The sequence below is a fragment of the Pseudomonas sp. NFXW11 genome (assembly GCF_049887815.1).
Classification (GTDB): Bacteria; Pseudomonadota; Gammaproteobacteria; order Pseudomonadales; family Pseudomonadaceae; genus Aquipseudomonas.
In genome coordinates this window covers 1-112,621 of record NZ_JAGEKI010000018.1, presented here as the reverse complement: position 1 = coordinate 112,621, position 112,621 = coordinate 1, and the positions used below count along the sequence as shown (strand labels likewise).

The 112,621-nt window shown below is 65.3% G+C and carries 106 protein-coding genes (1 of these 106 cut by a window edge); 64 read left to right on the top strand and 42 right to left on the bottom strand.

The genetic code is table 11. The annotated features are described in order from the left end of the window. The 9 genes from J4P02_RS24565 to gspG form a co-directional block, all read right to left on the bottom strand. Positions 1-154, bottom strand: the 5' end (the start) of a protein-coding gene (locus tag J4P02_RS24565; protein ID WP_426195158.1) for a filamentous haemagglutinin family protein. The gene continues 12,365 nt to the left of window position 1, outside the view; the window shows 154 of its 12,519 coding nt (coding positions 1-154); its start codon is at positions 152-154; the stop codon falls past the left edge of the window. 215 nt (positions 155-369) lie between these two features. Further along, a complete protein-coding gene (locus J4P02_RS24560) occupies positions 370-1,533 on the bottom strand; it encodes a substrate-binding domain-containing protein (protein ID WP_426195156.1) in 1,164 nt (387 codons plus the stop codon). A 486-nt stretch (positions 1,534-2,019) separates the two neighbouring features. Beyond that, positions 2,020-3,231, bottom strand: a complete 1,212-nt coding sequence (gene gspF / locus J4P02_RS24555; RefSeq protein WP_426195154.1) for a type II secretion system inner membrane protein GspF — start codon at positions 3,229-3,231, stop codon at positions 2,020-2,022. Further along, entirely contained in the window at positions 3,231-4,652 is a 1,422-nt protein-coding gene (gene gspE / locus J4P02_RS24550) for a type II secretion system ATPase GspE (protein ID WP_426195151.1), read from the bottom strand. The genes gspF and gspE overlap by 1 nt, the downstream gene beginning before the upstream one ends. Positions 4,653-5,509: 857 nt before the next feature. After that, on the bottom strand, positions 5,510-7,894 hold the full coding sequence (gene gspD, locus J4P02_RS24545) for a type II secretion system secretin GspD (protein WP_426195149.1): 2,385 nt from the start codon (positions 7,892-7,894) through the stop codon (positions 5,510-5,512). Next, a complete protein-coding gene (gspM, locus tag J4P02_RS24540) occupies positions 7,891-8,457 on the bottom strand; it encodes a type II secretion system protein GspM (protein ID WP_426195147.1) in 567 nt (188 codons plus the stop codon). The genes gspD and gspM overlap by 4 nt, the downstream gene beginning before the upstream one ends. Further along, complete coding sequence (gene gspL / locus J4P02_RS24535) at positions 8,450-9,637, bottom strand: type II secretion system protein GspL (protein ID WP_426195145.1); 1,188 nt, start codon at positions 9,635-9,637, stop codon at positions 8,450-8,452. Before gspL ends, gspM begins: the two co-directional genes overlap by 8 nt. Further along, on the bottom strand, positions 9,634-10,617 hold the full coding sequence (gspK, locus tag J4P02_RS24530; protein ID WP_426195143.1) for a type II secretion system minor pseudopilin GspK: 984 nt from the start codon (positions 10,615-10,617) through the stop codon (positions 9,634-9,636). Before gspK ends, gspL begins: the two co-directional genes overlap by 4 nt. Positions 10,618-10,625: 8 nt before the next feature. Beyond that, a complete protein-coding gene (gene gspG, locus J4P02_RS24525; RefSeq protein ID WP_426195141.1) occupies positions 10,626-11,066 on the bottom strand; it encodes a type II secretion system major pseudopilin GspG in 441 nt (146 codons plus the stop codon). A gap of 148 nt (positions 11,067-11,214) precedes the next feature. On the opposite strand from gspG, the gene gspI reads away from it, so the two are divergent. After that, positions 11,215-11,601, top strand: a complete 387-nt coding sequence (gspI, locus tag J4P02_RS24520) for a type II secretion system minor pseudopilin GspI (protein WP_426195139.1) — start codon at positions 11,215-11,217, stop codon at positions 11,599-11,601. Positions 11,602-11,604: 3 nt separating this feature from the next. Here gspI and J4P02_RS24515 read toward each other — a convergent pair whose 3' ends face one another. Beyond that, positions 11,605-12,033 carry a type II secretion system protein N gene (locus J4P02_RS24515; protein WP_426195202.1) on the bottom strand — a complete coding sequence of 143 codons (429 nt, stop codon included), beginning with the start codon at positions 12,031-12,033 and terminating at the stop codon, positions 11,605-11,607. 130 nt (positions 12,034-12,163) lie between these two features. Between J4P02_RS24515 and gspH the strand changes: the two genes are divergently transcribed. Together gspH and J4P02_RS24505 are read left to right on the top strand one after the other, a co-directional pair. Then, on the top strand, positions 12,164-12,625 hold the full coding sequence (gspH, locus tag J4P02_RS24510; RefSeq protein ID WP_426195137.1) for a type II secretion system minor pseudopilin GspH: 462 nt from the start codon (positions 12,164-12,166) through the stop codon (positions 12,623-12,625). Beyond that, positions 12,622-13,233, top strand: coding sequence for a PulJ/GspJ family protein (locus tag J4P02_RS24505; RefSeq protein ID WP_426195135.1), 612 nt, complete (start codon positions 12,622-12,624; stop codon positions 13,231-13,233). Before gspH ends, J4P02_RS24505 begins: the two co-directional genes overlap by 4 nt. Before the next feature lie 67 nt (positions 13,234-13,300). Here the strand turns inward: J4P02_RS24505 and J4P02_RS24500 are convergent, their stop codons facing one another. The 3 genes from J4P02_RS24500 to J4P02_RS24490 are packed head-to-tail and all read right to left on the bottom strand — an operon-like array spanning position 13,301 to position 15,439. Further along, entirely contained in the window at positions 13,301-14,251 is a 951-nt protein-coding gene (locus J4P02_RS24500) for a FecR family protein (protein ID WP_426195133.1), read from the bottom strand. Between the two features lie 37 nt (positions 14,252-14,288). Further along, positions 14,289-14,834 carry a sigma-70 family RNA polymerase sigma factor gene (locus J4P02_RS24495; protein ID WP_426195131.1) on the bottom strand — a complete coding sequence of 182 codons (546 nt, stop codon included), beginning with the start codon at positions 14,832-14,834 and terminating at the stop codon, positions 14,289-14,291. After that, on the bottom strand, positions 14,831-15,439 hold the full coding sequence (locus tag J4P02_RS24490) for an STN domain-containing protein (RefSeq protein ID WP_426195200.1): 609 nt from the start codon (positions 15,437-15,439) through the stop codon (positions 14,831-14,833). The genes J4P02_RS24495 and J4P02_RS24490 overlap by 4 nt, the downstream gene beginning before the upstream one ends. Before the next feature lie 289 nt (positions 15,440-15,728). Between J4P02_RS24490 and J4P02_RS24485 the strand changes: the two genes are divergently transcribed. Further along, positions 15,729-16,043 (top strand): hypothetical protein, encoded by a 315-nt coding sequence (locus J4P02_RS24485; protein ID WP_426195129.1) that lies wholly within the window; start codon positions 15,729-15,731, stop codon positions 16,041-16,043. A 20-nt stretch (positions 16,044-16,063) separates the two neighbouring features. Here J4P02_RS24485 and J4P02_RS24480 read toward each other — a convergent pair whose 3' ends face one another. After that, the gene (locus J4P02_RS24480; RefSeq protein ID WP_426195127.1) at positions 16,064-16,690 is read right to left on the bottom strand and encodes an FMN-dependent NADH-azoreductase; all 627 of its coding nucleotides are present in this window, start codon (positions 16,688-16,690) and stop codon (positions 16,064-16,066) included. A gap of 255 nt (positions 16,691-16,945) precedes the next feature. Here J4P02_RS24480 and J4P02_RS24475 point away from each other — a divergent pair, with 255 nt between their 5' ends. The 4 genes from J4P02_RS24475 to J4P02_RS24460 all read left to right on the top strand — a co-directional run bounded on the left by J4P02_RS24475 (position 16,946) and on the right by J4P02_RS24460 (position 21,429). Further along, a complete protein-coding gene (locus J4P02_RS24475) occupies positions 16,946-18,310 on the top strand; it encodes a hypothetical protein (RefSeq protein ID WP_426195125.1) in 1,365 nt (454 codons plus the stop codon). A 78-nt stretch (positions 18,311-18,388) separates the two neighbouring features. Next, complete coding sequence (locus tag J4P02_RS24470; protein WP_426195123.1) at positions 18,389-19,831, top strand: PLP-dependent aminotransferase family protein; 1,443 nt, start codon at positions 18,389-18,391, stop codon at positions 19,829-19,831. A gap of 97 nt (positions 19,832-19,928) precedes the next feature. Beyond that, complete coding sequence (locus tag J4P02_RS24465; RefSeq protein ID WP_426195121.1) at positions 19,929-20,342, top strand: cupin domain-containing protein; 414 nt, start codon at positions 19,929-19,931, stop codon at positions 20,340-20,342. Positions 20,343-20,703: 361 nt separating this feature from the next. Further along, positions 20,704-21,429, top strand: a complete 726-nt coding sequence (locus J4P02_RS24460) for a DUF4377 domain-containing protein (RefSeq protein ID WP_426195119.1) — start codon at positions 20,704-20,706, stop codon at positions 21,427-21,429. Between the two features lie 75 nt (positions 21,430-21,504). On the opposite strand, the gene J4P02_RS24455 is transcribed toward J4P02_RS24460, so the two are convergent. Continuing rightward, positions 21,505-26,364, bottom strand: a complete 4,860-nt coding sequence (locus J4P02_RS24455) for an NAD-glutamate dehydrogenase (RefSeq protein ID WP_426195117.1) — start codon at positions 26,362-26,364, stop codon at positions 21,505-21,507. A 536-nt stretch (positions 26,365-26,900) separates the two neighbouring features. Here J4P02_RS24455 and J4P02_RS24450 point away from each other — a divergent pair. From J4P02_RS24450 to J4P02_RS24365, 18 genes are all read left to right on the top strand, one after another. Beyond that, positions 26,901-27,257, top strand: a complete 357-nt coding sequence (locus J4P02_RS24450) for a hypothetical protein (protein ID WP_426195115.1) — start codon at positions 26,901-26,903, stop codon at positions 27,255-27,257. 314 nt (positions 27,258-27,571) lie between these two features. Then, positions 27,572-28,531 carry an AAA family ATPase gene (locus J4P02_RS24445; RefSeq protein ID WP_426195113.1) on the top strand — a complete coding sequence of 320 codons (960 nt, stop codon included), beginning with the start codon at positions 27,572-27,574 and terminating at the stop codon, positions 28,529-28,531. Positions 28,532-28,536: 5 nt separating this feature from the next. Continuing rightward, entirely contained in the window at positions 28,537-29,478 is a 942-nt protein-coding gene (locus tag J4P02_RS24440) for a DUF58 domain-containing protein (RefSeq protein WP_426195111.1), read from the top strand. Further along, on the top strand, positions 29,475-29,969 hold the full coding sequence (locus J4P02_RS24435) for a DUF4381 domain-containing protein (RefSeq protein ID WP_426195110.1): 495 nt from the start codon (positions 29,475-29,477) through the stop codon (positions 29,967-29,969). The genes J4P02_RS24440 and J4P02_RS24435 overlap by 4 nt, the downstream gene beginning before the upstream one ends. Beyond that, the gene (locus tag J4P02_RS24430; protein ID WP_426195108.1) at positions 29,962-31,038 is read left to right on the top strand and encodes a vWA domain-containing protein; all 1,077 of its coding nucleotides are present in this window, start codon (positions 29,962-29,964) and stop codon (positions 31,036-31,038) included. The genes J4P02_RS24435 and J4P02_RS24430 overlap by 8 nt, the downstream gene beginning before the upstream one ends. Continuing rightward, a complete protein-coding gene (locus tag J4P02_RS24425; protein ID WP_426195106.1) occupies positions 31,035-32,777 on the top strand; it encodes a VWA domain-containing protein in 1,743 nt (580 codons plus the stop codon). Before J4P02_RS24430 ends, J4P02_RS24425 begins: the two co-directional genes overlap by 4 nt. After that, a complete protein-coding gene (locus tag J4P02_RS24420) occupies positions 32,774-34,402 on the top strand; it encodes a BatD family protein (protein WP_426195104.1) in 1,629 nt (542 codons plus the stop codon). The genes J4P02_RS24425 and J4P02_RS24420 overlap by 4 nt, the downstream gene beginning before the upstream one ends. Positions 34,403-34,508: 106 nt before the next feature. Further along, on the top strand, positions 34,509-35,753 hold the full coding sequence (locus J4P02_RS24415; RefSeq protein WP_426195102.1) for an exonuclease SbcCD subunit D C-terminal domain-containing protein: 1,245 nt from the start codon (positions 34,509-34,511) through the stop codon (positions 35,751-35,753). Further along, the gene (locus tag J4P02_RS24410) at positions 35,750-39,391 is read left to right on the top strand and encodes an AAA family ATPase (RefSeq protein WP_426195100.1); all 3,642 of its coding nucleotides are present in this window, start codon (positions 35,750-35,752) and stop codon (positions 39,389-39,391) included. The genes J4P02_RS24415 and J4P02_RS24410 overlap by 4 nt, the downstream gene beginning before the upstream one ends. Then, positions 39,388-40,023 (top strand): glutathione S-transferase, encoded by a 636-nt coding sequence (locus tag J4P02_RS24405; RefSeq protein ID WP_426195098.1) that lies wholly within the window; start codon positions 39,388-39,390, stop codon positions 40,021-40,023. Before J4P02_RS24410 ends, J4P02_RS24405 begins: the two co-directional genes overlap by 4 nt. Before the next feature lie 128 nt (positions 40,024-40,151). Further along, on the top strand, positions 40,152-40,793 hold the full coding sequence (locus tag J4P02_RS24400) for a DUF1345 domain-containing protein (RefSeq protein WP_426195095.1): 642 nt from the start codon (positions 40,152-40,154) through the stop codon (positions 40,791-40,793). A 174-nt stretch (positions 40,794-40,967) separates the two neighbouring features. Beyond that, positions 40,968-41,906 (top strand): choline ABC transporter substrate-binding protein, encoded by a 939-nt coding sequence (locus J4P02_RS24395; RefSeq protein ID WP_426195093.1) that lies wholly within the window; start codon positions 40,968-40,970, stop codon positions 41,904-41,906. Between the two features lie 56 nt (positions 41,907-41,962). Continuing rightward, the gene (locus tag J4P02_RS24390; RefSeq protein WP_426195091.1) at positions 41,963-42,895 is read left to right on the top strand and encodes an alpha/beta hydrolase; all 933 of its coding nucleotides are present in this window, start codon (positions 41,963-41,965) and stop codon (positions 42,893-42,895) included. A 166-nt stretch (positions 42,896-43,061) separates the two neighbouring features. Further along, positions 43,062-44,102 (top strand): LacI family DNA-binding transcriptional regulator, encoded by a 1,041-nt coding sequence (locus tag J4P02_RS24385; protein WP_426195089.1) that lies wholly within the window; start codon positions 43,062-43,064, stop codon positions 44,100-44,102. An 86-nt stretch (positions 44,103-44,188) separates the two neighbouring features. Then, entirely contained in the window at positions 44,189-44,971 is a 783-nt protein-coding gene (locus J4P02_RS24380; protein WP_426195087.1) for a sugar phosphate isomerase/epimerase family protein, read from the top strand. Next, positions 44,964-45,926 carry a sugar kinase gene (locus J4P02_RS24375; RefSeq protein WP_426195085.1) on the top strand — a complete coding sequence of 321 codons (963 nt, stop codon included), beginning with the start codon at positions 44,964-44,966 and terminating at the stop codon, positions 45,924-45,926. Before J4P02_RS24380 ends, J4P02_RS24375 begins: the two co-directional genes overlap by 8 nt. Before the next feature lie 65 nt (positions 45,927-45,991). Continuing rightward, complete coding sequence (locus tag J4P02_RS24370) at positions 45,992-47,287, top strand: MFS transporter (protein ID WP_426195083.1); 1,296 nt, start codon at positions 45,992-45,994, stop codon at positions 47,285-47,287. Between the two features lie 18 nt (positions 47,288-47,305). Further along, positions 47,306-48,292 (top strand): 2-hydroxyacid dehydrogenase, encoded by a 987-nt coding sequence (locus J4P02_RS24365; RefSeq protein WP_426195081.1) that lies wholly within the window; start codon positions 47,306-47,308, stop codon positions 48,290-48,292. A gap of 89 nt (positions 48,293-48,381) precedes the next feature. On the opposite strand, the gene J4P02_RS24360 is transcribed toward J4P02_RS24365, so the two are convergent. Further along, positions 48,382-49,584 carry a pyridoxal phosphate-dependent aminotransferase gene (locus J4P02_RS24360; protein ID WP_426195079.1) on the bottom strand — a complete coding sequence of 401 codons (1,203 nt, stop codon included), beginning with the start codon at positions 49,582-49,584 and terminating at the stop codon, positions 48,382-48,384. An 85-nt stretch (positions 49,585-49,669) separates the two neighbouring features. Continuing rightward, the gene (locus tag J4P02_RS24355; RefSeq protein WP_426195077.1) at positions 49,670-51,295 is read right to left on the bottom strand and encodes a methyl-accepting chemotaxis protein; all 1,626 of its coding nucleotides are present in this window, start codon (positions 51,293-51,295) and stop codon (positions 49,670-49,672) included. Between the two features lie 370 nt (positions 51,296-51,665). Between J4P02_RS24355 and hpaB the strand changes: the two genes are divergently transcribed. Both hpaB and hpaC read left to right on the top strand, forming a co-directional pair. After that, entirely contained in the window at positions 51,666-53,228 is a 1,563-nt protein-coding gene (gene hpaB, locus J4P02_RS24350) for a 4-hydroxyphenylacetate 3-monooxygenase, oxygenase component (protein WP_426195075.1), read from the top strand. A 115-nt stretch (positions 53,229-53,343) separates the two neighbouring features. Continuing rightward, positions 53,344-53,856: a 4-hydroxyphenylacetate 3-monooxygenase, reductase component gene (hpaC, locus tag J4P02_RS24345; RefSeq protein ID WP_426195073.1), complete on the top strand. Its 513-nt coding sequence runs from the start codon at positions 53,344-53,346 to the stop codon at positions 53,854-53,856. 23 nt (positions 53,857-53,879) lie between these two features. Here hpaC and J4P02_RS24340 read toward each other — a convergent pair whose 3' ends face one another. Beyond that, on the bottom strand, positions 53,880-54,221 hold the full coding sequence (locus J4P02_RS24340; RefSeq protein ID WP_426195071.1) for a VOC family protein: 342 nt from the start codon (positions 54,219-54,221) through the stop codon (positions 53,880-53,882). Between the two features lie 87 nt (positions 54,222-54,308). Beyond that, positions 54,309-55,160 (bottom strand): helix-turn-helix transcriptional regulator, encoded by an 852-nt coding sequence (locus tag J4P02_RS24335; RefSeq protein ID WP_426195069.1) that lies wholly within the window; start codon positions 55,158-55,160, stop codon positions 54,309-54,311. A 215-nt stretch (positions 55,161-55,375) separates the two neighbouring features. Between J4P02_RS24335 and J4P02_RS24330 the strand changes: the two genes are divergently transcribed. The 3 genes from J4P02_RS24330 to J4P02_RS24320 all read left to right on the top strand — a co-directional run bounded on the left by J4P02_RS24330 (position 55,376) and on the right by J4P02_RS24320 (position 58,874). Next, positions 55,376-56,353, top strand: a complete 978-nt coding sequence (locus J4P02_RS24330) for a helix-turn-helix transcriptional regulator (RefSeq protein ID WP_426195066.1) — start codon at positions 55,376-55,378, stop codon at positions 56,351-56,353. Between the two features lie 193 nt (positions 56,354-56,546). After that, positions 56,547-57,710 carry an MFS transporter gene (locus J4P02_RS24325; RefSeq protein ID WP_426195064.1) on the top strand — a complete coding sequence of 388 codons (1,164 nt, stop codon included), beginning with the start codon at positions 56,547-56,549 and terminating at the stop codon, positions 57,708-57,710. A gap of 45 nt (positions 57,711-57,755) precedes the next feature. Then, positions 57,756-58,874, top strand: a complete 1,119-nt coding sequence (locus J4P02_RS24320) for a class II histone deacetylase (RefSeq protein ID WP_426195062.1) — start codon at positions 57,756-57,758, stop codon at positions 58,872-58,874. 688 nt (positions 58,875-59,562) lie between these two features. On the opposite strand, the gene J4P02_RS24315 is transcribed toward J4P02_RS24320, so the two are convergent. After that, the gene (locus J4P02_RS24315) at positions 59,563-60,525 is read right to left on the bottom strand and encodes a helix-turn-helix domain-containing protein (protein ID WP_426195060.1); all 963 of its coding nucleotides are present in this window, start codon (positions 60,523-60,525) and stop codon (positions 59,563-59,565) included. Positions 60,526-60,819: 294 nt separating this feature from the next. Between J4P02_RS24315 and J4P02_RS24310 the strand changes: the two genes are divergently transcribed. Genes J4P02_RS24310 through J4P02_RS24290 form a run of 5 tightly spaced genes read left to right on the top strand, consistent with a single transcriptional unit; the run spans position 60,820 to position 66,776 of the window. Next, the gene (locus J4P02_RS24310; RefSeq protein ID WP_426195058.1) at positions 60,820-61,353 is read left to right on the top strand and encodes a 2,4'-dihydroxyacetophenone dioxygenase family protein; all 534 of its coding nucleotides are present in this window, start codon (positions 60,820-60,822) and stop codon (positions 61,351-61,353) included. 35 nt (positions 61,354-61,388) lie between these two features. After that, positions 61,389-62,663, top strand: a complete 1,275-nt coding sequence (locus J4P02_RS24305) for an MFS transporter (protein WP_426195055.1) — start codon at positions 61,389-61,391, stop codon at positions 62,661-62,663. Beyond that, positions 62,660-63,724 (top strand): 2,3-butanediol dehydrogenase, encoded by a 1,065-nt coding sequence (locus tag J4P02_RS24300; protein ID WP_426195053.1) that lies wholly within the window; start codon positions 62,660-62,662, stop codon positions 63,722-63,724. Before J4P02_RS24305 ends, J4P02_RS24300 begins: the two co-directional genes overlap by 4 nt. 52 nt (positions 63,725-63,776) lie before the next feature. Continuing rightward, positions 63,777-65,078: a carbohydrate porin gene (locus J4P02_RS24295; protein WP_426195051.1), complete on the top strand. Its 1,302-nt coding sequence runs from the start codon at positions 63,777-63,779 to the stop codon at positions 65,076-65,078. Between the two features lie 36 nt (positions 65,079-65,114). Beyond that, the gene (locus J4P02_RS24290) at positions 65,115-66,776 is read left to right on the top strand and encodes a GMC family oxidoreductase (protein WP_426195049.1); all 1,662 of its coding nucleotides are present in this window, start codon (positions 65,115-65,117) and stop codon (positions 66,774-66,776) included. Between the two features lie 5 nt (positions 66,777-66,781). Here J4P02_RS24290 and J4P02_RS24285 read toward each other — a convergent pair whose 3' ends face one another. Further along, positions 66,782-67,870, bottom strand: coding sequence for a DUF1176 domain-containing protein (locus J4P02_RS24285; protein WP_426195047.1), 1,089 nt, complete (start codon positions 67,868-67,870; stop codon positions 66,782-66,784). Between the two features lie 72 nt (positions 67,871-67,942). After that, complete coding sequence (gene hpaA / locus J4P02_RS24280; RefSeq protein WP_426195045.1) at positions 67,943-68,854, bottom strand: 4-hydroxyphenylacetate catabolism regulatory protein HpaA; 912 nt, start codon at positions 68,852-68,854, stop codon at positions 67,943-67,945. 210 nt (positions 68,855-69,064) lie between these two features. Between hpaA and J4P02_RS24275 the strand changes: the two genes are divergently transcribed. The 8 genes from J4P02_RS24275 (at position 69,065) to hpaI (ending at position 76,490) form a co-directional block, all read left to right on the top strand. After that, positions 69,065-69,724 carry a fumarylacetoacetate hydrolase family protein gene (locus J4P02_RS24275; RefSeq protein WP_426195043.1) on the top strand — a complete coding sequence of 220 codons (660 nt, stop codon included), beginning with the start codon at positions 69,065-69,067 and terminating at the stop codon, positions 69,722-69,724. A 9-nt stretch (positions 69,725-69,733) separates the two neighbouring features. After that, positions 69,734-70,525: a fumarylacetoacetate hydrolase family protein gene (locus tag J4P02_RS24270; protein ID WP_426195041.1), complete on the top strand. Its 792-nt coding sequence runs from the start codon at positions 69,734-69,736 to the stop codon at positions 70,523-70,525. Continuing rightward, on the top strand, positions 70,526-71,986 hold the full coding sequence (gene hpaE, locus J4P02_RS24265) for a 5-carboxymethyl-2-hydroxymuconate semialdehyde dehydrogenase (protein WP_426195038.1): 1,461 nt from the start codon (positions 70,526-70,528) through the stop codon (positions 71,984-71,986). Between the two features lie 53 nt (positions 71,987-72,039). Next, on the top strand, positions 72,040-72,891 hold the full coding sequence (gene hpaD, locus J4P02_RS24260) for a 3,4-dihydroxyphenylacetate 2,3-dioxygenase (RefSeq protein WP_426195036.1): 852 nt from the start codon (positions 72,040-72,042) through the stop codon (positions 72,889-72,891). 137 nt (positions 72,892-73,028) lie between these two features. Next, on the top strand, positions 73,029-73,418 hold the full coding sequence (locus J4P02_RS24255) for a 5-carboxymethyl-2-hydroxymuconate Delta-isomerase (RefSeq protein WP_426195034.1): 390 nt from the start codon (positions 73,029-73,031) through the stop codon (positions 73,416-73,418). Between the two features lie 147 nt (positions 73,419-73,565). Continuing rightward, positions 73,566-74,873, top strand: a complete 1,308-nt coding sequence (locus J4P02_RS24250) for an MFS transporter (protein WP_426195032.1) — start codon at positions 73,566-73,568, stop codon at positions 74,871-74,873. A gap of 2 nt (positions 74,874-74,875) precedes the next feature. Further along, positions 74,876-75,679: a 2-oxo-hept-4-ene-1,7-dioate hydratase gene (gene hpaH / locus J4P02_RS24245; protein WP_426195030.1), complete on the top strand. Its 804-nt coding sequence runs from the start codon at positions 74,876-74,878 to the stop codon at positions 75,677-75,679. A gap of 10 nt (positions 75,680-75,689) precedes the next feature. Further along, positions 75,690-76,490: a 4-hydroxy-2-oxoheptanedioate aldolase gene (hpaI, locus tag J4P02_RS24240; RefSeq protein ID WP_426195028.1), complete on the top strand. Its 801-nt coding sequence runs from the start codon at positions 75,690-75,692 to the stop codon at positions 76,488-76,490. A 16-nt stretch (positions 76,491-76,506) separates the two neighbouring features. Here hpaI and J4P02_RS24235 read toward each other — a convergent pair whose 3' ends face one another. Both J4P02_RS24235 and J4P02_RS24230 read right to left on the bottom strand, forming a co-directional pair. Then, positions 76,507-77,646, bottom strand: a complete 1,140-nt coding sequence (locus tag J4P02_RS24235) for a glycerate kinase (RefSeq protein ID WP_426195026.1) — start codon at positions 77,644-77,646, stop codon at positions 76,507-76,509. Between the two features lie 184 nt (positions 77,647-77,830). Continuing rightward, on the bottom strand, positions 77,831-78,940 hold the full coding sequence (locus J4P02_RS24230) for a sugar diacid recognition domain-containing protein (protein WP_426195024.1): 1,110 nt from the start codon (positions 78,938-78,940) through the stop codon (positions 77,831-77,833). Between the two features lie 154 nt (positions 78,941-79,094). Here J4P02_RS24230 and J4P02_RS24225 point away from each other — a divergent pair, with 154 nt between their 5' ends. Next, positions 79,095-80,405 carry an MFS transporter gene (locus J4P02_RS24225; RefSeq protein ID WP_426195022.1) on the top strand — a complete coding sequence of 437 codons (1,311 nt, stop codon included), beginning with the start codon at positions 79,095-79,097 and terminating at the stop codon, positions 80,403-80,405. Positions 80,406-80,468: 63 nt separating this feature from the next. On the opposite strand, the gene J4P02_RS24220 is transcribed toward J4P02_RS24225, so the two are convergent. Beyond that, the gene (locus tag J4P02_RS24220) at positions 80,469-80,879 is read right to left on the bottom strand and encodes a hypothetical protein (RefSeq protein ID WP_426195020.1); all 411 of its coding nucleotides are present in this window, start codon (positions 80,877-80,879) and stop codon (positions 80,469-80,471) included. Next, the gene (locus J4P02_RS24215) at positions 80,876-81,607 is read right to left on the bottom strand and encodes an SDR family oxidoreductase (RefSeq protein WP_426195018.1); all 732 of its coding nucleotides are present in this window, start codon (positions 81,605-81,607) and stop codon (positions 80,876-80,878) included. The genes J4P02_RS24220 and J4P02_RS24215 overlap by 4 nt, the downstream gene beginning before the upstream one ends. 100 nt (positions 81,608-81,707) lie before the next feature. Between J4P02_RS24215 and J4P02_RS24210 the strand changes: the two genes are divergently transcribed. From J4P02_RS24210 to rarD, 3 genes are all read left to right on the top strand, one after another. Further along, positions 81,708-82,607, top strand: a complete 900-nt coding sequence (locus J4P02_RS24210) for a LysR family transcriptional regulator (RefSeq protein ID WP_426195014.1) — start codon at positions 81,708-81,710, stop codon at positions 82,605-82,607. A gap of 94 nt (positions 82,608-82,701) precedes the next feature. Beyond that, on the top strand, positions 82,702-83,715 hold the full coding sequence (locus J4P02_RS24205; RefSeq protein ID WP_426195012.1) for an aldo/keto reductase: 1,014 nt from the start codon (positions 82,702-82,704) through the stop codon (positions 83,713-83,715). A gap of 204 nt (positions 83,716-83,919) precedes the next feature. Further along, a complete protein-coding gene (gene rarD, locus J4P02_RS24200) occupies positions 83,920-84,801 on the top strand; it encodes an EamA family transporter RarD (RefSeq protein WP_426195010.1) in 882 nt (293 codons plus the stop codon). A gap of 10 nt (positions 84,802-84,811) precedes the next feature. Here the strand turns inward: rarD and hpaR are convergent, their stop codons facing one another. The 3 genes from hpaR to J4P02_RS24185 all read right to left on the bottom strand — a co-directional run bounded on the left by hpaR (position 84,812) and on the right by J4P02_RS24185 (position 87,643). After that, entirely contained in the window at positions 84,812-85,234 is a 423-nt protein-coding gene (gene hpaR, locus J4P02_RS24195) for a homoprotocatechuate degradation operon regulator HpaR (protein WP_025129998.1), read from the bottom strand. A gap of 127 nt (positions 85,235-85,361) precedes the next feature. Then, the gene (gene hppD / locus J4P02_RS24190) at positions 85,362-86,438 is read right to left on the bottom strand and encodes a 4-hydroxyphenylpyruvate dioxygenase (protein ID WP_426195008.1); all 1,077 of its coding nucleotides are present in this window, start codon (positions 86,436-86,438) and stop codon (positions 85,362-85,364) included. Between the two features lie 251 nt (positions 86,439-86,689). Continuing rightward, on the bottom strand, positions 86,690-87,643 hold the full coding sequence (locus tag J4P02_RS24185; protein WP_426195006.1) for a DMT family transporter: 954 nt from the start codon (positions 87,641-87,643) through the stop codon (positions 86,690-86,692). A gap of 85 nt (positions 87,644-87,728) precedes the next feature. On the opposite strand from J4P02_RS24185, the gene J4P02_RS24180 reads away from it, so the two are divergent. From J4P02_RS24180 to J4P02_RS24170, 3 genes are all read left to right on the top strand, one after another. After that, positions 87,729-88,622, top strand: coding sequence for a LysR family transcriptional regulator (locus J4P02_RS24180; protein ID WP_426195004.1), 894 nt, complete (start codon positions 87,729-87,731; stop codon positions 88,620-88,622). 72 nt (positions 88,623-88,694) lie between these two features. Beyond that, the gene (locus tag J4P02_RS24175; RefSeq protein ID WP_426195002.1) at positions 88,695-90,233 is read left to right on the top strand and encodes an EAL domain-containing protein; all 1,539 of its coding nucleotides are present in this window, start codon (positions 88,695-88,697) and stop codon (positions 90,231-90,233) included. Positions 90,234-90,475: 242 nt separating this feature from the next. Then, entirely contained in the window at positions 90,476-90,841 is a 366-nt protein-coding gene (locus tag J4P02_RS24170; protein WP_025129993.1) for a histone-like nucleoid-structuring protein, MvaT/MvaU family, read from the top strand. Between the two features lie 251 nt (positions 90,842-91,092). Here the strand turns inward: J4P02_RS24170 and J4P02_RS24165 are convergent, their stop codons facing one another. Continuing rightward, a complete protein-coding gene (locus tag J4P02_RS24165) occupies positions 91,093-91,620 on the bottom strand; it encodes a DUF4946 domain-containing protein (protein WP_426194999.1) in 528 nt (175 codons plus the stop codon). Between the two features lie 199 nt (positions 91,621-91,819). On the opposite strand from J4P02_RS24165, the gene gloA reads away from it, so the two are divergent. Next, positions 91,820-92,341: a lactoylglutathione lyase gene (gloA, locus tag J4P02_RS24160; RefSeq protein ID WP_426194997.1), complete on the top strand. Its 522-nt coding sequence runs from the start codon at positions 91,820-91,822 to the stop codon at positions 92,339-92,341. Positions 92,342-92,410: 69 nt separating this feature from the next. Here the strand turns inward: gloA and ahpF are convergent, their stop codons facing one another. The 3 genes from ahpF to J4P02_RS24145 all read right to left on the bottom strand — a co-directional run bounded on the left by ahpF (position 92,411) and on the right by J4P02_RS24145 (position 95,748). Beyond that, positions 92,411-93,976, bottom strand: coding sequence for an alkyl hydroperoxide reductase subunit F (gene ahpF, locus J4P02_RS24155; RefSeq protein ID WP_426194995.1), 1,566 nt, complete (start codon positions 93,974-93,976; stop codon positions 92,411-92,413). 118 nt (positions 93,977-94,094) lie between these two features. Then, positions 94,095-94,658 (bottom strand): alkyl hydroperoxide reductase subunit C, encoded by a 564-nt coding sequence (ahpC, locus tag J4P02_RS24150; protein WP_426194993.1) that lies wholly within the window; start codon positions 94,656-94,658, stop codon positions 94,095-94,097. A 151-nt stretch (positions 94,659-94,809) separates the two neighbouring features. After that, entirely contained in the window at positions 94,810-95,748 is a 939-nt protein-coding gene (locus tag J4P02_RS24145; RefSeq protein WP_426194991.1) for a site-specific integrase, read from the bottom strand. Positions 95,749-95,922: 174 nt separating this feature from the next. On the opposite strand from J4P02_RS24145, the gene J4P02_RS24140 reads away from it, so the two are divergent. Then, complete coding sequence (locus J4P02_RS24140) at positions 95,923-96,927, top strand: DNA-binding protein (RefSeq protein WP_426194988.1); 1,005 nt, start codon at positions 95,923-95,925, stop codon at positions 96,925-96,927. Here the strand turns inward: J4P02_RS24140 and gorA are convergent, their stop codons facing one another. Together gorA and galU are read right to left on the bottom strand one after the other, a co-directional pair. Further along, positions 96,928-98,286, bottom strand: coding sequence for a glutathione-disulfide reductase (gorA, locus tag J4P02_RS24135; protein WP_426194986.1), 1,359 nt, complete (start codon positions 98,284-98,286; stop codon positions 96,928-96,930). 132 nt (positions 98,287-98,418) lie between these two features. Next, positions 98,419-99,258, bottom strand: coding sequence for a UTP--glucose-1-phosphate uridylyltransferase GalU (gene galU, locus J4P02_RS24130; protein ID WP_009049342.1), 840 nt, complete (start codon positions 99,256-99,258; stop codon positions 98,419-98,421). Positions 99,259-99,675: 417 nt separating this feature from the next. On the opposite strand from galU, the gene J4P02_RS24125 reads away from it, so the two are divergent. Then, positions 99,676-99,957 (top strand): hypothetical protein, encoded by a 282-nt coding sequence (locus tag J4P02_RS24125; protein WP_426194983.1) that lies wholly within the window; start codon positions 99,676-99,678, stop codon positions 99,955-99,957. Between the two features lie 13 nt (positions 99,958-99,970). On the opposite strand, the gene J4P02_RS24120 is transcribed toward J4P02_RS24125, so the two are convergent. The 4 genes from J4P02_RS24120 to J4P02_RS24105 form a co-directional block, all read right to left on the bottom strand. Continuing rightward, positions 99,971-100,201: a hypothetical protein gene (locus J4P02_RS24120; RefSeq protein ID WP_426194981.1), complete on the bottom strand. Its 231-nt coding sequence runs from the start codon at positions 100,199-100,201 to the stop codon at positions 99,971-99,973. Between the two features lie 67 nt (positions 100,202-100,268). After that, positions 100,269-101,120, bottom strand: coding sequence for a c-type cytochrome (locus tag J4P02_RS24115; protein ID WP_426195198.1), 852 nt, complete (start codon positions 101,118-101,120; stop codon positions 100,269-100,271). A 65-nt stretch (positions 101,121-101,185) separates the two neighbouring features. Then, positions 101,186-101,839, bottom strand: a complete 654-nt coding sequence (locus J4P02_RS24110; RefSeq protein WP_426194979.1) for a c-type cytochrome — start codon at positions 101,837-101,839, stop codon at positions 101,186-101,188. Between the two features lie 118 nt (positions 101,840-101,957). Then, positions 101,958-102,308, bottom strand: coding sequence for a hypothetical protein (locus J4P02_RS24105; protein ID WP_426194977.1), 351 nt, complete (start codon positions 102,306-102,308; stop codon positions 101,958-101,960). A 208-nt stretch (positions 102,309-102,516) separates the two neighbouring features. On the opposite strand from J4P02_RS24105, the gene J4P02_RS24100 reads away from it, so the two are divergent. The 5 genes from J4P02_RS24100 (at position 102,517) to ada (ending at position 105,649) form a co-directional block, all read left to right on the top strand. After that, the gene (locus tag J4P02_RS24100; RefSeq protein WP_426194975.1) at positions 102,517-102,819 is read left to right on the top strand and encodes a DUF1883 domain-containing protein; all 303 of its coding nucleotides are present in this window, start codon (positions 102,517-102,519) and stop codon (positions 102,817-102,819) included. A gap of 30 nt (positions 102,820-102,849) precedes the next feature. Next, entirely contained in the window at positions 102,850-103,020 is a 171-nt protein-coding gene (locus tag J4P02_RS24095; protein WP_426194973.1) for a hypothetical protein, read from the top strand. Between the two features lie 92 nt (positions 103,021-103,112). Continuing rightward, positions 103,113-103,826: a 2OG-Fe(II) oxygenase gene (locus tag J4P02_RS24090; RefSeq protein WP_426194971.1), complete on the top strand. Its 714-nt coding sequence runs from the start codon at positions 103,113-103,115 to the stop codon at positions 103,824-103,826. Beyond that, a complete protein-coding gene (gene alkB, locus J4P02_RS24085; protein WP_426194969.1) occupies positions 103,816-104,496 on the top strand; it encodes a DNA oxidative demethylase AlkB in 681 nt (226 codons plus the stop codon). Before J4P02_RS24090 ends, alkB begins: the two co-directional genes overlap by 11 nt. Positions 104,497-104,581: 85 nt before the next feature. Then, on the top strand, positions 104,582-105,649 hold the full coding sequence (ada, locus tag J4P02_RS24080; protein WP_426194967.1) for a bifunctional DNA-binding transcriptional regulator/O6-methylguanine-DNA methyltransferase Ada: 1,068 nt from the start codon (positions 104,582-104,584) through the stop codon (positions 105,647-105,649). Here the strand turns inward: ada and J4P02_RS24075 are convergent. After that, positions 105,646-106,107: a GyrI-like domain-containing protein gene (locus tag J4P02_RS24075; RefSeq protein ID WP_426194965.1), complete on the bottom strand. Its 462-nt coding sequence runs from the start codon at positions 106,105-106,107 to the stop codon at positions 105,646-105,648. The two genes, ada and J4P02_RS24075, sit on opposite strands and share 4 nt — an antisense overlap. A 198-nt stretch (positions 106,108-106,305) precedes the next feature. Here J4P02_RS24075 and J4P02_RS24070 point away from each other — a divergent pair, with 198 nt between their 5' ends. The 5 genes from J4P02_RS24070 (at position 106,306) to J4P02_RS24050 (ending at position 111,918) form a co-directional block, all read left to right on the top strand. Beyond that, positions 106,306-107,370, top strand: a complete 1,065-nt coding sequence (locus tag J4P02_RS24070; RefSeq protein ID WP_426194963.1) for an NAD(P)H-dependent flavin oxidoreductase — start codon at positions 106,306-106,308, stop codon at positions 107,368-107,370. A gap of 173 nt (positions 107,371-107,543) precedes the next feature. Continuing rightward, complete coding sequence (gene modA / locus J4P02_RS24065; RefSeq protein WP_426194961.1) at positions 107,544-108,311, top strand: molybdate ABC transporter substrate-binding protein; 768 nt, start codon at positions 107,544-107,546, stop codon at positions 108,309-108,311. Then, entirely contained in the window at positions 108,312-108,992 is a 681-nt protein-coding gene (modB, locus tag J4P02_RS24060) for a molybdate ABC transporter permease subunit (protein ID WP_426194959.1), read from the top strand. It abuts the gene before it with no gap. A gap of 2 nt (positions 108,993-108,994) precedes the next feature. After that, on the top strand, positions 108,995-110,077 hold the full coding sequence (modC, locus tag J4P02_RS24055) for a molybdenum ABC transporter ATP-binding protein (protein WP_426194957.1): 1,083 nt from the start codon (positions 108,995-108,997) through the stop codon (positions 110,075-110,077). 197 nt (positions 110,078-110,274) lie between these two features. Beyond that, on the top strand, positions 110,275-111,918 hold the full coding sequence (locus J4P02_RS24050) for an ABC-F family ATP-binding cassette domain-containing protein (protein WP_426194955.1): 1,644 nt from the start codon (positions 110,275-110,277) through the stop codon (positions 111,916-111,918). Here the strand turns inward: J4P02_RS24050 and J4P02_RS24045 are convergent. Continuing rightward, positions 111,915-112,235 carry a YbjQ family protein gene (locus tag J4P02_RS24045; RefSeq protein WP_426194953.1) on the bottom strand — a complete coding sequence of 107 codons (321 nt, stop codon included), beginning with the start codon at positions 112,233-112,235 and terminating at the stop codon, positions 111,915-111,917. The two genes, J4P02_RS24050 and J4P02_RS24045, sit on opposite strands and share 4 nt — an antisense overlap. A 275-nt stretch (positions 112,236-112,510) precedes the next feature. Next, on the bottom strand, positions 112,511-112,621 hold a 111-nt coding region (locus J4P02_RS24040), incomplete at its 5' end, for a transposase (protein ID WP_036984840.1).

The window sequence follows — 112,621 nt, the reverse complement described above, 5'->3', positions numbered from 1 at the left end:
TGTCGGCGAACCAGCCGGAACTGAACGCCGTGGCGCCATGGGCGCTGCCGGCCATCATCAGCAAGGCTATGGCATGGGCCAGGGGCTTGAGCCGCAGGATCGGCGCCTGAGGATCCAGGCCAGGGGTGTTAACCGGAGGTTTGCAGCGAACCATTACTACTCATCCTTTGTGATGACGCCCAGGGGTGCGCGACGCTGTAGGGCCCAGGGCGCGCGTCACTGCTTTAAGGGGTAAGGCCGTTGGCGCGAGGCGCGACCGAACGGATGTCACGGAAAATTCATCTTTCGGGTGTAGGCAGCCCAAAAACAAAAATCAGCAACGGTCGAAACCGTTGCTGATCCGGGTATTGCAGGTATCGGACGCTAGGGTTACAGCGGACGGCCGATGGCGTTGCAGACGCTGGTGTTACCAATGCTCAGACCGCTGGAAGCAGTGACGAACGAGTTACGTACTGCGGTTTTCCAGGCAGCTGGCAGCGGCACGAAGCGGTTGTTGTTGATGGCGGTGTCGTTGTTCGCCAGAGCACCGTAGTGACGGCTGAAGAAAGCCCGTACTTGCGAAGTCTGAGTGGCATCGGCGTAGCACTGGCTGAAGATCAGGTTGGTGAAACCGAGGATTGGGTAGCCGGTGGTTGGGTAAGGCACGACGCTTGGGTCGGTGGCGCTGGTGGTGGCAGCGAATACCGGCACCCAGTTGTTCGGCTTGTCCAGGTTGGCGCTAGGGACCGGCACGGCAGCGATGGCTGCCGAAACGTTGGCAGGAGCAGGCGAAACGCCGGCAACCTTGGCCACCTTGGTGGCGTCATCCAGGCCAGCCAGGGTAGGAGCGGCGTAGTCCGGGCTCATGTAGGTGATGCGACCTTCGTCAGCGTTCAGCGCGTCCATTACGCCTTGGCTGGTAACAGCGGCAACAGCGCCGGCAGGCAGGCCGCCCGAATAGCTGGAAGCGAAGTTGGTGGTTACGGCGAACTTGCCGGTTTCAGCGCACTTGGCGTTGAGGAAGCGGGTGAACAGCTCGGTGGTGCCGCTGCTTTCATTGCGGTAAACCACGGCGATGCCGCCGGTACGGCCCGAGCCTGCAATCTGGCTCCAGTCGTTCACACGGCCCGAGAACACTCCGCACAGGTCGTTGACGCTCAGGTCAACGGCAGCGGTGCCAGCCTTGTTGAATGGAATGGCAACCGAAGTGGCCACCGAAGGCACCTGGATCAGTGGACCCCAGGTAGCGTTGCGGGCAGTGGCGTAGTTGCTCAGCTCGGTGGAACTGAGCTTGGAGTCGCTACCGGCCCAGTGCACGTTCTTGCCGGTAGTGCCAGCCACGAACTTGGTGTAGTCGTTGTTCAGGAAGGCCGCCTTGCCGTTGCCGCTGCCTACGCCGATGTAGGGAGCGAAACCGGCGGTCAGTACGCCGGCGGTCTGGTACAGCGGTTGTGGCAGGGTGGCGCCACCGCCGTTGATATCAGCCATTGCTGCTTGTGCTACGCACAGGGCAGCCAGGGTCAGGGATGCCGCGAGAACATTGCGCTTAAACATGAAGAATCTCCTTTCGTCGTGTTCGTACGTTGGGTGAATAGCTCTTGCATGACGCCATGGCACTCGGGCCAGAAGCCTTGATCCAGAGGGCTTGATGGGTGAGGCCATGGGGAGAGAAGTTCGCAGCTTCCGGTGACAGATAAAGGAAAAAACCTCGGGAGAAAGCCGCTGTTTTTGCAAAAGATTCTCGGGTGTTTGTCACAGGTTTGCCGGCCTTTGCGGCGAAGGTGACAGCGAGGTTGCCAAGCCTGACGCCGGTATCGCCCTGCAGGCACCGAGAGTGGTGAAGACCGGGGCGCAAGATGACAGAACGAGGAACCCGAGGACGGCTGCCGTCAGGGTCGGGAGCGCGGGCGGCGGTAAAAAATTGTTCATGCCCTATGGCGAGGGAACTGCCTTTTGCGGGATCGGCCGGCACCCCGGCGGGAGCAAGCTCCCTCGCCACAAACAGCGCGGCGGTTGTGCAAGGCCGAATCCGTGTACGGCTCAGGTCACCAACTGGTTGATCTCGATGATCGGCAGCAGCACCGCCATGACGATCACCAGCACCACGCCGCCCATGATCACGATCATCAGCGGCTCCAGCAGTGCGGTCATGCCCATGGCTCGCCGCTCCAGGTCGCTGGACAGGGTTTGTGCCGCGCGTTCGAGCATCGGCGGCAGGGCCCCGGTCTTCTCGCCACTGGCGATCAGGTGGATCAGCAACGGCGGAAAGACCTTCTCCACCCGCAGCGCCGCCGCCAGGTTGGCGCCCTCGCGCACCTTGGCCGTGGCCTCGCTGACGCTCTGGCTCAGGCGCTCGTTGGACAGGGTCTGGCGCGCCGCTTCCAGGGCCCGCAGCAGAGGCACCCCGGCGCCGCCGAGAATTGCCAGGGTCGAGGCGAAACGCGCGGTATTCAGCCCCAGCACAAAGCGCCCGATCAGCGGCAGGCGCAGCACCCGGGCATGCCAGTTGAGCCGCGCCTGGGGGTTGCGCAGGTACAGCCGCCAACCCCAGAACCCGCCCAGCAGCCCGGCAAAGCACAGACCGCCCCAGGCACGGATGAAATCACTGGCGGCAAGCATCGCCAGGGTCAGCCCCGGCAAATCCTGGCGGGCCTGGGAAAAGGCGCTGACCACCTGGGGCACCACATAGCTCAAGAGGAAGATCACGATGCCGATTGACACCAGCCCCACCACCCCGGGGTAGATAAAGGCGGTGAGGATCTTGCCCCGCAGGCCGTTGCGCTCCTCGATATAGTCCGCCAGCCGCTCCATGACCTGGGCCAGGTCACCGGACTCCTCGCCGGCGGCGATCAGCGCCCGGTAGATCTCGGGAAAATCCCGTGGTCGCGCCGCCAGCGCCTCGGCCAGGCGCATGCCGCTGCGCACGTCGCTGCGTACCGCGCTCAGGGTCTGGGCGATATGCTTGCGTTCGGCCTGCTCCACCGTGGCGCTCAGCGCCGCCTCCAGCGGCAGGCTGGCCCCCAGCAAACTGGCCAGTTGGCGGGTGGCCCAGGCCAGGTCGTTGTCCGACAGCCGCGGGCTGAACAGCCCCCCTGCCCCATTGGCCCCCGGGCTGCTGTCGAGCTGCACCTGCAGCGCGGTCAGGCCACGGCTGCGCAGGCTGGCAAAGGCCGCGCCCTGGCTGTCGGCTTCCAGGTGTCCGGATTCGATCTTGCCCAGGGCGTCGGCGGCTTCGTAGCGATAGCGATTCATCAGGCGTCCCGTGTCACACGAAGGATTTCTTCCGGCGCGGTGGCGCCGCTGCGCACCCAGCGCTCGCCGTCCTCGCGCATGCTGAACATCCCGGCCCGGCGCGCTGCGGCACGCAGGGCCTGCTCCTCGGCGCCCTGGTGGATCAGGCTGCGGATATCGTCGTCGATGCAGAACAATTCATGAATCCCGGTACGGCCGCTGTAGCCGATGTGATTGCATGCCGGGCAACCCACTGGGCGCCAGGTGCCGGGGTTGGCCGGATCTTCCTCCTTGCACTGGTTGCACAACCGCCGCACCAGGCGCTGGGCCAGCACCCCGAGCATCGACGAGGCCAGCAGAAAGGGTTCGACGCCCATGTCGATCAGGCGGTTGACCGCCGACACCGCATCGTTGGTGTGCAGGGTGGCCAGCACCAGGTGCCCGGTGAGCGAGGCCTGCACCGCGATCTGCGCAGTTTCCAGGTCACGGATCTCGCCGATCATGATGATGTCCGGGTCCTGGCGCAGGATGGCCCGCAGGGCCAGGGCGAAGGTCATGTCGATCTTGGCATTGACCTGGATCTGGCTGATGCCCGGCAGGTCGTATTCCACCGGGTCCTCGACGGTGAGGATATTGCTGGTGCTGGCGTCGAGCCGGGCCAGGGCGGCGTAGAGGCTGGTGGTCTTGCCGCTGCCGGTGGGCCCGGTGACCAGGACGATGCCGTGGGGCTGGCGGATCAGGTTGTCGAGCAGCGCCAGCAGGTCCGGGTCCATGCCCAGGGTTTCCAGTTGCAGGCGCCCGGCCTGCTTGTCCAAGAGGCGCATCACCACCCGCTCGCCATGCCCGGTGGGCACGGTGGACACGCGGATATCGATGGGCCGCCCGGCCACCCGCAGGGCGATGCGGCCGTCCTGGGGCAGGCGTTTTTCGGCGATATCCAGCTGGGCCATGATCTTGATCCGCGACACCAGGGCGCCGTGCAGCGCCTTGCGCGGCGAGACCACGTCGCGCAGGGTGCCGTCGACCCGGTAGCGCACCACCGAGTGGGTTTCGAAGGGTTCGATATGGATATCGCTGGCCTCGTCCCGCGCGGCCTGGGTGAGCAAGGCGTTGATCATGCGGATCACCGGGGCGCCGTCCTGGGTGTCCAGCAGGTCGGTGATTTCCGGCATGTCCTGCATCAGTCGGTCGAGGTCCACTTCGTTCTCCGCGGCGCCGACCACGGCGGCGGCGCTGCCGGTGTCGGCGTAGGCGGTGGCCAGCAGGCCGTCGAGCTCGTCGTCGCGGATGCGCTGCAGGCGTGCCGGGCCGAACTGGCGGCGGGCTTCGCTGATGGACCAGCCGGGGGTCGAGGGGCACACCAGCAGGGTGGCGCCCTCCTCGCTGTGGCGCAGGAGAATGCGTTGGGATTTGGCCCAGGCGTAGGGGAGCTGGGTGGTCATTGCGGTGTCTCCTGACGGTTTCGCCCTTGAGGACGGTGTGCATATCCGTTGCCGCGGGTGTGGCGGCTATTGGTTTCGCTTTTACAGCGAGGGATTGCGTACATATCCGTTGTCGCAGTTGTTGCGGCTATTGGTTTCGCTTTTACAGCGAGTCCCTTTTGTCAGTCGACACAAAAGGAACCAAAAGGTCTTGCCCCTCCACTCGGTGCCTCGCCTAGGCTCGGCATGCCCGCACTCCGGCATTGATCCGTGGGCCGCCGCAATGGGCCATCCTTGGCCCAGTGCGGCTAACCCGGCGTCCTGCCGGGTTACCCACGGATCAATGCCTGCGTTCGGCCATCGTGGTTAACGGGGCCGGTTAGATCAAAATCAAGATCAAAAACCAGAGCCAGAGCCAGAGCAAACTTTGGCCTGGCGGCCTCGTCCTCCTGTAGGAGCGGGCTTGCCCGCGAAGGCGTCGGCCGGGGCGATGCATGACTTACGGGCCCCTTCGCCGGCAAGCCGGCTCCTACGAAAAGCGCGTAAAACGCGCTTTGGCTTTTGATCTTGATCTTCCTGCCCCTTCAGGAGGCCGAGCGCAGGCATTGCGCAGGGGGCAGCTCGGCATGGATGCCGAGCTAGCCGCCCCAGGCCATGGATGGCCTGTGGCGGCGTGCCCCCGGAGCAATGCCGGAGCGAGGGCACGCCGAGCCTTAGCGAGGGGCCGGATGCGGGGGCAGGAGCCCTTTGGTTACTTTGGGGCTTTTCCAAAGTGACTCGCTGTAAGAGCGAAACCGCAAGTGGCCGTAACCGCAACAACGGATATGTACCCAGTCCCTCGCCGTAAGGGCGAAACCGCCAGCCACCAAGAAGCCCCCTCATTGCACCGGCACCGCCCGAATCGTCGCCCGCGGCGCCCCCGGCACAGTCTGCAACGACACCGGCACCGATCCCGGAATCGCCTTGGAAGCCGCCGGCAACTGCGGCGCCTGCACATCCGGCATCGCCCAACTGCGCTCCGGCTGCAACTCGCCCTGGGCCCGGCGCATAAAGTCATAGCGATTGAGGGTAATGCTGCGCCCCGCGCCACTGTCACGAATGATGTAAGGCCGCAGGAACACCATCAGGTTGGTCTTTTTCACACTGCGTTTCTCGTTGCGAAACAGCGCCCCCAACCCGGGAATGCTCGACAGCCACGGCACCGCGTCATTGCTCTGGCTGTAGCCATCCTGCAGCAAGCCACCCAGCACCATGATCTGCCCGTCATCCAGCAGGATGCTGGTATCGATCGCGCGCTTGTTGGTCACAGTGCCGGCGTCCACCGAGGCCCGCGGGTCGACGCTGCTGACCTCCTGGTAGATATCCAGCTTGACCGTGCCGCCCTCGGAAATCTGCGGCCGCACATTGAGCTTCAGGCCCACCTCTTCGCGCTGCACGGTCTGGAACGGGTTGTTGCTGGTACCGCCACCACCGGTGACATAGCTGCCGGTGACAAAGGGAATGGTCTGGCCGACGAAGATGCTCGCGGCCTCGTTGTCCAGGGTCAAAAGGTTCGGCGTGGACAGCACATTGGTCCCGCCCTTGCTCTTCAACGCCCGGGCCAGGACCTTGAGGTCCAGCACCTTGCCAATCCCCGGAATGTCCACGGTGCCGTTGACCAGGCCAATGTTCAGGCCCTTGGGCAATACATCGATGCTGGTCTTGCTGGCCGGGCTGCCCACCAGCCCGCTGCCGCCCAGGTTGACCCCACCAAAACCACCCTTGCCGCCCAGGTTGCCGGCCTGCCATTGCACGCCGAATTCGCTGGCATCGTCCTCGCCTACTTCGACGATCAGGCTTTCGATCACCACCTGGGCCCGGCGCTGGTCGAGCTGGTCGATCACTTCCCGCAGGCTGCGGTACAGCGGGTCCGGGGCGGAAATCAGCAGGGTGTTGGTGGTGGCGTCGGCCTGGATGGTCACGCCACCGGCGCTGAAGGCGGTGTTCTGCTCATTCTGCTGGGCAGTGCCGCTCAGGCCGCCGCTGGTGCTGCCGCCCTGCCCGTAGGCACTGTTGCTGCCGCTCTTCAGGTTGCCGCTGGCGGTGGGGGTGCCGCTGCTGTTCTGCGCGGTGTTCTGGCCGCTTTGGGTGCTGCCGCCCATGCCGCTGAGCATGGCTCGGGCGCCGTCGCTGCTGCCGCTGTCGCTTTCCCCGGTGAGCAGCCCACGCAGGGCCTGGGCCAGTTTGCCGGCCTGGGCATTGCGCAGGTACACCACGTGCAGGTTGCTGGGGTTGCTCTGGGCGTTGTCCAGTTTGTAGATCAGGTTGCGCGCCAGTTCGGTGCGCTCCGGGCTGCCGGCGCGGATGATGATGGAGTTGGAACGCGGATCGCCGATCACGCTGATTTTCTGGGTCTGGTCGGCGCCCTGGGTTTCCAGCAGCTCGGCGACCATGGCGGCGATGTCCACGGCGATGCCGTTCTGCACCGCCACCACATCGGTGTCGATGGCGCTGGGGGTGTCGATGCCGGCGAGGATCTGCGCCACCCGCTGCAGGTTCTCCGCGTAGTCGGTGACCACTATGGTGTTGTTGCCCGGGTAGGCGTTGATCGGGTTGTTCGGCGAAACGATGGGCCGCAGCACCGGGATCAGGTTCACCGCGTTCTCGTATTGCAGGCGGAAGGTGCGGGTCAGCATGCCGTTGGCCGCCGGCTTGTCGGCGCTGTAGATCGGCCCGCCCAGCAGCTTGGCGTCGGCCTCGGGCACCACCTGGGCCACGCCGCCCACGTCCACCACGGAAAAGCCCTGCATGCGCAGCGCCGCCAGCAGCATGTCGTAGGCCTGATGGGCCGGCACCTGGCCTTCGCTGACCAGGGTCAGGTTGCCCTTGACCCGTGGGTCTACCAGGAACTGCTGGCCGGTGGAACGGGACAAGGCGCGCACCACCGCCTGGATATCCGCCTCGACGAAATTCAACTGCACGGGCTGATCCCCCAGAGGGTTGCGCGGCACGCTGACGCTGCGGCTGCTGCCCTGGCCGCGACTGCTGTTGGTCACCGGGTGCAGCACCTTGGGCCGGGATGCCTGCTGTTCCTGCAGCCGCTGACGATCAGCCACGGCATCGCCGCTGCGCCGGGTCTCGGCCAGGGGTTGGCCCAGCTCGCTGTCCACCAGCAGCGACGGCGAATGGCTGGAGGGGGTGGTGCTGCAGGCCCCCAGTGCCAGCAGCAGGAAAGGTGCAGCCTTGCGACATTGGCGCACATAGTTGGAACCTTGCCACTTCATGAAGCTTCCTTAGCGCCCTGCGCCTGATCCATGCGAACGGTCCCGGACAGTGTGCCTGCCGAGTCTTGGGCGGCGGCCGCGGCTGCGCGTTGCAGCCGGGCCTCCATCACCTGCAGTGAAAGCTGCCGGGGAGCCCCCAGCAGCCAGCCGACCACGGCATCCGCCGGGGCCTGCTCGAAGGTCAAGCGCCAGCTCTGGGGGCTGGCTTGATCAGCCTGTTGCAACTGGTAGCGGTCCTTGAGCCCGGCGCTGTCCAGGGTCTGGCGCAGGCTCTGCTCAAGGCTTTGCCCAGAGTGTTCCAGGGTGCCGGCCGCAGCTTCGTGGAGCAGCAGTTCCAGGGCTTCGGCCTGGGAACGCAACCGCGGTGTCTCGGCTTGCCAATAGTCGATCTGCTTCAACGGTGGCTGGATCAACAGCAACCACAGCAACAGCCCCAACAGGCCCAGGGCCATACCGCCAAGCAGGCGTTTCTCGCGCAGTGCCAGGCCGTTCCAGTGCACTTGGGCCTGGCTGCGCAGGCGCGTCCAGCGCGCCAGGTACGGGGCCAACAGGGCCTTATTCATCTTCATCTCCCCCAGGGCTGTCGAGGCTGACCGCCGGTTGATCGCCGGTGGGCGCCAGGACCCAGCCATTGCCCTGGACCTGGACGCTGTAGCCGGCCTGGACCAGGGCACCCTGCCAGGCGCTGTCGGCGACTTTCGCGGTGTCGGCCAGCAGCTCCAGTTGCAAGCGTTGATCGGCAAAATTCAGGCTCTGCACGCTGCCGGCGATAAAGGGCATGGCACTGCCGGCCTGTTGCAACAGGCTAGCGAAGCCCTGGCCGGGTTCGCCGCTGCCGTTGCGCCGGGCCTCCAGTTGCTGGCGGGCCTGCTGCAAGGGGTTGAGCACCACCGGCAATTCGGGAAACACCTGCAGCACCCGCTGGCTCATCTGGGTTTTCAGCCGCTGGCCCTGCTCGGCTTCGCGGGCGGCATACAGGTTCAGGCCAATGATCCACACCGCCAGCGCCAGGGCGCAGCAGCCCAGGGCCCGGCCCCAGCCCTGCGGGGCGCCGGTTTCCAGCTGGGCTCCGCCGTGCAGGCCCCAGCCCGGGGCGGCGCCGCTCCAGCGCTGGCTGGCGGGCAACTGCGCAAGCTCCGCCAGCGGCGGCTCCTGGCCAATCCAGCACAGCTCGTCGCCGGTGGCCCGCAATGGCTCCAGGCTGTCCTCCAGCCATGGCTGGACACTGCCCTGGGTGGCGCTCTGGCGCAGCAGCAGTTGCTCATCCACCCGGCACAGGTACTGCTGCCCCGGGCCCGGAATGGCCAGGGCGAACGGCGCCGGATACAGCCCCTCAAGCTTCAATCGGGCCTGTTGCAACAGGCGCCCAAGCGCCTTCAACTGAGCCCTGGGCAGCCAGCCCAGGGGCACCTGGCCCTGGGCGTCCCGCGGGCCGTGGGCCACATGCATCTGCTCGATGGGCGCGAGAATCAGCGCCTGGGCGGCGCAGGCCACCGCGGCCTTGATCCGCGCCGCCGGCAGTTGTGGCAGGTCGATGCGGGTCAGCAGGCTGTCCTGCGGATGCAGGAAGCACTCCAGCGGCGTCGGCTTGCTGCCCTTGGCCAGCTGGTGCAACGGCGCGCGGCCCTGCTCCAGCACCTGCCCCGAGCGCGCCAGCCAGGCGAATTCCACCTCCCAGGCCAGGGGGTTGGAGGCCGCCAACAGCGGCTCCAGGGGGGGCAAGGCAATGCGTAGTCGATTCATGCGCCCACCCGCGACCAGATCACTTCGGGCATGCGTTCCTCGGCGCGATGCAGCAAGGCTTGCAGGCTGACTCGGCGCTGTTCGCGGCGCACCTGGCCCTGGAGCAGGAACCATTCGCTGGTGATGCCAACCTTGACCTGCTCCACCGGCACCTGGGGCAGGCGCAGGCGGTTGACGAAGTCGCCCCGGTTGATGAACCAGTGCCCGGCGTCGCGTTCGGCCACCAGCGCCCGGGCCCGGGACAACTCCAGCCCCGGCACCACCGCCGCCAGCACTTCGGCGCTGGCGGTGTTGCCATTGACCCAGGTATTGCCGGGCAGGATGCCGACATGGGGTGCCAGGCGTGCCAGCTGCTCATCACCCACGCCCTGGACCCCACGCAGGTCATCCAGGCTGCGCAGCATCGGCTGGCGTGGGGGCAAGGTCTGGGCCAGCGCCCCCGGTGAGGTCAGGCGCCCGCTGTCGAAGGCCCCCGCAGGGCGCTGGGCGGCGTCCGGGCTATTCAAGCGTTGTGGGTAGGAGGCGATCACCCGCTGGCTGATGCGTCGGCTCAGCGCCGGGTCGATGCCCAGCAGCCGGCACAGGGTTTCGAAATTCTGCAACTGCTCGCTGTCCAGTTGCTGGTTGAACACCAGGTTGCGCAGGTTGAACTTGCCTTGCAGGTCTTCCAGGCGCCCCTGGAAGCCCAGGTTCAGGCTGCCCGGCAACTGCGCGCCGAAGGGCCGCGCCCAGGCCTGGTCGAGACGGGTAAGGACATCACGCTGGCGCGCGTCCCAGAGCAGTTGCCGACTGTATTCCAGGCCACCCTGGAGGGCCCCGGTAGCCACCACCCGGCTCTGTTCGGCCGACACCGCGCGGGTGAAGACGCTTTGCCGGGTGAGCATGGCGGCGGCGATCACCGCCACCACTGCGGCGATCAGCAAGGCGCTGATAATGGCCATGCCGCGCTGCTGCGCCGCATTGGGCGAATGGCTGTTCATAGGTGCCCTTAGAGCTGCCAGGAGCCGATATCGGCATTCACGCCTTCGCCTTCGGGCTGGCCATCGGCGCCGAGGGAAAAGATGTCCACCTCGCCGTTGGCCCCCGGGTTGAGGTAGTGGTAAGGGCGGCCCCAGGGGTCGTTGGGCAAGCGTTCCAGGTAGGAACGCCAGTTGCTGTCCTTGGCATTCGCCGGACGCTCCACCAGCACCTTCAGGCCCTGGTTCATGCTCGGGTAGCTGCCGTGGTCGAGGCGGTACAGCTTGAGTGCCTGCATCAACCCGGCGATGTCCTGCTTGGCCGCCGTGGCCCGGGCCTGGTCCGGGCGGTCGAGGACCTTGGGCACCACCATCACGGCGAGGATCCCGAGGATCACCACGACCACCATGATCTCGATCAGGGTGAAGCCGCGCTGCTTGCGGGGCGGGGAAGTTACGGGCGCGATATCCATCTCGACAGTCCTTGGCTTGAGTTCGATTCGTCGCGCAGTGTTGCAAGACTATATGTCAGTGGTATTGAAAATCCTCGGGAGTTTCAGTCGCCATTCGGTCAAGCCCGGAGGCTAGTCTGCGAGGCTGTTTCCCGGTTCCGAGCGGCCCATGCACGCCTTGCGCAAACAAGCTGGTTTCACCCTGATCGAGGTGCTGGTGGCCCTGGCCATCATTGCCGTGGCGCTGTCGGCGGCGGTGCGCGTGGCCGGCCTGATGACCCAGAGCAACGGCCTGTTGCGGGACAAGTCGCTGGCCCTGCTGGCGGCCCAGAGCCGCCTGGCGGAACTGCGCCTGGAAGGCCGCCTGGCCACTGGCCTGAAGAATGTCGACTGCGACCAGGGCCGGCTCAAGCTGCGTTGCGAGCAGGCGATTGCCGCCGCGCCGCTGCCGGGCTTGCTGCTGGTCAGTGTGCAGGTGCGCGACCGCAGCCGCGAGGCGCCGCCCCTGGCCCGGCTGGAAACCCTGGTCAGCCGGCCGCTGGTGCTGCGCCAGTGAAGTTCAGCGCGTCAGGCGCGGCAGCGTCGGCGAGTCCGGCAGCTTGCTGACCTTGATCCGCGACTGCTCGCCGCCACGCTCGATCAGTACGCCATCGGCCTCGATCGCCGCCAGGCGCACGCCCTGGGTCAGTTGCTCGCCGGCCAGGAAGCTGCGCGGTGGGCCATCGTTCAGACGCAGCACGGCCACCGCGCCACGGGCCCCGGCCATGACCCCGGAAACCTTGACATCGAGCTGCGACGGCTGGTTGGCGAACCACTGCATGGCCGGGTTTTCGACCCGCGCCGCCAGCACCTGGGGCGCCACCGTCGGGGTGCGGGATTCGGCCGGGGTCAGCAGCAACGTGGTCCAGGTCGCGACCCCGGCCAGGGCCGCCAGCAAGGCCGTGTATTGCAGCAATCGGGGCGCGCTGAAGCGCGAGGTGAACGTCATGGCGCGAAGCATCGGTGGGACCTCCTGTTTGTCCGTACCCGCAGCCTACAGGGCAATTCTCACGGTTTTATTTCATCGAATGATCATCTGCCTCGGGCAACCTGGAAGCCTCAGCAAGGAGAAGCTATTGATGCGAGCCGGCAAGCAAGCAGGCTTTACCCTGATCGAACTGATGGTGGTGCTGGTGATCATCGGCATCGCCAGCGCCGCCGTGGGCCTGAGCATCCGCCCCGACCCGCTGCAGTTGTTGCGCAAGGATGCCGAGCGCCTGGTGCAACTGCTGCAGGTGGCGCAGGCCGAAGCCCGGGCCGATGGCCGGCCGATCAGCTGGCGCACCACGGCCAAGGGCTACGCCTTCAGCCGAGCCGCCGACAACGGCAACGGCCTCGACGACTTCCACCAGGACAGCCAACTGCGCCCCAGGAACTGGGACACCCCACAGTTGCAGGTGCGCATCGAACCCAAGCAGCGCCTGGTGCTGAATGCCGAGTGGATCAACCCGCCGTTGCGCCTGGTGCTGTCCGACGGCCAGCAGCAACTGCGGGTGGAGCGCAGCGCTGCTGGCCAGTTGCGGGTGGTGGACCAGCCATGAAGCGCAACCAGCAAGGTTTCACCCTGATCGAAGTGATGGTGGCGATCATGCTGATGGCAATCGTCAGCCTGATCGCCTGGCGCGGCCTGGACAGCGTGACCCGGGCCGATGCTCATCTGCGCGCCAGCACCGAGCAGACCGAGGAACTGCTGCGCAGCCTCAACCAGCTGGAGCGCGACGTGGCCTTGCGCGCCGGCCCCGAACTGCGCGAGCCAAGCCTGGGGGAAAGCCCGGACAACGAGCCCGACAGCCCTGCCCCGTTGAGCGTGCGCAGCTCCGACAGCAAGGGTTTTCGCCTGGACGTGATCCGCAGCGCCGCAGCGCCAGAGCAGGGCTTGCAGCGGGTGCGCTGGTGGCTCAAGGGCGACACCCTGTACCGCGCCGTGGCCGCCGCCCGCGACCGCTACCCCCTGCCCGCGCCGCAAGAAGGTGTAGCGGTACTGAACAAGGTCAGCGACCTGCAAGTAAGAGTCTGGGACCCGGACAAGGGCTGGCGGCAACTGGCCGGCAATCGCCGCGACAACCCCACCGGCCTGGAAATCCGCCTGGTGCGCCAGACCGAACAGGGAACAGAACAGTACAGAACGGTGCTCGGCCCCCTCAACTAGCCCTAAGCAGCCAAGCTACAAGCAGCAAGCTACAAGCTGGCTACGGCTTTAACTTGCAGCTTGCCGCTTAGCTAAGCAGTACGACCCCACCCGGCAATTCCGTACACTTGGCCCCATAAGCATCACGAATCAGCAAAGCCACCCCCGCCAACTGATCAAGACTGAACCGCGCCTGCACCTTGCGCTGCCCCAGTTCGGCATTGAGCAGCACCAGCATCCCCGGACGATAACGATTGATCTCGGCAATCACCGTGGCCAGGCTGGCGTCGTCGAACACCAGCACCTGCTCGCGCCAGGCCATCACCTGCTGCGGGTCCACCACCTGCGGCTGGCCCACGCCATGGGCGTCGTAACGCAGCTGCCGACCGCTGTCGAGGCGGATGCTGCGCCCCGCTACCAGCACTTGCAGGCTGCCTTCAATGCAGGTCACGCACACTTGATGGTCAGTGTTGCGCAGATTGAAACGCGCCTGGGCCGCACTCAGCCAACCGTCCCCGGCCTGGATCTGCAACGGCTGCCGGCTGCGGCTGGAAACCTCCACTTCGCCCTCCAGCAACTCCAGGGCCTGCTGCCCCGCGCCCAGGTCGCGGCGGTTGAGGCGGGTCTGGGTATTGAGCTCCAGGCTCAGGTCCTGGCTCAGTTGCACCCGCCGCTGTTCGCCCACTGCGGTGGAATAGTCGGCCGTGAGCCCGGCAAAACCGCCGGGCACGGTGAAGCGCAGCATGAACAGCGCCGCCGAGGCCGCCAGGGCGCCACCGAGGAACGCCCTGCGCCCGAATAGAACGGGCCGGCCCTGGCGTTCCAGCTGTTCGGCGGCCGGTTGCAGGCAATGCCACAGGGCCTTGGTCTGTTCGAAGGCAGCGGCATGTTGCGGGCTTTGCCCACACCACTGGCGCAGCGCCCGGGCATCGGCGGCGGTGGCCTGGCCCGAGGTCAGAAGGACCAGCCAGTCCCGGGCCTCGCTCAGCAACTGCTGGTCCGCCGCGACCCGGGGCGTGGAGATGCTAAAGATATTCAAGCGCGCAGATTCTCACGGATTGATCAGGACTCTTTGTCTAGGACGGTTTTCCAGCCCCGGGACCGAACCGCTGAATGACTTTTCTTTCAAGGCGCAGGGCGCAATGCCCGAGGGCGGCCTTGAGTTCCTTCTCCACCATCCGTGTGGAAATGCCGAAACGCTGGGAGATTTCCAGGTGCGGCGCCTCTTCCAGGCGCGCCGCGATAAAGATCCGCCGACGCCGCGCCGGCAGCTCGTAGAGGGCCTTGAGCAGAATCTGGATTTCCTTCTGCCCGCCCACCACCCGTGACGGGTCCTGGGCATCGTCGGCGATCTGCAACAGCTCCTCGACCTCGTCGCCGGTGAGCAGGCGGGCATCGGACTGGCGGCGGTCGGCGGCGATATTCAACGCCATGCGGTACAGGTAGGCATTGGGTTGCAGCAGGTTGGGCGGGGTTTCCATGCGGTCGACCCGCAGGTAGGTTTCATGCAGCACATCGTTGGCCAGGTCCTCGGAACCCAGGCGCCTGCGCAAGCGCACCCGAAAGTCCTCGTAGGACGTCAGGAACAGCCTGACCATCGCACTCTGCCCGGTGTCTTTCATACCCCGGAAGCTCCTTCCCAGTCCTTGCAATCCATGCGTGTCCCTGTTGTGTCCGGTATCAAGAGTAAGGTCAGCGGCTGGCGCAGCGAGCTGGGCGCCTGGCGCCCGACCCGGGTGTGCGCCAGGCGCTGCACCAGGGCCTCGTCGCGCTGCAGGTCGCCGGTGCTGCTCACCAGGCGGCTGTGCTGCACCGCGCCGTCGGCGCCGATCCACAGTTGCAGCAAGGCGCGAAAAGCGCCGGGCCGGGTCAGCGCCGAGGCACACAAGCTGCGTTCCACCGCCTGCTGCACGGCACTGGCATAGCTGCTGTTGAGCCTCGCCGCCCGCGCCCCGTCGCTGCCCTGCGGCGGCGCCTGAGTTGCCGGCGGCACCTGCAGGGTGAAGGCATCGCCACGGGCATAGCGGGCCATCAGGCCACTGCCGGCCAACAGCCGCTGCAACCCCTCGCGCGCGCTGTAGCGCCCCTTGACGCTGACCGAGCGGCGGCCACGGCTCAAATCCCGATCCACCAGCACCGCCATTCCCGTGGCGCGGCTGAACAGCTCCAGCGCCTGCAGCAGGTCCTGGGCGGGAATATCCAGCGCCAGCAGGGCCTGGGAATCCACCCGTGGCGGCCCGGGCGCGGCCTCCTGCGCCCAGCCTGCGGGCGTCAGCAGCAATAGCAGCCAGCCCAGCCCCCAGGTCGCCAAGCCCCCGTGCAATGTTGCCCATCGCCCGACCCGCGCGCGCCGTCGCTGCACTGCTGTCCAATCCCTGAAAAGCGCCATCCTGAGGCCAATTTATGAATCTGGTGTGACAGCCACGGCAAAAAAACCATCACTTTTTCAAGCGCCTGTTTGCTCTACACTCGGCCGGCATCGAGGCCCGTGTTCCCGGGCCAGCCAGGAGGCCGGAATGAATCCATCGAGTCGCTTAGCCGCAGCCCTGTTGCTGCTTAACGCCCTGCCCTGGGCGCTGCAGGCCGAAGAAGCCCGTGAGGGCTGTGTGGAGGTCAGCGTCGGCGGCTACAAGGCTCCCGACTACAGCTGCCTGAGCAAGCAGATGGGCAATGACCCGGACGCGGTAAAGGCGGCCAAGGCCAATCAGCAGGCCATGGAAAAGCCGGTGCACCAGCGCCCGCCCAACCAGAACGGCCTGGCGACCCCGGCCGCCACCAGCGTGCGCATGGGCAATACCTTCGGCACCTCGGTCACCCCGCAACGGCCCTGAGCGCCTGGCTGTTCAGGGCTTCAGGCGGCCCATTGCCGGGCCAGTTGCTGCAACTCGCCACGGGCACGCTCCAGGGCTTCGCTGCGGGCCTCGGGGTCGGCGAACTGCAGCGGCTGGGCATCGACGAACTGCGGCTGTTGCACGCCGATAAAGGCAAAGGCGGCGCGCAGCGATGGGGTCAGGGCGTCCATCCAGGCCAGGGGCGTGCCCGGCCGCAGGTCGGCACCGCGACTGGTGAGAAACAGCACCTTCTGCCGGCTCAGTTGACCGACTATGCCTTGCGCGGTGTTGTGGTAGGTGAGCTCGGTGCGGGTGATGTTGTCGATATAGGCCTTGAAGGTGGACGGCATCGACCAGTTGTACATGGGCATGGCGAACAGACAGGCATCGGCGTCCAGCAACCGCTGGCACAGCCCGTCGGAGGCCGCCAGGGTCTCGCGCATGGCCGCGGTGCGCGCCTCGGGGGCGGTGTAGGTGGCAATGGCGAAAGCTTCGGTGACGGCGGCCGGCGCCTCTTGGGCAAGGTCCAGATAGTCGATTTCCAGGGTCAGCCCCTGTTCCTGCAACTGCTGGATAAAGAAACGGCCCAGGGCCCGGGAATTGGAGCGCTCGCCCTTGGCGCTGGCATCGACGTGAAGCAACTTCATAACGGCTACCTGTAGTGCATGAACATAAATGACGGCGCACAGGCTAAGGGCCGGGGGCCTTTGGCCCTATAGCCAATTGCACGGATTTACCCCAGACCATTGCCACAACCCTTGCGTTTACCTTCTTTTAACGCCTTCCCGGCTAGATTGCTGCGCCTGAAACCAGGGTGCCGGCAGCCCCGGCGGGTCCCAGATCCCGCATGGCGTTCACCTGTCGGGCACCGTATCATTGACGTTTTTTTGCATGTTGGACGCATGGACAGCTTAAGAAGACAAATCTCGCTACGCCCCTGCCTGAGCATTTTCCTGATCGCCCTCGCGCTGTTCATGGGGCTGCAGTACAAGCCGGCGATCCTCAACTACACCACACGCTTCGTCGACTTCGCCGACTACATGCTGCAGCACGGCATGACCCTGTTCCCCATCGCCGACGATCTGCAGCCCTACCCCGACTACACCATTTTCAACACCCTGCTGGTGTACCTGGCGTCCCTGCCCTTCGGCCAGCTGTCGGTGCTGTCCATGGGCCTGCCCTTGTGCATCGCCGCGGCGCTGATACTGGTGTTCATCTACAAGCTGGGGGCCCTGCACCGGCAGAAATGGGGTGTCTGTGGCGTGCTCTTTGCGCTGCTGACCTGGGCCTTCCTGGACAGCGTCAACTCCCTGGCCCTGGATATCTATCCGGCCCTGGCCACCGTGGGCTGCTTCTACCTGGCCTACTCCGCCGATCTCAAGCAGCAGCGCTGGCGCCTGGCGCTGGTGTTCCTCGGGCTGACCCTGGGCTTCGCCCTGCGCGGGCCCATCGGCCTGATCGGCCCGGCGCTGGTGGTCGGCAGCTATTACCTGTTAAGCCGCCAGTGGCGCACCCTGAGCGTTTTCTCGCTGCTGTGCGGCCTGCTGTTCGCCGCCATGGTGGCCCTGCTGGCCTGGGCCGCCCACCTGCAGGGCGGCCAGGCCTTTATGCAGGAAGTGCTGCAGATGCAGGGCCTGGGACGTATCGCCAGCGATCACTCGCCGCGCTATTACTTCTATTTCAGCGTCGGGCTGCTCACCTACAGCTTCACGGTGTTCTATGCCCTGAAGGTCATGGCCGGCAGCGGTCGGCAATGGTTCAGCGCCCCGCCACCGTCCGCTGTGCGTCTGCTGCTGTACCTGGCCGCCTGGTTCGTGGTGCTGATCCTGTTCTTCAGCATTCCCAACTCGAAGAAGGCGCGCTACATCGTCTCCATCACCCCGGCCATTGCCCTGCTGGCGGCCTATATGTTCGTCGACCCCAGCGGGCTGTTTCGCGCCAGCAAAGCGCGCCTGCTGCGCCTGTGCCTGAACCTGCCACTCATAGGCACGGTGCTGGCGCTGCTGGTGCTGGGCTACAACGGCTTCGCCGAAAAGCCCTTGCAGCCGAACTTCGCCGGCCTGTTCGCGGGCTTTGCCCTGCTGGGCACGCTGCGCTACTGGATAGTCCGGCGGTACGCCGAGCACCGCCATCGCGAGGTGATCATCCTGGCCTTCGGCGTGGCGAGTTTTCTGCTGCTGGACGGCTTCTTCTTCAACGCCATCACCTACCACCTGGAACTGGCCAACGAGCCGACGCCGAAGTTCCTGCCCTACTGGTTCTGGTAACTCCCCACCGTGCCGGCGACTACACGAAGCCGCCGGCGGCGCGTAACCTTGGCCCATCTATCAGCTTCGGATGCAGTCATGGAACTTCATGTGGTGATCGAGGGCCGCAAGGACCTGGCGCAGCAGCTCTACCAGCAACTGCGCGACGCCATCGAGAATGGGCGCCTGACGGCCGGCACGCAGTTGCCCCCCAGCCGCCTGCTGGCCGCGCAATTGGGGATTTCACGCAAGACGGTGTCCGATACCTACAGCCTGCTGACCTACGAGAGCTACCTGGTGGGGCACACCGGGCGCGGTACCTTCGTCATGGCGCGCCCGGTGCAGGCCGAGCGCAAGCAGAGCGCCCAGGACCTGGCCTGTGCCCAGAGCCTGGCGCGCTGGCAGGCATTGCCTGCGCCCCTGCAGCACCCGACCCTGGAAGGTTGCCTGCGCTACGAGTTCATCGGCGGCGCCACCACCCGCGCGCAGTTTCCCCAGGAAGACTGGCGCCGCTGCCTGCAGCACGCCCTGCGGTGTATGGCCCAGGGCGGCAGCCTGTACAGCCAGCCCGAAGGCCTGCCGGTGCTGCGCCATGCAATTGCCGGGCATGCGGCCTTCTCCCGCGGGGTGGCCTGCAGCGACCAGGACATCGTGGTGTGCAACGGCGCGCAACAGGCCCTGGACTTGATCGCCCGGGTGGTGCTCGAACCCGGCAGCCTGGTGGCCATGGAAGACCCCGGCTACACCCCGGCGCGGCTGTTGTTCAGTGCCCAGGGCGCCCAGGTGCTGGGCATTGCGGTGGATGAGCAAGGCCTGCAGGTGGCGCAGATTCCCGACGGTGTGCGGCTGATCTACGTCACCCCGTCCCACCAGTTTCCCCTGGGCATGCCCATGAGCCCCGCGCGCCGTCTGGCGCTGCTGGAGCGGGCGCGGGAGCTGGGGGCGATCGTCATCGAGGACGACTACGACAGCGAGTTCCGCTATGAAGGCCGGCCCACCGACTCCCTGCAGAGCCTGGACAGCCGGGGCGTGGTGGCCTATGTCGGGACCTTCTCCAAGAGCATGCTGCCGCAGTTGCGCCTGGGCTACGCGGTGCTGCCACCGGCGATTCGCGAGGCGGTGATCAAGGCCAAAAAACTCACCGACTGCCACACCCCGACCCTCACCCAATGGGCCCTGGCCAAGTTCATCAACGATGGTTGCCTGCACAAGCACATCCGCCGCTGCCACGGTGTCTACGCCGGGCGCCGGGAACGCATCCTGCAGCGCCTGGAGGGCGACCTGGCGCCCTGGCTCGAGGCCGTGCCCAGCAACGCCGGCTTTCATATGGCAGCGCTGTTCAGGGTGGCAGTGGATGTGCCACTGCTGCTGGCGCTGGCGAAGAAGGTCGAGGTGGGGCTGTATTCCCTGGCGGATTTCTTCCACGACAGCCCGCAGCGCCCTGGCCTGTTTATCGGTTTCGGCGCCATCGAGACCCTGGATATCGACCCGGCCCTGGATCGGCTGCGCGACCTGCTGCAACAGCTGGCGCCCGCCGCCTGAGCCATTGGTCTGGGGTTCTTTGCCGGGATTGGTTATAGGGCACCGGGCTGCCTGGGCTTAGCCTGGGTCGGTCACTTTCACCCTGCGGAGAACCCCCATGCACAAGATCCTCACCGGCGCCCTGGCCGCCCTGACCCTGACCTGCTCGCTGAGCGCCCTGGCCCACGGCCCGGTGTATGGCCAGGAAAAACTCGCGGTGCTGCAGGAGCAGGCGCTCGCCAATATGCCAGGCAAGAAGGTCATGCTGCTGACCGTTGATTACGCCCCGGGCCAAGCCACCGTGCCCCATCGGCATGCCGGCGCGGCCATGGCCTATGTGCTGGAGGGCGCCATTACCTCCAAGGTCAATGACGGCCCGAGCGTCACCTACAAGGCCGGTGAATCCTGGTTCGAAGCCGCAGGTTCGGAGCATCCGGTGTCGGCCAACGCCAGCCAGAGCCAGCCGGCCAAGCTGCTGGTATTCATGCTGATGGACGCCAAGGATGAGGTGCTGACGCCCCTGCCCCACTGAGCTGCGAGGCTGCCCGCAGGCGGGTTGCGGGCGGCGTAATCTGGACGATGGTGCAAGATTTAGTAACACTTCCCGGCACCCAAGTGCATGAACCCGAACTGGCACAGTGCTGTCACAGCGCAATCGGTAATGGCACAGGTTGGCCGGCATAGATTCGCCGGGGCATTCACCCCAAGTGCCAAACGCCGGCCACTTCGGTGCCAGGGTTTACCGGCCCGGCTTCCTGCCAGTGCAGGAGGCCGCACTTCTATCCAGGCTGAAAGAGCGAACCATGAAACAGAACATCCTCCTTGTCTCCGTCTGCGCAGCCCTGCTCCAGGCCTGCGCCCCGGTCTCCACCACCCCTGAAGGATCGCCTTCCATGCCCGCCAGCGTCACCTCCAGCAGCGCCCAGCCGGCGCTATCCGCCTACTACTGGCAACTGGTTTCGGCCAAGGATGCCGCGGGCAAGCCCATCCCGGCCCTGCACGCGGGCCTGGAACGCAAACTGCGCCTGAGCTTCGGCGAGCAGAACCTGAATCTCAGCGGCGGCTGCAACAACCAGTTCGGCGGCTACCGCTACGCCAACGGCGTGCTCCAGGTGCAACCCCTGGCCGCCACCCTGATGGCTTGCGAGCAACCACGCATGGCGCTGGATGCCGCCGTCGGGCGTCTGTTCCAGGGCGAGATGCGCACCCAACTGACCGACAACGGTGCCCAGCCCACGCTGCAACTGACCAGCGCCGACGGCAGCGTGCTCACCTTCGAAGGCCAGGCCACCCCGGAAACCCGCTACGGCAGCCAGGGCCAGATCAAGTTCCTGGAAGTGGCGGCCAAGACCGTCAAATGCAGCCACCCACTGATCCCCAACTTCCAGTGCCTGCAAGTGCGTGAACGCCGCTACGACGCCGCCGGCCTGCAACTGCCCAGCCAGGACAACTGGCAGCCGCTGTACCAGTCCATCGAGGGCTACGAGCACCAGGACGGCGTGCGCAATGTACTGCGGGTAAAGCAGTACGAATGGAAAAACCCACCGGCCGACGCCCCGTCCCAGGTCTATGTGCTGGACCTGGTGGTCGAGCAGGATGCTTCGGGTAAGAGTCGCTAAGCGCGACCGACAAGCAATAAAAAAGCCCCGTATCGCAAGATACGGGGCTTTTTTGCTCTGGGCGGGGTCAGGCCGTTACAGCACCGACTGACCGCTCATGGCCAGGTCCAGCAGTTCCCGGTTGGCCACGGCGTACATGGCGTAGTCGGTGCCGCTGGCGGCACGGATTTCCACCATCATCGCGCGCCAGCGATCGGCCATGCTGGCGTTCTGCTCCAGCCACAGGGCCACGCGGGCTTCCATGTCTGCTGGCGCGTCGGCCAGTTGCAGCACCTTGATGGTGATCGCCCGCTGCTGCCAGTCCACGTCGTCGCGGAAGGCTTCACGGGCCTGGGCCTGCCAGTTGTTGGTGACTGGCAGATCGCTGATCTGCTGCAGGTACCACGGCAGGTCCAGGGCGCTGCCCACGGCGAAGTAGGCCTTGGCCACATCGGCGGCGTCGTGACCGGTGACATCCGCGGCCTCGATGATTGGCAGCAGGGTGTACAGGTGGGTAGTGCCTGCCACCATGCGCGCCAGCAACTCCGGTACGCCGGCTTCGACGTAGGCGGTGTAGCGGGTCTGCCAGCCTTCGCGGGTCGGGCCTTCCAGCAGCTCGTCGAGCTTCAGGCCCAGGGCGGCCAGGTGCGGACCGAAGTGCGCCACGTCACGGGCGGCATCCTGCTCGTTGCGGCGGCTGCGCAGGAACCAGCGGGTAGCACGACGGCCAAGGCGCATCAGCTCGTCCATCAGCTCCAGTTGCACCTGGGCCGAGACCTGGTGATCCAGGGCTTCGATCTGGCGGAACCAGTGCGGGAGATGGAAGATGTCCCGGACTATCACATAGGCGCCGGCGACGTTGGCCGGGCTCATGCCGGTGGACTCCTTCAGGCGCTGCACGAAGGTGATGCCCATGTGGTTGACCAGGTCGTTGGCGATCTGGGTGCTGACGATCTCGCGCTTCAGGCGGTGACGCCGCATGGCCTCGGAGAACTTGGCCACCAGGCTCGGCGGGAACGCGGTCTCCATGTCACGGGTGAGGTAGTCGTCATCCGGCACCTGGGACTTGAGCAGCGCTTCCTTGAGGTCGATCTTGCTGTAGGAAATCAGCACCGACAGCTCCGGACGGGTCAGGCCCTTGCCGGTCGCGGCGCGCTCATTGAGCTGCTCCTCGGTCGGCAGGTACTCGATGGCGCGGTCCAGCTTGCCACGGCCTTCCAGGTCGTTCATCAGGCGCTTGTACTCGGCAGCACGCTCGTAGGCACGGCGCGCGGCCAGGGACAGGGCCTGGGTCTGCTTGTAGTTGTTGCCCAACACCAGGCCGCCGACTTCGTCGGTCATGCTGGCCAGCAGCTGGTTGCGCTGCTTGTCGGTCATGTCACCGGCCTGCACCACTTCGTTGAGCAGGATCTTGATGTTCACTTCGTGGTCGGAGCAGTCCACGCCACCGGCATTGTCGATGAAGTCGGTGTTGGAACCGCCGCCATTGAGGCCGAACTCGACGCGACCCAGCTGGGTCATGCCGAGGTTACCGCCCTCGCCCACCACCTTGCAGCGCAGTTCGTTGCCGTTTACGCGCAGAGCATCGTTGGCCTTGTCGCCGACATCGGCGTGGCTTTCAGTGCTGGCCTTGACATAGGTGCCGATACCGCCGTTCCACAGCAGGTCCACCGGCGCCTTGAGCAAGGCGTTAAGCAGCTCGGTCGGGGTCAGCTTGTCGGCCTGGATGTCGAAGCGCTCTTTCATCTGTGGCGAGATGGCGATGCTCTTCGCGCTGCGCGAGAAGATGCCGCCGCCCTCGGACATGATGCTGGTGTCGTAGTCGCTCCAGGCCGAGCGCGGCAGCTCGAACATGCGCTGGCGCTCGACGAAGCTGGTGGCCGGGTTCGGGTTCGGATCGACAAAGATGTGCAGGTGGTTGAACGCCGCCACCAGTTGCAGCTTGTCAGACATCAGCAAGCCGTTGCCGAACACGTCGCCGGCCATGTCGCCGATGCCGACCACGGTGATCGGGTCTTCCTGGACATTGATGCCGCGCTCGCGGAAGTGACGCTGCACGCCCACCCACGCGCCCTTGGCGGTGATGCCCATCTTCTTGTGGTCGTAACCGGCGGAACCGCCGGAGGCAAAGGCGTCGCCGAGCCAGAAGCCGTAGTCGATGGCGATGCTGTTGGCGATGTCGGAGAAGGTCGCGGTGCCCTTGTCGGCCGCCACCACCAGGTACGGGTCATCGTTGTCGTGACGCACCACGTTGGCCGGCGGCACCACGCCACCGTCCTTGAGGTTGTCGGTGATATCCAGCAAGCCGGAGATGAAGATGCGGTAGCAGGCGATGCCCTCGGCGGCGATCTCGTCACGGCTGCCGCCCAGCGGCAGGCGACGCGGCAGGAAGCCGCCCTTGGCGCCCACCGGCACGATCACCGAGTTCTTCACTTGCTGGGCTTTTACCAGGCCCAGCACTTCGGTGCGGAAGTCTTCCTCGCGATCGGACCAGCGCAGGCCGCCACGGGCCACATTGCCAAAGCGCAGGTGCACGCCTTCCACCCGTGGCGAGTAGACGAAGATCTCGAACTTGGGCACCGGCTTGGGCAGCTCGGGGATCAGGTGCGGGTTGAACTTGAAGCTGAAGTAGGACTTGTTCTGGCCGTTGGCATCGGTCTGGTAGAAGTTGGTGCGCAGGGTGGCCTTGATCAGGTCCAGGTAGCGCCGCAGGATGCGGTCTTCGTTGAGCACCTGGACCTCGTCCAGGGCGCTGAGGATCGCCTGCTCCAGACGCAGTTGCTTGTCTTCCAGGTCGTCGCTGGTGAGCTTGCGCGCCAGGTAGAAGCGGGTCTTGAACAACCGGGTGAGCTCGCGGGCGATATCGGTGTGGTTGTTCAGGGTGCTGGCGATGTAGCCCAGGTCGAAGCCCAGGCGGATCTGCTTCAGGTAGCGGGCGTAGGCACGCAGCAGCGCCACGTCGCGCCATGGCAGGCCGGCGGTCAGCACCAGGCGGTTGAAGGCATCGTTCTCGGCATCGCCACGCACGATATGCACGAAGGCGTCTTGCAGGGTGTCGTTGAGCTGCTGGATATCCAGGTCCAGGCCTTCGGCGGCGCTGAAGGCGAAATCGTGGATCCAGAACTCGCGGCCGTTGCTGTGGCGCAGGCGGTAGGGGAATTCACCCAGCACGCGCAGGCCGAGGTTTTCCAGGATCGGCAGCACGTCCGACAGCGCCAGCGGGGTGTCGGCGTGGTAGAGCTTGCAGTGCAGCTCGCGCTGCCCGGCTACCTGGCCCAGAGGCTGGTAGAAGCTCATCACCAGCGGGTTGCTTTCGCTCAGGCTCAGCAGGTGCTGCATGTCGACCACCGCCGAATGCGCGGCGAAGCGCTCGCGGTAGCCGGCCGGGAAGCCTTTCGGGAAGTCCGCCAGCACATTGGTGCCGTGGGCTTCGCCGAAGCTCTCCACCACCAGGCTGGCGTAGTCGTCCTGCCAGCTGCGGCAGGCCTGGATCACTTCCTTTTCCAGCAGCAGCGGGTCGATGTCGATGCGCTGCTTGGGGTCCACCCGCAGAATCAGCTGCACGCGGGCCAGTACCGACTCGGAGAAGAAGGTCCAGAACTCGCAGTCGGTGGCTTGCAGGCGGTCCATCAGCACTTGCTGGATCTTCTGCCGCACTTCGGTGGAGTAGATGTCACGCGGCACATAGGCCAGGCAGTAGCAGAAACGGCCGTAGGGGTCCTTGCGCAGGAACACGCGGATCTTGTTGCGTTCCTGGATCTGCACGATCGACATCACGGTGCTGAACAGCTCGTCCACCGGGGTCTGGAACAGGTCGTCGCGCGGCAGTACTTCCAGTACCTGGGCCAGTTCCTTGCCCAGGTGGGCCTTGGCCTGGAAGCCCGAACGCTGCTCGATGATCTCCACCTTGCGGCGGATGTAGGGGATCACCCGCACGCTTTCGCCGTACACCGAAGAGGTGTAGAGGCCCATGAAGCGGCATTCCTTGATCACCTTGCCGTCGGCATCGATCTGCCGGATCGAGACGAAATCCGGGTAGGCCGGGCGATGCACGCGGCTCGGCAGCGAGGCCTTGGCAAACGACAGCGGCGTGGGCTCGCGCAGGTAGGCGACGGCGTAGTCTTCGATGCGCAGGTCGTCGGCAGTCAGGCCGGCGCGCAGCAGCTTGGCCAGGCCGAGGAAGGAGTTGGGGTCATATTCGATATGGCCGCCGTCCTGGTCGGAGCCGACCACGAACTCTTCATAGCCGAGGAAGGTGAAGTGGTTGCCCACCAGCCATTCGAGGAAGCTCTTGATCTCGCTCTTTTCTTCAGCGGCAATCGCGAACTGGCTGTTGTCGATGCTCTGGATCAGTTCCTGGACCTTGGCCTTCATCGGCTCGAAGTCGGCCACGGCAACCCGCACTTCGCCCAATACCTGTTCAAGCTCCTTGCCCAGCACGCTGAGTTCGGCGGCGTTGGAGCAACGGTCGATCTCCAGGTACATCAGCGACTCATGCTGCACGCCTTCGCCCTGGGTGCCCTTGGGCAGGATTTCCAGCAGCTCGCCCTTGCTGCCGCGGCGCACGCTGAGCACGGTGGTCTGCAGGGTATGGATGCTGTAGCCGCGGCGGTTGAGCTCGGTGCGCACCGAGTCCACCAGGAACGGCAGGTCGTGGTGCAGGACTTCCACCGCGGTGTGGGTCGACTGCCAGCCATGACGTTCGTAATCGGGGTTGTAGACCCGCACTTGTGGTTGCGCGTGGTCAAAGCGCTCAAGCAGGCGCCAGGCAGAAAGGGTGCAGCCCGTCAGGTCGGACAAGCGACGCTGGGTGAGTTCGTCCAGGGGCATGATGCCGAAGAATTGTTCAGCGAACAGCGCCACTTGTGGCAGTGCCTGTTCACTGATGTGCTGCGCCAGTGCCGCTTGCAGTTGGTGCTGGAAGTCGGCCTTGCTGGCTGCGGTGAAGAACGCCATCTGTGGTACTCCGCTTGAGCTTGTTATTGAGGGTAGCGTCGCATGCGAACCCCTTGCGGGGCGGTGGTGCATCCTGCTCCTGAATCTCGGGCAGAGGTTGCAGGATGCCAGGTGGATGAAGCTGGTCGGGACATCGAGGTCACATTCACCTGTTGCCGATCAGCCACTGCAGCAACGGCCGGCGTTTTGCGCGGTTTGCCAGCCTGGGTGCCTGCAGCTGTCCATTGCATTTGAGACGCAACCTATTGCACTTGAGAACGAATTGTCCGCTGCGCAGCTTAACGAGAGCGATGCGACAGCTGCTTGCGATGCTGCGACATATTCGGTCAACGGCACGCAACCGGCCGCCCGCGCCCTGATCAACACTAGCAGGCAGTGGGGAAAAACCGTGGATTTGTGCCGGTTTCAAGGTACTTTCGTACCAGAAGTGACTGCCGGCGCCCTTGTATTCACAACCTGTTCTCTGACAGACAAAGCAGCAGAAATTCCCTCGCACTGGCACAATCGCTTTTTTGCCCGCCCCCAGGATTGCCCCCATGCAGATGACCACTGCCCACTTGATCGCCAACCCTTGTGACGACGAAGAAGACAACATGGCCATGCTCTGCTGCCACAGCAGCCGCGGCGAAATGTTCCTGATGAGCCGCTACCCCGACGAGGACGAGCTGGAGATCACCCTCGACGGCGAGCCTTCGACCCTCGACGGGGTCAAGGTGACCCTGAGCCCCACCACCCTGCTGATCGAGATCGCCGCCGGCGATGCCGACGCGCTGAACGGTTCCGACCACCTGGAAATCCACCACAGCACCGCCACCGCCGACCTGGCCGAAGTCGAGCTGACCCTGCAGAACATCCTCACGGGCACCGGCACCTATATCAGCCAGCTGGCCTGAGCCGACCCGCGGGCGCCGTCACCCATTCGCCTGTAGGGCTGTAGGAGCTGGCTTGCCAGCGAAGGCGTCCGCAAGCCGTGCGCAAGGCTCGAGGGCCTCTTCGCCGGCAAGCCGGCTCCTACACAGTCTGCGTCCCTCCTACACAAGTTGCGCGCCAACCCGCCCGGCAGCCGCGAAAGCCGATTTTTTTCAACTAATTGGCCAAATCCACTGTTCGCCGTTAGTCGCCGACCCCCGCTATGGATTAAAGTATCGCCCCCAGCCCCGGGGTTATCTGAACGCCCGGGGCGCACCCTCTCCAGGAACAGTCACCGATGGAACATCGTGAAGCGCTTTTGGCGCTGCGAACCTTTCTTTCAACGCAGATCCTCGGCCAGGAAAAACTCATTGAGCGCTTGCTCATCGCCTTGCTCGCCGACGGCCACATGCTGGTCGAGGGCGCCCCGGGCCTGGCCAAGACCAAGGCCATCAAGGAGTTGGCAGAAGGCATCGAAGCGCAGTTCCATCGGATCCAGTTCACCCCCGACCTGCTGCCCGCCGACATCACCGGCACCGAGATCTATCGCCCGGAAACCGGCAGCTTCGTGTTCCAGCAAGGCCCGATCTTCCACAACCTGGTGCTGGCGGACGAAATCAACCGTGCCCCGGCCAAGGTCCAGTCGGCCCTGCTGGAAGCCATGGCCGAGCGCCAGGTCAGCGTCGGCCGCAGCACCTATGAACTGTCGCCGCTGTTCCTGGTGATGGCGACCCAGAACCCCATCGAGCAGGAAGGCACCTACCCGCTGCCCGAAGCCCAGCTCGACCGTTTCCTGATGCACGTGAAAATCGGCTTCCCCGATGCCGCCGTCGAGCGGCGCATCCTCCAGCAGGCCCGTGGCGAAGCGCTGAACGGCGAAACCACCCCCGAGCGCCGGGTCAGCCAGCAGGCGATCTTCGCCGCGCGCAAGGAAATCCTCGGCCTGTACATGGCCGACGCGGTGGAGGAATACCTGGTGCAACTGGTGATGGCCACGCGCATTCCGGGCAAGTTCGACCCGGAACTGGCCGAGTGGATCGCCTACGGCGCCAGCCCTCGCGGTTCCATCGCCCTGGACCGCTGCGCCCGGGCCCACGCCTGGCTCGCCGGGCGCGACTTCGTCAGCCCGGAAGACATCCAGGCGGTGCTGTTCGACGTGCTGCGCCACCGCATCATCCTGTCGTTTGAAGCGGAAGCGGCAGGCATCGACCAGGACCGTGTGGTACAGCGCATCCTCGACGTCGTTGCCGTCGCCTGACGCCCATGACCCAGCCCGTTGCCGAACCCGGCATCCGCATTACCCTCGGCGAACTGATCGAGATGCGCCATCGCGTGCGCGAGGTGCAGCTGTTCTCCACCCCGAGCCAGCGCAGCCCGCTGATCGGCCTGCACCATTCCAAGCTGCGCGGGCGCGGCGTGGACTTCGACCAGGTGCGGGTCTACCAGGCCGGCGACGACGTGCGCACCATCGACTGGCGCGTCACCGCGCGCACCCAGGAACCCCACACCAAGCTGTTCCACGAGGAGCGCGAGCGGCCGATCTTCATCATGGTGGAACAGAGCCGCCAGCTGTTCTTCGGCTCCGGGCTGATGTTCAAGTCGGTGCTTGCGGCCCAGGCCGCGGCGCTGATCGGCTGGGCCGCCCTGGGCCATAACGACCGGGTGGGCGGGCTGGTGTACGGCGACGACGAGCACTACGAAATCAAGCCGCGGCGCAGCAAGCAGAGCCTGTTGCAGCTGCTCAACCGCCTGGTACGAGTCAACCAGTCGCTGAACAGCGAGGCCCAGCCCCAGCGCGATGCCCTGGGCACCGCCCTGCTGCGCGGGCGTGAAGTGCTGCGCCCGGGCAGCCTGGTGATCGTGATCTGTGACGAACGGGCCCTGAGCGACGCCGCCGAACAGCAGTTGAGCCTGTTGTCGCGGCATTGCGACCTGCTGCTGATGCCCTTGTCCGACCCGCTGGACCATGCCCTGCCCGCCGCCGGGCTGCTGCGTTTCGCCGAGCGCGGTGCGCAGCTGGAACTCGACACCCTGAACTACGACCTGCGCCAGGCCTACCGCGCCCAGAGCGAGGCGCGCATCGCCCGCTGGGAACGCCTGGCGCAAAAGCTGCGGGTGCTGCTGATGCCCCTGAGCACCCAGAGCGAAATGGTCGAGCAACTGCGCGAGTACCTCAACCCGCAACGTCCGGGAGCCGGTCGATGAGCAGCCTGGAACAACTGCAACCGCTGCTGCCGCCACCTGCGGTCAGCCTGTGGCCACCGGCGCCGGGCTGGTGGCTGCTGGCGGTGCTGTTGCCGCTGCTGGGTTTCGCCCTCTGGCACTGGCGCCACCTGTGGCCGCGCAAGGCCGTGCAGCCGCGCAGCGAGCAACCCCTGGACCCGCTGCGCCTGGCCGCCCTGGCGGAGCTGGCGCTGCTGCCCAAGCCCTATGACGGCGCCCCCGCCGGCGCCTGGCTGCAGGCCCTGAATGCCTTGCTCAAGCGCCTGTGCCGCAACCACTACCCCAACAGCCAGAGCCACACCCTCAATGGCCGCAAGTGGCTGGCCTTTCTCGACAACCGTTGCCCCGCCGCCGGCCTGACCCGCTGGATGGTGCTGGTGGAAGGCGCCTACAAGCCCGAGTGCAAGCTCGACGACAAAGCCATCGCCGGCCTGACCCAGGCGGTGGACACCTGGATTCGCAAGCATGTTTGAGTTCGCCTGGCCGTGGATCTTCGCCCTGCTGCCGCTGCCCTGGCTGCTGCGCCTGGTGCTGCCGGTAGCCGACAGCGGCGAACCGGCGCTCAAGGTGAGCTTTCTCCACGAGCTGGAAGGCTTGTCCAAGCGCCGCGCCCGGTCCCATCTGCCGGGCTGGCGCCAGCAGGCGCCGTTCATCCTGCTGTGGCTGCTGCTGTTACTGGCCGCGGCGCGCCCGCAATGGCTGGGCGAACCGCTGCCGGTGGCCGCCAGTGGCCGCGACCTGCTGGTGGCGGTGGACGTCTCCGGTTCCATGGACTTTCCCGATATGCAGTGGCAAGACGAAGACGTCAGCCGCCTGAGCCTGGTCAAGCACCTGCTGGGTGACTTTCTCGAACACCGCGAGGGCGATCGGGTGGGCCTGATCCTGTTCGGCAGCAAGGCCTACCTGCAAGCGCCGCTGACCTTCGACCGGCGCACGGTGCGCATCTGGCTCGATGAAGCGAAGATCGGCATCGCCGGCAAGAACACCGCCATCGGCGACGCCATCGGCCTGGCCCTGAAACGCCTGCGCCAGCGTCCGGCGCAGAGCCGGGTGCTGATATTGGTCACCGACGGCGCCAACAACGGCGGTGAAATCGCCCCCATCACTGCCGCGCGCCTGGCCGCCGAGGAAGGGGTGAAAATCTACCCCATCGGCATCGGTGCCGACCCGGAACAGAGCGCCACCCTTGGCGTGCTGGGCCTGAACCCGAGCCTGGACCTGGACGAGCCGGCCCTCAAGGAGCTGGCCGAAGTCACCGGCGGGCGCTATTTCCGCGCCCGCGACGGCCAGGAGCTGCAAGCCATCAAGGCCACCCTCGACCAACTGGAGCCCGTGGCCCAGCAACCGACCCAGGCGCGCCCGGCCCAGGCCCTGTACCACTGGCCCCTGGCCACGGCGCTGCTGTTCAGCGTGCTGCTGGTGCTGCGCGAGCACTGGCCGGACAACCCCCTGCAACGCTGGCTGACCAGGAAGCACTTCCTGCAGCCCTTGCCGGATTGGCGCGAACGCCTCAAGCGCCTGCGCCTGCGGAGGCGTCGATGATCAGCCTCTGGCCCCATTGGTTCCGCCCCGGCTGGTTGCTGATACTGCCGTTGCTGGCGCTGTTGCTGTGGCAGCTGTGGCACCGGCAGAAACGCGCCGGGCGCTGGCAGGTGATCCTGCCGCCGGCGTTTCATGCCGCCCTGCTGCGCGGCGGCAAGGGTCGCGAAAGCAAGCTGCCCTGGGTGGCCCTGGGCCTGGCCTGGGTGCTGGCGGTGCTGGCACTGCTGGGCCCGAGCTGGCAGCGCGTGGAACAGACCAGCCAGAAGCCCGCCGACCCACTGGTGGTGCTGCTGGAACTGACCCCGCAAATGCTCGCCGGCGACGTGCCGCCCAATCGCCTGGAACAGGCCCGGCACAAGCTGCTGGACCTGCTGGCCCTGCGCAGCGACGCCCAGACCGCGATCGTGGTCTATGCCGGCAGCGCCCACACCCTGGTGCCGCTGTCCGATGACCTGGCCACCAGCCGCAACCTGCTGGACGCGCTCAAGCCGTCGATCATGCCCCAGCCCGGCCAGCGCGCCGACCTGGCCCTGCAAAAGGCCCTCAAGCTGCTGGCCCAGGGCGCCCTGGGCCAGGGCCGGGTGCTGTTGCTGGCCTCATCCCTGAGCCCCCAGGAACGCCAGGGCATTCGCCAGGCCCTGGACGGCGACGCGCCACAGTTGCTGATGCTCGGCTTCGGCAGCCGCGATGGCGCCCCGGTAGCCCTGGAAGACGGCAGCTACCTCAAGGACGACCAGGGCGCGATCCTCCTGTCGCGCCTGGACAGCCCCGAGCTCAAGCAATTTATCGGCGAGGTCGGCGGCCGCTATCGCCAGGCCCGCCTGGACAACAGCGACCTGCGCGGCCTGGGCCTGCTGGGCGGCCCCCAGGGCGTGCGCAACGACGGCCAGACCCTGCGCCTGGACACCTGGGCCGACCAGGGCTACTGGCTGTTGCTGCCCCTGCTATTGCTGGCGGCCTGCGCCGGGCGCCGCGGCTGGCTACTGTGCCTGCCGCTGCTGCTGTTGGCCGTACCCCAGTCCAGCTACGCCCTGGATTTTCGCGACCTGTGGCTGCGCCCCGACCAACAGGGCCAGCGCCTGCTCGAACAGCAGCGCCCGGCCGAGGCCGCACGGCATTTCCAGGACCCGCAATGGCAAGGCATGGCCTTGTACGAGGCGGGCAACTACGGCGCCGCCGCCGAGCGCTTCGCCACCGGCAACGATGCCCGCGCGCACTACAATCGCGGTAACGCCCTGGCCCGCAGCGGTGAACTGGAAGCGGCCATCGATGCCTACGAGCAAGCCCTGGAACTGCAGCCGGACCTGCAACCGGCAGAGCAGAACAAGGCCCTGGTGGAAAGCCTGCTGCAACAGCAGCAAGCGGCAGACAAGCCCGCCGAACAGCCTGCCGAGAACCCCGACAACCCGGAGCACAACCCGCCCGGCCCAAGCAGCGCGGTGAACCCGCCGCCTTCCGACAGCGAGTCCCCCAGCGAGCCCGGGCAAGCGCCAACCGACCAGGAGCAAGGCAGGCAAACGGACCCGCAGAGCGCTGGCCATAGCGATGTGCCCGGTAGCGAACTGGACGACCAGCACACCACCACTCCTTTGCGTCCGGCAGAGGACAGCCTGGACGCCGAACACCAGCAGGCGCTGGAACAGTGGCTGCGCAAGATCCCCGACGACCCGGGGGAATTGCTGCGACGCAAATTCTGGTACGAACAGCAACAACATCAGGATCAGGGAAAAATTCGATGACCCGCTGCACTGCCCTTCTGCTTGCCCTCGCGCTCTGGACCTCCCAGTCCCAGGCTGCCGGGCTGTTCGCCAGCCTGGACCGCAGCCAGGTGAACACCGGGGAGACCGTCGAACTGACCCTGGAGTCCACCGATGTCACCCAGTTCGGCAAGCCGGACCTGACGCCGCTGGAGGCGCAGTTCGAAGTGCGTGGCACGCGCCAGGTCAACCAGCTCAATAGCCTGGGCGACAGCCACGCCAGCACCCGCTGGATAGTCACCCTGCTGCCGCGCCAAACCGGCACCCTGGAAATCGCCCCCTTGCAGTTGGGCAGCCTGCAGAGCCAGGCCCTGAGCCTGCAAGTCAATGCCGGCCCGGAGCAGGCACCGGCAGCCCGGCTGGAGCCGGTGTTCATCGAGGCCGAGCTCGACCAGCCCAAGGTCTACGTCCAGGCCCAGGCGCTGCTGACCCTGCACATCTATCACTCGGTACCGTTGTTCGACGACAGCAACCTCAGCCCGCTGCTGCTCAGCGATGCCAGGATGGAGCAACTGGGGGAAGCGCGCACCTATGAAAAGCTGATCAATGGCGTGCGCCACGGGGTCATCGAAAAACGCTACGCGCTCTACCCGCAGCGCAGCGGCGCCTTGCAGATTCCGGCGCTGACCTTCAGCGCCACCCTGGCCAACCCGAATAACGGCCAGGACAGCAACGGCCCCAGGGCCGGCAAGCTGATCCATGTCAGCTCCACGCCCATCAGCCTGGAGGTGCTGGCCAAGCCCGCCGCCTACCCCGCCGACAGCCCCTGGTTACCAGCCCGCAGCCTGAGCCTGGAAGAAAGCTGGAGCCCCGAACCGGACACACTGCAGGTGGGCGATTCCCTGACCCGCAGCCTGACCCTGCGCGCCGAGGGCCTGTCCAGCGCACAGCTGCCGCCCCTGCCGCTGGCCGAGGTGAATGGCCTGCGCAGCTACCCGGACCAGCCGAAGTTGAGCAACCAGCCGGTGGAAAATGGCCTGCTGGGCATTCGCGAAGACCGCCAGGCCCTGGTGCCGACCCGCACCGGCAGCATCGAACTGCCGGCCCTGGAAGTGACCTGGTGGAACACCCAGGAAGATCGCCTGGAACACAGCAGCCTGCCGGCGCGCACCTTGCAGGTGAACAACAACCCGAGCCTGGCGCCGGACACGCCGGTCAGCAGCGCCCCCGTCAGCGGCGACAGCAGCGTGCTCTGGCTCTGGCAGCTGAGCACCCTGCTACTGGCCTGCAGCACCCTGCTGGGCTTTGGCCTGTGGTGGCGCGCCCGCTGGCAACCGGCGGTGCTGCGCGCGGCCCAGACCGGGCCCAGCCCGCGCTCGCTGCTCGACGACCTCAAGCGCGCCTGCCAGGCCAATGACCCGCAGAGCACCCGCCAGGCCCTGGACGCCTGGGCCCGCCAGCAGCCGGAGACCCTGGCCGAGATGGCGGCGCGCTTTATTCCGCTGTCCGACGCCCTGGACGGCCTGAATGGCGCCCTCTACAGCGAGGGCGGCCAGTTCTGGCAGGGCGAGGAACTGTGGCGGGCGATCCGCGCCATTCCAATTGACGAACGGGTCCAGACGCCGCAGGCCGATACCGGTAGCCTGCCGCCGCTCTACCCTAAATAACCGCAGCGGCAAGCTTCGAGCTGCAAGCCACAAGCCACAACCCGGCTTTTGCTTCAACTTGAAGCTTGCAGCTTGAAACCTGAGTGCTGCTTTTCTGGAGCTTATTTTGCGTCTGTTTCACACCTCCGACTGGCACCTGGGCCAGAACCTCCACGGCCAGGAGCGCGACTTCGAGCACGACTGCTTTCTGCAGTGGCTGTTGCGCCAGCTCAAGCACGAACAGCCGGATGTGCTGCTGATCGCCGGCGATGTGTTCGACACCGTCAACCCGCCGGTCAAGGCTCAGGAGCGGCTCTACGACTTTATCGTCAGCGCCCACGAGCAGCAGCCGGCCCTGACCATCGTGATGATCGCCGGTAACCACGACTCCGGTTCGCGTATCGAATTGCCCGCGCCGCTGATGCGCCGCCTGCGCACCCACGCCCTGGGCCGGGTGCTGTGGCTCGATGACGGCCAGCTGGACACCGAGCGCTTGCTGCTGCCGCTGCCCGATGCCAGCGGCGCGATTGCCGGCTGGTGCCTGGCCCTGCCCTTCCTGCGGCCGGCCGAAGTCACAGGCGCGCACCTGGGCGACGACTACCTCAAGGGCATCGCCCAGGTGCATGCCCGGCTGATCGCCGCAGCCAATGCCAAGCGCCAGCCCGGGCAGGCCCTGATCGCCGTGAGCCACGCGCACATGGCCGGTGGTTCGGTGTCCGAGGACTCCGAGCGCAGCCTGATCATCGGCAACGCCGAGGCCCTGCCCGCCAGCCTGTTCGGCGCCGATATCAGCTACGTGGCCCTGGGGCACCTGCACAAGCCGCAGAAGGTCAATGGCGAGGAACGCATCCGCTACAGCGGCTCGCCGATCCCGCTGTCGTTTTCCGAGATCGACTACAAGCACCAGATTCTCGATGTGCGCCTGGACGGTGCAAGCCTGATCAGCGTCGAGCCGCGGCTGATTCCCCGGGCCGTCAACCTGCAACGCCTGGGCCCGGCGCCCCTGGCAGAGATCCTCAAGCAACTGGGCGAACTGGCGGATATCGATCTGCTGGACGAAGAACAACGCCAGCCCTGGCTGGAGGTGCGGGTGCGCCTGGACGAACCCCAGCCCGACCTGCGCCAGCAAGTGGAAAGCGCCCTGCAAGGCAAGGCCGTGCGCCTGGTGCGGATCGCCGCCGAATACGCCGGCAACCGCGGCCTTGATGGCCAAGACGACGCCGCGCAACTGCTGGAGCTGGACCAGCTCAGCCCCCAGGACCTGTTCAGCCGCGCCTGGCTGGACAGCTACGGCAGCGAGGTGGATGAACAAACCCTCAAGGACTTCGCGCAACTGCTCCAGGAAGTGCAGCACGAGGAGGATCAGCCATGAAGATCCTGGCCATTCGCCTGAAGAACCTGGCCTCCCTGGCCGGCCCCTTCGAGATCGACTTCACGGCCGAGCCCCTGGCCAGCGCCGGGCTGTTCGCCATCACCGGGCCCACCGGCGCCGGCAAGAGCACCCTGCTCGACGCCCTGTGCCTGGCGCTGTTCGGCGCGGTGCCGCGGCTGAACAATATCGCCAAGGAAAACAAGGTTCCGGATGTCGATAGCGAGATTTCCACCGGCGACCCGCGCACCCTGCTGCGGCGTGGCACCGGCAGCGGTTACGCCGAGGTGGATTTCGTCGGCATCGACGGCCGACGCTACCGCGCGCGCTGGGAAACCAACCGCGCCCGGGACAAGGCCAACGGCAAGCTGCAGGCCAGCAAGCAGAGCCTGCACGACCTGGACAGCAATCAACTGCTGGCCAGCAGCAAGCGCGACTACGAACAGCTGATCGAAGCCAAGCTGGGGCTCAACTTCGAGCAGTTCACCCGCGCGGTGATGCTGGCCCAGAGCGAGTTCAGCGCCTTCCTCAAGGCCGACGACAAGGAACGCAGCGAGCTGCTGGAAAAGCTCACCAACACCTCGATCTACAGCCAGCTCGGGCGCCGCGCCTACAGCAAGAGCAAGGAAGCTGACGAGCAGCACAAGGCGCTCAAGGCCCAGGCCAGTGGCATCACCCCGCTGGAGCCCGAAGCCCGGGCCGAACTGGACCAGCGCTTCGACGCCGCCCAGCAGCAGTTCAAGGCCCAGCAGGCACAGCTCAAGCAGTTGGAGCTGCAACACGCCTGGCTCAAGGAACTGCAACTGCTGCAGGAGCAACGGCAGAGCGCCGCCGAACAACTGCAACAAGCGCAAACCGCCTGGGAAAACCTGGACGGCGAGCGTACCCGGCTGGCCCGCCTGGAGCAGTTGGCGCCGCAACGCCATCAGTTCGCCCGGCAGGCCGAGCTGAACCTGCAACTGACCCCGCTGGCCGAGCAGATCCAGCAACTGCGCCTGCAGCACAGCGCCCAGCAACAGCGCCAGGCCGAGCTTGAACAGCAGTTGGGCACAGCCCAGGCCGCGCTGCTCGGCGCCCAGGCCCAGCAAAGCAGCAGCGCCCCACAGCTGCGCGAGGCCTTTGCCGAGCAAAGCACCCTCGCCCACTTGGCCAAGGGCCATGGCGAAGCTGCCGAACTCAAGGAACAACTGCAACAGGCCAGCGCGCAAGGCCAGCAAGCGATCCAGGCCATGCTCGAACAGCAGCAACGGGTTGCCGAGCGCCTGCAGCAGATTGCCCTACAGCTGGAGCACAGCACCCATCTGGCGCCGCTCAGCGATGCCTGGAAGGCCTACCGCGATCGCCTGCAACAGCTGATGCAGGCCGGCAACCGCCTGAACCAGGGCCAGCAAGAACTGCCCGGCCTGCAACAGCGAGCCGCCAGCGCAGCGCAGCAACTGGCCAGCCAACGCGATGAGCTGCAGCTGCTGTACAGCGAAGCCGGCGCCGAGCCCCATGCGGTGGCGGAACAGTTGCAGATCCTCAGCGACCTGCTGCAGAGCAATCGCAAGCAACAGCGCGCCTGCGAAGAACTGGTGCGGCTCTGGGCCAGCCAGCAGGAACTGGACCAGCGCGGCGCGCAACTGGCAGACAAACTGCAAAGCGCTGCCAGCCAGCGCGAGGAGCTGAACCGCGCTGGCCTGCAGAGCAAGGCCGAGCTGGTGCTCGCCGAACAGACCCTGGCGGTGACCCAGCAACTGCTGGAACGCCAGCGTCTGGCCCGCAGCGCCAGTGTCGAAGAGCTGCGCGGGCAGTTGCAGGACGATCAGCCCTGCCCGGTTTGCGGCAGCCACGAGCACCCCTACCATCAGCCCGAAGCGCTGTTGCAAAGCCTGGGTCGCCACGACGCCGACGAAGAGGCCAATGCGCGCCAGGCGGTGGATCAACTCAAGGAAAAACTCGCGGAACTGCGCAGCCAGGTCGGTGGCCTGATTGCCCAGCAGAAGGAATTCCTGCTGCAACAGGAACAGCTGGCAAGCCAGCAACAGGCCCTGGCCCCGAGCATCGAAGCCCACCCATTGGCAGCCGCGCTGCTGGACCAGGAGCCCGCCCGGCGCGACGCCTGGCTCAATCAGCAACTGAGCCAGCTGAACCAGAACCTGCAGCAGGACGAACAGCGCCAAGGCGCCCTGCTGCAACTGCAAAAGGACGCCGGACGCCTGCAACAGCAGCTGCAAACGGCAGTCGAGGCCAGCCAGCAGGCCACGCAACAGCTGACCCAGCAGCAACAACAACTGGGCGCCGATCGCCAGCGCCTGGAAGAAGAACTGTCGGCCTTTGCCACCCTGCTGCCGGCCGATACCCTGCAAGCACTGCGCAGCGATCCGGCGGCGACTTTCATGCAGCTCGATCAGCAGGTGATGCAGCGCCTGGAACAGCTCGACCAGCAGCAGGAAGAACAGCAGGAGCAGCAACAACGCCAGCTGGCCCTGGAAAAAGAGCAAGACCGCCAACAGACCCGGGTGCAGCAACTGCAGGCCGCCCAGGCGCAGTTCAATGCCCTGGCCGAGCAGCAACAGGCCGCCCGCGACAAGCTCGGGCAACTGCTGGGCGAGCACCCCAACGCCGAAGCCTGGCAGCAGCACCTGGAGCAGGCCGTGGAACAGCTACGCGCCGCCGAAGGGTTGGCCAGCCAGCAGTTGCAGGAAGTCCGCAGCCTGCTGGTGCAACTGGGCGCGGAGCTGCAAGGCAAGGAGGAACGCCTGCTGGCCCTGCAAACCGAGCAGGCGGAGCTGGGCAGCAAGATCGCCGATTGGCGCCAGCAACATCCGGAGCTGGACGACGGTGGGCTGGAGCTGTTGCTCGGTTTCGACGAGCCGCAGGTGGCCGCGCTGCGCCAGCAACTGCAAGCGAGCGAAAAGGCCATGGAGCAGGCCAAGGTCCTGCTCACCGAGCGCGAGCAACGGCTGCACAGCCACCAGGCCCAGCACAACGAGCCGCTGGATGCCGAACACCTGGCCAGCGCCCTGGACCAGGTGCATCAGCAACTGGCCGCCAGCGAACAACTGAGCGCCGAATTGCGTGCGCAACAGGCCGAAGACCAGCGCCGGCAAGACGCCAACCAGGCCCTGGCCGAGCAGATCGCCCAGGCCTACGGCGAATGGCAACGCTGGGCGCGGCTCAATGCGCTGATCGGCTCGGCCACCGGCGACACCTTCCGCAAGATCGCCCAGGCCTACAACCTCGACCTGCTGGTGCACCACGCCAACGCCCAGTTGCGCCAACTGGTGCGCCGCTATCGCCTGAAACGCGGCGGCAGCATGCTCGGCCTGTTGGTGCTGGACACCGAGATGGGCGATGAAACCCGTTCGGTGCATTCGCTGTCCGGCGGCGAAACCTTCCTGGTGTCCCTGGCGTTGGCCCTGGGGCTGGCGTCCATGGCCTCCAGCACGCTGAAAATCGAGTCGCTATTCATCGACGAAGGTTTCGGTAGCCTCGACCCCGAGTCGCTGCAACTGGCCATGGATGCCCTCGACGGCCTGCAGGCCCAGGGGCGCAAAGTGGCGGTGATTTCCCATGTGCAGGAAATGCACGAACGGATTCCGGTGCAGATCCAGGTCAGCCGCCAGGGCAATGGCCTGAGCACCCTGGAGGTGAAATGAGCACGCCACTGGCCACCCTCTACTCCTTCCGCCGCTGCCCCTACGCCATGCGTGCGCGCCTGGCGCTGCGCTATGCCGGGGTGGCGCTGCACACCGTGGAAGTCAGCCTCAAGGCCAAGCCGGCCGAGATGCTCGCCCTGTCGCCCAAGGGCACGGTGCCGGTGCTGGAGGTGGCTGGACGGGTGCTGGAACAGAGCCTGGAGATCATGCACTGGGCCCTGGACCAGCATGATCCGCAGAACTGGCGCCTGCAGGGCGACCCCGAAGCGCAGGCGCAGATGGCGGCGCTGATCGAGGACAACGACCAGGTGTTCAAGCTGCACCTCAATCGCTACAAATACGCCGAACGCTACCCCGAGGCGCCCATGGAGCATTACCGGGCCCAGGGCGAGGCCTTTCTCGCCAAGCTCGATGGGCTGTTGCAAGAGCGGCGCTACTTGCTGGCCGAGCACCCGAGCCTGGCGGACATGGCCTTGCTGCCCTTTGTGCGGCAGTTCGCCCACGTCGACCGGGAATGGTTCGCCCAGACGCCCTATACCGCCTTGCAGCAATGGCTGCACCATCTGCTGGAATCGGAGCTGTTCATGGCAGTGATGCAGCCACAAGCGGCAAGCTCCAAGCGGCAAGCGTGAAGCCAGGCACTTGCAGCTTGCCACTTGAGGCTTGCGGCTTGCGGCTTGCGGCTTGCGGCTTGCGGCTTGCGGCTAGCTTCTACTGCTTCTATGGTTCGCATCTCTTCCCTGACCCTGCGCGAGCCCCCATGTCCGTCGTGTTCCGTACTCATCCCCGCTTGACCCTCGGTGTGCTGCTGGGCTGCGCCGTGGGCCTTCTGGTGCCCGCACAGAGCCTGATCAGCAAGGTGCTGATCGGCTGGAACGTCGCGGTCTGGAGCTACCTGGCGCTGATGTTCTGGCTGACCGTGCGCGCCCGCGCCGAGGAAGTGAAACGCATCGCCGAGGTCGAGGACGAGAACGCCGGGGTGGTGCTGCTGATCGTGTGTATCGCGGCCATGGCCAGCCTGGTGGCCATTACCTTCGAACTGGTGGGCAGCAAGGACCTGGGCAGCACCCAGCGCCTGCTGCACTACGGTTTCACCGGGCTGACGGTGATCGGCTCCTGGCTGCTGGTGGGGGTGATCTTCAGCGTGCATTACGCCCGCCTCTACTACACCTGGGATGGCCAGGAACAGGCCCTGCGCTTTGCCGAGAACCTGAGCACCCCGGACTACTGGGACTTCCTGTATTTCTCCTTCACCATCGGCGTGGCGGTGCAGACCTCGGATGTCGGCGTGGCCACCCGCGAGCTGCGCAGGATCGTCCTCGCCCAGTCGCTGATCGGTTTTCTGTTCAACACCGCGATCCTCGGTTTCTCGATCAATATCGCCGCCGGGCTGTTCAGCTGAAACGGCACAAGGCATCTGCACCCAAGCGCTGGGCCTGAAGCTGCGAGCGTCGCCTGAGGGCAAAAGGCGGTCGCCACAGGGCGTTTTACCCGGCGCCACCGCCACGTAAGGTGGCAGCCACGGCGCACCAAGACGCCGCTCTGAACAATAACCGCCTGCCGGAAGAGATCCCCGATGAAAGCATCGTTCAAGGGTTGTTTGCCGATTCTCTGCGCCGCTCTCCTGAGCGCTCCCACCTGGGCCGCCGAACCCGCCGCCTGCAAGAACGTGCGCATGGGCGTGGTCAACTGGACCGACGTGATCGCCACCAGCGCCATGGCCGAGGTGCTGCTCACGGGCCTGGGCTACGACAGCAAGCAGACCAGCGCGGTGCAGCAGATCATCTTTGCCGGTATCCGCGACAAGCGCCTGGATATCTTCCTCGGTTACTGGCAGCCGGCCATGGACCAGAACATCGCGCCCTTCGTTGCCGCCGGGCAGGTCCGGGTCATGGCCAAACCCAGCCTGAGGGATGCCCAGGCGACCCTGGCGGTGCCGGACTACGTGGCCCAGGCAGGTTTGAAAACCTTCGCCGATATCGCCCGCTTCAAGCAGCAGTTGGGGGGCAAGATCTACGGCATCGAGCCCGGCAGCGGCGCCAACACCACGATCAAGACCCTGATCGACACCGACCGTTTCGGCCTCAAGGATTTCAAGCTGATCGAATCCGGCGAGGCCGGGATGCTGGCGGCGGTACAACGGGCGATCAATCGCCAGGAGTTCGTGGTGTTCGTCGGCTGGACCCCGCACCCGATGAATATCAACCTGCGCCTCACCTACCTCACCGGCAGCGAGGATGTGTACGGGCCCAACGAGGGCGCGGCGACGGTGTCCACGGTCACCGCCCCGGACTATGCCCAGCGCTGCCCGAACGTCGATCGGCTGTTGCAGAACCTGAGCTTCAGCGCCGCCCAGGAAAGCCAGCTGATGGTGCCGATCATGCAGCGCAAGGCACCCCAGGAAGTGGCCCGGCAATGGCTGCGCGAACACCCCGAGGACCTGCAACGCTGGCTGGCGGGGGTCACCACCTTCGCCGGCGGCGACGGCCTGGCAGCGGTCAAGGCCGGGCTGTAAAGAACTGCTGATCAACACCTCGCCGACAAGCCGGCGACCCAGCTCCAGGCAGATCGATGAACCACTACCCCCTCTCGCCGCAAATGGCCGCCTTTGTCCGCCAGACCCTGAGCTACGCCGACAGCGACAGCAGCCTCAAGGGCCTGCGCGCGAGCTACGAGCGCATGTGCCGGCACTTCACCCCGGCCCATCCGCCCGGGCTGGCGGTGCAGGAGCTGCAACTGGCACGGGTGCCGCTGCGCCTGTATCACCCGGACCGCCCGGCCCCGGCGGCCGGCTGGCCCTGGCTGCTGTACCTGCACGGTGGTGGTTGGGTGCTGGGCGGCCTCGATTCCCACGATTTCATCTGCGCTCACCTGGCCAGCCAGTTGCAGGTGCTGGTGATTGCCGTGGACTACCGGCTGGCGCCGGAACAGCCGTTTCCGGCGGCCTTCGACGACTGCCTGGCAGTATGGCGCGCCCTGGTGCAAGGCCAGACCAGCCTGCCGCTGCACCCGCAGCGACGGCTGGTGATGGGTGACAGCGCCGGGGGCAATCTGGCGGCGGCCCTATGCCTGGCGCTGCGCGATGCCGGTGAACCGCTGCCCGCCGCCCAGGTGCTGGTCTACCCCGGGCTGGGGGGCGCCAGCGACCTGCCCTCGCGCAGCCAGTGCGCCGACGCGCCCCTGCTCAGCAGCAGCGACCTGGAGAGCTTCCAGACCCTGTACCTGCCCGAGCCCGAACAGCGTTCGGCCTATGCCCGGCCCTTACTGGCGGATGATTTGCGCGGCCTGCCGCCGGCGCTGATCGCCCTGGCGCAGTTCGATCCGCTGCGGGACGACGGCGCGCTCTATCACCAACGGCTGCTGGCCGCCGGGGGGCAGAGCCAGCTGTATCCGGGCCTGGGCCTGGTGCACGGCTGCCTGCGGGCCAGGGGCCTGGTGGCGGAAGTGGATGCGCTCTACAGCCTGCTGCTGGGCTATCTGGACGAGCACTTGCAAGGGGGCTGAAACCTGCCGATGCATCACCGTCGGTCAGCCGGCACCCTGCCCGAATGATATTTCCCCGGGTTGCACCCTTGACGACAGAAGGCCTTTTGCGGTTTCCTGAAACCGGTTTCAGCCTTCTGTCAAAAAGGACTGGAGCGCCATCATTCCAAGAATAAGGTCGTCCGCCGTGAATCAGTTTTCCGCCGCCCAGCGCAGCCGCGTCACCATCGAGGATGTGGCCCGCCGCGCCGGGGTCTCCAAGGCCAGCGTGTCGCGCTTTATCGGCGAAGACCGCGCCCTGCTCTCCGACGCCATCGCCCTGCGCATCGAACAAGCGATCAGCGCCCTGGACTACCGCCCGAACCAGATGGCCCGCGGCCTGAAGCGCGGGCGCACGCGGCTGATCGGCATGCTGGTGGCGGATATCCGCAACCCCTATTCGATTGCCGTGATGCATGGCGTGGAAACCGCCTGCCGCCAGCACGGCTACAGCCTGGTGGTGTGCAACACCGACCGCGACGACCAGCAGGAAGCCCGGCACCTGGACAACCTGCGGGCCTACAACATCGAAGGCTTGATCGTGAACACCCTGGGCCATCACCTGGAGCAGTTGCAGCAACTGCAGCAGGAAATGCCCATGGTCCTGGTGGACCGCAAGCTCGACGCCCTGCACGCCGACCTGGTGGGCCTGGACAACCCGGCCGCCGTACACAGCGCCATCGAGCACCTGGAGCAACAGGGCTACCGCGACCTGCTGCTGGTCAGCGAACCCCACGACGGCACCAGCTCGCGCCTGGAACGCAGCACCGCCTTTGCCGCCGAGATCGCCCGGCGCCCGGCCCTGCGTGGCCAGGCACTGGCCACCGGCGCGCAACTGCGCCAGCAACTGCAAGCCTTTCTCAGCGCCCCGGGGCCCGGCCCCAAGGCGCTGTTCTGCGCCAATGGCGTGGCCACCCTGGCAGCCACCGGCGCCCTGCGCGAACTGGAATGCCCACTGTTCGACGGCATCGGCCTGATCGCCCTCGACGACCTTGACTGGTTGCCCCTGGTGGGCAGCGGCATCACCGCCCTGGCCCAGCCCACGGCAGCCATCGGCGCCAGCGCCTTCGACTGCCTGCGCCAACGCCTGCAAGGCGACAACGGGCCCGTGCAGGTCAGGGACTTCGCCGCCCAACTGATCATTCGCGGTTCTACCCAAACAGCAGCAACGGCAGCGGCAAGGGGCTAGCTGCAAGAGGCAAGCCGGGTGCTTGTCGCTTGCCGCTTGGAACTTGCCGCTGCTTGTAAATGAAACCGGTTTCAGAGGTCCGATATATGCGTAGATCCCCCGTTTCCATCAGTCTGTCCAGCTATGGCGCAGAGCCAGTACGCCAGCATGGCCAGGGGCATTTCATTGCCCTGGTGGCAGCCGCCGGTGCGGCCTGCATCGAATGGCGCGAGGAGCTGTTGACTGGCGAGGAACCCGCCACCCTGGCCCGCAGCGCCGAGCAGCATGGCTTGCACAGCGTGTTTTCCTCACCACTGGAACTGTGGCAGGCCGATAGTCACCAGCCCAACCCGGCACTGGCCGCCACCCTGCAGCGGGCCCAGGCCTTCGGCGCCCGCCAGCTCAAGGTGTCCCTCGGGCATTTCAACGCGCAGCACGACTTGCGCAGCCTGGCCAACCTGCTCTCTGGCCAGCCGCTGCAACTGCTGGTGGAGAACGACCAGACCGCCCATGGCGGATGCATAGAGCCCTTCCAGCGCTTTTTCAGTGCCGTGGAGCCACTCAACCTGCCGCTGCGCATGACCTTCGATATCGGCAACTGGCAGTGGCAGCGGCAGTCTGCATTGCAGGCCGCGCGCCTGCTGGGCCGGCATGTGGCCTATGTGCACTGCAAGGCGGTACGCCTGCGGGCCGACGGCAAGCTCGTGGCGCTGCCGCCCGGCGCCGAGGACCTGCAACAGTGGGAACAACTGCTGCGGCACATGACCCAAGGCCTTACCCGGGCCGTGGAATATCCATTGCAGGGCGACGATCTGCTATCGGTGACCCGCGAGCAGGTGGAACGGCTGGCACACCTGGGCCAAGCGCGACTGGAGAATGCCGATGTCTGAGATCGATATCCTTTCCTTCGGTGAAACCATGGCCATGTTCGTGGCCGAGCACAGCGGCGACCTGGCCGAGGTCGGGCACTTTCACAAACGCATCGCCGGCGCCGACAGCAATGTCGCCATCGGCCTGTCGCGCCTGGGTTTCAAGGTGGCCTGGCTGAGCCGAGTGGGCGACGACTCCCTGGGGCGTTTCGTGCGCCAGGCCCTGGAAGCCGAGGGCCTGGACTGCCGCTTCGTCCGTTGCGACCCGCTGCACCCCACCGGCTTCCAGCTCAAGTCACGGGAAGACCACGGCGACGATCCCCGGGTCGAATACTTCCGCCGTGGCTCGGCCGCCAGCCACCTGAGCCTGGACGACCTGCACCCGACGCTGCTGCAGGCCCGCCACTTGCACGCCACCGGCATTCCACCGGCGCTGTCGGCCTCGGCGCGGGAGCTGTCCGCCCACCTGATGCAGCACCAGCGCGCGGCCGGGCGCAGTGTGTCCTTCGACCCCAACCTGCGCCCCGGCCTGTGGGCCAGCGAAACCCTGATGATCCGCGAGATCAACCGCCTGGCGGCCCTGGCCCACTGGGTGCTGCCGGGATTGGGCGAAGGTCGCCTGCTCACCGGCCGCGACGACCCGGCGGATATTGCCGCTTTCTACCTGGACCAGGGCGCTGAAGCCGTGGTGATCAAGCTCGGTGCCCATGGCGCCTACTACCGCACCCAACTGGATGCCGGCTTTGTCGACAGCGTGCCGGTGGCCCAGGTAGTGGACACCGTGGGCGCCGGCGACGCCTTTGCCGTGGGCCTGATCAGCGCCCTGCTGGAAAGCCGCAGCATGCTCGAAGCGGTACAGCGGGCCAACTGGGTCGGCAGCCTGGCGGTGCAGAGCCGCGGCGATATGGAAGGCCTGCCCACACGCCAGCAGTTGCCGGACCCGACGGCGCCTCGGCAAGCCGCCTGTAGCGTCTAGGCGCAGTAAGCAAAACCCCAAGCACCACCTGTTGCGACAAAAACAACAAGCTCAGGAGATCCGCCATGCAAGCCCTCAAACTCGCCAGCCGCCGCTGGTGGTACATCATGCCGATTGTCTTTATCACCTACAGCCTGGCCTACCTGGACCGCGCCAACTACGGCTTCGCCGCAGCCTCGGGCATGGCCGCCGACCTGAGAATCACCCCGGCCCTGTCGTCCCTGCTGGGTGCGCTGTTCTTCCTCGGCTACTTCTTCTTCCAGGTGCCGGGGGCGATCTACGCGCAAAAGCGCAGCGTGAAGAAGCTGATCTTCGTCAGCCTGATCCTCTGGGGCGGCCTGGCCACCCTTACCGGCATAGTGGCCAACGCCTACATGCTGATCGCCATCCGCTTTCTGCTGGGGGTGGTGGAAGCGGCGGTGATGCCGGCGATGCTGGTGTACCTGTGCCACTGGTTCACCCGCGCCGAACGCTCCCGGGCCAACACCTTCCTGATCCTCGGTAACCCGGTGACCATGCTCTGGATGTCGGTGGTCTCGGGCTACCTGGTGGAGCATTTCAGCTGGCGCTGGATGTTTATCATCGAGGGCTTGCCGGCGGTGCTTTGGGCCTTTATCTGGTGGCGCCTGGCCGATGACCGGCCAAGCCAGGCGCAGTGGCTCAGCCCCCAGGAGAAACAAGACCTGGAAAGCGCCCTGGCCGCCGAACAGCAAGGCCTCAAGGCCGTGAAGAACTACGCCGAAGCCTTCCGCTCGCCGCGGGTGATCATCCTCGCCCTGCAGTTCTTCTGCTGGAGCATCGGCGTCTACGGCTTCGTGCTGTGGCTGCCGTCGATCCTCAAGCAGGGCGCGCAGATGGACATGGTGGAAGCCGGCTGGCTCTCGGCCCTGCCCTACCTGGCGGCGGTGATCGCCATGCTGCTGGTGTCCTGGGGCTCGGACCGCACGCAGAAGCGCAAGCGCTTCGTCTGGCCGCCGCTGCTGCTGGCCGCCATCGCCTTCTACGCCTCCTACCTGCTGGGGGCCGAGCACTTCTGGTGGTCCTACAGCCTGCTGGTGATCGCCGGGGCCTGCATGTATGCGCCTTACGGGCCGTTCTTCGCGATCGTCCCGGAAATTCTCCCGGCCAATGTCGCCGGCGGCGCCATGGCCCTGATCAACAGCATGGGCGCCCTGGGCTCCTTCGGTGGTTCCTACCTGGTGGGCTACCTGAACAGCTCCACCGGCTCCCCGGGGGCGTCCTATCTATTGATGAGCGGTGCCCTGCTGCTCTCGGTGCTGCTGACCCTGCTGCTCAAACCCGGTGCCAGCGCGCCCCAGGCCAGGGCCCTGCCCCTGCGCCGGCGCCTGGCTCACTCCTGAATGGCCACGGAGCCGCTGATGAAAAAACATGTGCTGCTGTACAAGAAACTCTCCCCCGTGCTGATGGATCGCCTGCAACAGCAGGCCGAGGTGACCCTGATCGATGAGCTCAACGCCGAAGGCCTGCAGGCCCTGCGCCAGGCCCTGCCCAGAGCCCAGGGCCTGCTGGGCGCCAGCCTGCGCCTGGACGCCGAGCTGCTGGACCTGGCGCCGCAGTTGCAGGCGGTGGCCAGTGTCTCGGTGGGGGTGGACAACTACGACATCGACTACCTGACCCGGCGCGGCATCCTCCTCAGCAATACCCCGGATGTGCTCACCGAAACCACCGCCGACACCGGCTTCGCGCTGATCCTGGCCACCGCGCGGCGGGTGGTGGAGCTGGCCAATATGGTTCGCGCCGGGCAATGGCAGCGCACCATAGGTCCGCTGCATTTCGGTAGCGACGTGCACGGCAAGACCCTGGGCATCATCGGCATGGGACGCATTGGCGAGGCCCTGGCCCAGCGCGGCCACTGCGGTTTCGGCATGCCGGTGCTCTACCACAGCACCCGCCCCAAGCCGGCGGTGGAGCAACGTTTCAATGCCCGCTACTGCAGCCTCGAGCAGTTGCTGCAAGAGGCCGACTTCGTCTGCCTGACCCTGCCGCTGACCGACCAGACCCAGGGCCTGATCGGCCGGCGCGAGCTGGCGCTGATGCGCCCCGAGAGCATCTTCATCAATATTTCCCGGGGCAAGGTGGTGGATGAAGCGGCCCTGATCGAGGCCTTGCAGGAACGGCGGATTCGCGGCGCCGGGCTGGATGTGTTCGAACGCGAGCCGCTGGCCCCCGACTCCCGGCTGCTGCAACTGCCCCAGGTGGTGGCCACCCCGCATATGGGCTCGGCCACCCATGAAACCCGCGAAGCCATGGCCCGTTGCGCGGTGGACAACCTGCTGGCGGCGCTGGCCGGAAAGCGCCCGCCGAACCTGGTGAATGCCCAAGCCTGGACCGGCCAGCCGGGCTAATCCCGGCGTCAGCCATTGCGCTGCATGGCTCACGGGCCCCTTCGCCGGCAAGCGGAACGCCGCCCGGCCGGCTCCTACGATAAAGGGTGCTACCTGCCGGTGCGGTGTGTGGGGCCTTGCTCCAGCAGCTCGGCGGTGCAGCGGGCAATGCGCCGGCAGGCGTCTGCCAGGCGTGGGCGGTCCAGCACCAGGCCAATGCGGATATAACCCGCCACGCTGGGGCCGAAGGCCTCCCCGGCGAGCACCGACACTCCGTGCCGCTCCAACAGGCAGTCGGCGAAGGACTGGGCGTCCAGCCCGGTGGCGCGCACATCAACCATGACGAACATCCCGCCGTCCGGGCAGATCGGCGTCAGCCCCGGGCATTCGCCGAGCATGGCGCACACCAGGTCGCGACGGAGCCGGTATTCCTGGTGCATCTGTGCCAGCTCCGGCAGATCACCCTCCAGGGCCACCACCGCGGCGTTCTGCACAAAGTCCGGCAGGCCATAGAGCATGCACAGGGCCAGGTTGCTCAGGTGCCCGGCGAGCACCGTGGGGGCAATCACCCAGCCGACCCGCCAGCCGCTCATGGCATGGGACTTGGACAGGCTGTTGATGGTGGCGGTGCGCTCGCCCATGCGCGGCAGGCTGGCCGGGCTCAGGTGCTGGCCCTGGTACAGCAGGTCGCTGTAGACCTCATCGGAAATCAGCCACAGGTCATGGGCCAGGCACAGCCGGGCCAGGGCCTGCCAGTCGTCCAGGCTGAGGCTGGCGCCGGAGGGGTTGTTCGGGCTGTTGAGCAGCATGGCCCGAGTGCGCGGGGTGATGCGGGCCGCCATTTCCCCGGGCTCGACGCGAAAGCCCTGCTCGGCACGCACCGGTACCGCCACCACCTTGGCCCCGCAGGCGCCGAATACCGCTTCATAGGTGACGTACATGGGCTCGGGCACCAGCACCTCGTCCCCCGGGTTGAGCAGGCACTGGACCACGGAAAACACCGCGCACTGCGCCCCCGGCAGCACCACCACATGCTCGGCATCGACAACCTGCCCGGTGCGGCGCTGGTGACGGCGGGCGATGCTGCTGCGCAGCGCCAGGTTGCCGCGCACTTCCGAATAGTGGGTGTCGCCCGCCAGCAGGCTGTCGATGGCCGCCTGGACCACCGGCATCGGGGTGTCGAAATCCGGGTCGCCGATGGTCAGCAGCAGCACGTCGCGACCTTGCTCGCGCAGGGTCAGGGCCCGGTAGTGGATGTTCCAGGCGGCGGAACCTTCGCCGGCAATCCTTTGGGTCAAGGCTGAATAGCGCATCACGTTCTCCGTGCAAGATGCTTCAGCCAAAACCCTAGGTGCTGCCGGGGTAGTCGTCGAGCGCCCCGGCCCACCGTTCGTGCAGTTAGATCACGAAACGCGCCACCATGGCGTTCAGGTCCACCGCCAGGCGCGACAGCTCGTGGCTGGCAGCGCTGGTCTGGTTGGCCCCGGCCGCCGACTGCACGGCCAGGTCACGGATATTCACCAGGTTGCGGTCGACTTCCCGGGAAACCTGGGCCTGTTCTTCCGAAGCGCTGGCGATCACCAGGTTGCGTTCGTTGATCTGATTGATCGATTCGGCGATCTGCTCCAGCGCCACCCCGGCGGCGCGGGCCAGTTCCAGGGTGCTCTGGGTGCGCTGGTTGCTCTGCTGCATCGACTCCACGGCTTCGCCGGTGCCGTTCTGGATACCGGCGACCATCTTCTCGATTTCCTGGGTCGACTGCGCGGTGCGATGGGCCAGGGCCCGCACTTCGTCGGCCACCACGGCAAAACCACGCCCGGCCTCGCCAGCCCGGGCCGCCTCGATGGCGGCGTTGAGCGCCAGCAGGTTGGTCTGTTCGGCGATGGCACGGATCACGTCCAGCACCTGGCCGATGTCCCGGCCCTGGGTGGCCAGGCCTTCGATCATCACCGAGGTGTTTTGCACGTCGTGGGCCATGGTCTGGATCGAGTCGACGGTCTGCACCACCCGGTCGCGGCCTTCACGGGCGGCCTGGGTCGATTGCTTGGAGGCTTCGGAGGTGGACACCGCGTTGCGCGCCACCTCTTCCACCGCCGCGGTCATTTCATTGACCGCAGTGGCCGCCTGCTCGATCTCGGTGTTCTGCTGCTGCACGCCGCGGGAGGCTTCTTCGGTAACCGCGTTGAGTTCCTCGGCCGCCGAGGCCAGCTGGGTCGCCGAACCGGCAATCTGCTCGATGGTGCGGCGCAGGCTGGCCTGCATCTCGGCCAGGGCCCGCAGCAGGCGTGCCGGTTCGTCCTTGCCGTCGATCTCGATGGCCTGGCGCAGGTTGCCACCGGCTATCACTTCGGCGACGTTCAGCGCCTTGTTCAGTGGATTGACGATGCTGCGGGTCAGCAGCAGGGCCAGGACAATGGTCAGCAGCGCGGCCAGCAGCGCCACGATGACGATGCCGGTAATGGCGCTGTTGTAGTGCTCGCCGGCAGCTGCAGAGGCGGCCTTGGCATCGGCGGCGTTGATCGCGATCAGCTTGTTGAGCTGCTCGCCCATCTGGTCGGTGCCGTCCTTGATCCGCGTGTTGATCAGGCTGCGCAGCTCATCGAGCTTGTCCTGGCGCGACAGTTCGAGCATCTCCTTCTGCGCCTGCAGGTAGTTGTCCAGGGTCGTGGCGAAGCTCTTGTACAGCGCCGCCTCCTCGCCACCCGCCGGCAGCGCGGCATAACCGGCCTGGGCGGTCTTGACCTTGTCCACCAGCACGCCGATGCGCGTCTGCGCCTCGGCCAGGCCGGCCGGGTCGCGGTTCACCAGCACACGAAAGGACAGGATGCGCAGGCGCAGGACGTTTTCGGTGAGGTTGCCCAGGTAACCCACGCTGGGCAGCTGGTTGCTTTCCATGTCGACGGAGGCATCGCGGATGATCGCCATGCGATTGACCGCAAACACCCCCAGCACCATGACCAGCAAGGCAATAAAGGCAAAACCGAGGAAAGCACGCGGAGCGATATTCAGGTTGCGCAAAGACATAGGGCGACTCTCGGGGGCGAGCGGGCGGCAAGCATCCATGCCAGTGATCCGTCAGGCGCGTCAGGGGCTGTGCCGACGTCGGCCCGGGGTACTTGATACCCCCACGGCCTGTAACAGATATCGGCCGAAATCCGCCTTCCATAGGGTGGCCGTGCAAAAAAACCGATCAAAAAGGCCAGTGTTTCAGTACCGATACAGCACAACGTGAACTGAATCGATAAAGCACCGCGAGGGATTTTCCCTGGCGCGGTTGCCAGGGCGGCGGCGAGCACCATGGAAAGTGCAAGTCATTCGCCGGAAAAGCCATTTTTTCCCCGCCCTGCCCTGCCCATCATGGGCCCGGTCAATAAAAACAATGTCGAGACTGGATATGAAACCCGAAGACTTTCGTGCCGCAAGCAATCGCCCGCTGACCGGAGCCGAGTACCTGGCCAGCCTGCGCGATGACCGCGAGATCTACATCTATGGCGACCGGGTGAAAGACGTCACCAGCCACCCGGCCTTTCGCAACTCGGCCGCCTCCATCGCCCGCCTCTACGACGCCCTGCACGACCCGGCCACCAAGGAACAGCTGTGCTGGGACACCGACACCGGCAACGGCGGCTACACCCACAAGTTCTTCCGCTCGGCGAGAAGCCCCGACGAACTGCGCCAACAGCGCGACGCCATTGCCGACTGGTCGCGCCTGACCTACGGCTGGATGGGCCGCAGCCCCGACTACAAGGCGGCCTTCGGCAGCGTTCTGGGGGCCAATGCGCAGTTCTACGGGCGCTTCGAGGGCAACGCCCGCACCTGGTACCAGCGCATCCAGGAAGCCTGCCTCTACCTCAACCACGCCATCGTCAACCCGCCCATCGACCGCGACAAACCGGTGGACCAGGTCAAGGACGTATTCATCTCGGTGGATGAGGAAGTGGAAGGCGGGATCATCGTCAGCGGCGCCAAGGTGGTGGCCACCAACTCGGCCCTGACCCACTACAACTTCGTCGGCCAGGGCTCGGCGCAGTTACTGGGGGACAACACCGACTTCGCCCTGATGTTCATCGCGCCGATGAACACCCGGGGCATGAAGCTGATCTGCCGGCCGTCCTATGAGCTGCAGGCCGGCATGACCGGCTCGCCCTTCGACTACCCGCTGTCCAGCCGCTTCGACGAGAACGATGCGATCCTGATCATGGACAAGGTGTTCATCCCCTGGGAGAACGTGCTGATCTACCGCGACTTCGAGCGCTGCCGCCAGTGGTTCCCTCAGGGCGGTTTCGGCCGGCTGTTCCCGATGCAGGGCTGCACCCGGCTGGCGGTCAAGCTGGACTTCATCAGCGGGCTGCTGGTCAAGGCCCTGCAATGCACCGGCTCCCTGGAGTTTCGTGGGGTCCAGGCCCAGGTGGGCGAAGTGCTGGCCTGGCGCAACCTGTTCTGGTCGCTGACCGACGCCATGCACGGCAAGGCCAGCGAATGGCGCAACGGTGTGTTCCTGCCCAGCAGCGAGGCCTTGCAGGCCTACCGGGTGCTGGCGCCCCAGGCCTACACCGAGATCAAGAAGATCATCGAGCAGGTGGTGGCCAGCGGCCTGATCTACCTGCCGTCCGGCTCGCGGGATCTCAAGGACCCGCAGCTCAACCAGTACCTGAGCACCTACTGCCGGGGGTCGGCGGGCATGGGCCACGAGGAACGGATCAAGATCCTCAAGCTGCTGTGGGACGCCATCGGCACCGAGTTCGGCGGGCGTCACGAGCTGTACGAGATCAACTACGCCGGCAGCCAGGACGAGATTCGCATGCAGTGCCTGCGCCACGCCCAGGGCGGCGGCTCGCTGCAGGCCATGACCGAGCTGGTGGACCGCTGCCTGGCCGACTACGACCTCGAGGGCTGGACCGTGCCGCACCTCTGCAACCCCGACGACATCAATATGCTCGACCGTATCCGCCAGTGATGCCGGTGCCCACAAAAAACACGCTGCCCCGCCACCGTCGTAGGAGCTGGCTTGCCAGCGAAGAGGCCCGCAAGCCCTGCATCGCCGACCAGCTCCTGCCAACAAGGATTCGATCATGTCCGAACTCGCCCCCGAACAACTCGCCTTTCGCAACGCCATGGCCCATATGAGCGCCGCGGTCAGCGTCATCACCAGCAACGGCCCGGCTGGACGTTGCGGCATCACCGCCACCGCGGTCTGCTCGATCACCGACAGCCCGCCCACGCTGATGGTCTGCGTCAACCGCAGCAGCGCCCTGAACCCGGTGTTCAAGGGCAATGGCCGGTTGTGCATCAACGTCCTGGGCGGCCAGCACGAAGAACTGGCCCGGCATTTTGCCGGCATGACCGACCTGGCCATGGACCAGCGCTTCGCCCTGCATCCCTGGCGCGACGGAATACACGCCCTGCCGGTGCTGGAGGATGCCCTGGCCAGCCTTCAGGGGCGGATTCGCGAAGTGCAGGAGATCGGCACCCATTCGCTGATGCTGGTGGAGCTGGAGGAAATCAGCGTGCAGGAGCAAGGCGATTCGCTGGTGTACTTCAAGCGCAGTTTCCATCGCCTGCAACGCCCCTGCCGCGCCGCCTGAGTGCGCCGCTGGCCTGCCAGGGCTCAGGAGTCCGGCTGGTGCAGGCCGAAGCACACGCCCTGAGGATCGTGGCACAGGCAGAAGCTTCCGAAGCCGGGCTCGTGGGGGCTGATCTCGCCGGCTTGCCCCCCCAGAGCCCGGACCCGGGCCACGCTTTCGGCCATGTCGCTGACCCCGAAATACAGCACCATGCGCGACTGCGGATCGTCGCCATGCACCCCGACCCGGACCGAGGGCGTCTGCAACCAGGCATCGGCCGTTGCACCGAGCCGTTGCGGCGACCAGTCGAACAGGTGCTGGAAGAAGACCAGCGACTGCGGGCCATCGGCAACGCCGATTTCCACATGAGAAAGATGACCTGGCATAGAAGACCCTCCATGTTCATAAAAGACAGAGGCGTCACTGTCTGCCTGGAAGGCTTGGCCCGTCTTGAATAAAACTGACCGGTTCGCTCAATTTTCCTGCCCTTTGAGCAAAGAGCCCGGCTTGCCAGGAATATCGGCCCATCCGCCCCGGGCATAGGCCCCCGGGGAGCAGCCGGCAAACGCCTGGAACTCCCGGGTGAAGTGGCTCTGGTCGCTGTAGCCGCACAGTGCCGCAGCCTGCACCAGTTCCAGCGCCGGTGCCGACTCCAGCAACTGCTGGGCACGGGCAAAACGGATATGCCGGGCGCAGGCCTTGGGCCCTTGCCCCAGATGGGCCTTGAAGCGACTGGCAAAATGCCGTCCGCTGCAGCCGGCCTGCTGGCTCAGCTGGTGGATCGGGGCACAGCCACCGCTGCGCTGCAACGCCTCCCAGGCCCGACGCAGCATCTCGGGCACGTCCCGGCGCGAGTGCTGCAGGCGTTCGGCGAGAAAGCCTTCGACCCTTTGCAGTCGGCGGGTCCAGCAGGGGCTTTCCTCCAGCGCCTCGACCAGCAGGGAAACCTCGGCGCCCCACAGCTCCCGCAGATCCAGCCAAGGGCTGGCCAGCACCTGTCCATCGCCCTGGAACAGCCGGTACGCGGCCCAGGGTGGCAGCTCCACCTCGATGCATGCATGAGCACCACGCTGCTCGACAAGCATCGGCGCCGCCGGACGGCTCACCAGAAATGCCTGGCAACGCTCCTCGCGCCCATTGGCGGCAAGGCCATAGGGGGACGCCAGGCCGATCACCAGCTTGACCAGTGGCTGGGCCACCTCCAGCCGCTGTACGGTGCCCGGCAGGGTCTCGCTGAAACCATACAAGCGGCAGCCCCAGGGCCGCAGCCTGCTGGCGTCGAACCCCGTCACGCAGTGGGATACGGAGAAAGGCGGCATGGGCATCGAACGCGCTCCCAATGGAACTCGCGGTTTCAAGTGCTTGAGCATAAGCGATCAGCACCATCGGGCCATGGGCCATCTCCTGCATCTGTAGGATGGCGCACGTTCTGCGGGCCATCGATACTCGACCCAGGCCCTGCCCACGCCCCCCAGGCATACCGGCCCGCAACCCCTTCCGTGACGAAAACAACAACAAGGTCACCCAGAGGTACAGCGCCATGAACCGACCTGAGCATGACCCGGCCAGCCTGTTGCAGGCCTTCAGTGAACTGACCCTGGACCTGCAGCAACTGGCGCAGAACAAGGACATCGAGAACCTCCATCACCACGCCCTGGCGCGCATCGCCCGGCTGCTGCCTTTTGACAGCGCCTGGTGGGGCCGCTCGGCGCTGATCGATGGCGTGCCCGACGAACACAGCTGCTACCTGTACCGCCTGCCACCGAGCTACCTGGCGGACTGGCAATCGATCCGCCACAGCGATGTCACCGTGAGCCGGGTGCACGAGGTTCCGGGGCGCGCAGTGATTGTCGATATGGGCGACCCGGACAACGGCCCCGGGCTCAACTGGCTGGGGCGCCTGTACCGCATCGGCGAACTGCTGTGCGTGGTGCACATCGACCCTAAGACCCAACTGAGCAACCACCTGGCCCTGTACCGCGCCCCGGGCGCCACGGCGTTCAACCACGGCGACTGCCAGTTGCTGGGCAACCTGATGCTGCACCTGGTGGCGGCGGTATCGGCCAATCAGATCCGCACCCTGGTGGCCATGCGCGAAAAACTCAGCCGCCCGCGCAACCTGGCCCTGGCGGTGTGCGACCAGCGCGGCGTGCTGCAAAGCGCCGAGCGCGGCTTCGTCGACCTGCTGCTGCATGAATGGCCGCAGTGGAGTGGCCCGCAACTGCCGATGCCCCTGGACAGCAGCGGCTTCGAGGGCAAGCGCCTGCAGATCGACTGCTCGGCAGTGGGCGACCTGTACCTGCTGGCCGCCCGCAGCCGCAGCCTGCTGCCCAAGCTCAGCCCGCGGGAAAACGCCGTGGCCCAGTGCTTCGGCGACGGCAAGACCTACAAGGAAGTGGCCCGCGACCTGGGCATTTCACCCAACACCGTGCGCCATCACATCCGCGCCATCTACAGCAAGCTCGGGGTCAAGGACAAGGCCCGCATCGCCCAGCTGCTGCACGCCCCGCCCGACTGATCCCGCCCATTGGCGCCCGTTGCCTTGCGCCGTCGCGTTTGACGGCCACAGGCCGCCTTTGGCCTTTTTCCGCCCAGCGCCGCGTGCCGAATGAGCACGCCAACCCGAGATGCAACGCCCATGAGCAACGCCCCCAGCTGCAGCAGCTGCGCGGCCTTGCGCCTGCTCTGACCCTTGCCTCAGGAGCCTTGCCATGAACACCCGCCACCTCGCCTTGAGCGACACCCCGCAGTTGGCCCAGCAACCCCTGGGGTTGCTGGCGGCCATCGTGCTGTTCGCCGCCATCACCCCCGCCGTGCTGTTGATGGCCCCGGCCATCGCCGAGCAACTGGCCAGCCAGTGGCAACTGAGCCCAGCGCAGATTGGCGACCTGTTTTCCGCCGAGCTGGGGGCCATGAGCCTGGCCACGCTGCCGGCGATCTGGTGGCTCAAGCACCTCGACTGGCGCCGCGCCGCCTTGAGCAGCGCCCTGCTGTTTATCACCGCCAACCTGCTGTCGATGCTCGCCGACACTTATCCGCTGCTGTTATTGGCGCGTTTCTGCAGCGCCCTGGCCGGCGGCTCGCTGATTATCATCTGCCTGGCCAGCGCCGCCGCCAGCCCCACCCCGAGCCGTGCCTATGGCTTCTGGGTGATGGGCCAGCTGGTGCTCGGGGGCATCGGCCTGAGCCTGCTGCCGATGCTCTTCGCCCGGTTCGGCCTGGGGGCCTGCTACCTGATCCTGGCCTTGCTGATGCTGTTGTGCCTGCCCCTGGTACGGCGCTTTCCCTCGGGCGCGGCGCAGGGCAGCAACCAGGCCGGCAAGGCGCCACCGATCGCCTGGACCAAGGCCGGCCTGGGCATCCTCGGCATCCTGACGTTCTACATCAGCCTCAGCGGGGTCTGGACCTTTATCGGCTCGATCGGCAGCCAGGCCGGGCTTTCGCCCCAGAGCAACGGCGAGATCCTGGCCGTCGCCACCCTGATGGGCATCGTCGGTGCGCTGTGCGCCACCCTGTTCGGCGACCGCCTGCCGCGCCCGCTGCTGTTGCTGCTGGGCTATGGCCTGATGGCGACCTCGGTACTGCTGCTTCTGGGCCAGCCGCAGCTGGCGCGCTTCGCCCTAGCGGCGCTGGTGTTCAAGTTCACCTGGACCTTCATCCTGCCGCTGATACTCGCGCGCATGGCCGAAATGGACCGCAGCGGCCGGCTGATGAACGCCTCCAACCTGGTGATCAGCGCCGGCCTGGCGATTGGCCCGGGCATCGCCGGGCGCCTGATCGAAAGCAGCGGCGGCTTCCAGGGCCTGCTGCTCGGCGCCAGCGCCATCACCCTGCTGTCGCTGCTGCTGGTGCTCGCCTGTCGGCACACGCACTGAACGCCCCGGCCAGCCTGCCCCTTCCCTTGAAAGATGGAGATCGCCATGACCTGCAAAACCGCGTTTTTCTTCGATGAACTTTGCCTCTGGCACAGCGCCGGGCCCCATGTGCTGACCCTGCCGGTGGGCGGTTGGGTACAGCCGCCGGCCGCGGCCGGGCATGCCGAGTCGCCGGAAACCAAGCGCCGGCTGAAAAGCCTGATGGACGTCTCCGGCCTGACCCGGCAATTGCAGCTGCGGAGCGCCGCGCCGGCCAGCCAGGAGGACCTGCTGCGGGTGCACAGTGCCCACTATCTGCAACGTTTCAAGGCCCTGAGCGATGCCGGTGGCGGCGAACTGGGGGACGAGGCGCCCGTGGGCCCCGGCAGCTATGCAATCGCCTGTGTGTCTGCCGGGCTGGCGATCGCCGCGGTGGACGCGGTGCTCAGTGGCGAAGCCGACAACGCCTATGCCCTGTCGCGGCCGCCAGGACACCACTGCCAGGCCGAGCAGGCCATGGGTTTCTGCTTCCTGGCCAATATCGCCATCGCCATCGAGGCGGCCAAGGCCCGCCACGGCCTGGGCAAGGTGGCGGTGGTGGATTGGGACGTGCACCACGGCAACGGCACCCAGTCGATCTTCGAGGAACGGGCCGATGTGCTGACCCTGTCGCTGCACCAGGACGGCTGCTTTCCCCCGGGCTATGGCGGCGAACACGAACGCGGGCGCGGCGCCGGCCTGGGCTGCAACATCAATATCCCGCTGCTGCCCGGCGGCGGCCATGACGCCTACCTGCACGCCATGCAGCGTATCGTGCTGCCGGCCCTGGAACGCTTCGAACCGCAGCTGATCATCGTCGCCTGTGGCTATGACGCCAACGCCGTGGACCCGCTGGCACGCATGCTGCTGCACAGCGACTCGTTCCGCGAAATGACCCAGTGCCTGCGCGACGCCGCCGAGCGCCTGTGCGGCGGGCGCCTGGTGCTGGTGCATGAAGGCGGCTACTCGGAGGCCTATGTGCCGTTCTGCGGCCTGGCCACCCTGGAGGCGCTGTCGGGCATCCGCACCGCCGTAGAGGACCCGATGCTGGAGTTCGTGCGCCTGCAACAACCCCGAGCCGAGTTCGCGGCCCTGCAGCGGCAACTCTTGGACCAGCAGGCCGAGGCCATCGCCGCCCTGCGCTGAACACCCCGCACCAGCGTGGCTGATGCCCGGCATCAGCCACCGCCTCCTGCCCTCGCCACAGCCGCCGCAGCAACCCCGCGCTGACGTGCACCGCAACCCTGATCCCTGCACCCTTCCCACCGGCCTTGCGCTGCTCGGCAGCCGACGCTTGAACAACACCGCCCGGGACATTGGCCACGGCCACGGCTCAGGGTTTTCTATCCTCTGATCAGCTGCATGACCCTCAGGCCCGCATTCCCTTAACCCCCCATAAAAACCTGCGTGCTGCTGCAACGCCCCTGGCCACACCGGCCCCGGGGTGTCGCGCGACGCGGCCTGCGCGTCTGCTTGCCCGTGAACCTGGCGCTGTGCTGTCTGGCAGCCGGGAACTTGCGTATCCGCTGAGACAAAGGAGATGTCCATGCACCGCAAAACCGAGCACTACCTCGATGAAATCTGTTTCTGGCAGTGCGCCCGAACGCGCTTGTTGCAACGCACCGCACAACTGCGCCGGCAGGAGTGGCAGCCGCCTTTGCCCCCTGCGGCGGATACCTCGCGGCAAGCGCTGGACGAACTGTTGCGAAAATGCGGCCTGGAGCAATTCTGCCCCAGCTCTTCGCCACCCCGAAGCCGCATCCCCGGCCCCTGGCACTGGACGCCGCCAGGCCCGAGGGATGGCTGGAAATAGGCACAAGCCGCGGTCCTCAGGCTACTGAGGGCCTCGCGCCTCGCTGGGGGTGAGCTGGAAACGCGCCTTGAACGCCCGGGCGAAATGCGCCTGGCTGGCAAAGCCATGACGGTAGGCCACTTCACTGATATCCAGGCCCGCACCCTGGCCGCTGCCCAGCAGCTGGCGGGCCTGTTGCAGCCGTTGTTCGAGGATAAAACGGCTGGGCAGGGTGTCTTCCAGGGCGAACAGCCGGGCCAGGTGCCGGGTGGAAATGCCGGTCTGGGCCGCCACCCGCTCGCAGCTCAGCCCCGGGTCGGCCAACTGCTCTTGGATGCACTGCTTGGCCGCCAGCAGGTAGGCCGCGCTCAGGGCATTGATCGGCCGCTCGCCGGCCTGCCCGGCAATGATGCTGGCCAGCAGTTGGAAGGCCTGTTCCTGGTAACCCTCGGCCTCGCCCCGCAGCGGCTGCTGGAAAAACGCCCGGGTGCGCTCTCCCAGGGTGCGCAGCAGCAGGCGCTGGCCACCGTTGTGCAGGCTGACCTTGAGCGGCCGGTCGAAACGCTTGAGGCAACGTTCGGCGAACTGCTCCTGGGGGATATCGAAGATGAACTGGCCCATGGCCCCGGCGAAACCGAACAGATAAGGCTTGTCGGTGCGGTAGACCACCAGTTCACCGGGTTCCAGCACCTGGCAGGCGCCGTCCTGATAGAAGAACGAGCCGCTGCCGCTGACCAGCGAGACAAAGATCGACTCCTTGGGCACGCCGCGGATCATCGAGCTGTCGCGCTCCACCACATGTTCGTTGCCGACGATCCGCGCCAGGCGCATGGCTTGCAGTTGCAGGTTGTCCTGGCGGGCGGCAAAGCCGCTTTCGGCGTAGGAGTTGCACTTGAGCCCCACCAGGGTGCTGGCGTTGTAGTCCTCCCAGAAGCTCAGGCGTTGATCCAGGGCGACCGCCTGGGTGCTGGCGTGCCGGGTTTCGAGCAAGGCGCATGGAGACATTGTTGTTCTTCTCATGGCGGCGGGATCTTCCCCGGACGGCAAGGCTGTGTCCGGGCACCAGGGGCCGCATTTTCTGCGGGCTGCGGCCGTTCATTAACATCTGAACTATATAGCCTGTCAACTGCCGACGCAGGGAGGCAGTGGCGCCTTGCAGCCTTCATCGGGTGCTGTTTTGCGGTCAGGCAATTCCTGTCCGAAAGCGGCAAACAACAGGTCCGATCCGCGCAAACCCCAAGCCCTGCCCGGGCCTAAAGTCGGCACTGCCCTTCCCCATGACAACCACCGAGGCCGACCATGCCCGAAGCCGCCACCCGTGAATTCTGGAAAGACCTGCAGCCCATCGCCCACTGCTTCAAGCCCGATGCCAAGCCCGAGGTCTACCTGCCCGACGCCGCCAGCGACGACCTGCGCCTGTATGTGCCCTTCACCGAGACCGTGGCCTCGCGGCCGCTGTGGATTTCCCCCAGCGAGAACCGCTGGTGCGACATCCTCATGGCCCGCAGCGCCGGGCTGGTGAACCGCCATTACCACCCCCACGAAGTCTTCGCCTACACCCTGTCCGGCAAGTGGGGCTACCTGGAGCATGAATGGACCGCCAGCGCCGGCGACTTCGTCTACGAAACCCCGGGCGAAGGCCACACCCTGGTGGCCTATGAGCATGAACAGCCGATGCGGGTGTTCTTCATCGTCAAGGGCCCGCTGATCTGGCTCGACGACCAGGGTGAGCCCAACGGCTATTTCGACGTGCATTCCTATCTCGCGCTGTGCCGCGAGCACTACGAGAAGATCGGCCTGGGCGCCGCCCATATCGACAGCTTGCTGCGCTGATGGCGGTCGCTGAACCCCTCCCCCGGAGAACCTTCATGGCTAATAAAAACAATAAGGCCCGCTACGAAAACCGCTTGCTGGCGGTGCTGTTCCTGACCTTCGGTTTCGTCTTTTTCGATCGCCTGGCGCTGTCCTTCCTGTTTCCCTTCATGGCCGACGAGCTGCAACTGAGCAATAGCCACCTGGGCCTGCTGTCCTCGGTGTTGGCCCTGACCTGGGCGGTTTCCGGGGCCCTGGTGGGCGCCTGGTCGGACCGCAGCGGCAGGCGCAAGCCACTGCTGATCATCGCGGTGCTGCTGTTTTCCCTGTGCTCGGCGCTGTCCGGGCTGGTGGGCGGCTTTCTCAGCCTGCTGCTGTTTCGCGCCATCATGGGCCTGGCCGAAGGGCCGATCCTGCCGCTGTCGCAATCCTTGATGGTGGAAGCCTCCTCGCCCCATCGCCGGGGCCTGAACATGGGCCTGCTGCAGGGCTCGGCCGCGGGCCTGCTGGGGGCGGTGATCGGCCCGCCGGTGCTGATCGGCCTGGCCGAGGCCTTTGGCTGGCGCCATGCCTTTGTGATTTCGCTGCTGCCCGGCTTGCTGATCGCCCTGCTGATCTGGCGCTACGTGCAGCCGGACCGGCCCCGGAGCGAACCCCAGGCCGCCACTGCGCGAGCATCGGGCGGGCAGCGCCTGGCCCTGCTGAAAAGCCGCAATATCCTGCTCTGCACCCTGATCAGCTGCGTGTTCCTGACCTGGTTCATCATCCTGATTGCCTTCACCCCGACCTTCCTGGTCAAGGTGCGCGCCTACAGCCCGGCCGGCATGGGCACGGTGATGAGCTGCCTGGGCGCCGCCTGGGTGCTGTGGGGCTTCGGCGTGCCGGCGATTTCCGACCGCATCGGTCGACGCCCGACCCTGGTGCTGTTCTCGCTGATCGCCGCCTGCTGCCCCCTGGCCCTGCTCTACGCGCCCTCGCCCTGGCTGCTGGGGGTGCTGATGCTGCTGACCTACACCGGCCTGGGCTGCTTCACCCTGTTCATGGCCACCATCCCGGCGGAAACCGTGCCCCGGGAAGTCATGGCCACCGCCCTGGGCCTGATCATGGGCATCGGCGAGTTGGTGGGCGGTTTCGTCGCTCCCACCGTCGCCGGTTTCGCCGCCGACCGCTTCGGCCTGTCGATCGTCATGTGGATGTCCTGTGGCGGTGCCTTGCTGGCCGCTGTGCTGGCGCTGTTCCTCAAGGAAACCGCGCCGGCGGTGCTGGCCCGTCGACAACCCCGGCACGACCCTCTCGCTCCTGCCACCTCCCTTCGAGGAAACCAGCCATGAACGCACTGCGTTGGCACGCCGCCCGCGACCTGCGCTTGAGCCAGGTGCAACCGCGCCAGCCCGGCGCCGGGGAAGTCCTGCTGCAAGTCGCCTACTGCGGCATCTGCGGCAGCGACCTGCATGAGTACGTCGATGGGCCTCACTCCATTCCCCAGGAGGTCGTCCATCCATTGTCCGGCTGTCGGGCACCGCTGACCCTGGGTCACGAATTCTGCGGCCAGGTAATTGCCCTGGGGCCGGGGGTCGATCCGCACCTGCTGGGGCAGCGGGTGGCGGTGGAACCGGAATACCGTTGCGGCGAATGCAGCTACTGCCGCATGGGCCAGTACAACCTCTGCCAGTTCATGGGTTTTATCGGCCTGATGGGCGACGGCGGCTTCGCCGAACAGGCACGGGTGCCCAGCTACATGCTGCACCGCCTGCCGGACAACGTCAGTTTCAAGCAGGCCGCGGTGCTGGAGCCTGCGGCGGTGGCCTTCCATGCCTTGAACCAGAGCAGCCTGATGGCCGGCGACAGTTGCGCGGCGTTCGGCCTGGGGCCCATCGGCCTGTTGCTGATCCTCCTGGCACGCTTGCGCGGAGTGGAACGCATCTACGCCGTGGACCTGGACCCGCAGCGCAGGCGCCTAGCCCTGGAGTTCGGCGCCTCGGCGGCCCTGGATGGCCGCGACCCGGACCTGCGGCAACGGCTGCGGCAACTCAGCGACGGCGGCCTCGACAGCGCCTTCGAAGCCGCCGGCAGTCAGCAGACCCTGAGCCACGCCCTGCACTGCCTGCGCAAGGGTGGCGAAGCGGTACTGGTGGGCTTGATGGGCGAAGTGAGCCTGGATGCCTTCCACCTGGTGAACAACGAACTGCGCCTGCTCAGCAGCGTCGGCTACCGGCATGTCTACCCCGACCTGATCGAGCTGCTCGCCCGCGGACGCCTGGACCTGTCCCGGGTGGTGACTCGCTGCCTGGCCCTGGAGCAGGCGGTCGAACAGGGTTTTGAAGCCCTGCTGCAGGACAAGAGCCAGATCAAGGTGCTGGTCAACCCGACACCGGCCCTGGCCGAGGCCTGATTCGCCGGTGTTCGACACTCAAGACAAAAACAACAAGAAACGAGTACCCGACATGAACCCTTCCTATGCGCTGTGCCCGCTGCTGGCAGCCTTGCTGCTGCCCCTTGATTGCCTCGCCGAGGCCCCGACCGAGACCCGCTCCGGCCCACTGTCCGGCCTGGGCGACTACCTGGCCGACCAGGGCATCAGCCCCCATGTGCAGTTCCTCAGCCTGGCGATGAAAAACCTCGACACCGGCCCCCGGCCCCACAGCTTCGGCAACAGCGGCGATCTGTTCGTCGGTGCCGATTTCAACCTGCAGACCCTGGCCGGCCTCGACGGCGCGGCCGTGCATTTTGAACAGACCCTGTTCATTCTCGACCACCAGACCGGCGTGCCCACCTCGCGCAATTGGCAAGGCGCCGCCGGCAGCTACTTTGCCGGCGCGCCGATCCACAACGACCTCACCAGCAACCAGCTGAGCCTGCTGACCTACCAGCAGACCTGGCTCGACGGCCAACTGGACCTGAGCCTGGGGCGCACCAACGCGCGACGCTACTTCTACATCTACAACTGCGAAAGCACGGTGACCTGCAACGACCCGATCATCGATTCCTCCACCGGGGTCCTGCCGCCGCCCTACGGCAGCTGGGGCGGCTACCTGAAGTACCAGATGACGCCCGAGTGGTATGTGCATGGCGGCGCCTTCGAATCCAACCCGGTGGACTACCTGAAGAAGCGCAAGGGCCTGGACTTCAGCACCGACGACGCCAGCGGCACCAGCCTGCTGCTGGGTGTCGGCAGCCAGAACCGCGATGCCTACAGCTCGCACTACGAGCTCAACGGCTACTACAACACTTCCAAGCAGGTCGACCCGCTGACCGGGGCCATGGACTTCGGCACAGGCGGCGCCTTTTTCAAGTTCCAGCAGTCGCTGTGGCGCGCCGACGCCGGCCAGGGCACCGCGCCCCAGGCCCTGCTGCTGTTCGGCTCGCTGTCGGCGGCGGCCGATGACAAGCAGCCTTTCAGCCAGTTCGCCGAGGCAGGCCTGACCTACCTCGCGCCCTTCGACCGGCCCCGGGACAAGCTCAACCTCAAGGCCAGCTACCTGCGCCTGAACGACCACCAGTTGCGCTTCCAGCAGCAGGTGCGGATCGCCAACGGCGGCGACTCGCGCCTGGGCCAGCGCGATGTGTATGCCCTGGAGGCCAACGCGCATATCGCCCTGACCCACGAACTGGCCCTGGAGCCCAGCGTCCAGTACCTGATCAACCCGGATAATTTCTACAACCCCGAAGCCCGCGAGCTGAGCGGTAACGGCTTTGTCGTCGGCCTGCAAGTGACCCTCGACGTCGGCTCGCTGCTGGGGCTCTGAGATGGATTTCTTTGACTGCCTGCGAGGTACCCCCCCATGAATCAAAGCGCTCCCCAGACCTTCGACTACATCGTGGTTGGTGCCGGCTCCGCCGGTTGCGTACTGGCCAACCGCTTGTCCGCCGACCCGACGCTCAAGGTCTGCCTGATCGAGGCCGGACCCAGCGACCACACGCTACTGCCCGCCGCCTATGTGCGCGTGCCAGCGGGGATCATCCGCCTGATCGCCAACCCACGCTGGAACTGGATGCATCAATTCAGCGCCCAGGCGGGCAGCGGCGAGCGGCCCATCCCCTGCCCGCGGGGCCGGGTCTGGGGCGGCTCCAGCGCAATCAACGGCATGATCTATATCCGCGGCCACCGCCAGGATTTCGACCACTGGGCCGCTGCCGGCAACCAGGGCTGGAGCCATGCCGAACTGCTGCCCTACTTCATGCGTTCGGAGCATTTCGAGCCGGGAGATGCGCCCTGGCATGGCCGCAACGGCGAGCTGAATGTGGCCGAGCAGCGCAGCCCGAGCCCGGTCAACTCGGTGTTCTACGAGGCCGCCAGGGAGCTGGGCTGGAGCTACAACCCGGATTTCAACGGCCCGGAGCAGGAAGGTTTCGGGCCCTTCCATGTCACCCAGATCAACGGCGAGCGCTGCAGTACGGCCCGGGCCTTTCTGTACCCGGTGTTGCAGCGGCCCAACCTCAGTGTGCTGAGCAATACCCTGACCCACCGGGTGCTGCTGCAGGGACAACGAGCGATTGGCGTGGAAGTCAGCCAGGGCGGCCAGGTACGTCAGCTGCTGGCGCGCCGCGAAGTGATTCTGTGTGCCGGGGCGATCAACTCGCCGCAACTGCTGTTGCTGTCGGGCATCGGCCCGGCGGAGGAGCTGGAGCCCCATGGCATCCTCCCCCGCCATCCGCTGCCGGGGGTCGGGCGCAACCTGCAGGATCATCAGGACATAGTGCTGATGTACCGCAGCGACCCGGGCCTGAGTTACGGCCTGTCGCCCCGGGGCCTGCTGCCCCTGCTGCGGGCGCCCTGGCAGTACCTGACCCGGCGCCGCGGCCCGCTGACCTCCAATACCGTGGAATCCGGAGCCTTTCTGCGCCTGCACCCGGACGATGCGGTGCCGCAGCTGGGGCTGATCGTCGCCCCGGCACTGAAGAACCAGCCGCAGCGGCTGGTGCCCCTGGGCCATGGCATCAGCCTGCATGTGGCGGTGATGCACCCGCAGAGCCGGGGCCGGGTGCGCCTGAGCAGTGCCGACCCGCGCGCCAAGCCGCTGATCGAAGCCAACTTTCTTAGCCACCCGGAAGACTTGCGCAAACTGGTGACCGGCCTGCGCCTGGTGCGCCAGCTGGCGGCGACCCGGACCTTTTCCCGGCACTTGCAGGGCGAACTGGTGCCCGGGCCCGAGGTGCAGAGCCAGGAGCAGATCGAACAGTGGATCCGCCACAACCTGGGCACGGTGTTCCACCCGGTGGGCAGCTGCAAGATGGGCCACGACGAGCTGGCGGTGGTCGACGATCAACTGCGGGTGCATGGCCTTGAGGGGCTGCGGGTGGCGGATGCCTCGATCATGCCGAGTCTGATCACCGGCAATACCAATGCGGCGGCGATCATGATCGGGGAAAAGGCCGCGGACCTGTTGCTCGGGCATTCGCCGTTGCAACCCGCCGCCGCACGGGCCAGCGCGAGTTGCTGCTGAGCGCCTTAGGGCTTGAGCGGCGTACCAGCGCTCCAGAGCACGGGCCAGTCGTCATAGCCCAGGCCGCTGCAAACCGGCATACGCCGGTAGTCGGTGAGCTGGAAGGCGCGGCCGTCGAATTGCCAGGTGGCCATCTCGCCGCAGTCGCCTATGCCGCGGCCCATCAGGTAGCTGCCGAGGACGCCGGTCTTGGGCTCATAGTTGATACCACCGGTATGGTCGACGCTGCCGGCAGGCAATGCCTGCAGCGCCAAGGGTTGCACGGCATAGGGCGCCGTGCGCGAGCGACTGCTGAGCTCGAACAGGCAAATATAGGCGCCGCAGTCGGACAGCTCCACCACCAGCGCCTGGGTCGCCGTCAGCGGATAGAGCTCGATCCTCGGCGCCATCTGGTACTCATCGTCCTCGCTGGCGGGCGCTGGCGGCATGGCCCGCTGCACCGCCGCCAGCAGCCCGGCACGTTCCTTGGCGCCGAGCGCGGCCACCCCGGGATAGGCACGCAAGGCCTTGGCCGGTTCCACTGTCGGTACTTCGCTGGCCGGGCGCTCACCGGCCAGCGCCAAGGCGCTGACCGTGCCTGCGCGCTGCTGCACCTGATCAATCTGTTGCAACAAGCCCGGCAAGGGCGCCAGCAGCACCTGCGCCGGCTCATTCCCCGGCAGCGCCAGTAATTGGCCGGCCGCCAGGCGCGCCAGCCATCGCCGGGCCAGGGCCTGATCATCGACCCGATAGTGCTGTTGCTCCTGGGCCTGCTCCTGCTCCGGCTGCAGCACCAGCGCCGCGAGCAATTCAGGTTCCAGGGGCTGGCCGTCGAGGCGCAGGGCCGCGAGGTCGAAGGCGGCGCCCTGGTGATCCAGCTGCAATTGCACGCGCCCTTCTGGCCCTGCCTGGCTGCGCACATGCAGGGTCAGGTGATTGTTCTCCTGGCCAAAGACGCTGTCCGGCGCATAGAGCAGGTGGCAGTCGCGTCGGTTATCGCAGGCGCTGATCCAGCCTTGCTGCTGGTCCCATAGCGGCTTTTGCTCCGGCAGCTCCCGGGCCAGGCTCGGGGCCGCAGCGGCCAGCAGTAGGGACAGCACAGCGAGACGCAACATGACCACCTTCCTTGTCGGGCAAAAGCGCGGAGTGTCCCATGCCCAGCGTTGCCACTCCCAGCACTTTCGCGCTCAGGACGGCGGCTTTATCCCGCCCTGATGCGCCCGGTACTCGCCCGGCGCCAGCTTGGCATAGCGCTGGAAAAACCGGCTGAAATAGGCCGGGTCCTTGAAGCCCAGGGTGTAGCAGATTTCGTTGATCGAGCTGCCGGTGAACAGCAGCAGGCGCTTGGCTTCCTGCATCAGGCGCTCGTACACCAGGCGCTTGGAGGGCAGATCGGCAATGCGCCGGCAGACGTCGTTGAGCCGCGCCTCGGTGACCCCCAGTGCAGCTGCGTAGCGGGCCAGGGGCCAGTGTTCCAGGTAGCGGTTCTCGATCAGTTCATTGAAGCGATGAAAGATCTGAAGGTCTTCGTGACGGGCCGGGCGCGCCTCCAGGGAATTGGCCGAAAGCCTGAGCAGGCTGATCAGCAGCAGCCGGGTCAAGGCTTCCAGGGCCGGTTCGCGACCGGCGCCCTGCCCGGCGATTTCCTCCTGCAACGCCTCGAACAAGCGCTCCAGGCGCCGCACCTCGGCGGCGAATGGCGGCCCCAGGCGCGCCAGGGTCACACAGGCCGGCGCCATCGGGGTGACCGGGGCCAGCGCCGGATCGGCGGCTATCAGCTCCCACACCAGTTGCTGACGCACGGTGAGCACGTGGCCCTCGCTGTCGGCCTCGGTGACAAAGGCATGGGGAATGGTCGGCGGGGTGAGAAAGAACATCGGCCCCGACTCCAGGTACTGCCGGTCGTCGAGGTAGACCCGCACCGCGCCGCTTTGCACGTAGTGCACCTGGAAGAAGCGGTCGTGGCGGTGCACCGGCATATTGCGGCCGAAGAAGCCCGCCAGGTTGCTCAGCTTGTCGTAGTGCACCTGGGCATCGGCGTAGCGCTGGTCGTAGACCTGGCCGATGTTGATGTTGGGAATGGGTTGGCGTGGGTTCATGGGCACCCCTCGTATTTTATTGTTCAGTCGCTGCAAGGCTTGCGCATCCTGCGCCATGGGCGCCCTGCCCGCCAGCGCCGGCGAGTTTGTGCTGGTACCGCGCTTGACGATCGTTAACATATTAAATATAACGTTAACACATTAACGAATTCATCCCGCCAGCAGCAACGCCAAGGCGGGATACCCAGACCAGCAACCAGGAGACGCTCGATGAGCCGTGCACTGAACGATCACGCGGGAGGCACCTTGTTCGGCGTTGCGCTGAACTACCAGGGCTTGCTCAACAGTCATCTGCAGAGCTTCAACCAGCCGCCCTACCAGAAGCCCCCGACGCAGCCAGTGCTGTTTATCAAGACGCCCAATACCCGCAACCAGCATGGGGCGCCGGTGGTGTTTCCCCAAGGCGTCGAGCGCCTGCAGCCGGGCCCGGCCCTGGGGGTGGTGATAGGCAAGCGCGCCAGCCGCGTGAGCGTGGAACAGGCCCTGGAACACGTGGCCGGCTACACCATCGTCAATGAATTCAGCCTGCCGGAAGACAGCTACTACCGCCCCGCCGTCAAGGCCAAGTGCCGCGATGGCTTCTGCCCCATAGGCCCGCAGTTGGTACCCGCGGCCGAGGTGGCCGACCCCCATGCCTTGGAGATCGAGCTGCGAGTCAACGGTGAGCGGGTGCAGCACAACAGCACCGCCAACCTGGTGCGCAGCATCCCCCAGCTGATCGCCGAAATCAGCCAATTCATGACCCTGGATGTCGGCGACGTGTTGATTACCGGTACCCCCGAAGGCCGGGTCGATGTGCACCCCGGCGACCAGGTCGAGGTGCGCATCAGAGGCCTGGGCTGCCTGGCCAACTCCATAGTTACGGAATAAGGAAGCGAGATGAAACGAGCACGTATCCGTTATCAGGGGCAGGTCCACGAAGCCCGGGGCACTGACGCCAATGCCCTGCAACTGGCCGATGGCCGGGTTCTCGCCGAAGACCAGGTAGAGTGGCTGCCGCCGGCCACCGGCACCTTGTTCGCCCTGGGCCTGAACTACGCCGACCACGCCGCCGAGCTGGCCTTCACCCCGCCCACCGAGCCCCTGGTGTTCATCAAGTCGCCGGGCACCTACACCGGCCACAACCAGGTGACCTGGCGCCCGGACAACGTCGCCTACATGCATTACGAGTGCGAGCTGGTGGCGGTGATCGGCAAGACCGCGCGCAACGTCAAGCGCGAGGACGCCCTGGACTACCTGGCCGGCTACACCCTGTGCAACGACTACGCGATCCGCGATTACCTGGAGAACTACTACCGGCCCAACCTGCGGGTGAAGAACCGCGACGCCACCACCCCGATCGGCCCGTGGATCGTCGACGCCGCCGAAGTCCCCGCGCCCAACAACCTGACCCTGCGCACCTGGGTCAACGGCGAGCTGCGCCAGCAAGGCACGACCGCCGACATGATCTTCGACGTGCCCTACCTGATCGAGTACCTGTCCGGCTTCATGACCCTGCAGCCGGGCGACATGATCGCCACCGGCACCCCCGAGGGCCTGTCCGACGTGGTGCCCGGCGATGAAGTGGTGGTGGAAATCGAAGGCATCGGCCGCCTGGCCAACCGCATCGTCAGCGAGCACGAATTCTTCACCCACCACGCCCCCACCGCCGCGGCCAAGGAGCACGCATAAATGATCAAGCACTGGATCAACGGCCGCGAAGTCGCAAGCCGCGAAGTCTTCACCAACTACAACCCCGCCACCGGTGAAGCCATCGGCGAGGTGGCCAGCGGTGGCGCCGAGGAAATCGCCCAGGCGGTGGCCGCGGCCAAGGAGGCCTTTCCGAAATGGGCCAATACCCCAGCATCGGTGCGTGCGCGACTGATGCGTCGCCTGGGGGCATTGATCGAAGAGAACGTGCCGCATCTGGCGGAGCTGGAAACCCTGGACACCGGCCTGCCGATTCACCAGACCCGCAACGTGCTGATTCCCCGGGCCTCGCACAACTTCGATTTCTTCGCCGAGGTCTGCACCCGCATGGATGGCCACAGCTATCCGGTGGACGACCAGATGCTCAACTACACCCTGTACCAGCCGGTGGGCGTCTGCGCCCTGGTGTCGCCATGGAACGTGCCGTTCATGACCGCCACCTGGAAGACCGCGCCGTGCCTGGCCCTGGGCAACACCGCGGTGCTGAAGATGAGCGAGCTGTCGCCGCTGACCGCCAATGAGCTGGGCCGGCTGGCGCTGGAAGCCGGGATTCCCGCCGGAGTGCTGAACATTGTCCAGGGCTACGGCGCCACTGCCGGCGATGCCCTGGTGCGCCACCCGGACGTGCGGGCGATTTCCTTCACCGGCGGCACAGCCACCGGCAAGCGGATCATGCAGAGCGCCGGCCTGAAGAAGTACTCCATGGAACTGGGGGGCAAGTCGCCGGTGCTGATCTTCGAGGACGCCGACCTGGAACGGGCCCTGGACGCCGCGCTGTTCACCATCTTTTCCCTGAACGGCGAACGCTGCACCGCCGGCAGCCGGATCTTCATCCAGGAAAGCGTCTACCCGCAGTTCGTCAAGGAATTCGCCGCCCGGGCCAAGCGGCTGATCGTCGGCGACCCGACCGACCCCAAGACCCAGGTCGGCTCGATGATCACCCAGGCCCACTACGACAAGGTCACCGGCTATATCCGCATCGGCCTGGAAGAAGGCGCGACCCTGCTGGCCGGTGGCCTGGAGCGCCCGGCGGGCTTGCCGGCACACCTGGCTCGCGGGCAGTTCATCCAGCCCACGGTGTTCGCCGATGTGGACAACCGCATGCGCATCGCCCAGGAAGAGATCTTCGGCCCGGTGGTGTGCCTGATCCCGTTCAAGGACGAGGCCCAGGCCCTGCAACTGGCCAACGACACCGAGTACGGCCTGGCCTCCTATATCTGGACCCAGGACATCGGCAAGGCCCATCGCCTGGCCCGGGGCATCGAGGCCGGCATGGTGTTTATCAACAGTCAGAACGTGCGCGACCTGCGCCAGCCCTTTGGTGGTGTCAAGGGCTCGGGCACCGGTCGCGAAGGCGGCGAATACAGCTTCGAAGTGTTCGCCGAGATCAAGAACGTGTGCCTGTCCATGGGCAGCCACCCCATTCCGCGCTGGGGCGTGTAAGGTTCAGCAGCGTCCCGGATTACCCAACAAGAAGATGTTTCAGGAGAAGCACCATGGGCGAAGTCGTCATGGCCGCCAAGGTCTGCCACGTTCCCTCGATGTACCTGTCCGAACTGCCGGGCAAGCACCACGGCTGCCGTGAGGCGGCGATTGCCGGGCACAAGGAAATCGCCCGCCGCGCCCGGGCGCTGGGCGCCGACACCGCGGTGGTGTTCGATGTGCATTGGCTGGTCAACAGCGGCTACCACATCAACTGCGGCGAGGCCTTCAACGGCACCTACACCAGCAACGAGCTGCCGCATTTCATCAAGAACATGACCTACGACTACCAGGGCTGCCCATCTTTGGGCGAACTGATTGCCGCCGAGGCCAATGCCGCCGACGTGCGCACCCTGGCCCACAACATCCCCAGCCTGGAGCTGGAATACGGCACCCTGGTGCCCATGCGCTACATGCATATGGACGTGCCCGCCGCCGAGCACTTCAAGGTGGTATCCATTGCCGCCTGGTGCGCCTGGCACCGGCTTGAAGACAGCTTCACCTTCGGCGCCGCGGTGCGCCGGGCCATCGAGAAGAGTGAGCGCAAGGTGCTGGTGCTGGCCTCCGGTTCGCTGTCCCATCGGTTCTCCAACGACCGCGAGGCCGAGGCCAACATCCACAACTGGACCCGCGAGTTCGACAAGCAGGTGGACCAGCGCGTGGTGGAACTCTGGCAGCAGGGACGCTTCCGCGAGTTCTGCGCCATGCTCCCGGACTACGCCACAAGCTGCCACGGCGAGGGCGGCATGCACGACACGGCGATGCTCCTGGGGTTGCTGGGCGGCCCCGAGCACAACCGCCCGGCGGAGATTGTCACGCCGCTGTTCGGCAGCTCCGGCACCGGCCAGATCAACGCCATCTTCTAGAAGCAGCGGCAAGTTTCCAGCCACAAGCTGCAAGACACCATCGACAGCAGTGGCAAGCCACAAGCCTCAAGTCACAGGAGTCCCCTCCTGCGGCTTGCAGCTTGCCGCCTGCCGCTGCCTCCAAAGGAGGCCCCTCTGTGCCACATTTCATTGCCGAGTACACCGATAACCTCGAACCGGTCGCCGATCTGCCGGGGCTGTTCGAGAAGGTTCATGACTACCTGGGCGCCAGCGGGGTGTTTCCCCTGGGCGGTATCCGCAGCCGCGGGGTGCGCCTGGACACCTGGCGCATGGCCGACGGCAAGCATGACTACGCCTTTGTCCATATGCGCCTGCAAGTGGGTGCCGGGCGCGACCTGGCCACAAGGCGCCAGGTGGCCGAGGGCCTGTTCGCGATCATCAAGGCGCATTTTGCCCAGCTGCAGGCGCAGCGCTTGCTGGCGCTGTCGTTCGAGATGAGCGAGCTGGATGCCGAGCTGAACTTCAAGCACAACAACGTGCATGAGTTTCTCCGCGGGCAGACCTAAGACCACATTGGCCTCGTAGGAGCTGGGTTGCCAGCGAACCGAACGCAAGCCGGATATCGCCCATGCGGCCGCCTTCGCCGGCAAGCCGGCTCCTACAAAAAACCATGACGCACCGATCCACACCAGAACAATAACGAGATCACGCCCATGCCCCGTTCCGCTATCGCCGAGGCGTCCACCGCCGAGGTCAACGACTGTTACCGCACTATCACCTGGCGGCTGATGCCCCTGCTGTTCGTCTGCTACATCTTCGCCCACCTGGACCGCATCAATATCGGCTTCGCCAAGCTGCAGATGACCCAGGACCTGGGTTTCAGCGACAGCGTCTACGGCCTCGGCGCCGGGTTGTTCTTCGTCGCCTACGCGCTGTTCGGGGTGCCCAGCAACCTGGCCCTGGAGCGGGTCGGGCCACGGCGCTGGATCGCCCTGTTGATGCTGGTCTGGGGCTTGCTGTCCAGTGCCCTGATGCTGGTGCACAGCGCCTCGGGTTTCTATGCCCTGCGGTTTTTGCTGGGGGTGGCCGAGGCCGGGTTCTTTCCCGGCATCCTGCTGCTGCTCAATCGCTGGTTTCCCGCTGGCCGGCGCGGCCAGGTCACGGCCCTGTTCGCCATCGCCGTGCCCATGGCCGGGGTGATCGGCGGGCCTTTGTCGGGCTGGATCCTGGAGCGCTTTCACGACCTCGGCGGCCTGCGCGGCTGGCAATGGATGTTCCTGATCGAAGGCCTGCCGGTGGTGCTGCTGGGGCTGCTGGTGCTCAAGGCCTTGCCGGACAGCATCGAGCGCGCGCACTGGCTGAGCGCGACCCAGAAGGTCCAACTGCTGCAGGCCCTGCAGCAGGAAGAACAGCGCAAATCCATCACCCGGGTTGGCGACATTCTTCAGGACCGCCACGTCTGGCTGCTGGTGGGGGTGTATTTCGCGGTGATGCTGGCGGTCAACACCATTGCCTTCTGGATGCCGACCCTGATCCATCACGCCGGCATTGCCCGTGACAGCCAGGTCGGCCTGCTCAGTGCCCTGCCCTATCTGGCCGGCTGCCTGTTTATGCTGGCGGTCGGCCGCTCCTCGGACCGCCTGGGCGAGCGCCGCTGGCACCTGGCCGTGCCGCTGCTGATGTCCGGCGCCGGGCTGGCGCTCACCGCCATGGCCCCGCAGAACCCCTGGTTGGTGATGTTCGGCCTGGTGGTGGCGGGCATGGGCGCCAGTGCCGCGCTGCCGATGTTCTGGCAGTTGCCGCCGGCCTTCCTGGCCAGCAGCACCCAGGCCGCGGGCATTGCCTTGATCAGCTCTTTTGGCAGCGTCGCGGCGTTTCTTGCGCCCTACCTGATCGGCGTGGTGCGTGACGCCACCCAGAGCGCCAGCCTGGCGCTCTATGCCCTGGCCCTGCTGATCGCCCTGGGCGCCTGGCTGGTGCTACGGGTGCCGGCCCTTATCGTCAATCCCAAAGAGAAATGAACATGCTCAGCCCCTCGGATATCCAGGAAGCCGCCGCGCGCCTCAACGCCGCCGAGCGCAGTCGCGAACAGATCGGCCAGCTTTCCTTGCAATACCCAAGCATCACCATCGAGGACGCCTATGCCATCCAGCGCTGCTGGGTGCAGCAGAAGATCCGCGACGGGCGCAAGCTGGTGGGCCACAAGATCGGCCTGACCTCGCGGGCGATGCAAGTGTCGTCGAATATCAGCGAACCGGATTTTGGTGCCCTGCTGGACGACATGCTGTTCGATGAAGGCAGTGACATCCCCTTCCAGCGCTTTATCGTGCCCCGGGTCGAAGTGGAGCTGGCGTTCATTCTCGGCAAGCCGCTCAAGGGCCCCGATTGCAGTCTGTTCGATGTGCTGGAGGCCACCGACTGGGTGATTCCGGCCCTGGAGATCATCGACGCGCGCATCCAGCAGGTGGACCCGCAAACCCAGGCCACGCGCAAGGTCTTCGACACCATCTCCGACAACGCCGCCAACGCCGGAGTGGTGATGGGCGGCCGCGCCGTGCGCCCTGGGGACCTGGACCTGCGCAAGGTGCCGGCGGTGCTCTACCGCAATGGCGTGATCGAGGAATCCGGGGTGTCCGCCGCAGTGCTCAACCACCCGGCCAAGGGCGTCGCCTGGCTGGCCAACAAGCTGGCGGCCCACGACGTCGGCCTGGAGGCCGGGCAGATCATCCTCGGCGGCTCCTTTACCCGCCCGGTGGCGGCGCGCCCCGGGGATGTGTTCCATGTCGACTACGATCAGTTGGGCAGCATCGCCTGCCGTTTTGTCTAAGGAGAGCGTCATGCACATGCCGGTAAACCTGTTCAAGCAACGCCTGCACCACAGCGAGCCACAGATCGGCCTGTGGCTGGGGCTGGCGGATGCCTACTGCGCCGAGCTGGCGGCCAACGCCGGTTTCGACTGGCTGCTGCTGGACGGCGAGCACGCCCCCAACGACCTGCGCAGCCTGCTCGGGCAGTTGCAGGCGATCGCCCCCTATGCCGCCCAGGGCATCATTCGCCCGCCCATCGGCGACATCGCGTTGATCAAACAACTGCTGGATATCGGCGCCCAGACCCTGCTGATTCCCATGGTGGAAAGCGCCGAGCAGGCGCGCCTGCTGGTACGCGCCATGCACTACCCGCCCCAGGGCATTCGCGGCGTGGGCAGCGCCCTGGCCCGGGCTTCGCGCTGGAACAACGTGGAGCACTACCTGGATCAGGCCGACGCGCAGATGTGCCTGCTGTTGCAGATCGAGACCCTGGAAGGCCTGCGCAACCTCGACGGGATTCTGGCGGTAGAGGGAGTGGACGGGATCTTTATCGGCCCCATGGACCTCTCGGCGTCCATGGGCCATCGGGGCAACCCTGGGCATCCGGAAGTGCTGGCGGCGATCGAAGACGCCATCCTGCGGATTCGCCAGGCCGGCAAGGCAGCGGGCATTCTCAGCGCCGACCCGCGCCTGGCACGGCGCTGCATCGAGCTGGGGGCGAACTTTGTCGCGGTGGGGGTGGACACCACGGTGCTGATGAACGGCCTGCGCCATCTGGCCGGGCAGTACAAGGCCCTGGAAAACCCCACCAGCGGCGGCGGGGTGTATTGATCGGGGCGGGCCGGAGCTATTGGCCGGCGGCCAGGCGCCAGACCCGGGCGATGTCCGCGGCGCGTTCCCGCAGCAGGCGTGGCGCTTCGCGGCAGGCCTGCTCCAGGCTCATGGGCCCGGAGGTCAGGGCGAACGCCGCGTCCACGCCGTGGGCGTAGAGCTGCTGGTAGCCATCGCCCAGGGTGCCGGCGAGCACCAGCACCGGCACGCCCTGGGCCCGGGCGATCTGCGCCACGCCGTAAGGGGTCTTGCCGCGCAGGGTCTGGGCATCAAAACGCCCCTCGCCGGTGATCACTAGGTCGGCGCCGCGCACCGCCTGCTCCAGGCCCACCAGTTCGGCCACCACCTCGACCCCGGGACGAAACTGCGCGCCGAGAAACGCCTTGGCGGCAAACCCCAGGCCACCCGCCGCACCGCTGCCGGGCTCATCACGCACATCCCGGGGCAGCACCCCGGCGCACAGCTCGGCGAAATGCCCGAGGGCCTGGTCCAACTGCTGCACTTGCTGCGCCGAGGCGCCCTTTTGCGGGCCGAAGATCGCCGAGGCGCCCTGCTCGCCGCACAGCGGGTTGTTGACGTCGGCAGCGATCTCGAAGCGCACCTGGGCCAGGCGTGGGTCCATGGTTTCCAGCCCGATGCTGGCCAGCTCGGCCAGGGCCAGGCCGCCGCGGGGCAGAACCTGGCCCTGGCGATCCAGCAACTTCAGGCCCAGGGCTTGCAGCGCCCCGGCGCCACCGTCGTTGGTGGCGCTGCCGCCGATAGCCAGGATGATGCGTCGGGCCCCGGCATCCAGCGCCGCCAGAATCAGCTCGCCGGTGCCGAAGGTACTGCTGGTGCAGGCATCGCGCTGCGCCAGCGGAACCAGCTGCAGGCCGCTGGCCTCGGCCATTTCGATGATCGCCGTGTGGCTCTCTGGCAGCCAGCCCCAGTGCGCCTGCACTTGGGTGCCCAGGGGCCCCTGGACCTGGGTACTGCGCTGCTGCCCGGCGCAGGCGGCGAGAATCGACGCCACCGTCCCCTCGCCGCCGTCGGCCATCGGGCACTGCAGCAATTGCGCCTCGGGCCAGACCTCGGCCAGCCCCAGAGCGATGGCCTGGGCCACGCCTGCGGCACTCAGGCTGTCCTTGAAGGAATCGGGGGCGATGGTGATCTTCATGGGTGTTTCTCCGGTTCTTGTATCGCCATGCTGCCATCTGCCGCACAGGCTGGCGCCAGTCGATTGCACAAGGGCGCGCGCAAGTTATTGGTCAGAGGAACAAAAGAGTGTCAGCGGCAAGCTCCAAGCTGCAAGAGACAAGCTCCAAGCTTGAAGCTTGCAGCTTGAGGCTTGCCTCTGCTCCTCACTGCTGTTGCTGGGGTAGGAGTTGTACGCCCAGGTAGAGCGCCAGCATGCCGTCCAGGCGCAAAGGGTCGACGCCGCTGAGTTCGGCGATGCGCTCCATGCGGTAGCGCAGGCTGTTGCGGTGGATGCCCAGGGCGTCGGCGCAGGCCTGGCTCTGGCCGTCGTGCTCGCACCAGCTGCGCAGGGTCGCCAGCAGTTGGCCGTTGCTGTCTCGGGCCAGGACCTTGCGCAGCGGCGTCAGCAGTTCGTCCAGGGCATCGTCGTTGCGGTGGCGCCAGAGCATCACCGGCAGGCGGCAGCGGTCCAGGGTCAGCAGCCGTGCGCTGGGCAAGATATCGCGGCCGTAGGCCAGAAGGTCTGCCACCCGACGGTAGCAGCGGCGCAGGCCGGACAAGCCGTCGGCCGCGCCGCCCACCGCCACCCGCAGGATGCTCCAGCCCTGGCCGTCGAGTTTTTCCAGCAGGCGCGGGTTGTCCAGGCTCAGGCTCGCCGGGCGGCACCAGAGCAGCGACGTCTTCGACGAGCTGACGCACCAGCTGTCCGGGTAGCGGGACATCAACCAGGTGCTGAGGGACTCGACACCCTGCCCCACGCCCGGCTCCAGTTCGAACAGGTAGGGGGTGCGCGCCAGCTGCGGCTTGAGGCCCATCTGCTGGGCTTCGTCCAGCAGCCGTGGCGAGTCGCCGCCCTCCCCCAGCAACAGGGCCAGCAGGTCGTCGCAACGCTGGCGCCGCCATTGCTGCTCGGCCTGCTGATGCCGCTGGCCCACCAGCATCTCGGCGGTCATGCGCACCAGTTCGGCGTAGGTGCGCAACTGGGCCGGGTCGCCGGTGATGCCAAGCACGCCGATCAGCCGCTGGTCGTGCAGCAGCGGCAGGTTGATCCCCGGCTGCACGCCCTTGAGTTGCTGCGCCGTGGGCGCGTCGATCTCCACCACCCGGCCGTTGGCCAGCACCAGTTGCGCACCTTCGTGACGGGTGTTGATGCGCTCCGGCTCGCCGCTGCCAAGGATCAGGCCCTGGCTGTCCATGACATTGACGTTATAGGGCAGGATCGCCATCGTGCGGTCGACGATGTCCTGCGCCAGGTCATGATCGAGTTCAAACATGCGAGGTGATCCTTGGCTGTTGTTCACTGGCACAGGCTCGACGAACAATCGCTGTGCGCCGGCACAAAGACAGGCGCGCTGCGGTGACCGAGACTTTCGGGGCGGTCAACGTTACCTGCGCACCGCGAAAAATCATAATAAAGAGAGACCCAGCATGTCACAGAGCGCCGCTGCCCCACTGGCCCAGGCTGACGACAAGGACGCCGTCTACAAGCGCATCACCCTGCGCCTGATCCCCTTCATCTTCATTTGCTATCTGTTCAACTACCTCGACCGGGTCAACGTTGGCTTCGCCAAGTTGCAGATGCTCGATGCGCTGAAATTCAGCGAAACGGTCTACGGCCTGGGGGCCGGGATCTTCTTTATCGGCTACGTGCTGTGCGGCGTACCGAGCAACCTGGCCCTGAGCCGCTTCGGCCCACGACGCTGGATCGCGCTGATGATGATCACCTGGGGCACGCTGTCCACCTGCCTGCTGTTCGTCACCACGCCCACCCAGTTCTACACCTTGCGGCTGTTCACCGGGGCCGCCGAAGCCGGTTTCTTCCCCGGGGTGGTGCTGTATTTGTCGCAGTGGTTCCCGACCTTCCGCCGTGGCCGGATCATGGCCCTGTTCATGTCGGCGATCCCGGTGTCGGGCCTCTTGGGCAGCCCCTTCTCCGGCTGGATTCTCAACCACTTCGCCGCCGGCCAGGGCGGGCTCGCCGGCTGGCAGTGGATGTTCCTGCTGCAGGGCATTCCCACCGTGGTGCTGGGCGCCCTGGCGTTCTTCCTGCTCAGCGACAGCTTCGCCCACGCCAAGTGGCTGACCCCCGCCGAGCGCGCGGTGCTGGAAGCCGACCAAGCCAGCGACGCCGCCAACCAGCCCAGGACCGCCAGCGATTCCCTGGCCGCGGTGTTCAAGAACCCGGCGATCTGGGCCTTCGGCCTGGTGTACTTCTGCATCCAGAGCGGGGTCTATGCGATCAACTTCTGGCTGCCGTCGATCATCAAGAACCTGGGCTTTGCCGATAACCTGGTGATTGGCTGGCTGAGCGCCATTCCCTACCTGCTGGCGGCGGTGTTCATGCTGCTGGTGGGGCGTTCGGCAGACCTGCGCCAGGAGCGCCGCTGGCACTTGGTGGTGCCGATGCTGATGGGCGCGGTGGGCCTGCTGATGGCGGTGAACTTTGCCGGCAACCCGACCATTGCCATTCTCGGCCTGAGCATCGCCACCATGGGCGCCCTCACCGGCTTGCCGATGTTCTGGCCGGTGCCCACCGCGCTGCTCAGCGCCGGTGCCGCGGCCGGTGGCCTGGCGCTGATCAACTCCATGGGCCAGATGGCCGGCTTTCTCAGCCCCTATATCGTCGGCTGGGTCAAGGACAGCACCGGCTCCACCGATGCCGCGCTGTACCTGCTGGCGGCGGTGATTGTCGCCGGCAGCCTGCTGGCCCTGCGCATGACCCGCAGCTTGAACCGCTGAACCCGGCGAGTAGCAAAAGCCCGTTGCAACAGAGGTTGCAACGGGCTTTTTTGCATCAAGGTTTCAGCTCGGCGCGCCACCTTGCTCGGTGTAAGCGTGACTGATGGCCAGCTCCCCCGCCGCCGGGGCGTCCAGCTCCAGCACCAGGCCGCCGGGCAGGCGCACGAAGATCTGCCAGATACCGTCTTCCGGCACCTGGGCCACCTGATGCGCCAGGCCGCTGGCCTGCACCTGCTGCAATACCTCTGCGGCCGGCCGCTGGGTGCTGAAGGCGATATGGCTCAGCTGCGGCTCGGAGCCATCGGCCTGCTCGATGATGTGCACCAGCGCCTGCTGGTCCTGGTACAGCCAGCGCCCGGGAAAGGGGAACGGCGGACGCCGTCCCGGTTGCAGCCCCAGTAAATCGGCGAAGGCTTGCTGCAGGCCCTCGCCCTCGGCGCAGTTGAAGGCCAGGTGGTCGAAGCGCCAGTTCACAGCAGGCCACCGCCATCGACATCGATCAGGCTGCCGCTGATAAAGCCGTTTTCCATGGCCAGGATAAAGGCCGCGGCGATCTCCTCCGGGCGTCCGACGCGACCCACCGGCAAGCTCGCCGCGGTGCGCTGGAACATCGCCGTACGGGCTTCGTTGCTCATCCCGGCATAGGCCTCGGTATCGGTGACCCCGGGGCTGATGACGTTCACCCGACGCGGCGCCAGTTCCTTGGCCAGATGCTTGCCCAGGGCTTCCAGCGCCGCATTCAGGGTGGTCTTGATCACCTGCCCGGCAACCATCTTGCGTGACAGCAGGCCCGAGGTCAGGCTGATGCTGCCCTGGGCCGCAAGGTGCGGCAGCGCCGCTTGCACCGCGCGCCAGACGCCCCAGAACTTCACCTCGAAGGCGCGCTGGGCGTCCAGCAAATCGGTGTCGACCAGGGGCTTGGCGGCGATCGCCGGGCCGGCGCTGATCACCAGGTGGTCGAAGGCGCCCACGCGGCTGAACAGTGCTTGCAGGCTGGCGGCATCGGTGATGTCCACGGCAATGCTGCGGGCGTTGTCCGGCAGTTGCGCCTGTTGCCGTTGCAGGGCCTCGAGGTCACGCCCGGCCAGTACCACCCGGGCGCCACGGGCAGCGGCCTGGCGCGCCACGGCGGCACCGATGCCACTGCCGGCGCCGATCACCACCAGGGTCTGTTGCTGCAAGCTGGAAGGGGAAAGAGTCATTGCGTTCACCTGCTGTGAGTAAAGGTGATTGCATCTTCCCAGCTTGCCAATCGGGGAAAAATCCGGATAAAACGCAAAGATCTTTAAAGGATTTTTACTAATGAGCTCGATCCTCGACCTGGAAATCTTCGTCCGCACCGCCGACTGCGGGAGCATTTCCGCCGCCGCCCGCTCCCTGGGCCTGACCGCGGCGGCCGCCAGCATTGCCCTCAAGCGCCTGGAAACCCGCCTCGGAAGCCGCCTGCTGGCGCGCTCCACCCGCAGCATGCGGCTGACCGAGGAAGGCCGCCGCTACCTGGAAAGCGTGCGCCTGGCCCTGGCCACCTTGGAGGACGGCGAGCAAGCGCTGCGCCAACAAAGCCAGGGCCTGGCCGGGCTGCTGCAACTCTCGGCGCCCTCGGATTTCGGCCGCAACGCACTGCTGCCCTGGCTCGACGCATTCAAGGCCGAGCACCCGCAACTGCGCCTGCAACTGCGGCTCGACGATCGCCACGCCGACCTGTTCCGCGACAGCGTGGATGTGGCCCTGCGCTTTGGCGTGCCTGAGGATTCCAGCCTGGTGGCCCTGGCGATTCTCCCCGAGCATCGACGCCTGGCCTGTGCCAGCCCGGCTTACCTGGCCCGTTGCGGGGTGCCGCAAAGCCCGCAACAACTGGCCGGGCACAGCGCCCTGCTGTACCTGCGCAATGGCCGGCCCTATGACAGCTGGCGCTTCCAGCGGGGCGGCGACAGCCTGGAGGTGCAGGTACGCGGCGACTACCTGTGCGACGACGGCGAAGTGGCCCGGCGCTGGGCCCTGGCCGGCCACGGCATTGTCTACAAGGCACAGCTGGATGTGGCCGAGGACCTGCGTGCCGGGCGCCTGGTGGCCTTGCTCGGCGACTGGCAAGGGGAACCGGCGCCCTTCAACCTGCTGTGCCCCCATCGCTTGCAGGTGTCGGAACGGGTGCGCCTGCTGCATGGGTTCCTGTTGCAGCGCTGTCGGGCGCTGTGTCCGTGACAGGCATTGCCGAAGGGGGGCATTGTGGTATTTGATGGTCGCCCCCGATGGCCGGAAATGCCCCGGCCACCCCTCTAGCACAAGGATCACACCCATGAGCTATCGCATCCTAGGCGATTCCGGCCTCAAGGTTTCCAGCCTGACCCTGGGCACCATGATGTTCGGCGAGCAGACCAGCACCGAAGACTCGTTGCGGATCATCGACAAGGCCTGGGACCAGGGCATCAATTTCATCGACACCGCCGATGTCTACAACCAGGGGCGCTCCGAGGAGATAGTTGGCGAGGCCATCGCCCGCCATCGGCACGAGTGGGTGCTGGCGTCCAAGGTCGGCTTCGGCCCGGCCGATGGCCTGCCCAATCGCAGCGGCCTGAACCGCAAGCACATGTTCAACGCCATCGAGGCCAGCCTGACCCGCCTGGGCACCGATTACCTGGACATCTACTACCTGCACCGCGAGGACCACGACACCCCGCTGGAGGTGAGCGTCGCGGCCATCGGCGACCTGCTGCGCCAGGGCAAGATCCGCTACTGGGGGCTGTCCAACTACCGCGGCTGGCGGATAGCCGAAGCGGTGCGGCTGGCCGACCAGCTGGGGGTGGCGCGCCCGGTGATCAGCCAGCCGCTGTACAACATCGTCAATCGCCAGGCCGAGAGCGAGCAGATCACCGCGGCCCGCGCCTATGGCCTGGGGGTGGTGCCCTACAGCCCGCTGGCCCGGGGCGTGCTCAGCGGCAAGTACGCACCGGATGCGGCCCCCGACAGCAGCAGCCGCGCCGGGCGCCAGGACAAGCGCATTCTGGAAACCGAATGGCGGGTGGAGTCGCTGCGCATTGCCCAGCAGCTGCAGCAGTATGTACAGGGCCGTGGGGTCGGCATTGTCGAATTCGCGATTGCCTGGGTGCTGAACAACCAGGCGGTGAGTTCGGCGATTGTCGGGCCACGCACCGAGCAGCAGTGGGATGCCTATACCCGCGCCCTCAAGGTGCACATCAGCGCCGAGGACGAAGCCTTCGTCGACGCCCTGGTGACCCCGGGGCATGCCTCGACGCCGGGCTTCAATGATGTCAGCCACTTTGTCTCGGGTCGTTTTCCGCGCCTGGGCTGAAAGCCCTGGTGGACGGCGCAAAGGCGCCGTCCAGGGCAGTTGAAGCCGGCAGTACGGGTGCCACTGCCGGCATAAACGAGAAAAATTCCCGTCGGGATGACGCAATCAGAGCAAAAATCCCGCAGCCCAGCCTCTATATTGCCCCTCGCTTCTCTCCCCCTATTGATTCACCCATCCCGAGGATTCGGGTCTGACGAGGACAGTGTGGCCAAAGGTATTGCGTTATCGGTTCTGGCGTCGGTGCTGTTCGCCGTCATGTATTTCTACACCTCGTTGCTGGCACCCCTGGGCGGTGTGGAGATCTTCGGCTGGCGGATGCTCCTCACCCTGCCCTGCATGACCCTGTTCATGCTGCTGAGCGGCGAGTGGTCGCGGGTCGGCGAAGTGCTGCAACGGGTGCGCCACAAGCCGCTGCTGGGCCTGGCGCTGCTGCTGTCCTCGGCGCTGGTGGGGGTGCAGTTGTGGCTGTTCATGTGGGCGCCGCTCAATGGCCACAGCCTGGATGTGTCCCTGGGCTATTTCCTGCTGCCGCTGACCATGGTGCTGACCGGGCGCATCGTCTACGGCGAGCGCCTGTCGCGCCTGCAGAAGACCGCCACCGCCCTGGCCTGCCTCGGGGTGTGCAACGAGCTGTACCAGGTGGGGAGTTTTTCCTGGGCCACGGCGCTGGTGGCGCTGGGCTACCCGCTGTACTTCATCCTGCGCCGGCGCTTGGGCAGCGACCACCTGGGCGGCCTGTGGATAGACATGGCGCTGCTGATTCCAGTGGCTTTGTGGGTGGTGCAAAGCGGCGCCCAGGGCATTGGCGTGCTGGCCGCCCAGCCTCGGCTGTACCTGTTGATTCCGCTGCTGGGGCTGATCAGCGCCTCGGCCCTGGTGTGTTACATCATCGCCAGCCGCGCGCTGCCCTTCAGCCTGTTCGGCCTGCTCAGCTATGTGGAGCCGGTGCTGTTGCTGCTGGTGGCGCTGATGCTGGGGGAAAGCATCCAGGGCGGGCAATGGCTGACCTATGTGCCGATCTGGCTGGCGGTGCTGGCGCTGGTGCTGGAGGGTGCCCGACACCTGGCGCGCCAGCGCCGCAACTGATGGCGTGGGCTCAGGGCTTGATCTGTTTCAGCTCGTTGAGCAGCGCCAGCAGGGCCTGCATCTTGTCTTCGCCGAACTGCTGCTGGATTTTCTGGTAGTTGATTTCCATGTCGCCGCTCATGGACTCGAAGCAGGCCTGGCCCTTGTCGGTCAGGGTGATGAACAGCCGGCGCTGGTCTTCCGGGGACTTGCGCCGGCTGACGTATTCATCGCGTTCCAGGCGGGTGAGGACGCCGGTCATGCTTGGCGGCAGGATGCAGGCCATCTTCGCCAGTTGATGGCTCTCCAGTTCGCCGTTCTGGCGCAGAATGCGGATCACCCGCCATTGCTGCTCGGTGAGGTCGTGCTGGTTCAGTGACGGGCGGAAAAACGCCATGGCGGCCTCGCGGGCCTGCAACAGGGTCAAGGTCAGGGAAGGTCTGGGTGTTTTCATCGAGGGTCGGTCAGGGCTGGGAAACAAAGGCGAGAACATTAACACATTCACTATCGCCTACAGGCAGGCAAAACAAAGCCCGATCAGGCCAGGCCTGATCGGGCTCGTTACTCAAGGCTGCCGGGGCTTACTCGGTAGCCAGCACACCACGACGCACCTGGTCGCGTTCGATCGATTCGAACAGTGCCTTGAAGTTGCCCTCGCCGAAACCATCATCGCCCTTGCGCTGGATGAATTCGAAGAACACCGGGCCCATCAGGGTTTCCGAGAAGATCTGCAGCAGCAGGCGCTTGTCGCCGGCTTCCGACGAACCGTCCAACAGGATGCCCCGCGATTGCAGCTCGCTGACCGGCTCGCCGTGGTTCGGCAGGCGGCCTTCGAGCATTTCGTAGTAGGTTTCCGGCGGCGCGGTCATAAAGCGCATGCCGATCTTCTTCAGGGCGTCCCAGGTCTTGACCAGGTCGTCGGTGAGGAAGGCCACGTGCTGGATGCCCTCGCCGTTGAACTGCATCAGGAACTCTTCGATCTGCCCGGCGCCCTTGGACGATTCCTCGTTCAGCGGGATGCGGATCATGCCGTCCGGAGCGGTCATGGCCTTGGAGGTCAGGCCGGTGTATTCGCCCTTGATGTCGAAGTAGCGGATCTCGCGGAAGTTGAACAGTTTCTCGTAGAAGCCGGCCCAGTAGGCCATGCGCCCGCGGTACACGTTGTGGGTCAGGTGGTCGATGATCTTCAGGCCGGCACCCGGTGGATTGCGGTCCACGCCTTCGATGAATTCGAAGTCGATGTCATAGATCGAGCTGCCTTCGCCAAAACGGTCGATCAGGTACAGCGGCGCGCCGCCAATGCCCTTGATCGCCGGCAGGTTGAGTTCCATCGGGCCGGTTTCGATATGGATCGGCTGGGCGCCGAGTTCCAATGCACGCTTGTAGGCTTTCTGCGAATCCTTGACCCGGAACGCCATGCCGCACACCGACGGGCCATGCTCGGCCGCAAAGTAGGAAGCGACGCTGTGGGGCTCGTTGTTGAGGATCAGGTTGATCGCACCTTGGCGGTACAGATGCACGTTCTTGGAACGATGGGTCGCGACTTTGGTGAAACCCATGATCTCGAAGATCGGTTCGAGGGTGTTGGGGGTGGGCGACGCGAATTCGATGAATTCAAAGCCCATCAGGCCCATTGGGTTTTCGAAGATATCTGCCATGGTTGGCGCCTCATCATATTTTTAGAATTAACGGATCGTTAGTTGCTAGCAATGCTGAGGAGGATGGGTGGCGCACAGGAGATACCGCGCACGCTGCGGGCGAGGAAGTCACCGTAGATCAGTTGGAATCCGAGAATCTTCATGTCGACCCTGTCTTACCGCCTGGGGGGCGAGGCTTCTGCTGCCAGAAGACTTTATTATTGTATGCGTAACCGGATTCTACACAGCGTAAAAGCCTTTGTCCGCATTCTCTATAAAATCGCTTTTTTCCCTCGGCTCGCAAGGGGTTTGTTGCACTGGTAGATACCACCGAGAATCAACACTGCGCCCAGGCCCATCAGCAGGCTCAGTTGCTCCCCCAGCAGCAGCGCACCAAGGATTACCGCTGTCAGCGGGTTGAGGGCGATAAACACCCCGGAGCGGGTGGCACCAATGCGCCGCAGGCCGTCGTAGTACCAGATATAGGCCAGCGCCGAGCCGAGGATGCCCAGGTAGCCGAGGCTCAGGCCCTGGGCCAGGTCGAGCCGAGCCACGGCTTGCAGATCGAATTTGCCGCGGGCCAGGGTTGTGGTGCAGAGCATCAGGGTGCCCAGCAGGATCGAGTAGGTCACGGTCTGCAAGGGGCCCAGGCTCTGGTTCAGGCTGCGGGAAAACAGCGAATACACGCCCCAGCCCAGGACGCAGCCAAGAATCAGCAGGTCGCCGTGCCAACCGCCGGCCTGGCTCAGCGCCGCCGGATCGCGACTGCAGATCACCAGCGCCGCGCCCCCCAGGCACAGGCCGATGCCCAGCAGTTTGTGCCGCCCCAGGCGCTCCTTGAACAAGGCCCAGGAGGCCAGGCCGATCAGCGCCGGATTCAGCGCCACGATCAGCGAGGCGCGGGAGGCATTGACCTGCTGCAAACCGAGAAAGAAACACAGGTTGTAGAAGAAGATGCCGAAGAACCCCAGCAGCGCCAGTTGCCCGAATTGCCGGAGGCTGGGACGGGCCAGGGGAATCCGCGCCACGGCCATAAAGCCCAGCAACGCCAGGCTGGCCAGCAAGAAGCGCAGGCTGGCCGCCAGCAACGGCGAAGGCCCGCCGGCCAGGTAGCGCCCGGCGACAAAGGTAGCGCCCCAGATCATCGCCACCACTGCCAGCTTGCAATAGACCGCCAGGTCCCCGCGTTCGCCGCTCAAGGCTGGGTTGATGCTGCTTTGGTTCATACGCGTGTCGCTCTCTGGCCATGGAATTGTGCTGTGGGCCTATTCTTTGTCTAATGACAGATCATCGTAAAATGAGCTTTTACTCATGACCCTGACTCAATTGGAGATCTTCTCCCGGGTGGCCGAGCTCTCGGGCTTTACCAGTGCGGCGACGCGCCTGGGCATCAGCCAATCGGCGGTGTCCCATGCCATCCGCGCCCTGGAGCAGGAGCTGGGGGTCGAGCTGTTCCGCCGCCATCAGGCCCAGGTCGAACTCACCGATATCGGCCAGCAGTTGTTGCTGCGCGCCCGGGCCATGCTCGGCCTGGCGGCCACCCTGGAACAGGAAGCGGCCGATGCCCGGGGCATGAAGCGCGGCACCCTGCGCATCGGCTCCTTTGGCCCCACCTCCTCCGTGCGCCTGCTGCCGGCCATTCTCAAAACGTATCGCCAGCAGTACCCGGGCATCGAGGTGCATATCGACGAGGGGCCGGATCGCCAGGTGCGGCAATGGCTGGAAGAGCGCCGCATCGACCTGGGTTTTGTGCTGCTGCCCGAGGAGCGCTTCGACACCTTCCCCCTGGTGGAGGATCAGTTCGTGGCACTGCTACCGGCCAACCACGCCCTGGCCCGGGAGCCACAACTGCGCCTGGAGCAGCTGTGCCATGACCCCTTCGTGCTCACCGAGGCTGGCTCGGCGGAGCGGGTGTCGCGACTGTTCATGGCGGCCGGCCTGACGCCCGCCATCCGCTATCGCTGCACACAATTGCTCAGCACCCTGGAAACCGTGGCCCGGGGCGATGCGCTGAGCCTGGTGGCCGAGCTGTCGCTGCCGGAGGGCTCGGACCGACGCTATGTCAGCCGGCCGCTGAGCCCCGCAGTGAAGCGCCAGGTGGCAATCGCAGTGCTCGATCAGCGCCAGGCATCGCCGGCCAGCTTGGCTTTTATCCAGCATGCGCAGCGCCTGTATGGCCCGGCAAAGCCGTCTATCCTGCGTTGAGCGAGGGCGCAAACAAGGCTCGAAGCAACAGGTTCAATTCCGTGCGCCCTTCCCCCTATTCAGGTACGACCTATGCACTTGATCGCCAAGGGTTCAGCGAAATACTCCCTGCACAACCTTTGGATCTTGCTGGCAGTACTGCTTCCCCTGGGGCTTGGCTTGGTCATCCTGTATGCCCAGGCGGAACGGACACTGCTGCACGGCAGCCAGGAAATCGCGACCGAGGCCGTACGCCAGTTCGACATGATGCTGGACTACACCGATCTTGCCGCGCGCAACCTGCTGGACCTGCCCGGGCAGGAATGCAATGCCCCTCGCCGGCTGGCCCTGCGCGAGCAGGTGACCCATCAGCCATTCGTGCGCTCCACCGGCCTGGTACAGGGCGATATCGAGTACTGCAGTTCGCTGCTGGGTCGCTCGGCGCTGGCCATCAACCCGGAGGATTTCGTCGACGGTCGACTGCAGATGACCAGCGGCAACCCCATCACCCCCAATACCGGCCTGCTGACCTATCGCCTGGCCGACGGTGAGCGCGCCGCCTTGGCCAGCATCGACGGTTACCACCTGCTCAATGCCTTGCGCCTGATCAGTCGAACCTCCTACCTGCAGTTGCGCGTGGGCAATCTGTGGCTGTCCAAGGACGGCCAGTTTCACAGCATCGCCCCGCCCGCGGCACCGGTGGCGAATCAGCAACTGAGTTCCGGCCGCTACCCCTACAGTGTCAGCGCCGGTTATGCCGAGGGGGCTGTAGCGGGCTACATGAAAAGCCAGTACCCGGCCCTGTTCAGCCTGTTGCTGTTCTTCAGTTGCATGAGCGGCCTGCTCGCCCATTGGCTGCAAAAACGCTCCACCAGCGTGCGCCAGGAGTTGCGCCGGGCCTTGGCAGCTCGGGAGTTCATTCCCTACTTCCAGCCGGTGGTGCGCGGCGACAGCCTGCAATGGGCCGGCATCGAGGTACTGATGCGCTGGCAACACCCAAAAGAGGGGCTGGTGCGCCCGGACCTGTTCATCCCCTTTGCCGAGCATTCGGGGTTGATAGTGCCCATGACCCGCCTGCTGATGGAGAGGACCGTGCAGGCACTGGCCCCCCAGGCCGAGCATTTCAACGATGGCTTTCATATCGGCATCAATATCAGCGCCAGCCACTGCCATGACCTGCAACTGCTCGACGATTGCCGGGCGTTCCTCGCCGCCTTCCCTCCTGGCAAAGTGATCCTGGTGCTGGAGTTGACCGAACGCGAACTGATCGAACCCACGGCCAGCACCCGGCAGCTGTTTGCGGCCCTGCAGGAGCTGGGAGTGATGATCGCCATCGACGACTTCGGCACCGGGCATTCCAGCCTGGGTTACCTGCGCCAGTTCAATGTCGACTACTTGAAGATCGACCAGAGTTTCGTGGCCATGATCGGTGCCGATGCATTGTCCCTGCATATACTGGACAGCATTATCGAACTCTCGGTGAAACTCGATCTGGGCATAGTGGCCGAAGGAATCGAAACTGCCGAACAGCGGGATTACCTGACCAATAAGGGCGTGGATTTCCTCCAAGGTTATTTATTTGGCCGACCGATGCCCAGTGCGGATTTTGTTGCTGCCCTGCTGCGCCATTAAATAGCCATACCTAAACATCTAGTGCGGAATCAGGCAATTTCCGCCTTGCACCCATTTACAGCATTTGATCAATAGTCCATTGAATAACAACAAGCCGATTTACTCAGGCGCCATTAACTACTACAATTTTGCTGCCTGTACAAAATTCACAGGTAGGCCACTTAATCGAACCTTAATCGGTTCATGGCTTATAGCTTTGTTGGTGGTTTGTATCAGCCAAATAGACTATTGGAGTGAAGATATTGTCCAGACTTGCTGAGTTTCGTGCTGCAGAAAAAGCACTTCAAGAACAGCTCGCGCAGCTTGAATCCCTGAAGAATGACGCCGGACTCAAGAAGGAAATCGAGTTCGAAGAGAAACTCCAGGCCCTGATGAAGTCCTATGACAAGAGCCTGCGCGACATCATCGCCATCCTTGATCCGAACCTGGGCAAGGCCGGCCTGCCTCAGGCCAACGCCCCCAAGCAGCGCCGCGCCCGTGTGGTCAAGGTCTACCAGAACCCTCACACCGGCGAGCTGATCGAAACCAAGGGCGGCAACCATCGCGGCCTGAAAGCCTGGAAAGAACAGTATGGCGCCGCCACTGTGGATTCCTGGCTGCGCGCTTGAACAAAGCCGCTATCCGAAAGGCCCTGCATATGCAGGGCCTTTTACATGAATAAGAATATTCTTATTGCGGTTTGAACCCGGGATAGACTCACCCGCCGCGAGCCCTGCTCCAGGACCTTGCACTAGCCAAGCCGATAGCGAAGATAGCGCCAGCAATAACCCTATCCCGTGCGGGGTAACTTCAAGCCAATGGCTTTTCGATTACGAACCGTCTCTGAGCGAAAAGCAAAGCGACTAGTTCAGATTTTTCCTTAAAGTTTAAGGCTGTTTCGGACAGCCCGTATTTCATCCTGACTATCGGTAAAGGCCGCGGCTTGACCGGCGTATGAAAGTACATAGGCCTTATCCCCATCCAATGCCGCGACCAATGTTTGCGACAGCACATGCCGGCCATTCAGGGTAATGGTGCAAGTGGTCTCCAGAGCCTGCAACCCACTCAACTGTCCGGCATGAACCCGATTGCAGACACTCTGATAACCGCCTTGGGCAAAGTCCTTCTGCACAGACTTGCGCATCTCCAGCAACACCCCCTGAAGATTGACTACATGACCACTCTCGACCTGGGTCATGGTCAACTCCATGACCAACTGCGGATTGCCTGCAGCATCATTCTTTACCCCTCGCTGCCGGGACACCTTGGCCGCCTGATCCGTCTCTTGCACGGGAACCGGCTCCACTGTCCAGCCCTGGGGCCAGGAAACCTCGGGCTCAGCCTGGGCTACGGCAAATGGAACCAGCAGCAACAGGGCTGCGAACCAGGGCTTAAACGACTCGATCATGGCTGTGCACACGGAGGGAACGGGCTTGGAAGTCTGAGCCCGACGCCAGGATTGGGCAATAGATCAGGAGCTTTGGGTTTGGCGCACCCCAAACCAGTTGCGTATGATTGCGCGATCCCAAGGATGTCCGACCCATTGCCCGGCAGAGCCCTGCCCGTCTTTAACGGCAGTCCTTGCCGCCTTTATTTCTGGAGGGCCCATGAGCCTCGACGCACTCAACACTTTCCCCGGCGTGACCGCCCAACCGGATGCGGCCACCGCACGCTTCGTGTTCAACCACACCATGCTGCGGGTCAAGGACATTACCCGTTCCCTGGACTTCTACACCCGGGTCCTGGGTTTTTCCCTGGTGGAAAAGCGTGATTTCCCCGAAGCCGAGTTCAGCCTGTATTTCCTCGCCCTGGTGGACAAGGCGCAGATCCCGGCCGACGCCGCCGCCCGTACCGAGTGGATGAAATCCATACCCGGCATTCTCGAGCTGACCCATAACCACGGCACCGAGAACGATCCACAGTTCGCCTACCACAACGGCAACAGCGACCCGCGCGGCTTTGGCCATATCTGCATTTCGGTGCCGGACGTGGTTGCCGCCTGCGAACGCTTCGAGGCCCTGGGCTGCGATTTCCAGAAGCGCCTGAACGACGGCCGCATGAAGAGCCTGGCCTTTATCAAGGACCCGGATGGCTACTGGGTCGAGATCATCCAGCCCGCGCCGCTGTAAACCAGCGTTAGCGCGCAATAAAAAACCCCATGGGCCTGGCCCATGGGGTTTTGTTTTTCCAACCGCCGATCAGGCCGGGGCGGAAGTACGGATCAGGTGGTCGAAGGCACTGAGGGAGGCCTTGGCGCCCTCGCCCACCGCAATCACGATCTGCTTGTAGGGCACCGTGGTCACGTCACCGGCGGCGAACACACCGGGCAGCGAGGTCTCGCCACGGGCATCGACGATGATCTCGCCACGGGGCGACAGCTCCACCGTGCCCTTGAGCCAGTCGGTGTTGGGCAGCAGGCCGATCTGCACGAAGATGCCTTCCAGGCCCACAGTGTGGAACTCACCCGAATCGCGATCCTTGTACACCAGACCAGTGACCTTCTGCCCATCGCCCTGCACTTCGCTGGTCAAGGCACTGGTGATCACCTTGACGTTGGGCAGGCTGTGCAGCTTGCGCTGCAATACCGCATCGGCCCGCAGCTTGCTGTCGAACTCGAGCAGGGTCACGTGGCTGACGATACCCGCCAGGTCGATAGCCGCTTCGACCCCGGAGTTGCCACCGCCGATCACCGCCACCCGCTTGCCCTTGAACAGCGGGCCGTCGCAGTGTGGGCAGAAGCACACGCCCTTGGCCTTGTATTCCTGCTCCCCCGGCACGCCCATTTCACGCCAGCGCGCGCCGGTCGCCAGGATCAGCGACTTGGCCTTGAGGCTGGCGCCGCTTTCGAACTGGATCTCGTGCAAGCCACCGACCTCCTTGGCCGGTACCAGGGCACTGGCACGCTGCAGGTTCATGATGTCGACGTCGTACTGCTTGACGTGTTCCTCCAGGGCCGCGGCCAGTTTCGGCCCTTCGGTCGCCTGCACCGAGATGAAGTTCTCGATGGCCATGGTGTCCAGCACCTGGCCGCCGAAACGTTCGGCGGCAACCCCGGTGCGGATGCCTTTGCGCGCGGCATAGATGGCCGCCGACGCACCAGCCGGGCCACCGCCCACTACCAGCACATCAAAGGCTTGCTTGGCGCTGAGTTTCTGCGCCTGTTTTTCCACGGTGCCGGTATCGAGCTTGGCGAGGATTTCTTCCAGGCCCATGCGCCCCTGGCCGAAGTTCACCCCATTGAGGTAGATGCTCGGCACCGCCATGACTTTGCGCGCATCCACTTCAGCCTGGAACAGGGCGCCGTCGATGGCCACATGGCGAATATTCGGGTTGAGCACAGCCATCAGGTTCAGCGCCTGGACCACGTCCGGGCAGTTCTGGCAGGACAGCGAGAAGTAGGTTTCAAAATTGAACTCGCCCTTGAGCGAGCGAATCTGCTCGATCACCTCCAGGCTGGCCTTGGAAGGATGGCCGCCCACTTGCAGCAGGGCCAGCACCAGGGAGGTGAATTCGTGGCCCATGGGAATGCCGGCGAAACGCAGGCTGATATCGCCGCCCGGACGGTTCAACGAGAACGATGGCTTGCGCTCGTCGGTGCCGTTATCGAGCAGAGTGATCTGGTTGGACAGGCTGACAATGTCCTTGAGTAACGCGAGTAGTTCCTGGGATTTCGCACCGTCGTCGAGGGAGGCGACGATCTCGATCGGCTGGGTGACCCGTTCCAGGTAAGACTTCAACTGAGCTTTAAGATTGGCGTCCAACATACGGGCGATTTCCTTTGATTCGGTAAAAAAAACGCCCGAGCGAATCTCGCCCGGGCGTTATTTGGGGGCGGTGCAGCTGACTTAGGTGCGGATCACCGCCCTCGGGTGTGGCATGGACTTAGATCTTGCCGACCAGGTCCAGGGACGGAGCCAGGGTGGCCTCGCCTTCTTTCCACTTGGCTGGGCAGACTTCACCCGGGTGGGCAGCGACGTACTGAGCGGCCTTGATCTTGCGCAGCAGTTCGGAAGCGTCACGGCCGACGCCGCCATCGTTGATTTCAACGATCTTGATCTGACCTTCAGGGTTGATCACGAAGGTGCCGCGATCGGCCAGGCCGGCTTCTTCGATCAGCACGTCGAAGTTGCGCGAGATGGCCAGGGTCGGGTCGCCGATCATGGTGTACTTGATCTTGCCGATGGCTGGCGAAGTGTTGTGCCAGGCAGCGTGGGCGAAGTGGGTGTCGGTGGAAACGCTGTAGATCTCGACGCCCAGCTTCTGGAACTCGGCGTAGTTGTCGGCCAGGTCTTCCAGTTCGGTCGGGCAGACGAAGGTGAAGTCGGCTGGGTAGAAGAACACCACAGACCATTTGCCTTTCAGGTTCGCGTCCGACACTTCGATGAACTCACCGTTTTTGAAGGCGGTGGCTTTGAACGGTTTGACTTGGCTGTTGATGATAGGCATCGGTGACTCTCCATCAGTGGTTGAAAACAGTAGGTGAAAACTTGATGGGGAGAATCCTAGCCAATGAGTCGGCGCTTGGCTCATTGGCAAAGCTGATGCTGTCGATTGGCTTTGACTATCAGCCGACAGTATTAATAGAAGAAACCTTTATCTACTGGCGCACCGGCTGTTCATCGCCGCGGCGCATGCCCTGGAACGGGCTGGCCTCGATATAGCGCATGGCGGACTTGGCGTCCTTCCAGCCGACATAGCTCATCAGCGACTTCAGGTCCCAGCCACTGTGCTGGGCCCAGGTGGCAAAACCACGCCGCAGGGAATGGCTGGTGTAGTGCTCGGCGGCGATCCCGGCGCGCTCCAGGGCCTGGCGCAGCAGCGGGATCACACTGTTGGCGTGCAGGCCCTGCTCACTCAGGTGCCCCCAACGATCGATGCCGCGAAACACCGGCCCGCGCACCAGCGCTGCGCAGTTGATCCAGTCGATATAGGCCTGCACCGGACACAGGCGATGCAGCGCCGGGGTGTGGAAGGTCTGCCCGAGATTGCCGCGATCCGCCTTGCTGCGCGGCACATAGAGACGAATGCCGGAGCCGGCGCGCGCCTCCACGTGCTCGATCTGCAAGCGACAGAGTTCGTCACTGCGAAAGCCGCGCCAGAAGCCCAGCAGGATCAGCGCCCGATCCCTCCGGGCCCGCAGCAGGTCGCCCTGGCGTTCTTCCACGGCGGCGCGGGCAGCTTGCTCTTCGAGGCTGCCGATCACCTGCTCCAGATGTCGCAGTTGCAAGGGTTCAGCCTGCTTCTCGCGCAGTGGGTGCAGGGCGCGAATGCCCTTGAGCACCTGACGCACTACGGGGGCCTTGGTCGGATCGGCAAAGCCCTGGCTGTTGTGCCACTGGGCCAGGGCCGCCAGACGCAGTTTCAAGGTGTTGATCGACAACTGCCCGGCATAGTTGGCCAGGTAACGCGCCACACTGTCTGCGGTTGCCGGCAGGAAACCGCCCCACTGCACCTCGAAATGCTCGATGGCCGCCCGATAACTGCGACGGGTGTTGTCACGGGTAGCGGCTTGCAGGTAGGGGTCCAGCTCACTCATGGCGGTTCAATCCAGTATCCGGCGAGAAGACGCGAAAATCGTCAGTGAGGCTCATGACGCGGGATAATACTAGAATATCCCATGTCAGATTCACCTAACTTTCAATCTAAACTAGCTGTACAATATCCAATAATTACATACCACGTAACACAGTACTAAATCGTCGGAGGAGCCATGGCTCGCGGAGGCATAAACAAGGCGGTGGTGAAAAAGGCCCGCCAGGCGATCATCGATCGTGGCGAACACCCCAGCATCGATGCGGTACGGGTGGAAATGGGTAATACCGGCTCTAAGACCACCATCCACCGCTACCTGAAAGAGCTGGATGATGGCGCCGGCCGCCGTGATGGCGGGCCATTGCCGCTGGACGAAGAGCTCAGCGCCCTGGTCGGACGCCTGGCGCAGCGCCTGCAAGAGCAAGCCGAAGAGCCCCTGGAGAACGCCCTCGCCCACGCCGAACAGCAAAAGCAGGAGTTCCAGCAGCGGCTGGATGAGGCACGGCGCACCCAGGAACAACTGCAACAGCAGTTGCAGATCCAGGCCAGCGCCCTGGCCGGGGAAAGTGCCGCACTGCAAGACACCCGCTCCATGCTGCAGAGCGAGCAGACCCGCAACGCCGAACTCAACCAGGCGCTCAAGGACTACGACCTGCGCCTGGAAGACAAGGAACAGCAGATCCGCTCCCTGGAAGACAAGCACCTGCATGCCCGGGATGCCCTGGAGCACTACCGCGCCGCCAGCAAGGAACAGCGCGAACAGGAGCAACGGCGCCACGAAGGGCAACTGCAACAGCTGCAGATGGAACTGCGTCAGGCGCAGCAGAGCGCCCTGGTGCGCCAGGACGAGATCACCCAGCTGCATCGCGACAACGAGCGCTTGCTTGGCGAACAGCGGGCCACTCTCAAAGAGCTGAAACAGGCCCAGGACATGGCCGTCAAGGCCAGCGCCCTGCACACCCAGCTCAGCGAACAGCTCGCCCGCCAGGACAGCGCCAGCACCCTGCTCCAGGAACGCTTGCGGGTGGCCGTGGAAGAGACCCAGGCACTCAGGGAGCAAGCGCTACAGCAGGCCCAACGGAGCAAAGATATGGAATGGCGCGCCACCAAGGCCGAAGCCGGCCTGGAGGCGCTGCAACTGGCCGCCGCCAAGGCGGCGCCAGAGCAACAAGCGGACTCTTGATCAGCCCGCGACAGGGGTACGCAGGGTGACGAACTCTTCGGCGGCCGTCGGGTGCACACCGATGGTCTCGTCGAAATCGCGCTTGGTGGCGCCAGCCTTGAGGGCAATCGCCAGGCCCTGGACGATCTCGCCGGCGTCCGGGCCAACCATATGGCAGCCCAGCACTTTGTCGCTGTCGGCATCCACCACCAGCTTCATCAGAGTGCGCTCCTGACACTCGGTAAGGGTCAGCTTCATCGGCCGGAAACGGCTTTCGAAGATCTGCACCGAGTGCCCGGCCTCCCGCGCCTGCTCTTCGGTAAGGCCAACGGTGCCGATATTCGGCAAGCTGAATACCGCCGTGGGAATCATCCGGTAATCCACCGGGCGGTACTGCTCGGGCTTGAACAGGCGCCGGGCTACGGCCATGCCCTCGGCCAGCGCCACCGGGGTCAACTGCACCCGACCAATCACATCGCCAATGGCCAGGATCGACGGCTCGCTGCTCTGGTACTGCTCGTCCACCTCGATAAAACCCCGCGAGTCGAGCTTGACCGCGGTGTTTTCCAGCCCCAAGTTGTCGAGCATCGGCCGCCGCCCGGTGGCGTAGAACACGCAATCGGTAGCCAGCTTGCGACCATCCTTGAGGGTGACCTCAAGGCTGCCATCGGCCTGCTTGTCGATGCGCTCGATATCGGCATTGAACTGCAGCCCCAGGCCACGCTTGGTCAATTCCTCCTGCAGGTGCTTGCGCACCGCACCATCGAAGCCGCGCAGGAACAGGTCGCCGCGGTACAGCAACTGGGTCTCGGCGCCCAGGCCGTGGAAGATCCCGGCAAACTCCACCGCGATATAACCGCCGCCCACCACCAGCACACGCTTGGGCAGCTCCTTGAGGAAGAACGCCTCGTTGGAGGTGATGGCGTGTTCGCGCCCCGGAATGTCCGGAACCTGCGGCCAGCCACCCGTGGCGACAAGGATATGCCGGGCGCTGTAGCGCTGGCCATTGACCTCGACCTGATGCGCATCGATCAACCGCGCATGGCCTTCATGCAGGGTTACCCCGCTGTTGACCAGCAGGTTGCGGTAGATGCCATTGAGGCGATTGATTTCCCGGTCCTTGTTGGCGATCAGGGTCGCCCAGTCGAAGTTCGCTTGATCCAGGGACCAGCCAAAGCCCGAGGCTTGCTCGAAGTCCTCGGCGAAGTGGGCGCCGTACACCAGGAGCTTTTTCGGCACGCAACCGACGTTGACGCAGGTGCCGCCCAGATAGCGGCTTTCCGCTACCGCGACTTTTGCACCAAAGCCCGCAGCAAAGCGCGCGCAGCGCACACCACCGGAACCGGCACCAATTACATAAAGATCAAAATCGTAGGCCATTTCACTCTCCCAGGCAGGCCGACAAGCATAACCGCAGAAGGCGATCGGGTCAGCGCAGAGGATGGATATAGGGGCGGGAAATGAAAAAGCCACCCGAAGGTGGCTTTCTCGAACAAACTCGCAGCCTGGCTATCAGTAAGCCTTGCCGGTCTTGTAGAAGTGCTCGAAGCAGAAGTTGGTCGCCTCGATGTAGCCTTCGGCGCCACCGCAGTCGAAACGCTTGCCCTTGAACTTGTAGGCAATCACGCAACCGTCTTGCGCCTGCTTCATCAGGGCGTCGGTGATCTGGATTTCACCACCCTTGCCCGGCTCGGTCTGCTCGATCAGGCTGAAGATATCCGGGGTCAGGATGTAACGACCGATGATCGCCAGGTTCGATGGCGCGTCTTCCGGCTTTGGCTTCTCGACCATGTTGCGCACACGGTAGAGATCGTCACCGATCAGGTCGCCGGCGATCACGCCGTACTTGTTGGTTTCCTGAGGGTCGACTTCCTGGATCGCCACGATGGTGCAGCGATACTGCTTGTACAGCTTGACCATCTGGGTCAGTACGCCGTCGCCTTCGAGGTTGACGCACAGGTCATCCGCCAGCACCACGGCGAAAGGCTCGTCGCCGATCAGCGGGCGGCCGGTCAGAATCGCGTGACCCAGGCCTTTCATTTCGGTCTGACGGGTGTAGGAGAAGGAGCACTCGTCCAGCAGCTTGCGGATACCAACCAGGTATTTCTCCTTGTCGGTGCCCTTGATCTGGTTTTCCAGCTCGTAACTGATGTCGAAGTGGTCTTCGAGGGCGCGCTTGCCGCGACCGGTCACGATGGAAATTTCATTCAATCCGGCATCCAGCGCTTCTTCAACGCCGTACTGGATCAGTGGCTTGTTCACCACCGGCAGCATTTCTTTAGGCATGGCTTTAGTCGCTGGCAGGAAGCGAGTACCGTAACCGGCTGCTGGGAACAAGCATTTCTTGATCATGTGAGTCCTTAAATAAGGCTGTGTGTACGAGTTTCGGCGCAGTCTAATCAGGCGGCGCGTACCTTACAATGCCCCGCGCTGGCTAACCGCTGCCATCATAGAGAAATAAAGCGCCAGATAGTTCCGTAGCGCTCGTAAGATCCTTCAGCAAATCCTCTACAGCGCTGATAAACCGCTGCCTGCAGCCCTTGGCCGGAGTGCTTGCGCAAACGTATAACGGCCGGAAAAACGTGCTGATTCACCCCCTCAACGGCGGCACTGATGGCACCCCCGACAAGCCCCCCGAAACCCATTCAAGCAGACTGCCACCCCCGGCACCTGAAACCTGGCCCTGCGCTGTACCGAAATGGCCATTGGCTATAGCATTGCCAGGCGAACACCCGGCCCGCGGCCTCTCCCTTCAGGACGACAAGACCCATGCACAGACTGCTTATAGTTGCCGCCGTACTGGCCCTGAACGGCTGCGCCAGCGCCACCGATACCTACCTGACCGACGGCGAGCAGGCCCTGAGCATCGATTGCTCCGGAGAAGCCGGCTCCTGGGCCAGTTGCTATGAAAAAGCCGAGGCCTCCTGCGCCGGTACCGGCTATCGGATCGTCAGCAGCAAAGGCACGCCAACCCTCAGCGAGAACGACAAGACCCTGGGCGCCGATCTTGGCGCCTACAAGAGCCGCAGTGTGGTGGTGGTCTGCAAGTAGTGGGCGAATGCCCCTACATATGAATTTCCGCGAACTTGATCCCCAGGCCGCGAAGGGTCTCGATCAGGTCGTCAAGACGAGCGAAGGACTCCACCTCATCGCCGTCATCCACCAGGAAATAGCTGCGCCCGGCGCTCTTCTTGAAAAATACGATCCATTCGCCTGAATTGGCCGGGTTCTGGATCACATGGGTGGCAGAGATCGAGCCCTCTGCATGCTTTTCCCTGACAACTTCGCGCTTCATGCCTGCTCCCAAAAAAGATGCCGCCAAGGCGGGAGCCCGGGCGGCATCGGTGATGATGATGCAGAGTTTAACGGATGCCCTGGCCGATCAGCACGCCTTCTACCTGCTGCCCGTACAGATTCACCCCATCATTGGCGTGGTACTTGAGCCGGGTCTTCTCGATCGAGCCCTCCACCAGGCGCGGGTCCTGGGGCCGCTCGTGGCTGTTGACGAAAGCCGCCACGTCCCAGGCCTGCTGGTCACTCAGGCTGCCGCCCTTGCCCAGGGGCATGTTGTGCTTGATAAAGGACGCCGCGGTATTGATCCGGTGCATCCCCGCTCCCCAGTTGTAGGAATCCTTACCCCACAGTGGCGGCATCACATAATCGGCGCCCGCCTTCTGGCCCTGGCCCTGCTCGCCATGGCACACCGCGCACTGCGCCTGGTACACCGCAGCGCCCTGCTTGAGGTCGTAGCCCTTGGCCGGCTGGGGCACATCCGGATAACCGCGCCCCGGCAACTCGACACCCAGCGGCGCCTTGCTCGCCAGCCAGTAGGCATAGACCGACAGTGCAGTGATTTCCGGGCTGTCCGCCGCCGGTGGCTGGCCGCCGTTCATGCTGAACTGGAAGCAGCCCTGCAAGCGTTCGGCAAAGGTGTTCACCTTGTCGTTCTTCTTGCGATAGGCCGGGTACATCGGATAAGCCCCCCACAGCGGCGCCGAGTTGGCCAGCCGGCCCTGGTCCAGGTGGCAGTTGCTGCAATTGAGCCCGTTGCCCACGTATTGCGGTGCCTTGCGCTTGGTGTCGACGAACAGCGCATGCCCCTCGCGCACCAGCTTGCCGTAGGCGTTGTCCGGCAGCTCGCTCTCGGCCGGTGGCTGGAAGTACTCGGCCTGTCTGGAGGCGCTGGGCGCCGGGATCTGCGATTGATCTTCCATGGCGATAGTGGCGGCCTGCACCTGTACCGCGAGCACGGCCAGCAATGCCCCTGCAATCATTGATTTCATGGCTGGGCCTCCTGCTGGGGTTTCAAGCTGGCGAAGTAATCCGCCACGGCGCTGACCTCGTCGCCGGTGAGGGACTTGGCAACATGCCCCATCAGGTCGTTGGGATCGTTATGCCGGCTACCGTCGCGCCAGGCGTTCAACTGGGCCACCAGGTAACTGGCGGGCTGCCCGGCCAGCGGCGGGAAGGCCGTGCCGACGCCCACCCCACCGGGCCCATGGCAACTCACGCATTCCGGTACCTGACGCTCCCAGGCACCGCGCAGGGCCAGGCGCTCACCGACCCCGGTGGCGTTCTGGCTGCGGTTGACCGCCTGGGTCTTGGGCCCGGGCATGGCTGCCAGGGTGCGGGTCACGGCGTCGATTTCATCTTCGCTCAAGGCCTTGGCCAAGGGCTGCATGACCGGGCTGTTGCGCGCCCCACTGCGAAAGTCATGGAGCTGCTTGGCCAGGTAAGGTGCCGGCAACCCGGCAAGGCGCGGAAACCCGGCGGGCGCCAGGCCCATGGCGTCCGCCCCATGACAGGCAAAACAGGCGGTCGCTCCCGGCTGGGCACCCCCCTGGGTGAAGACTTTCTGCCCATCCACGGCGTGGGCAGATTGCACAATCAGCAGCATCAGGCCACTCAATAGCATTCGATCCAGTGGGATCATATGAACTCCCTTATTCTAGTTATATGCTTAGACCCAGTTGGCATAAGCGCACAAATAGTAGGGCAATTGCTCTAGAGCGACAACGCGAAATCAGCCGAAAGCGATCATGAACCGGGGTTCAACCGGAGATGCAGGCCTCCCCGGCCTTCTGCACATCCTCGGGGCGCAAGGGGTTGTTGGACATCTGCTCATGCAGCTTGATGCTGCTGCCACCCGAGCGCGACTCGATATAGAACACCGCCGCCGGCGCGGGCGACAGGCTCTGCGGCACTATCACCCGGAAGCCGTCCTTGTGCGGCTCGACCTGCAAGGCGCCGCGGCTGCCGGCCAGCTTGGCGGTCAGGCATTTGACGTATTCCGGGGGCTTCTTGCCGGAAATGACGTTCAGGGTCGGCGGCGTCTGGTTGATATCCGAAACGCTCGAGCAACCACCAATGACCAGGGCCAGCGCCCACACCCAGCGTTTCATATGAAATCTCCAATAAAGTCCCTCCGACAACCAGGATGCGGTTTTTCTCCGGAGGCCCGGCTTTATCGCCGAAAAAAGTCCAGGTAACTGTTTTAAATTGTCAAAGCTCGACAGCGGGGCCGAATAATAACCCGTCGGGCCTGATAAACTGCGCCACAGCCCACGCCCTTGTTTTTGCTTTATAGCTATAGCCCTTCTGGAGGCGCCCATGAAATTCATCCACCAGCGCGAGCACCTGAACGAAGACGATATCGTCGTCATCGAATGCTCCCAGGTCTGCAATATTCGCCTGATGAGCGACGCCAACTTCCGCAGCTTCAAGAACGGCGGCCGCCATACCTACCACGGCGGCGCCTTCGACAAGTTCCCGGCCAAGATCACCGCGCCCAGCACCGGTTTCTGGAACATCACCATCGACACCGTCACCCAGCGCGCCATCAGCGTGACCCGCAAGCCGAACCTGAGCCACTCGATCCGCATCATCCGTCGCTCCAGCTCGAAACTGCGCTGAACCCCCTCTTTCGTGTCAACAGGTAGCCCCGTGTCCCAGACCACCAAATACGTCATCAAGTACAAGCTCAACGGCGAACGCCGTTTCGAGTTCGCCCAACTGGCCAACGGCACCCAGGAAGAGGCTCGCGCCGCCCTCGAAGCCCTGCACGGCCAATCCGCCGACGTCATCAGCGACGTCAGCGTCAGCAAGGCGCTGTAACCCCGCCAGCAGTTCCAGCGCAAGCAGCGGAGTGCCCTGCCGGCAACCGGGCCGCAGACTGGCCGGACCTTTCTGCCCAGGACCTCGCCGCCATGCCCGCTTCGCTGCACCATCGACTGCAACACCTGGACTGGGCCCGCATCGAGCAGGCCCTGGACCAGGACGGCTGCGCCCGCCTCGAAGGCGTGCTGAGCCCCGAGCAGTGCCATTCCCTGAGCCGGCTGTACCCGTCAACCGAGCTGTTCCGCTCGAAGGTGATCATGGCCCGCCATGGTTTTGGTCGCGGCCAGTACCAGTATTTCCGCTACCCCCTGCCCGAGCCGGTGGCCGAGTTGCGCCAACGGCTGTACCCCCATCTGGTGGCCCAGGCCAACCGCTGGAATCGCGACATGCAGATCGACATCAGCTACCCGGCAGACCATGAGGCATTCCTCCAGCGCTGCCATGCCGCCGGACAGCAGCGCCCGACCCCTCTGTTGCTGCAATACGGCCCCGACGACTACAACTGCCTGCACCAGGACCTGTACGGCGAACATGTATTTCCCCTGCAGGTGGTGTTCCTGCTGTCACAACCGGGAACGGATTTCACTGGCGGCGAACTGGTGCTTACCGAGCAGCGCCCGCGCATGCAGTCGCGTGCGCAGGTCATAGGTCTGAAGCAGGGTGATGGGCTGATCTTTGCCGTGCATCATCGTCCGGTAAAAGGTGCCCGCGGCCATTATCGAGTGGCCCTGCGCCACGGCGTCAGCCGGGTGCACAGCGGCCAGCGCCACAGCCTGGGAGTGATCTTCCACGATGCCTTGTAACCCTGAACCACCCATCAACCTCGGGCTGTTCGCCGACAGCGAACTGCAGCAACCGCCGCGTATCGAGGTGCTGGGCCCGCAATCCCGAGTGCTGCGCGGCTTTGCCCGGCCCTGGGTCGAACGCCTGCTGCCCAGCCTCGACAGCGTGCTGGCTGCGGCGCCCTTTCGCCATATGCTGACTCCCGGCGGCTTTAGCATGTCCGTGGCCTTGAGCAGTTGCGGCAAGCTGGGCTGGACCACCGATCGCAGCGGCTATCGCTACAGCGCCATCGACCCGCAGAGCCAACAACCCTGGCCGGCCATGCCCGAAGTATTCCGCGAGCTAGCCGAAGCGGCGGCGCAAGCGGCCGGTTTCAATGGCTTCGATCCCGACTCATGCCTGATCAACTGCTACCGGCCCGGGGCGAAGATGTCCCTGCACCAGGACAAGAACGAACGCGACTACAGCGCGCCCATCGTTTCGCTGTCCCTGGGCCTGCCGGCGATCTTCCTGTTTGGCGGCCTGCAGCGCCGCGACCCGAGCCAGCGGGTACCCTTGCTGCACGGCGATGTGGTGGTCTGGGGCGGCGTCGACCGCTTGCGCTATCACGGCGTGCTGCCCCTCAAGGACGGCAACCATGCCGAACTCGGCGGGCAGCGGATCAACCTGACCTTTCGCCACGCCGGCTAAGCCCGGGAGTTCCAGCGCAAGCTGCGGAGTGTCGAGCACCTTTGCAGCCGTTAAGCTCACCTGCATCCCCCCTTGAGTACCGAGCATGAACCCATCGTCACGCAAGCAGCGCATCGAACAGGACCCCCGCTGGCAGGCCGTGCTCAAGCGCGATGCCAGTGCCGATTCATGCTTTGTCTACGCGGTGCGCACCACCGGCGTGTACTGCCGCCCCAGTAGCTTGTCGCGCCTGCCGAAAGCCGAGAACGTCGAATTCTTCGACAACGCACAGCAGGCCGAGGCTGCGGGCTATCGGCCGAGCAAGCGCCAGGGCAGCGATCAGACCCAGGTGGCCGCGCAGCATGCCGCCCTGGTGGCCGCCGCCTGCCGCTTGATGGAAAACGCCGAGTCGCCCCCCAGCCTGGAACAACTGGCGCAGCACGCCGGCATGAGCAGCTATCACTTTCACCGGGTGTTCAAGGCCGCCACCGGCCTGACGCCACGGGGCTACGCCAATGCCCAGCGCTCGCGCAAGGTGCGCAGCCACCTGGAACACGGGCACTCGGTGACCGCTGCGCTGTACGACGCCGGGTTCAATTCCAACAGCCGCTTCTACGAAGCCGCCGACCAGCTGCTGGGCATGAAGCCCAGCGACTACCGTGCCGGCGGCCCCAATACCGATATCCGCTTTGCCGTGGCCCAGTGTTCCCTGGGGGCGATCCTGGTGGCACAGAGCGCCCGCGGCGTGTGCGCGATCCTCCTGGGGGACGATCCCGAGCCGCTGGTGCAACAACTGCAGGACAAGTTTCCCCGGGCCAACCTGATTGGCGCTGATGGAGATTTCGAGCAATTGGTGGCTCAAGTAGTGGGCTTTGTCGAAGCCCCGGCAATCGGCCTGGAACTGCCCCTGGACCTGCGCGGCACAGCCTTTCAGGAACGGGTCTGGCAGGCCCTGCAAAGCATTCCCGCCGGCAGCACCGCCAGCTACGCCGAGATCGCCCAGCGTATCGGCGCACCCAAGGCCACCCGTGCGGTGGCCCAGGCTTGCGCCGCCAACAGCCTGGCGGTGGCCATTCCCTGCCACCGGGTGGTACGCAGTGATGGCAGCCTGTCCGGCTACCGCTGGGGCGTGGAGCGCAAGCGTCAGTTGCTGGAGCGCGAGGGGCGCTCCTAAGCCTGCAGGCCGATATAGATGGCGACAGCGTCGGGCCCGGTATAGACCTCGAAGTCCGTGGCAAAGGCGCGGCGCACTTGCGGGTTGTCCTGAAAATAGGCCCAGATCAGGCCCCAGGTCTGGATCACGCAGTCGGGCATCGGCCCCTTGGCGCTGAATACCAGATAGTCACCACCCTGGACCTGCACGCAGGGGTAGTCGAGGCAGGCACCATCGACGGCTACCCCGGCAGTCACATCGAAAGCCCCCGAGGCGTCCGACTCGTAGTTGGAGTAAACGCCATAGACAAACGAGTCGGCCTGACGCGGGCTGACGCGTTCGTACAGGTCCTCGACATAAAAACGCTGCCACATGGGCCCAATCTTCGCGCTGTCCGGCTGTTGTTCAGCGGCATTGCGGGTGCGCACCTGCAGGCCGGCAACAGTGAAAGGTAGTACTTCGCGTTGTTTCACATCCATGGTCGGCCTTCCTCGGGCAACGCTGAGTGGAAAATATCCGCCGCAGTCTAGCCGCGTACGCGCGCTGCGGACAGCCTCCCGAACCACCCCGGCAAAGGCCCTGCTGCGGGCCCCTGAGCAAAAGACGGCTGGCGCTGCAGGAGCTTCTCCTGATAAAACCACCCCCTGCATCGACTCATCCTGTCCCGGAGAATCCCCATGAGCCAATGGCCCGATAACCGCTTGCTGGACCTGCTGGGCATCCAGCTGCCGATCATTCAAGGCCCCCTGGCGGGTGTTTCCGGCTCCGCCATGATTATCGGCGCCTGCCGCGCCGGCGCCCTGGGCTCCCTGCCCTGCGCCATGCTCGGCCCCGAGCAGATCCGCGAGGAAGTGCGGATCATCCGCGCCGCCACCCGCAACCCGCTGAACCTCAACTTCTTCTGCCACCAGATGCCGGCTATCGACGTCGAGCGTGAAACCCGCTGGAAGCAGATGCTGGAACCCTACTACCGCGAACTGGGCGCCGATTTCGAGGCCCCGACCCCGGTCAGCAATCGTGCGCCCTTCGACGAAACCAGCTGCCAGCTGGTGGAAGAGCTGCGCCCCGAAGTGGTGAGTTTCCACTTCGGCCTGCCAGAGCCGGCCTTGCTGGCCCGGGTCAAGGCCACCGGGGCCAAGGTACTGTCCTCGGCCAGCACCGTGGATGAAGCCCTGTGGCTCGAAGCCCGTGGTTGCGATGCGATCATCGCCATGGGCTACGAAGCCGGCGGCCACCGGCCGATCTTTCTCAGCGACGACCTCAACACCCAGGTCGGGACCATGGCCCTGGTGCCGCAGATAGTCGATGCCGTACAGGTGCCGGTGATCGCCGCCGGCGGCATCGGCGACGCCCGGGGAATTGTCGCGTCCCTGGCCCTGGGCGCCTCTGCAGCCCAGCTGGGCACCGCCTACCTGTTCACCCCGGAGGCCAAGGTCAGCGCCGCACACCACCAGGCCCTGCGCAGCGCCAAGGAAAGCCAGACGGCAATCACCAACCTGTTCACCGGCCGCCCGGCCCGGGGCATCGTCAACCGGGTGATGCGCGAAATCGGCCCCATCAGCCCACTGGCCCCGGCCTTCCCCCGCGCCGGTGGCGCACTGATGCCGCTGCGGGCCAAGGACGAGGCGGAGTTTGCCAACCTCTGGAGTGGACAGGCCCTGCGCCTGGGGGTAGAACTGCCGGCCTACGAGCTGACCCAGCGCCTGGCCGAACAGACCCTGGCGCAACTGGGCAGACGCTGAGTGCTGCGGGCCGTACCCGGTCATGGTCCAAGGCAAGCGGGCGCAGTGACGCAGTTCCGTTGATCGACAAATCGCTATATATTCCGCTATATAGCGATTTGCCTTCGCCCGGGTGCAGGCCCTTCCATTCACTCAACTGCCCCGTGCTTCCTTTCCCCCAATGGAGCTGTTCGATGAACCTTCGCGCCTCAGGTTTTGCCCCGACTTGCCTCGCCACCCTGCTTGCCGTCTTCGCCTTCGGCTCGGCCCAGGCCGCTGAAGTGCAGGTGGCGGTTGCGGCCAACTTCACCGCGCCGATCCAGGCCATCGCCGCCGACTTCGAAAAGGACACCGGGCACAAGCTGATCGCGGCTTATGGTGCCACCGGGCAGTTCTACACCCAGATCAAGAACGGCGCGCCGTTCGAAGTCTTCCTCTCGGCCGACGACAGCACCCCGCAGAAGCTTGAAAGCGAAGGCGACATCGTCAAGGGCTCGCGCTTCACCTACGCCGTCGGCACCCTGGCCCTGTGGTCGGCCAAGGACAGCTATGTAGACGCCAAGGGCCAGGTGCTCAAGGACAACCAGTACCAGCACCTGTCCATCGCCAACCCGAAAGCCGCACCCTACGGCCTGGCCGCGACCCAGGTGCTGGCCAAGCTGGGCCTGACCGACAAGGTCAAGGACAAGATCGTCGAAGGCCAGAACATCACCCAGGCCTACCAGTTCGTCTCCACCGGCAATGCCGAGTTGGGCTTTGTCGCCCTGTCGCAGATCTACAAGGACGGCAAGGTCACCAGCGGTTCGGCCTGGATAGTACCAGCCGAGATGCATGACCCGATCAAGCAAGATGCGGTGATCCTCAACAAGGGCAAGGACAACCCGGCCGCCAAGGCGCTGGTGGACTACCTCAAGGGCCCGAAAGCCGCCGCGGTGATCAAGTCCTACGGCTACCAACTGTAAATGAGCCTGTCGAGTGCCGATTTTTCCGCCATCTGGCTGACCCTGAAACTGGCGTCCCTGACGACCCTGATCCTGCTGGTCATCGGCACTCCGATCGCTTTGTGGCTGTCGCGCACCCGCTCCTGGCTGCGCGGGCCGATCGGCGCCGTGGTGGCCCTGCCCCTGGTGCTGCCACCCACGGTGATCGGTTTCTACCTGCTGCTGGCCCTGGGGCCCAATGGCTTCTTCGGCCAACTCACCCAGTCCCTGGGGCTGGGCACCCTGACCTTCAGCTTCAGCGGCCTGGTGCTGGGCTCGGTGATCTATTCCATGCCCTTTGTGGTGCAACCCTTGCAAAACGCCTTCTCAGCGATTGGCAGCCGCCCTCTTGAGGTGGCGGCCACCTTGCGCGCCAACCCCTGGGACAGTTTCTTCACGGTGATCCTGCCCCTGGCGCGCCCCGGCTTTATCACCGCCTCAATTCTCGGCTTTGCCCATACCGTGGGTGAATTCGGCGTGGTGCTGATGATCGGCGGCAATATTCCCAACAAGACCCGAGTGGTGTCAGTACAGATCTACGACCACGTCGAGGCCATGGAATACGCCCAGGCCCACTGGCTGGCCGGGGCCATGCTGGTGTTCTCGTTCCTGGTGCTGCTAGCGCTCTACTCCAGCCGCAAGACCCGCGCTGGCTGGAGCTGACCATGAGCATCGAGATCAAGCTGCAACTGGGCTACCGCGACTTCACCCTGGACCTGGACCTGCAATTGCCCGGGCGTGGCGTCACCGCGCTCTATGGTCATTCCGGCTCCGGCAAGACCACCTGCCTGCGTTGCATCGCCGGCCTGGAAAAGGCTGGCCGCGGGCGCATCCAGATCAATGACGAGGTCTGGCAGGACAGCCGGCAGAAGCGGTTCGTGCCCACCCACAAGCGCGCCCTGGGCTATGTGTTCCAGGAAGCCAGCCTGTTTCCCCATCTGTCGGTGCAGGCCAACCTGGAGTTCGGCCTGCAGCGCATCCCCAAGGCCCAACGCCGGGTGGACATGCAGCAGGCCACCGAGCTGCTGGGCATCGGCCATCTGCTGCAACGGCATCCGCAGCACCTCTCCGGGGGCGAGCGCCAGCGTATTGGCATGGCCCGGGCCCTGCTCACCAGCCCGCGGCTGTTGCTGATGGACGAACCCCTGGCGGCCCTGGATGCCAAGCGCAAGGGGGAAATCCTGCCGTACCTGGAGCGCCTGCATGACGAGCTGGATATCCCGGTGCTGTATGTCAGCCACTCCCAGGACGAAGTGGCGCGCCTGGCGGACCATATCGTCCTGCTCAGCGATGGCCGCGCCCTGGCCAGCGGCCCCATCGGCCAGACCCTGGCCCGCCTCGACCTGCCCCTGGCCCTGGGCGACGACGCCGGCGTGGTGGTGCAGGGTCGGGTCAGCCACTATGACGCGGCCTATCAACTGCTGACCCTGCAATTGCCCGAGAGCCAACTGCAGGTGCGCGTGGCCCATCAGCCCCTGGCCCCCGGCAAGGCGTTGCGCTTCAAGGTGCAGGCCCGGGACGTCAGCCTGAGCCTGCAGGCCAGCGAGCACAGCAGCATACTCAATCGCCTGCCGGTGACCGTCAGCGACGAAATCCCGGCCGACAACGCCGCCCATGTGCTGGTGCGCCTGGACGCCGCCGGCACGCCCTTGCTGGCGCGGATCACCCGCTACTCCCGAGACCAGCTGCAACTGCACCCCGGCCAGCAGCTGTGGGCGCAGATCAAGGCGGTGGCAGTACTGGCCTGACGCACCTCCCGGAGCCGCTCCGGGAATGGCGGGCGTAGAATCTCTATTGCCAGCCGAATTATTCCGAGGTTAGGCTACGCGCCTTCCTACCCGTCCCAGGACGATTGCCGACGTGAACAACTAAGCCTTCCAGAATGTCTTCGCGACGAGCCTTGCTAGCGCTCGTTGGCCTGTAGCCACATTTTCCGGAGGTGCTGATGACTCACGTCAACCGGCTGCCTGTGCTGGTTTCACTGAACCAGCTGACGTATCAGTTCGCCCATGGCGACACCCTGCTTAATACCCTGAATCTGGCCTTCGATGGCCTGCCCTGCGCCCTGGTCGGTCGCAATGGGGTGGGCAAATCCCTGCTGCTGCGGCTGATCGCCGGCGAGTTGCAACCCTCTTCGGGCAGCATCCAGCGCAACGCCAGCCTGGCCTACGTACCCCAGGACCCGCGCCCCGGGCCGCAGCAGACCGTGGCGCAAATGGCCGGGGTCGCCGATGCCCTGGACGCCCTGCAACGCCTGGCCGCCGGCAACGCCGAGCCCCAGGACCTGCAACGGGTGAACGACCGCTGGGACCTGGCCGAACGCCTGCGCCAGGCGCTGGACGAGGCCGGCCTGCAGCCGTTGCAAGCGGATGATCCGGCCGCGACCTTGAGTGGCGGCCAACTGGCCCGAGTGGTGCTGATCGGTGCCCTGCTCAGTGGCGCCGAGCTGCTGTTGCTCGATGAGCCCAGCAATCACCTGGACCAGGCCGGACGCCGCTGGCTGCGAGAACAACTGCGACGCTGGCGTGGTGGCTTGATCCTGGTCAGCCACGACCGGCAATTGCTGATGCAGGTGCAGCGCATTGTCGAGCTCAGGCCCCAGGGCGTTCAGGTACATGGCGGCAACTACGCCCTGTACCAGGCCCAGCGCCAGGCCCATGGTGCCGCGGCCCAGGCCGCCCTGGAGCATGCGCGCAACCAGCGCAGCCGGGAGCACAAGCGCCTGCAACGGGAACACGACTGCATCCAGCGCCACGCGGCGGTATCACGCAAACAGGCCAAGACCGCCAATGTCTCAAGCTTCGAACGGGCCAAGATGCTCGGTGCTGCCCGCGACATCATGGGCCAGGTGCGTCACGCCCAGCAGCACCACAAGCAGGCCCTCGATGATCAGGTGCGCAGCGCTTACGCCCGGGTCGGCCCGGAGCAGCCGACCTTGCTGACTCTACCGGAAACCCACCTGCAGGCCGGGCAGTTGGTGCTCGACCTGCAACAGGCGCAGTTGCCCTGGCTGCAGCCCGGGGCGGCATCGTCCAGCATCACCCTGCATATCAGCGGCCCGCAGCGCATTGCCCTGACCGGCCCCAACGGTTGCGGTAAATCCACCTTGCTGCAAATGCTCGCCGGCCAACTGCAGCCGCTTGGCGGTGAATGCCGAGTGGCGGTAAGCAGCGCCTACCTGGACCAACATCTACGGCAGTTAGCACCCGAGGCCTCGCTGCTGGAGCAACTGGCCAATGCCGCCACACCCTTGGCAGAAAGTGCCTTGCGCACCTGCCTGGCACGCCTGCAACTGGATGCGCGCAAGGTCCAGCAAGCCTGCGCCTCGCTCAGCGGTGGCGAACGCCTGAAAGCCGCGCTGGCGCTGGCATTGTGGGGCGCTCGGCCGGCCCGGCTGCTGTTGCTCGACGAACCCACCAACCACCTGGACCTGGAATCGGTACAGGCCTTCGAGCAGGCGTTGCGGGAGTTTCCCGGGGCCATGCTGGTGGCGTCCCACGATCAGGATTTTCTCCAGGCGCTGGAGCCGACTCACCAGTTGCAATGGTCAACGACGGGCTGGCATTTGAGCCAATGGTGCCTGCCCTAGCGCAGCTTGACCGCGGTGCCGGTGGCAAACACCACCACCATGCCGCCACGCCCGCTGGGCATGCTGATTTCGAAATCCAGGCCGACCACCGCATCGGCATTGCATTGGCGGGCACGCGCCTTGATTTCATCGGTGGCTTGGATCCGGGCCTCCCTCAGGGCACGCTCCAGAGTCTGGGAGCGGCCACCGAAGAAATCCCGCATGCCGGCGAACAGATCGCGGACCACGTTGATCCCTTGCACCGATTCGGCGCTGACAATATCCAGGTAGCTGGCAATTTCCCGGCCTTCGATATGCGCGGTGGTGGTGACGATCATCAAGTTTTCCCTGTAATGGACTGGCTGTCCCGGTAATGCCGGACACAAGCCGGCGATGGTAGCAGAGCGCGCTGAACAGCCGCCCTGCAGATGAAAACCCCGCCCGGCGGCGGGTTGGTGGCAGCCGCGCACGCACCTGCCCCGGCCGCCAGAACGATGGCCGGGCAAGATGAAAGTTGTTTCACCCAAAGGCCCTGCGCGGCTGGGTATAGTGCCCTGGCTCATTCAAGCAACTACGCTCGCCCGCTCTCTCCCGCGGGCTTTTTTTTGGTTCTTCACGGATTACCGGGAAAGACGCTCTTGATCTTCATAAAAAAGAATTCGCTATCCCGGTAACCGTACGCCATCCGTTTGATGACCTTTATTCGATTGTTTATCCCTTCCAG

Excerpts from the sequence above, each read along its gene's own strand:
- J4P02_RS24560 (WP_426195156.1), bottom strand. The coding sequence starts at position 1,533 with ATGTTTAAGCGCAATGTTCTCGCGGCATCCCTGACCCTGGCTGCCCTG.
- gspF (WP_426195154.1), bottom strand. The coding sequence starts at position 3,231 with ATGAATCGCTATCGCTACGAAGCCGCCGACGCCCTGGGCAAGATCGAA.
- gspE (WP_426195151.1), bottom strand. The coding sequence starts at position 4,652 with ATGACCACCCAGCTCCCCTACGCCTGGGCCAAATCCCAACGCATTCTC.
- gspD (WP_426195149.1), bottom strand. The coding sequence starts at position 7,894 with ATGAAGTGGCAAGGTTCCAACTATGTGCGCCAATGTCGCAAGGCTGCA.
- gspM (WP_426195147.1), bottom strand. The coding sequence starts at position 8,457 with ATGAATAAGGCCCTGTTGGCCCCGTACCTGGCGCGCTGGACGCGCCTG.
- gspL (WP_426195145.1), bottom strand. The coding sequence starts at position 9,637 with ATGAATCGACTACGCATTGCCTTGCCCCCCCTGGAGCCGCTGTTGGCG.
- gspK (WP_426195143.1), bottom strand. The coding sequence starts at position 10,617 with ATGAACAGCCATTCGCCCAATGCGGCGCAGCAGCGCGGCATGGCCATT.
- gspG (WP_426195141.1), bottom strand. The coding sequence starts at position 11,066 with ATGGATATCGCGCCCGTAACTTCCCCGCCCCGCAAGCAGCGCGGCTTC.
- gspI (WP_426195139.1), top strand. The coding sequence starts at position 11,215 with ATGCACGCCTTGCGCAAACAAGCTGGTTTCACCCTGATCGAGGTGCTG.
- J4P02_RS24515 (WP_426195202.1), bottom strand. The coding sequence starts at position 12,033 with ATGACGTTCACCTCGCGCTTCAGCGCGCCCCGATTGCTGCAATACACG.
- gspH (WP_426195137.1), top strand. The coding sequence starts at position 12,164 with ATGCGAGCCGGCAAGCAAGCAGGCTTTACCCTGATCGAACTGATGGTG.
- J4P02_RS24505 (WP_426195135.1), top strand. The coding sequence starts at position 12,622 with ATGAAGCGCAACCAGCAAGGTTTCACCCTGATCGAAGTGATGGTGGCG.
- J4P02_RS24495 (WP_426195131.1), bottom strand. The coding sequence starts at position 14,834 with ATGAAAGACACCGGGCAGAGTGCGATGGTCAGGCTGTTCCTGACGTCC.
- J4P02_RS24485 (WP_426195129.1), top strand. The coding sequence starts at position 15,729 with ATGAATCCATCGAGTCGCTTAGCCGCAGCCCTGTTGCTGCTTAACGCC.
- J4P02_RS24480 (WP_426195127.1), bottom strand. The coding sequence starts at position 16,690 with ATGAAGTTGCTTCACGTCGATGCCAGCGCCAAGGGCGAGCGCTCCAAT.
- J4P02_RS24475 (WP_426195125.1), top strand. The coding sequence starts at position 16,946 with ATGGACAGCTTAAGAAGACAAATCTCGCTACGCCCCTGCCTGAGCATT.
- J4P02_RS24470 (WP_426195123.1), top strand. The coding sequence starts at position 18,389 with ATGGAACTTCATGTGGTGATCGAGGGCCGCAAGGACCTGGCGCAGCAG.
- J4P02_RS24465 (WP_426195121.1), top strand. The coding sequence starts at position 19,929 with ATGCACAAGATCCTCACCGGCGCCCTGGCCGCCCTGACCCTGACCTGC.
- J4P02_RS24460 (WP_426195119.1), top strand. The coding sequence starts at position 20,704 with ATGCCCGCCAGCGTCACCTCCAGCAGCGCCCAGCCGGCGCTATCCGCC.
- J4P02_RS24455 (WP_426195117.1), bottom strand. The coding sequence starts at position 26,364 with ATGGCGTTCTTCACCGCAGCCAGCAAGGCCGACTTCCAGCACCAACTG.
- J4P02_RS24450 (WP_426195115.1), top strand. The coding sequence starts at position 26,901 with ATGCAGATGACCACTGCCCACTTGATCGCCAACCCTTGTGACGACGAA.
- J4P02_RS24445 (WP_426195113.1), top strand. The coding sequence starts at position 27,572 with ATGGAACATCGTGAAGCGCTTTTGGCGCTGCGAACCTTTCTTTCAACG.
- J4P02_RS24440 (WP_426195111.1), top strand. The coding sequence starts at position 28,537 with ATGACCCAGCCCGTTGCCGAACCCGGCATCCGCATTACCCTCGGCGAA.
- J4P02_RS24435 (WP_426195110.1), top strand. The coding sequence starts at position 29,475 with ATGAGCAGCCTGGAACAACTGCAACCGCTGCTGCCGCCACCTGCGGTC.
- J4P02_RS24430 (WP_426195108.1), top strand. The coding sequence starts at position 29,962 with ATGTTTGAGTTCGCCTGGCCGTGGATCTTCGCCCTGCTGCCGCTGCCC.
- J4P02_RS24425 (WP_426195106.1), top strand. The coding sequence starts at position 31,035 with ATGATCAGCCTCTGGCCCCATTGGTTCCGCCCCGGCTGGTTGCTGATA.
- J4P02_RS24420 (WP_426195104.1), top strand. The coding sequence starts at position 32,774 with ATGACCCGCTGCACTGCCCTTCTGCTTGCCCTCGCGCTCTGGACCTCC.
- J4P02_RS24410 (WP_426195100.1), top strand. The coding sequence starts at position 35,750 with ATGAAGATCCTGGCCATTCGCCTGAAGAACCTGGCCTCCCTGGCCGGC.
- J4P02_RS24405 (WP_426195098.1), top strand. The coding sequence starts at position 39,388 with ATGAGCACGCCACTGGCCACCCTCTACTCCTTCCGCCGCTGCCCCTAC.
- J4P02_RS24400 (WP_426195095.1), top strand. The coding sequence starts at position 40,152 with ATGTCCGTCGTGTTCCGTACTCATCCCCGCTTGACCCTCGGTGTGCTG.
- J4P02_RS24395 (WP_426195093.1), top strand. The coding sequence starts at position 40,968 with ATGAAAGCATCGTTCAAGGGTTGTTTGCCGATTCTCTGCGCCGCTCTC.
- J4P02_RS24390 (WP_426195091.1), top strand. The coding sequence starts at position 41,963 with ATGAACCACTACCCCCTCTCGCCGCAAATGGCCGCCTTTGTCCGCCAG.
- J4P02_RS24380 (WP_426195087.1), top strand. The coding sequence starts at position 44,189 with ATGCGTAGATCCCCCGTTTCCATCAGTCTGTCCAGCTATGGCGCAGAG.
- J4P02_RS24375 (WP_426195085.1), top strand. The coding sequence starts at position 44,964 with ATGTCTGAGATCGATATCCTTTCCTTCGGTGAAACCATGGCCATGTTC.
- J4P02_RS24370 (WP_426195083.1), top strand. The coding sequence starts at position 45,992 with ATGCAAGCCCTCAAACTCGCCAGCCGCCGCTGGTGGTACATCATGCCG.
- J4P02_RS24365 (WP_426195081.1), top strand. The coding sequence starts at position 47,306 with ATGAAAAAACATGTGCTGCTGTACAAGAAACTCTCCCCCGTGCTGATG.
- J4P02_RS24360 (WP_426195079.1), bottom strand. The coding sequence starts at position 49,584 with ATGCGCTATTCAGCCTTGACCCAAAGGATTGCCGGCGAAGGTTCCGCC.
- J4P02_RS24355 (WP_426195077.1), bottom strand. The coding sequence starts at position 51,295 with ATGTCTTTGCGCAACCTGAATATCGCTCCGCGTGCTTTCCTCGGTTTT.
- hpaB (WP_426195075.1), top strand. The coding sequence starts at position 51,666 with ATGAAACCCGAAGACTTTCGTGCCGCAAGCAATCGCCCGCTGACCGGA.
- hpaC (WP_426195073.1), top strand. The coding sequence starts at position 53,344 with ATGTCCGAACTCGCCCCCGAACAACTCGCCTTTCGCAACGCCATGGCC.
- J4P02_RS24340 (WP_426195071.1), bottom strand. The coding sequence starts at position 54,221 with ATGCCAGGTCATCTTTCTCATGTGGAAATCGGCGTTGCCGATGGCCCG.
- J4P02_RS24335 (WP_426195069.1), bottom strand. The coding sequence starts at position 55,160 with ATGCCCATGCCGCCTTTCTCCGTATCCCACTGCGTGACGGGGTTCGAC.
- J4P02_RS24330 (WP_426195066.1), top strand. The coding sequence starts at position 55,376 with ATGAACCGACCTGAGCATGACCCGGCCAGCCTGTTGCAGGCCTTCAGT.
- J4P02_RS24325 (WP_426195064.1), top strand. The coding sequence starts at position 56,547 with ATGAACACCCGCCACCTCGCCTTGAGCGACACCCCGCAGTTGGCCCAG.
- J4P02_RS24320 (WP_426195062.1), top strand. The coding sequence starts at position 57,756 with ATGACCTGCAAAACCGCGTTTTTCTTCGATGAACTTTGCCTCTGGCAC.
- J4P02_RS24315 (WP_426195060.1), bottom strand. The coding sequence starts at position 60,525 with ATGTCTCCATGCGCCTTGCTCGAAACCCGGCACGCCAGCACCCAGGCG.
- J4P02_RS24310 (WP_426195058.1), top strand. The coding sequence starts at position 60,820 with ATGCCCGAAGCCGCCACCCGTGAATTCTGGAAAGACCTGCAGCCCATC.
- J4P02_RS24305 (WP_426195055.1), top strand. The coding sequence starts at position 61,389 with ATGGCTAATAAAAACAATAAGGCCCGCTACGAAAACCGCTTGCTGGCG.
- J4P02_RS24300 (WP_426195053.1), top strand. The coding sequence starts at position 62,660 with ATGAACGCACTGCGTTGGCACGCCGCCCGCGACCTGCGCTTGAGCCAG.
- J4P02_RS24295 (WP_426195051.1), top strand. The coding sequence starts at position 63,777 with ATGAACCCTTCCTATGCGCTGTGCCCGCTGCTGGCAGCCTTGCTGCTG.
- J4P02_RS24290 (WP_426195049.1), top strand. The coding sequence starts at position 65,115 with ATGAATCAAAGCGCTCCCCAGACCTTCGACTACATCGTGGTTGGTGCC.
- J4P02_RS24285 (WP_426195047.1), bottom strand. The coding sequence starts at position 67,870 with ATGTTGCGTCTCGCTGTGCTGTCCCTACTGCTGGCCGCTGCGGCCCCG.
- hpaA (WP_426195045.1), bottom strand. The coding sequence starts at position 68,854 with ATGAACCCACGCCAACCCATTCCCAACATCAACATCGGCCAGGTCTAC.
- J4P02_RS24275 (WP_426195043.1), top strand. The coding sequence starts at position 69,065 with ATGAGCCGTGCACTGAACGATCACGCGGGAGGCACCTTGTTCGGCGTT.
- J4P02_RS24270 (WP_426195041.1), top strand. The coding sequence starts at position 69,734 with ATGAAACGAGCACGTATCCGTTATCAGGGGCAGGTCCACGAAGCCCGG.
- hpaE (WP_426195038.1), top strand. The coding sequence starts at position 70,526 with ATGATCAAGCACTGGATCAACGGCCGCGAAGTCGCAAGCCGCGAAGTC.
- hpaD (WP_426195036.1), top strand. The coding sequence starts at position 72,040 with ATGGGCGAAGTCGTCATGGCCGCCAAGGTCTGCCACGTTCCCTCGATG.
- J4P02_RS24250 (WP_426195032.1), top strand. The coding sequence starts at position 73,566 with ATGCCCCGTTCCGCTATCGCCGAGGCGTCCACCGCCGAGGTCAACGAC.
- hpaH (WP_426195030.1), top strand. The coding sequence starts at position 74,876 with ATGCTCAGCCCCTCGGATATCCAGGAAGCCGCCGCGCGCCTCAACGCC.
- hpaI (WP_426195028.1), top strand. The coding sequence starts at position 75,690 with ATGCACATGCCGGTAAACCTGTTCAAGCAACGCCTGCACCACAGCGAG.
- J4P02_RS24235 (WP_426195026.1), bottom strand. The coding sequence starts at position 77,646 with ATGAAGATCACCATCGCCCCCGATTCCTTCAAGGACAGCCTGAGTGCC.
- J4P02_RS24230 (WP_426195024.1), bottom strand. The coding sequence starts at position 78,940 with ATGTTTGAACTCGATCATGACCTGGCGCAGGACATCGTCGACCGCACG.
- J4P02_RS24225 (WP_426195022.1), top strand. The coding sequence starts at position 79,095 with ATGTCACAGAGCGCCGCTGCCCCACTGGCCCAGGCTGACGACAAGGAC.
- J4P02_RS24215 (WP_426195018.1), bottom strand. The coding sequence starts at position 81,607 with ATGACTCTTTCCCCTTCCAGCTTGCAGCAACAGACCCTGGTGGTGATC.
- J4P02_RS24210 (WP_426195014.1), top strand. The coding sequence starts at position 81,708 with ATGAGCTCGATCCTCGACCTGGAAATCTTCGTCCGCACCGCCGACTGC.
- J4P02_RS24205 (WP_426195012.1), top strand. The coding sequence starts at position 82,702 with ATGAGCTATCGCATCCTAGGCGATTCCGGCCTCAAGGTTTCCAGCCTG.
- hpaR (WP_025129998.1), bottom strand. The coding sequence starts at position 85,234 with ATGAAAACACCCAGACCTTCCCTGACCTTGACCCTGTTGCAGGCCCGC.
- hppD (WP_426195008.1), bottom strand. The coding sequence starts at position 86,438 with ATGGCAGATATCTTCGAAAACCCAATGGGCCTGATGGGCTTTGAATTC.
- J4P02_RS24185 (WP_426195006.1), bottom strand. The coding sequence starts at position 87,643 with ATGAACCAAAGCAGCATCAACCCAGCCTTGAGCGGCGAACGCGGGGAC.
- J4P02_RS24180 (WP_426195004.1), top strand. The coding sequence starts at position 87,729 with ATGACCCTGACTCAATTGGAGATCTTCTCCCGGGTGGCCGAGCTCTCG.
- J4P02_RS24175 (WP_426195002.1), top strand. The coding sequence starts at position 88,695 with ATGCACTTGATCGCCAAGGGTTCAGCGAAATACTCCCTGCACAACCTT.
- J4P02_RS24165 (WP_426194999.1), bottom strand. The coding sequence starts at position 91,620 with ATGATCGAGTCGTTTAAGCCCTGGTTCGCAGCCCTGTTGCTGCTGGTT.
- gloA (WP_426194997.1), top strand. The coding sequence starts at position 91,820 with ATGAGCCTCGACGCACTCAACACTTTCCCCGGCGTGACCGCCCAACCG.
- ahpF (WP_426194995.1), bottom strand. The coding sequence starts at position 93,976 with ATGTTGGACGCCAATCTTAAAGCTCAGTTGAAGTCTTACCTGGAACGG.
- ahpC (WP_426194993.1), bottom strand. The coding sequence starts at position 94,658 with ATGCCTATCATCAACAGCCAAGTCAAACCGTTCAAAGCCACCGCCTTC.
- J4P02_RS24145 (WP_426194991.1), bottom strand. The coding sequence starts at position 95,748 with ATGAGTGAGCTGGACCCCTACCTGCAAGCCGCTACCCGTGACAACACC.
- J4P02_RS24140 (WP_426194988.1), top strand. The coding sequence starts at position 95,923 with ATGGCTCGCGGAGGCATAAACAAGGCGGTGGTGAAAAAGGCCCGCCAG.
- gorA (WP_426194986.1), bottom strand. The coding sequence starts at position 98,286 with ATGGCCTACGATTTTGATCTTTATGTAATTGGTGCCGGTTCCGGTGGT.
- galU (WP_009049342.1), bottom strand. The coding sequence starts at position 99,258 with ATGATCAAGAAATGCTTGTTCCCAGCAGCCGGTTACGGTACTCGCTTC.
- J4P02_RS24125 (WP_426194983.1), top strand. The coding sequence starts at position 99,676 with ATGCACAGACTGCTTATAGTTGCCGCCGTACTGGCCCTGAACGGCTGC.
- J4P02_RS24120 (WP_426194981.1), bottom strand. The coding sequence starts at position 100,201 with ATGAAGCGCGAAGTTGTCAGGGAAAAGCATGCAGAGGGCTCGATCTCT.
- J4P02_RS24115 (WP_426195198.1), bottom strand. The coding sequence starts at position 101,120 with ATGGAAGATCAATCGCAGATCCCGGCGCCCAGCGCCTCCAGACAGGCC.
- J4P02_RS24110 (WP_426194979.1), bottom strand. The coding sequence starts at position 101,839 with ATGATCCCACTGGATCGAATGCTATTGAGTGGCCTGATGCTGCTGATT.
- J4P02_RS24105 (WP_426194977.1), bottom strand. The coding sequence starts at position 102,308 with ATGAAACGCTGGGTGTGGGCGCTGGCCCTGGTCATTGGTGGTTGCTCG.
- J4P02_RS24100 (WP_426194975.1), top strand. The coding sequence starts at position 102,517 with ATGAAATTCATCCACCAGCGCGAGCACCTGAACGAAGACGATATCGTC.
- J4P02_RS24090 (WP_426194971.1), top strand. The coding sequence starts at position 103,113 with ATGCCCGCTTCGCTGCACCATCGACTGCAACACCTGGACTGGGCCCGC.
- alkB (WP_426194969.1), top strand. The coding sequence starts at position 103,816 with ATGCCTTGTAACCCTGAACCACCCATCAACCTCGGGCTGTTCGCCGAC.
- ada (WP_426194967.1), top strand. The coding sequence starts at position 104,582 with ATGAACCCATCGTCACGCAAGCAGCGCATCGAACAGGACCCCCGCTGG.
- J4P02_RS24075 (WP_426194965.1), bottom strand. The coding sequence starts at position 106,107 with ATGGATGTGAAACAACGCGAAGTACTACCTTTCACTGTTGCCGGCCTG.
- J4P02_RS24070 (WP_426194963.1), top strand. The coding sequence starts at position 106,306 with ATGAGCCAATGGCCCGATAACCGCTTGCTGGACCTGCTGGGCATCCAG.
- modA (WP_426194961.1), top strand. The coding sequence starts at position 107,544 with ATGAACCTTCGCGCCTCAGGTTTTGCCCCGACTTGCCTCGCCACCCTG.
- modB (WP_426194959.1), top strand. The coding sequence starts at position 108,312 with ATGAGCCTGTCGAGTGCCGATTTTTCCGCCATCTGGCTGACCCTGAAA.
- modC (WP_426194957.1), top strand. The coding sequence starts at position 108,995 with ATGAGCATCGAGATCAAGCTGCAACTGGGCTACCGCGACTTCACCCTG.
- J4P02_RS24050 (WP_426194955.1), top strand. The coding sequence starts at position 110,275 with ATGACTCACGTCAACCGGCTGCCTGTGCTGGTTTCACTGAACCAGCTG.
- J4P02_RS24045 (WP_426194953.1), bottom strand. The coding sequence starts at position 112,235 with ATGATCGTCACCACCACCGCGCATATCGAAGGCCGGGAAATTGCCAGC.